107 protein-coding genes, 2 pseudogenes and 1 riboswitch (1 of these 110 only partly in view) are annotated in these 111,410 nt (G+C 71.5%); of the genes and pseudogenes, 47 read left to right on the top strand and 62 right to left on the bottom strand.

Going from position 1 to position 111,410, the window contains the following annotated elements:
* Positions 1–606, top strand: coding sequence for a nucleoside triphosphate pyrophosphatase (locus ACFY8U_RS12500; protein ID WP_389569067.1), 606 nt, complete (start codon positions 1–3; stop codon positions 604–606).
* Positions 607–690: 84 nt separating this feature from the next.
* Here ACFY8U_RS12500 and ACFY8U_RS12495 read toward each other — a convergent pair whose 3' ends face one another.
* Positions 691–1,116 carry a hypothetical protein gene (locus ACFY8U_RS12495; RefSeq protein WP_361596690.1) on the bottom strand — a complete coding sequence of 142 codons (426 nt, stop codon included), beginning with the start codon at positions 1,114–1,116 and terminating at the stop codon, positions 691–693.
* Positions 1,117–1,478: 362 nt separating this feature from the next.
* On the opposite strand from ACFY8U_RS12495, the gene ACFY8U_RS12490 reads away from it, so the two are divergent.
* Positions 1,479–3,233, top strand: coding sequence for an acetyl/propionyl/methylcrotonyl-CoA carboxylase subunit alpha (locus ACFY8U_RS12490; RefSeq protein WP_389569065.1), 1,755 nt, complete (start codon positions 1,479–1,481; stop codon positions 3,231–3,233).
* 96 nt (positions 3,234–3,329) lie between these two features.
* Entirely contained in the window at positions 3,330–3,884 is a 555-nt protein-coding gene (locus tag ACFY8U_RS12485; protein ID WP_389569062.1) for a TetR/AcrR family transcriptional regulator, read from the top strand.
* A gap of 148 nt (positions 3,885–4,032) precedes the next feature.
* Here the strand turns inward: ACFY8U_RS12485 and ACFY8U_RS12480 are convergent, their stop codons facing one another.
* Both ACFY8U_RS12480 and ACFY8U_RS12475 read right to left on the bottom strand, forming a co-directional pair.
* Entirely contained in the window at positions 4,033–4,986 is a 954-nt protein-coding gene (locus ACFY8U_RS12480; protein ID WP_361442931.1) for a DeoR/GlpR family DNA-binding transcription regulator, read from the bottom strand.
* A gap of 166 nt (positions 4,987–5,152) precedes the next feature.
* The gene (locus ACFY8U_RS12475; protein WP_389569058.1) at positions 5,153–6,592 is read right to left on the bottom strand and encodes an NAD(P)H-quinone dehydrogenase; all 1,440 of its coding nucleotides are present in this window, start codon (positions 6,590–6,592) and stop codon (positions 5,153–5,155) included.
* Positions 6,593–6,799: 207 nt separating this feature from the next.
* Between ACFY8U_RS12475 and ACFY8U_RS12470 the strand changes: the two genes are divergently transcribed.
* The 4 genes from ACFY8U_RS12470 to ACFY8U_RS12455 all read left to right on the top strand — a co-directional run bounded on the left by ACFY8U_RS12470 (position 6,800) and on the right by ACFY8U_RS12455 (position 11,499).
* A complete protein-coding gene (locus ACFY8U_RS12470; RefSeq protein WP_352190175.1) occupies positions 6,800–7,237 on the top strand; it encodes a gamma-glutamylcyclotransferase in 438 nt (145 codons plus the stop codon).
* Between the two features lie 206 nt (positions 7,238–7,443).
* Positions 7,444–8,247 carry a purine-nucleoside phosphorylase gene (locus tag ACFY8U_RS12465; protein ID WP_260231530.1) on the top strand — a complete coding sequence of 268 codons (804 nt, stop codon included), beginning with the start codon at positions 7,444–7,446 and terminating at the stop codon, positions 8,245–8,247.
* Positions 8,248–8,493: 246 nt separating this feature from the next.
* A complete protein-coding gene (locus ACFY8U_RS12460; RefSeq protein ID WP_389569055.1) occupies positions 8,494–10,146 on the top strand; it encodes a phospho-sugar mutase in 1,653 nt (550 codons plus the stop codon).
* Between the two features lie 168 nt (positions 10,147–10,314).
* The gene (locus ACFY8U_RS12455) at positions 10,315–11,499 is read left to right on the top strand and encodes a hypothetical protein (RefSeq protein WP_389569053.1); all 1,185 of its coding nucleotides are present in this window, start codon (positions 10,315–10,317) and stop codon (positions 11,497–11,499) included.
* A gap of 17 nt (positions 11,500–11,516) precedes the next feature.
* Here ACFY8U_RS12455 and ACFY8U_RS12450 read toward each other — a convergent pair whose 3' ends face one another.
* The 10 genes from ACFY8U_RS12450 to ACFY8U_RS12405 form a co-directional block, all read right to left on the bottom strand.
* Complete coding sequence (locus ACFY8U_RS12450) at positions 11,517–12,692, bottom strand: hypothetical protein (protein ID WP_389569050.1); 1,176 nt, start codon at positions 12,690–12,692, stop codon at positions 11,517–11,519.
* 32 nt (positions 12,693–12,724) lie between these two features.
* Positions 12,725–13,606 carry a hypothetical protein gene (locus ACFY8U_RS12445; protein ID WP_389569048.1) on the bottom strand — a complete coding sequence of 294 codons (882 nt, stop codon included), beginning with the start codon at positions 13,604–13,606 and terminating at the stop codon, positions 12,725–12,727.
* 42 nt (positions 13,607–13,648) lie between these two features.
* Positions 13,649–14,362 (bottom strand): DUF6345 domain-containing protein, encoded by a 714-nt coding sequence (locus ACFY8U_RS12440; protein ID WP_389569045.1) that lies wholly within the window; start codon positions 14,360–14,362, stop codon positions 13,649–13,651.
* Between the two features lie 63 nt (positions 14,363–14,425).
* Entirely contained in the window at positions 14,426–15,382 is a 957-nt protein-coding gene (locus ACFY8U_RS12435) for a hypothetical protein (RefSeq protein WP_389569042.1), read from the bottom strand.
* Positions 15,383–15,431: 49 nt separating this feature from the next.
* Positions 15,432–16,511 (bottom strand): ferritin-like protein, encoded by a 1,080-nt coding sequence (locus ACFY8U_RS12430; protein WP_389569039.1) that lies wholly within the window; start codon positions 16,509–16,511, stop codon positions 15,432–15,434.
* Between the two features lie 42 nt (positions 16,512–16,553).
* Positions 16,554–17,519: a hypothetical protein gene (locus ACFY8U_RS12425; RefSeq protein ID WP_389569037.1), complete on the bottom strand. Its 966-nt coding sequence runs from the start codon at positions 17,517–17,519 to the stop codon at positions 16,554–16,556.
* A gap of 119 nt (positions 17,520–17,638) precedes the next feature.
* Complete coding sequence (locus ACFY8U_RS12420; RefSeq protein WP_389569034.1) at positions 17,639–18,559, bottom strand: YncE family protein; 921 nt, start codon at positions 18,557–18,559, stop codon at positions 17,639–17,641.
* 917 nt (positions 18,560–19,476) lie between these two features.
* Positions 19,477–20,109 carry a PH domain-containing protein gene (locus ACFY8U_RS12415; RefSeq protein WP_389569031.1) on the bottom strand — a complete coding sequence of 211 codons (633 nt, stop codon included), beginning with the start codon at positions 20,107–20,109 and terminating at the stop codon, positions 19,477–19,479.
* Positions 20,110–20,143: 34 nt separating this feature from the next.
* Positions 20,144–20,755, bottom strand: coding sequence for a class F sortase (locus ACFY8U_RS12410; protein ID WP_389569029.1), 612 nt, complete (start codon positions 20,753–20,755; stop codon positions 20,144–20,146).
* A gap of 122 nt (positions 20,756–20,877) precedes the next feature.
* A complete protein-coding gene (locus ACFY8U_RS12405; RefSeq protein WP_389569026.1) occupies positions 20,878–21,990 on the bottom strand; it encodes a hypothetical protein in 1,113 nt (370 codons plus the stop codon).
* 231 nt (positions 21,991–22,221) lie between these two features.
* Between ACFY8U_RS12405 and deoC the strand changes: the two genes are divergently transcribed.
* Genes deoC through ACFY8U_RS12390 form a run of 3 tightly spaced genes read left to right on the top strand, consistent with a single transcriptional unit; the run spans position 22,222 to position 25,497 of the window.
* Positions 22,222–23,178: a deoxyribose-phosphate aldolase gene (gene deoC / locus ACFY8U_RS12400; protein ID WP_361643561.1), complete on the top strand. Its 957-nt coding sequence runs from the start codon at positions 22,222–22,224 to the stop codon at positions 23,176–23,178.
* 5 nt (positions 23,179–23,183) lie between these two features.
* Positions 23,184–24,620, top strand: a complete 1,437-nt coding sequence (locus ACFY8U_RS12395) for an aldehyde dehydrogenase family protein (protein ID WP_361442906.1) — start codon at positions 23,184–23,186, stop codon at positions 24,618–24,620.
* Positions 24,613–25,497 carry an aldehyde dehydrogenase family protein gene (locus tag ACFY8U_RS12390; RefSeq protein WP_361761952.1) on the top strand — a complete coding sequence of 295 codons (885 nt, stop codon included), beginning with the start codon at positions 24,613–24,615 and terminating at the stop codon, positions 25,495–25,497. The genes ACFY8U_RS12395 and ACFY8U_RS12390 overlap by 8 nt, the downstream gene beginning before the upstream one ends.
* 57 nt (positions 25,498–25,554) lie before the next feature.
* On the opposite strand, the gene ACFY8U_RS12385 is transcribed toward ACFY8U_RS12390, so the two are convergent.
* Positions 25,555–25,950 (bottom strand): hypothetical protein, encoded by a 396-nt coding sequence (locus ACFY8U_RS12385; protein ID WP_389569023.1) that lies wholly within the window; start codon positions 25,948–25,950, stop codon positions 25,555–25,557.
* Between the two features lie 54 nt (positions 25,951–26,004).
* Between ACFY8U_RS12385 and ACFY8U_RS12380 the strand changes: the two genes are divergently transcribed.
* Positions 26,005–26,703 (top strand): uridine kinase, encoded by a 699-nt coding sequence (locus tag ACFY8U_RS12380; RefSeq protein ID WP_389569020.1) that lies wholly within the window; start codon positions 26,005–26,007, stop codon positions 26,701–26,703.
* A gap of 117 nt (positions 26,704–26,820) precedes the next feature.
* On the opposite strand, the gene ACFY8U_RS12375 is transcribed toward ACFY8U_RS12380, so the two are convergent.
* Positions 26,821–27,546 carry a SigE family RNA polymerase sigma factor gene (locus ACFY8U_RS12375; protein ID WP_389569017.1) on the bottom strand — a complete coding sequence of 242 codons (726 nt, stop codon included), beginning with the start codon at positions 27,544–27,546 and terminating at the stop codon, positions 26,821–26,823.
* Positions 27,547–27,706: 160 nt separating this feature from the next.
* Between ACFY8U_RS12375 and afsQ1 the strand changes: the two genes are divergently transcribed.
* The 5 genes from afsQ1 (at position 27,707) to ACFY8U_RS12350 (ending at position 31,422) form a co-directional block, all read left to right on the top strand.
* The gene (gene afsQ1 / locus ACFY8U_RS12370) at positions 27,707–28,384 is read left to right on the top strand and encodes a two-component system response regulator AfsQ1 (RefSeq protein ID WP_181019089.1); all 678 of its coding nucleotides are present in this window, start codon (positions 27,707–27,709) and stop codon (positions 28,382–28,384) included.
* Between the two features lie 8 nt (positions 28,385–28,392).
* A complete protein-coding gene (locus ACFY8U_RS12365) occupies positions 28,393–29,865 on the top strand; it encodes an ATP-binding protein (protein WP_389569715.1) in 1,473 nt (490 codons plus the stop codon).
* On the top strand, positions 29,862–30,488 hold the full coding sequence (locus tag ACFY8U_RS12360) for a hypothetical protein (RefSeq protein WP_389569015.1): 627 nt from the start codon (positions 29,862–29,864) through the stop codon (positions 30,486–30,488). The genes ACFY8U_RS12365 and ACFY8U_RS12360 overlap by 4 nt, the downstream gene beginning before the upstream one ends.
* Before the next feature lie 91 nt (positions 30,489–30,579).
* On the top strand, positions 30,580–31,128 hold the full coding sequence (locus tag ACFY8U_RS12355) for a VanZ family protein (RefSeq protein WP_389569013.1): 549 nt from the start codon (positions 30,580–30,582) through the stop codon (positions 31,126–31,128).
* A 93-nt stretch (positions 31,129–31,221) separates the two neighbouring features.
* Positions 31,222–31,422, top strand: coding sequence for a PspC domain-containing protein (locus tag ACFY8U_RS12350; RefSeq protein WP_361442884.1), 201 nt, complete (start codon positions 31,222–31,224; stop codon positions 31,420–31,422).
* Between the two features lie 98 nt (positions 31,423–31,520).
* On the opposite strand, the gene ACFY8U_RS12345 is transcribed toward ACFY8U_RS12350, so the two are convergent.
* Complete coding sequence (locus ACFY8U_RS12345) at positions 31,521–31,874, bottom strand: hypothetical protein (protein ID WP_361596648.1); 354 nt, start codon at positions 31,872–31,874, stop codon at positions 31,521–31,523.
* A gap of 172 nt (positions 31,875–32,046) precedes the next feature.
* Positions 32,047–33,201: an adenosine deaminase gene (locus ACFY8U_RS12340; protein WP_389569009.1), complete on the bottom strand. Its 1,155-nt coding sequence runs from the start codon at positions 33,199–33,201 to the stop codon at positions 32,047–32,049.
* Between the two features lie 115 nt (positions 33,202–33,316).
* Here ACFY8U_RS12340 and ACFY8U_RS12335 point away from each other — a divergent pair, with 115 nt between their 5' ends.
* On the top strand, positions 33,317–34,093 hold the full coding sequence (locus ACFY8U_RS12335) for an alpha/beta hydrolase (RefSeq protein WP_361596643.1): 777 nt from the start codon (positions 33,317–33,319) through the stop codon (positions 34,091–34,093).
* 9 nt (positions 34,094–34,102) lie between these two features.
* On the opposite strand, the gene ACFY8U_RS12330 is transcribed toward ACFY8U_RS12335, so the two are convergent.
* Complete coding sequence (locus ACFY8U_RS12330; RefSeq protein WP_361596640.1) at positions 34,103–35,056, bottom strand: LysR family transcriptional regulator; 954 nt, start codon at positions 35,054–35,056, stop codon at positions 34,103–34,105.
* Positions 35,057–35,118: 62 nt separating this feature from the next.
* Here ACFY8U_RS12330 and ACFY8U_RS12325 point away from each other — a divergent pair, with 62 nt between their 5' ends.
* From ACFY8U_RS12325 to ACFY8U_RS12315, 3 genes are all read left to right on the top strand, one after another.
* Complete coding sequence (locus ACFY8U_RS12325; protein ID WP_389569006.1) at positions 35,119–36,381, top strand: MFS transporter; 1,263 nt, start codon at positions 35,119–35,121, stop codon at positions 36,379–36,381.
* A gap of 127 nt (positions 36,382–36,508) precedes the next feature.
* The gene (locus ACFY8U_RS12320) at positions 36,509–37,156 is read left to right on the top strand and encodes a L,D-transpeptidase family protein (RefSeq protein WP_389569712.1); all 648 of its coding nucleotides are present in this window, start codon (positions 36,509–36,511) and stop codon (positions 37,154–37,156) included.
* Positions 37,157–37,238: 82 nt separating this feature from the next.
* Positions 37,239–38,213 carry a sigma-70 family RNA polymerase sigma factor gene (locus ACFY8U_RS12315; RefSeq protein ID WP_361442866.1) on the top strand — a complete coding sequence of 325 codons (975 nt, stop codon included), beginning with the start codon at positions 37,239–37,241 and terminating at the stop codon, positions 38,211–38,213.
* Here ACFY8U_RS12315 and ACFY8U_RS12310 read toward each other — a convergent pair whose 3' ends face one another.
* Complete coding sequence (locus ACFY8U_RS12310) at positions 38,214–38,486, bottom strand: STAS domain-containing protein (protein ID WP_389569003.1); 273 nt, start codon at positions 38,484–38,486, stop codon at positions 38,214–38,216.
* 54 nt (positions 38,487–38,540) lie between these two features.
* On the opposite strand from ACFY8U_RS12310, the gene ACFY8U_RS12305 reads away from it, so the two are divergent.
* Positions 38,541–39,248 carry an HAD family hydrolase gene (locus ACFY8U_RS12305; protein ID WP_389569000.1) on the top strand — a complete coding sequence of 236 codons (708 nt, stop codon included), beginning with the start codon at positions 38,541–38,543 and terminating at the stop codon, positions 39,246–39,248.
* A gap of 25 nt (positions 39,249–39,273) precedes the next feature.
* Here ACFY8U_RS12305 and ACFY8U_RS12300 read toward each other — a convergent pair whose 3' ends face one another.
* From ACFY8U_RS12300 to ACFY8U_RS12250, 11 genes are all read right to left on the bottom strand, one after another.
* Positions 39,274–40,551 (bottom strand): thymidine phosphorylase, encoded by a 1,278-nt coding sequence (locus ACFY8U_RS12300; RefSeq protein ID WP_389568997.1) that lies wholly within the window; start codon positions 40,549–40,551, stop codon positions 39,274–39,276.
* Between the two features lie 81 nt (positions 40,552–40,632).
* Positions 40,633–41,037, bottom strand: a complete 405-nt coding sequence (locus tag ACFY8U_RS12295; RefSeq protein WP_389568992.1) for a cytidine deaminase — start codon at positions 41,035–41,037, stop codon at positions 40,633–40,635.
* Positions 41,034–42,323, bottom strand: coding sequence for an ABC transporter permease (locus tag ACFY8U_RS12290; RefSeq protein WP_389568988.1), 1,290 nt, complete (start codon positions 42,321–42,323; stop codon positions 41,034–41,036). Before ACFY8U_RS12290 ends, ACFY8U_RS12295 begins: the two co-directional genes overlap by 4 nt.
* A complete protein-coding gene (locus ACFY8U_RS12285; protein WP_389568985.1) occupies positions 42,320–43,432 on the bottom strand; it encodes an ABC transporter permease in 1,113 nt (370 codons plus the stop codon). The genes ACFY8U_RS12290 and ACFY8U_RS12285 overlap by 4 nt, the downstream gene beginning before the upstream one ends.
* Positions 43,429–45,021: an ABC transporter ATP-binding protein gene (locus ACFY8U_RS12280; RefSeq protein WP_361597284.1), complete on the bottom strand. Its 1,593-nt coding sequence runs from the start codon at positions 45,019–45,021 to the stop codon at positions 43,429–43,431. The genes ACFY8U_RS12285 and ACFY8U_RS12280 overlap by 4 nt, the downstream gene beginning before the upstream one ends.
* 196 nt (positions 45,022–45,217) lie before the next feature.
* Positions 45,218–46,255, bottom strand: a complete 1,038-nt coding sequence (locus ACFY8U_RS12275; RefSeq protein ID WP_389568983.1) for a BMP family protein — start codon at positions 46,253–46,255, stop codon at positions 45,218–45,220.
* Positions 46,256–46,531: 276 nt separating this feature from the next.
* Complete coding sequence (locus tag ACFY8U_RS12270) at positions 46,532–47,752, bottom strand: M20 family metallopeptidase (protein WP_389568980.1); 1,221 nt, start codon at positions 47,750–47,752, stop codon at positions 46,532–46,534.
* A gap of 116 nt (positions 47,753–47,868) precedes the next feature.
* Positions 47,869–49,116 (bottom strand): hypothetical protein, encoded by a 1,248-nt coding sequence (locus ACFY8U_RS12265; protein ID WP_389568979.1) that lies wholly within the window; start codon positions 49,114–49,116, stop codon positions 47,869–47,871.
* Positions 49,113–50,006 carry an N-acetylneuraminate synthase family protein gene (locus ACFY8U_RS12260; RefSeq protein WP_361442836.1) on the bottom strand — a complete coding sequence of 298 codons (894 nt, stop codon included), beginning with the start codon at positions 50,004–50,006 and terminating at the stop codon, positions 49,113–49,115. Before ACFY8U_RS12260 ends, ACFY8U_RS12265 begins: the two co-directional genes overlap by 4 nt.
* Positions 50,007–50,020: 14 nt before the next feature.
* Positions 50,021–51,202, bottom strand: coding sequence for an acylneuraminate cytidylyltransferase (locus tag ACFY8U_RS12255; protein WP_361762012.1), 1,182 nt, complete (start codon positions 51,200–51,202; stop codon positions 50,021–50,023).
* Positions 51,202–52,470, bottom strand: coding sequence for a DUF6716 putative glycosyltransferase (locus ACFY8U_RS12250; protein WP_361596604.1), 1,269 nt, complete (start codon positions 52,468–52,470; stop codon positions 51,202–51,204). The genes ACFY8U_RS12255 and ACFY8U_RS12250 overlap by 1 nt, the downstream gene beginning before the upstream one ends.
* Positions 52,471–52,657: 187 nt before the next feature.
* Between ACFY8U_RS12250 and ACFY8U_RS12245 the strand changes: the two genes are divergently transcribed.
* Positions 52,658–53,656 carry a glycosyltransferase family 2 protein gene (locus ACFY8U_RS12245; RefSeq protein ID WP_389568974.1) on the top strand — a complete coding sequence of 333 codons (999 nt, stop codon included), beginning with the start codon at positions 52,658–52,660 and terminating at the stop codon, positions 53,654–53,656.
* Positions 53,653–54,966 carry an alpha-2,8-polysialyltransferase family protein gene (locus ACFY8U_RS12240; RefSeq protein ID WP_389568971.1) on the top strand — a complete coding sequence of 438 codons (1,314 nt, stop codon included), beginning with the start codon at positions 53,653–53,655 and terminating at the stop codon, positions 54,964–54,966. The genes ACFY8U_RS12245 and ACFY8U_RS12240 overlap by 4 nt, the downstream gene beginning before the upstream one ends.
* A gap of 54 nt (positions 54,967–55,020) precedes the next feature.
* On the opposite strand, the gene ACFY8U_RS12235 is transcribed toward ACFY8U_RS12240, so the two are convergent.
* From ACFY8U_RS12235 to ACFY8U_RS12225, 3 genes are all read right to left on the bottom strand, one after another.
* The gene (locus ACFY8U_RS12235; RefSeq protein WP_389568968.1) at positions 55,021–55,845 is read right to left on the bottom strand and encodes a MerR family transcriptional regulator; all 825 of its coding nucleotides are present in this window, start codon (positions 55,843–55,845) and stop codon (positions 55,021–55,023) included.
* 37 nt (positions 55,846–55,882) lie between these two features.
* On the bottom strand, positions 55,883–56,539 hold the full coding sequence (leuE, locus tag ACFY8U_RS12230; RefSeq protein WP_389568965.1) for a leucine efflux protein LeuE: 657 nt from the start codon (positions 56,537–56,539) through the stop codon (positions 55,883–55,885).
* A gap of 109 nt (positions 56,540–56,648) precedes the next feature.
* Complete coding sequence (locus ACFY8U_RS12225; RefSeq protein ID WP_361442815.1) at positions 56,649–58,229, bottom strand: methylmalonyl-CoA mutase family protein; 1,581 nt, start codon at positions 58,227–58,229, stop codon at positions 56,649–56,651.
* Between the two features lie 229 nt (positions 58,230–58,458).
* Here ACFY8U_RS12225 and ACFY8U_RS12220 point away from each other — a divergent pair, with 229 nt between their 5' ends.
* Positions 58,459–59,301: a L,D-transpeptidase family protein gene (locus tag ACFY8U_RS12220; RefSeq protein ID WP_389568962.1), complete on the top strand. Its 843-nt coding sequence runs from the start codon at positions 58,459–58,461 to the stop codon at positions 59,299–59,301.
* Between the two features lie 154 nt (positions 59,302–59,455).
* On the opposite strand, the gene ACFY8U_RS12215 is transcribed toward ACFY8U_RS12220, so the two are convergent.
* The 6 genes from ACFY8U_RS12215 to ACFY8U_RS12190 form a co-directional block, all read right to left on the bottom strand.
* Entirely contained in the window at positions 59,456–60,646 is a 1,191-nt protein-coding gene (locus ACFY8U_RS12215; protein ID WP_389568959.1) for a hypothetical protein, read from the bottom strand.
* Positions 60,646–61,311 (bottom strand): RNA polymerase sigma factor, encoded by a 666-nt coding sequence (locus ACFY8U_RS12210; protein WP_361442806.1) that lies wholly within the window; start codon positions 61,309–61,311, stop codon positions 60,646–60,648. Before ACFY8U_RS12210 ends, ACFY8U_RS12215 begins: the two co-directional genes overlap by 1 nt.
* A 284-nt stretch (positions 61,312–61,595) precedes the next feature.
* Positions 61,596–62,261: a hypothetical protein gene (locus tag ACFY8U_RS12205; protein WP_389568956.1), complete on the bottom strand. Its 666-nt coding sequence runs from the start codon at positions 62,259–62,261 to the stop codon at positions 61,596–61,598.
* Positions 62,258–62,836, bottom strand: a complete 579-nt coding sequence (locus tag ACFY8U_RS12200) for an RNA polymerase sigma factor (protein WP_389568953.1) — start codon at positions 62,834–62,836, stop codon at positions 62,258–62,260. Before ACFY8U_RS12200 ends, ACFY8U_RS12205 begins: the two co-directional genes overlap by 4 nt.
* Positions 62,837–62,953: 117 nt before the next feature.
* A complete protein-coding gene (locus ACFY8U_RS12195) occupies positions 62,954–63,397 on the bottom strand; it encodes a hypothetical protein (protein ID WP_389568949.1) in 444 nt (147 codons plus the stop codon).
* Between the two features lie 56 nt (positions 63,398–63,453).
* Complete coding sequence (locus ACFY8U_RS12190; RefSeq protein ID WP_389568946.1) at positions 63,454–64,146, bottom strand: DinB family protein; 693 nt, start codon at positions 64,144–64,146, stop codon at positions 63,454–63,456.
* A 75-nt stretch (positions 64,147–64,221) separates the two neighbouring features.
* On the opposite strand from ACFY8U_RS12190, the gene ACFY8U_RS12185 reads away from it, so the two are divergent.
* On the top strand, positions 64,222–64,956 hold the full coding sequence (locus ACFY8U_RS12185; protein ID WP_389568944.1) for a Clp protease N-terminal domain-containing protein: 735 nt from the start codon (positions 64,222–64,224) through the stop codon (positions 64,954–64,956).
* A 116-nt stretch (positions 64,957–65,072) separates the two neighbouring features.
* On the opposite strand, the gene ACFY8U_RS12180 is transcribed toward ACFY8U_RS12185, so the two are convergent.
* From ACFY8U_RS12180 to ACFY8U_RS12170, 3 genes are all read right to left on the bottom strand, one after another.
* Positions 65,073–65,624: a hypothetical protein gene (locus tag ACFY8U_RS12180; protein WP_361442788.1), complete on the bottom strand. Its 552-nt coding sequence runs from the start codon at positions 65,622–65,624 to the stop codon at positions 65,073–65,075.
* A 61-nt stretch (positions 65,625–65,685) separates the two neighbouring features.
* Complete coding sequence (locus tag ACFY8U_RS12175) at positions 65,686–66,267, bottom strand: DUF4328 domain-containing protein (RefSeq protein ID WP_389568942.1); 582 nt, start codon at positions 66,265–66,267, stop codon at positions 65,686–65,688.
* A 168-nt stretch (positions 66,268–66,435) separates the two neighbouring features.
* Positions 66,436–68,061 (bottom strand): glycoside hydrolase family 20 protein, encoded by a 1,626-nt coding sequence (locus ACFY8U_RS12170; RefSeq protein WP_389568940.1) that lies wholly within the window; start codon positions 68,059–68,061, stop codon positions 66,436–66,438.
* Between the two features lie 362 nt (positions 68,062–68,423).
* On the opposite strand from ACFY8U_RS12170, the gene ACFY8U_RS12165 reads away from it, so the two are divergent.
* From ACFY8U_RS12165 to ACFY8U_RS12140, 6 genes are all read left to right on the top strand, one after another.
* Entirely contained in the window at positions 68,424–69,044 is a 621-nt protein-coding gene (locus ACFY8U_RS12165; RefSeq protein ID WP_389568936.1) for a 2-oxo-4-hydroxy-4-carboxy-5-ureidoimidazoline decarboxylase, read from the top strand.
* Positions 69,045–69,216: 172 nt separating this feature from the next.
* Positions 69,217–69,597: a succinate dehydrogenase, cytochrome b556 subunit gene (gene sdhC, locus ACFY8U_RS12160; protein WP_361442776.1), complete on the top strand. Its 381-nt coding sequence runs from the start codon at positions 69,217–69,219 to the stop codon at positions 69,595–69,597.
* Between the two features lie 8 nt (positions 69,598–69,605).
* Positions 69,606–70,079: a succinate dehydrogenase hydrophobic membrane anchor subunit gene (locus ACFY8U_RS12155; protein WP_137993790.1), complete on the top strand. Its 474-nt coding sequence runs from the start codon at positions 69,606–69,608 to the stop codon at positions 70,077–70,079.
* 25 nt (positions 70,080–70,104) lie between these two features.
* Positions 70,105–71,859, top strand: a complete 1,755-nt coding sequence (gene sdhA, locus ACFY8U_RS12150) for a succinate dehydrogenase flavoprotein subunit (protein ID WP_361596555.1) — start codon at positions 70,105–70,107, stop codon at positions 71,857–71,859.
* The gene (locus tag ACFY8U_RS12145; RefSeq protein ID WP_331907562.1) at positions 71,859–72,617 is read left to right on the top strand and encodes a succinate dehydrogenase iron-sulfur subunit; all 759 of its coding nucleotides are present in this window, start codon (positions 71,859–71,861) and stop codon (positions 72,615–72,617) included. Before sdhA ends, ACFY8U_RS12145 begins: the two co-directional genes overlap by 1 nt.
* 114 nt (positions 72,618–72,731) lie before the next feature.
* Positions 72,732–73,271: a hypothetical protein gene (locus tag ACFY8U_RS12140; protein WP_389568933.1), complete on the top strand. Its 540-nt coding sequence runs from the start codon at positions 72,732–72,734 to the stop codon at positions 73,269–73,271.
* Between the two features lie 138 nt (positions 73,272–73,409).
* Here ACFY8U_RS12140 and ACFY8U_RS12135 read toward each other — a convergent pair whose 3' ends face one another.
* Positions 73,410–73,973 (bottom strand): MarR family winged helix-turn-helix transcriptional regulator, encoded by a 564-nt coding sequence (locus ACFY8U_RS12135; RefSeq protein ID WP_389568931.1) that lies wholly within the window; start codon positions 73,971–73,973, stop codon positions 73,410–73,412.
* Positions 73,974–74,059: 86 nt separating this feature from the next.
* On the opposite strand from ACFY8U_RS12135, the gene ACFY8U_RS12130 reads away from it, so the two are divergent.
* Together ACFY8U_RS12130 and ACFY8U_RS12125 are read left to right on the top strand one after the other, a co-directional pair.
* Positions 74,060–75,298 carry an MFS transporter gene (locus tag ACFY8U_RS12130; RefSeq protein WP_389568928.1) on the top strand — a complete coding sequence of 413 codons (1,239 nt, stop codon included), beginning with the start codon at positions 74,060–74,062 and terminating at the stop codon, positions 75,296–75,298.
* A gap of 44 nt (positions 75,299–75,342) precedes the next feature.
* Positions 75,343–77,859: a DUF4132 domain-containing protein gene (locus tag ACFY8U_RS12125; protein ID WP_389568925.1), complete on the top strand. Its 2,517-nt coding sequence runs from the start codon at positions 75,343–75,345 to the stop codon at positions 77,857–77,859.
* Here ACFY8U_RS12125 and ACFY8U_RS12120 read toward each other — a convergent pair.
* The gene (locus tag ACFY8U_RS12120; protein WP_361597281.1) at positions 77,831–78,616 is read right to left on the bottom strand and encodes an alpha/beta hydrolase; all 786 of its coding nucleotides are present in this window, start codon (positions 78,614–78,616) and stop codon (positions 77,831–77,833) included. The genes ACFY8U_RS12125 and ACFY8U_RS12120 overlap by 29 nt on opposite strands.
* A 136-nt stretch (positions 78,617–78,752) precedes the next feature.
* On the opposite strand from ACFY8U_RS12120, the gene ACFY8U_RS12115 reads away from it, so the two are divergent.
* The 3 genes from ACFY8U_RS12115 (at position 78,753) to ACFY8U_RS12105 (ending at position 80,456) form a co-directional block, all read left to right on the top strand.
* Entirely contained in the window at positions 78,753–79,184 is a 432-nt protein-coding gene (locus tag ACFY8U_RS12115) for a hypothetical protein (protein WP_389568923.1), read from the top strand.
* A gap of 10 nt (positions 79,185–79,194) precedes the next feature.
* The gene (locus ACFY8U_RS12110) at positions 79,195–79,614 is read left to right on the top strand and encodes a thiol-disulfide oxidoreductase DCC family protein (RefSeq protein WP_389568920.1); all 420 of its coding nucleotides are present in this window, start codon (positions 79,195–79,197) and stop codon (positions 79,612–79,614) included.
* A 158-nt stretch (positions 79,615–79,772) separates the two neighbouring features.
* Positions 79,773–80,456, top strand: a complete 684-nt coding sequence (locus ACFY8U_RS12105; protein WP_361442992.1) for a TetR family transcriptional regulator — start codon at positions 79,773–79,775, stop codon at positions 80,454–80,456.
* Positions 80,457–80,522: 66 nt separating this feature from the next.
* Here ACFY8U_RS12105 and ACFY8U_RS12100 read toward each other — a convergent pair whose 3' ends face one another.
* The 3 genes from ACFY8U_RS12100 to ACFY8U_RS12090 form a co-directional block, all read right to left on the bottom strand.
* A complete protein-coding gene (locus ACFY8U_RS12100) occupies positions 80,523–82,079 on the bottom strand; it encodes an ABC transporter substrate-binding protein (protein ID WP_389568916.1) in 1,557 nt (518 codons plus the stop codon).
* Positions 82,080–82,303: 224 nt separating this feature from the next.
* Entirely contained in the window at positions 82,304–83,620 is a 1,317-nt protein-coding gene (locus ACFY8U_RS12095) for a metallophosphoesterase (protein ID WP_389568913.1), read from the bottom strand.
* A gap of 12 nt (positions 83,621–83,632) precedes the next feature.
* Positions 83,633–83,878 carry an SCO4848 family membrane protein gene (locus tag ACFY8U_RS12090; protein ID WP_361442745.1) on the bottom strand — a complete coding sequence of 82 codons (246 nt, stop codon included), beginning with the start codon at positions 83,876–83,878 and terminating at the stop codon, positions 83,633–83,635.
* Between ACFY8U_RS12090 and ACFY8U_RS12085 the strand changes: the two are divergent.
* Positions 83,817–84,857 (top strand): annotated as a pseudogene (locus ACFY8U_RS12085) (D-alanyl-D-alanine carboxypeptidase); the annotation flags it as partial. The gene ACFY8U_RS12090 and the pseudogene ACFY8U_RS12085 sit on opposite strands and share 62 nt — an antisense overlap.
* A 346-nt stretch (positions 84,858–85,203) precedes the next feature.
* On the opposite strand, the gene ACFY8U_RS12080 reads toward ACFY8U_RS12085, so the two are convergent.
* The 3 genes and pseudogenes from ACFY8U_RS12080 to ACFY8U_RS12070 all read right to left on the bottom strand — a co-directional run.
* A complete protein-coding gene (locus tag ACFY8U_RS12080; protein WP_389568910.1) occupies positions 85,204–86,265 on the bottom strand; it encodes a YhjD/YihY/BrkB family envelope integrity protein in 1,062 nt (353 codons plus the stop codon).
* Between the two features lie 52 nt (positions 86,266–86,317).
* A complete protein-coding gene (locus tag ACFY8U_RS12075) occupies positions 86,318–87,286 on the bottom strand; it encodes a decaprenyl-phosphate phosphoribosyltransferase (protein WP_389568907.1) in 969 nt (322 codons plus the stop codon).
* Positions 87,287–87,557: 271 nt separating this feature from the next.
* Positions 87,558–88,070, bottom strand: a pseudogene (locus ACFY8U_RS12070) (phosphatase PAP2 family protein); the annotation flags it as partial.
* A 172-nt stretch (positions 88,071–88,242) separates the two neighbouring features.
* On the opposite strand from ACFY8U_RS12070, the gene ACFY8U_RS12065 reads away from it, so the two are divergent.
* Both ACFY8U_RS12065 and ACFY8U_RS12060 read left to right on the top strand, forming a co-directional pair.
* Positions 88,243–89,607 (top strand): FAD-binding protein, encoded by a 1,365-nt coding sequence (locus ACFY8U_RS12065; RefSeq protein ID WP_389568905.1) that lies wholly within the window; start codon positions 88,243–88,245, stop codon positions 89,605–89,607.
* A gap of 28 nt (positions 89,608–89,635) precedes the next feature.
* Positions 89,636–90,391 carry a decaprenylphospho-beta-D-erythro-pentofuranosid-2-ulose 2-reductase gene (locus ACFY8U_RS12060; protein WP_361442733.1) on the top strand — a complete coding sequence of 252 codons (756 nt, stop codon included), beginning with the start codon at positions 89,636–89,638 and terminating at the stop codon, positions 90,389–90,391.
* A 142-nt stretch (positions 90,392–90,533) separates the two neighbouring features.
* Here ACFY8U_RS12060 and ACFY8U_RS12055 read toward each other — a convergent pair whose 3' ends face one another.
* Together ACFY8U_RS12055 and trpS are read right to left on the bottom strand one after the other, a co-directional pair.
* Positions 90,534–91,121: a 2'-5' RNA ligase family protein gene (locus ACFY8U_RS12055; RefSeq protein ID WP_389568903.1), complete on the bottom strand. Its 588-nt coding sequence runs from the start codon at positions 91,119–91,121 to the stop codon at positions 90,534–90,536.
* A 94-nt stretch (positions 91,122–91,215) separates the two neighbouring features.
* Positions 91,216–92,229 carry a tryptophan--tRNA ligase gene (gene trpS / locus ACFY8U_RS12050; protein WP_361596518.1) on the bottom strand — a complete coding sequence of 338 codons (1,014 nt, stop codon included), beginning with the start codon at positions 92,227–92,229 and terminating at the stop codon, positions 91,216–91,218.
* A gap of 200 nt (positions 92,230–92,429) precedes the next feature.
* On the opposite strand from trpS, the gene ACFY8U_RS12045 reads away from it, so the two are divergent.
* Both ACFY8U_RS12045 and ACFY8U_RS12040 read left to right on the top strand, forming a co-directional pair.
* Positions 92,430–92,981 (top strand): RNA polymerase sigma factor, encoded by a 552-nt coding sequence (locus ACFY8U_RS12045; RefSeq protein WP_389568901.1) that lies wholly within the window; start codon positions 92,430–92,432, stop codon positions 92,979–92,981.
* Entirely contained in the window at positions 92,965–93,747 is a 783-nt protein-coding gene (locus ACFY8U_RS12040; RefSeq protein WP_389568898.1) for a hypothetical protein, read from the top strand. The genes ACFY8U_RS12045 and ACFY8U_RS12040 overlap by 17 nt, the downstream gene beginning before the upstream one ends.
* Before the next feature lie 540 nt (positions 93,748–94,287).
* Here ACFY8U_RS12040 and glyA read toward each other — a convergent pair.
* Positions 94,288–95,577: a serine hydroxymethyltransferase gene (glyA, locus tag ACFY8U_RS12035; RefSeq protein ID WP_361442718.1), complete on the bottom strand. Its 1,290-nt coding sequence runs from the start codon at positions 95,575–95,577 to the stop codon at positions 94,288–94,290.
* Between the two features lie 79 nt (positions 95,578–95,656).
* Positions 95,657–95,747: riboswitch (ZMP/ZTP riboswitch) on the bottom strand.
* A 105-nt stretch (positions 95,748–95,852) separates the two neighbouring features.
* Here glyA and rocD point away from each other — a divergent pair.
* Together rocD and ACFY8U_RS12025 are read left to right on the top strand one after the other, a co-directional pair.
* Entirely contained in the window at positions 95,853–97,058 is a 1,206-nt protein-coding gene (gene rocD, locus ACFY8U_RS12030; RefSeq protein ID WP_361596506.1) for an ornithine--oxo-acid transaminase, read from the top strand.
* Positions 97,059–97,150: 92 nt separating this feature from the next.
* Positions 97,151–97,846 carry a polysaccharide deacetylase family protein gene (locus tag ACFY8U_RS12025; protein ID WP_389568895.1) on the top strand — a complete coding sequence of 232 codons (696 nt, stop codon included), beginning with the start codon at positions 97,151–97,153 and terminating at the stop codon, positions 97,844–97,846.
* A 78-nt stretch (positions 97,847–97,924) separates the two neighbouring features.
* Here the strand turns inward: ACFY8U_RS12025 and ACFY8U_RS12020 are convergent, their stop codons facing one another.
* The gene (locus ACFY8U_RS12020; protein WP_361596500.1) at positions 97,925–99,109 is read right to left on the bottom strand and encodes a glutathionylspermidine synthase family protein; all 1,185 of its coding nucleotides are present in this window, start codon (positions 99,107–99,109) and stop codon (positions 97,925–97,927) included.
* A gap of 16 nt (positions 99,110–99,125) precedes the next feature.
* On the bottom strand, positions 99,126–99,413 hold the full coding sequence (locus ACFY8U_RS12015; RefSeq protein WP_389568892.1) for a hypothetical protein: 288 nt from the start codon (positions 99,411–99,413) through the stop codon (positions 99,126–99,128).
* 90 nt (positions 99,414–99,503) lie between these two features.
* Here ACFY8U_RS12015 and ACFY8U_RS12010 point away from each other — a divergent pair, with 90 nt between their 5' ends.
* The gene (locus tag ACFY8U_RS12010) at positions 99,504–100,337 is read left to right on the top strand and encodes a hypothetical protein (protein ID WP_389569709.1); all 834 of its coding nucleotides are present in this window, start codon (positions 99,504–99,506) and stop codon (positions 100,335–100,337) included.
* Positions 100,338–100,860: 523 nt separating this feature from the next.
* Here ACFY8U_RS12010 and ACFY8U_RS12005 read toward each other — a convergent pair.
* Entirely contained in the window at positions 100,861–102,273 is a 1,413-nt protein-coding gene (locus tag ACFY8U_RS12005; RefSeq protein ID WP_389568889.1) for a PLP-dependent aminotransferase family protein, read from the bottom strand.
* A 47-nt stretch (positions 102,274–102,320) separates the two neighbouring features.
* Here ACFY8U_RS12005 and ACFY8U_RS12000 point away from each other — a divergent pair, with 47 nt between their 5' ends.
* Both ACFY8U_RS12000 and ACFY8U_RS11995 read left to right on the top strand, forming a co-directional pair.
* Complete coding sequence (locus ACFY8U_RS12000) at positions 102,321–102,833, top strand: carboxymuconolactone decarboxylase family protein (protein WP_361596491.1); 513 nt, start codon at positions 102,321–102,323, stop codon at positions 102,831–102,833.
* Positions 102,830–103,567, top strand: coding sequence for an isocitrate lyase/phosphoenolpyruvate mutase family protein (locus tag ACFY8U_RS11995; RefSeq protein WP_389568885.1), 738 nt, complete (start codon positions 102,830–102,832; stop codon positions 103,565–103,567). The genes ACFY8U_RS12000 and ACFY8U_RS11995 overlap by 4 nt, the downstream gene beginning before the upstream one ends.
* 130 nt (positions 103,568–103,697) lie before the next feature.
* Here the strand turns inward: ACFY8U_RS11995 and ACFY8U_RS11990 are convergent, their stop codons facing one another.
* The 4 genes from ACFY8U_RS11990 to ACFY8U_RS11975 all read right to left on the bottom strand — a co-directional run bounded on the left by ACFY8U_RS11990 (position 103,698) and on the right by ACFY8U_RS11975 (position 107,825).
* The gene (locus tag ACFY8U_RS11990) at positions 103,698–104,687 is read right to left on the bottom strand and encodes a malate dehydrogenase (RefSeq protein WP_361596485.1); all 990 of its coding nucleotides are present in this window, start codon (positions 104,685–104,687) and stop codon (positions 103,698–103,700) included.
* Between the two features lie 185 nt (positions 104,688–104,872).
* Complete coding sequence (locus tag ACFY8U_RS11985; RefSeq protein ID WP_389568882.1) at positions 104,873–105,883, bottom strand: DUF2690 domain-containing protein; 1,011 nt, start codon at positions 105,881–105,883, stop codon at positions 104,873–104,875.
* A 260-nt stretch (positions 105,884–106,143) separates the two neighbouring features.
* Complete coding sequence (locus ACFY8U_RS11980; RefSeq protein ID WP_389568879.1) at positions 106,144–106,752, bottom strand: DUF3017 domain-containing protein; 609 nt, start codon at positions 106,750–106,752, stop codon at positions 106,144–106,146.
* A 212-nt stretch (positions 106,753–106,964) separates the two neighbouring features.
* Complete coding sequence (locus ACFY8U_RS11975; protein ID WP_361596476.1) at positions 106,965–107,825, bottom strand: bifunctional methylenetetrahydrofolate dehydrogenase/methenyltetrahydrofolate cyclohydrolase; 861 nt, start codon at positions 107,823–107,825, stop codon at positions 106,965–106,967.
* A gap of 255 nt (positions 107,826–108,080) precedes the next feature.
* Here ACFY8U_RS11975 and ACFY8U_RS11970 point away from each other — a divergent pair, with 255 nt between their 5' ends.
* Complete coding sequence (locus tag ACFY8U_RS11970; RefSeq protein WP_361596473.1) at positions 108,081–108,668, top strand: hypothetical protein; 588 nt, start codon at positions 108,081–108,083, stop codon at positions 108,666–108,668.
* A 62-nt stretch (positions 108,669–108,730) separates the two neighbouring features.
* Here ACFY8U_RS11970 and ACFY8U_RS11965 read toward each other — a convergent pair whose 3' ends face one another.
* Together ACFY8U_RS11965 and purH are read right to left on the bottom strand one after the other, a co-directional pair.
* Positions 108,731–110,182 carry a DUF2079 domain-containing protein gene (locus ACFY8U_RS11965; protein WP_389568876.1) on the bottom strand — a complete coding sequence of 484 codons (1,452 nt, stop codon included), beginning with the start codon at positions 110,180–110,182 and terminating at the stop codon, positions 108,731–108,733.
* A gap of 373 nt (positions 110,183–110,555) precedes the next feature.
* On the bottom strand, positions 110,556–111,410 hold the 3' portion of the coding sequence (purH, locus tag ACFY8U_RS11960) for a bifunctional phosphoribosylaminoimidazolecarboxamide formyltransferase/IMP cyclohydrolase (RefSeq protein WP_361442679.1). It continues 714 nt past the right edge of the window; the window shows 855 of its 1,569 coding nt (coding positions 715–1,569); its start codon lies beyond the right edge, outside the window — the gene reads right to left on this strand; its stop codon occupies positions 110,556–110,558.

Below are 111,410 nucleotides of genomic sequence, written 5' to 3'. Positions count from 1 at the left end.
ATGACTGCTGATCGCCGCCGTGTCGTGCTCGCCTCCGCCTCGCCCGCCCGTCTCGGACTGCTGCGGCAGGCCGGACTCGCTCCCGAGGTCATCGTGAGCGGCGTCGACGAGGACAAGGTGCACGCCCCCACCCCCGCCGAACTCGCCCTCGCGCTCGCCGAGGCCAAGGCCGCCCACGTGGCCGCCCGCCCCGAGGTCTTCGGCGCACTCGTCATCGGCTGCGACTCGGTCCTCGAGCTCGACGACCAGGCCCTCGGCAAGCCCGCCGACGCCGAGGAGGCCACCGCCCGCTGGAAGGCCATGCGGGGCCGGGTGGGCATCCTCCAGACGGGTCACTGCGTGTACGACACGGCCGCCAAGCGCTACGAGTCGGCGACCGCCTCCACCGTGGTCCGCTTCGGCGAGCCCACCGACGCCGAGATCGCCGCGTACGTGGCGAGCGGCGAACCGCTGCACGTGGCGGGCGCGTTCACCCTCGACGGCCGCTCGGCGCCGTTCATCGACGGCATCGACGGCGACCCGGGCAATGTGATCGGCCTGTCGCTGCCCCTGCTGCGGACGCTGCTCGGCAAGCTCGGGATCTCCATCACCGACCTGTGGCACTGAGCCACGCGGGACCCAAGGGGGCCCAGGGGGACCCAAGGGGGCCCAGGGGGACCCAAGGGCGCCCAGGGGGGCCAGGGGGGACCCCTAGGCGGGCGCCGGCTCCCCCTCGGGGGCGTCGACGCCCTTGCCGTACGCCACCAGCGTCAGCACGATCAGCCCGAGCACCACGGTCATGAACGCGAAGGCGCCCCAGCCGATCAGACCGACCGTCACCGCGCCCAGCAGGCCGTGCACCACGGCGCAGCCGATGAGCAGGGCCCGGCCGGCGCGCCCGGGGCGCTTGTCGCGGACGCCGGCGAGCAGCGCGACGGTGGCGCAGAGGGCGAGCAGCAGGCCGGAGACGATCCCGAGCACCCATGTGCCGGTGACCATGGCGTCCGGGTCGAGTCCGTCGAGGGACATCGACTGGGCTTCGACGAACCGTGCCATGACGGCGTTGAGCGCGACGATGCCCGGCGCCTCCAGGAACAGCACCCCCGCCGTCACGAGCGCTATCGGTCTGCGGGCCACTTCGGCCACCCCCTGTATACGGCTGTTACCGACAGTACGTACGACTGCGCGAAGGCTACTGCCGGGTAAACCCGCGGACAAGGGTCGGCGACGGACGAAGCCGTGGCAAAGAATCATTGCGCCATTCGTAGGGACTCCACAAAGAATCCGTATCAGCGACTGATCGCCCTAACAGAGACCTGTGCCACACGAGCGAGCTACTGTGCCGTAGAGGAACCCTGCGTACCGTGGTGCGACAAGGGATTTCACGAGCCCGAACGCCTCGTATCACGCTCCGTGTGGGCAAGCTCACCACTGGGGACGGGTCGAAAAGACGTGTCGGCAGTCCCTAAACTCAGCTTGTTTTCAAGGAGGGAGCCATCGTGCGCAAGGTGCTCATCGCCAACCGTGGCGAAATCGCTGTCCGCGTCGCCCGGGCGTGCCGGGATGCGGGGATCGCGAGCGTAGCCGTCTACGCCGAGCCGGACCGGGACGCGCTGCACGTCCGCGCGGCCGACGAGGCGTTCGCCCTGGGCGGTGACACCCCGGCCGCCAGCTATCTGGACATGGCCAAGGTGCTCCAGGCCGCGAAGGACTCCGGCGCGGACGCCATCCACCCGGGCTACGGCTTCCTTTCCGAGAACGCCGACTTCGCCCAGGCCGTTCTCGACGCCGGCCTGACCTGGATCGGCCCGCCGCCGCAGGCCATCCGCGACCTCGGTGACAAGGTGGCGGCCCGTCACATCGCCCAGCGCGCCGGTGCGCCCCTGGTCGCCGGCACGCCCGACCCGGTCTCCGGGGCGGACGAGGTCGTCGCCTTCGCCCAGGAGCACGGTCTCCCGATCGCGATCAAGGCCGCGTTCGGTGGTGGCGGCCGCGGTCTGAAGGTCGCCCGCACCCTCGAAGAGGTCCCCGAGCTCTACGACTCGGCCGTCCGTGAGGCCGTCGCCGCGTTCGGCCGCGGGGAGTGTTTCGTCGAGCGTTACCTCGACAAGCCGCGTCACGTCGAGACCCAGTGCCTGGCCGACTCGCACGGCAACGTGGTCGTCGTCTCCACCCGCGACTGCTCGCTCCAGCGCCGCCACCAGAAGCTCGTCGAGGAGGCGCCCGCGCCGTTCCTCTCCCAGGAGCAGAACGCGCAGCTCTACGCCGCGTCGAAGGCGATCCTGAAGGAGGCCGGCTACGTCGGCGCCGGCACGGTCGAGTTCCTCGTCGGTCTCGACGGCACGATCTCCTTCCTCGAGGTCAACACCCGCCTCCAGGTCGAGCACCCCGTCACCGAAGAGGTCACCGGCATCGACCTGGTCCGGGAGATGTTCCGGATCGCCGACGGCGAGGAGCTGGGCTACGACGACCCGGCCATAAGGGGTCACTCCTTCGAGTTCCGTATCAACGGCGAGGACCCGGGCCGCAACTTCCTCCCCGCGCCCGGCACCGTCACCACGTTCGACGCGCCGACCGGCCCCGGTGTCCGCCTGGACGCCGGCGTCGAGTCCGGCAGCGTGATCGGCCCGGCCTGGGACTCGCTCCTGGCCAAGCTGATCGTCACCGGCGCCACCCGCGAGCAGGCGCTCCAGCGCGCCGCCCGCGCGCTCGCCGAGTTCAAGGTGGAGGGCATGGCCACCGCCATCCCGTTCCACCAGGCCGTCGTGGTCGACCCGGCATTCACCGCGGACCCGTTCCGCGTCCACACCCGGTGGATCGAGACCGAGTTCGACAACCAGATCAAGCCCTTCGCGCCGGGCGGTGCCGAGGCCGACGAGGACGAGTCCGGTCGCGAGACCATCGTCGTCGAGGTCGGCGGCAAGCGCCTGGAGGTCTCCCTCCCGTCGTCGCTCGGCATGTCCCTGGCCCGTACGGGTCTGGCCGCCGGCGCCAAGCCGAAGCGCCGCGCCGCGAAGAAGTCCGGCCCGACCGCCTCCGGCGACACCCTCGCCTCCCCCATGCAGGGCACCATCGTGAAGATCGCGGTGGAGGAGGGCCAGGAGGTCAAGGAGGGCGATCTGATCGTCGTCCTGGAGGCCATGAAGATGGAGCAGCCGCTCAACGCCCACCGCTCCGGCACCATCAAGGGCCTGTCGGCGGAGGTCGGCGCCTCGGTGACGTCCGGCGCGGCGATCTGCGAGATCAAGGACTGATCACCGCACCTGTCGCAGAGCTGGACACAGGTACGGTACGAAGGGCCCGCAGGCACACCACCTGCGGGCCCTTCGCCCGTATCCGGAGGGAGACCCATGCGCGCCGACGCGCGCCGCAACCACGAGCGGCTGCTGACCGAGGCCCGTGCCGTCTTCGCCGAACACGGCACGGACGCCTCGCTGGAGGACGTCGCCCGGCGTGCGGGGGTCGGTATCGGGACGCTCTACCGCCACTTCCCCACGCGCGAGGCGCTGATCAACGCCGTGTTCCAGGAGGCCCTGGCGGCGCTGCTCCAGCGGGGCCGGGAGCTGGCGGAGGCCGAGGAGCCGTGCCCGGCGCTCGTCGAGTGGCTGCGCTCCCTGATCACTCATGCGGGTGAGTACCGCGGACTGTCGCGGGCGCTGATGACGGCCATGTCGGGCTCGCGGGATGCGCGTTCGGCGCTCGCGCAGTGCGGAGTGCCGCTGCGCACGGCGGGCGAGACCTTGCTGTCCCGGGCCCAGGAGGCGGGCACGGTACGTGGCGACGTGTCGATCGGCGATCTGATGCAGCTCACCAACGCGATCGCGCTGGCCGCCGAACAGTCCCCGGAGGACGAGGAGTTGGCCGACCGCCTTCTTGCCCTGACCCTGCGGGGCCTGAGGCACTGAGCCTGAATGAAGCACGGGCTTGCAGGGCCTGAAACGCCGAACCTGAAACGCCGAACCTGAAGCAGTGAGCCTGAAGCGCTGAGCCTGAAGCACGGGGTGCTGGGCCTGAGCCGCTCGGCCCCCTGGGGGAGGGGCCACCGGATCGTGGCTAGCGCCTCCGCATGTCCGCCACCCGCGCCGCACGCTCGGGGGCGAGCACCTCACTCGTCAACGCCCCTCCCGCGCTGCGGAGTTGACCGCCGGGGTGGCGGCCCCGCTGGCCCGGAAGCGGGACGTCGCGGCGGGGGCGTCCGGGCGGGGGGACCGCTTCACCACCCACGCCGGTACCTGCGACGGCGATCTGGACGCCCTGGTCGGCCAGCGCCTGGAGCTCCGTCGCGGCCCGGTCGTCGTGCGCCGGGGGCTCGTCGGTCACCAGGCGGGTGATCACGTCCGTCGGCACCGTCTGGAACATGGTGTCGGTGCCGAGCTTGGTGTGATCGGCCAGGACAACGACCTCCGCCGCCGCCTGCACCAACGCCCGGTCCACGCTCGCGGAGAGCATGTTGGACGTGGAGAGCCCGCGCTCGGCGGTCAGCCCGCTGCCGGAGAGGAAGGCCCGGGAGACCCGCAGGCCCTGGAGGGACTGCTCGGCCCCGCTGCCCACCAGCGCGTAGTTGGAGCCACGCAGCGTGCCGCCGGTCATGACGACCTCGACCCGGTTGGCGTGGGCCAGCGCCTGGGCGACGAGCAGGGAGTTGGTGACCACGGTCAGGCCGGGCACGCGGGCGAGCCGGCGCGCCAGCTCCTGCGTGGTGGTCCCGGCGCCGACGACGATGGCCTCGCCCTCTTCGACGAGGCTCGCGGCGACATCGGCGATGGCCGTCTTCTCCGCGGTCGCGAGATGGGATTTCTGCGGGAACCCGGACTCCCGGGTGAACCCGCCCGGGAGTACCGCACCGCCGTGCCGGCGGTCGAGGAGTCCTTCTGCCTCCAGTGCCCGCACGTCTCGCCGTACGGTCACTTCTGAGGTCTGGACGACGCGGGCGAGCTCCCGGAGCGACACGGCTCCGTTGGCGCGCACCATTTCGAGGATCAACTGACGACGTTCTGCAGCGAACACGAAACTGACAGTAACCTGACCGGCCGGAACTTTTCAGCACTATGCGCCGAATTGCAGAAGATGCGCACAGACGGGGCCTCCAAGTGGTATGGGAGGCCCCGTCGTTGATCGTTCTATGCCCCGCCTTGCCGGGGGTTGTCCAGATACCCCCAGGCGGGAGGGCGGGTCAGCCCTCGCCCGTCGCCTTTCGGGTGTGCAACTGCCGTGCCACTTCCGCGATCGAGCCCGACAGGGAGGGGTACACGGTGAAAGCGTTTGCGATCTGTTCGACCGTCAGATTGTTGTCGACCGCGATCGAGATGGGGTGGATGAGCTCGCTCGCCCGGGGAGCGACGACACAGCCGCCGACCACGATCCCTGTGCCCGGACGGCAGAAGATCTTGACGAAGCCGTCCCGGATGCCCTGCATCTTCGCGCGCGGGTTGCGCAGCAGCGGCAGCTTGACGGCCCGGGCGTCGATCTTGCCCGCGTCCACGTCGGCCTGCGTGTAACCGACGGTCGCGATCTCCGGGTCGGTGAAGACGTTCGAGGAGACCGTCTTCAGGTTCAGCGGGGCCACCGCGTCGCCGAGGAAGTGGTACATCGCGATCCGGCCCTGCATGGCCGCCACCGAGGCGAGCGCGAAGACACCGGTGACGTCACCTGCCGCGTAGACGCCGGGGGCGGAGGTGCGGGAGACCTTGTCGGTCCAGATGTGCCCGGAGTCCTTCAGCCGGACCCCGGCCTCCTCCAGGCCCATTCCGGCCGAGTTCGGGATGGCGCCGACGGCCATCAGGCAGTGGGTGCCCGAGATGACCCGGCCGTCGGAGAGGGTGACCTCGACCCGGTCGCCGACCCGCTTGGCGGACTCGGCGCGGGAGCGGGCCATGACGTTCATGCCGCGGCGGCGGAAGACGTCCTCGAGGACGGCGGCGGCGTCCGGGTCCTCACCGGGCAGCACGCGGTCGCGGGAGGAGACCAGGGTGACCCGGGAGCCGAGGGCCTGGTAGGCGCCGGCGAACTCGGCTCCGGTGACACCGGAGCCGACCACGATGAGCTCCTCGGGGAGCTCCTTGAGGTCGTAGACCTGGGTCCAGTTGAGGATCCGCTCACCGTCGGGCTGGGCGTCGGGGAGCTCACGCGGGTGGCCGCCGGTCGCGATCAGCACGGCGTCGGCGGTCAGGGTCTCCTCGGAACCGTCGGCGGCGGTGACGATCACCTGGCGCGAGCCGTCCGTCGCCTGGCGGCCGGAGAGCCGGCCGCGGCCGCGCAGCACCCGGGCGCCGGCCCGGGTGACGGAGGCGGTGATGTCGTGGGACTGGGCGAGCGCCAGGCGCTTCACCCGTCGGTTGACCTTGCCGAGGTCGACGCCCACGACGCGGGCGGCCTGCTCCACGTGGGGGGTGTCGTCGGCGACGATGATGCCCAGCTCCTCGTACGAGGAGTCGAAGGTCGTCATCACCTCGGCCGTCGCGATGAGCGTCTTCGAGGGGACGCAGTCGGTCAGGACGGACGCGCCGCCGAGACCGTCGCAGTCGACGACGGTCACCTCCGCGCCGAGTTGGGCGCCCACCAGGGCAGCCTCGTATCCGCCGGGTCCGCCGCCGATGATCACGATCCGGGTCACTGGGATCTACGCCTCGCGCTCTCGTTCTGCCGGGGGGTCCCCCGCTGGGCTGCAGTGCGTACGCCATTGTCCCGCACGCTTCAAGTGCGTACCCCATTGTCCCGTACGCCGGCGGTGGTCTCTCCCCGGGGCCTCCGTACGGCCCGCGCCGCGGTCCCGGTCAGGGACTTCCACGGACACCCTCTCCCCTCCCGTACCCTCGACCCCATGTCGCTCTACGCCGCGTACGCCGGCAACCTCGACGCGCGGCTCATGACCCGCCGCGCCCCGCACTCCCCGCTGCGCGGCACCGGCTGGCTGAACGGCTGGCGGCTCACCTTCGGCGGCGAGCAGATGGGCTGGGAGGGGGCGCTGGCCACCATCGTCGAGGCCCCGCGGTCCCAGGTCTTCGTCGCGCTGTACGACATCGCTCCGATGGACGAGGAGTCGATGGACCGCTGGGAGGGCGTCGGCCTCGACATCTACCGGCGGATGCGGGTGCGCGTGCACACCCTGGACGGCGACGAGTCCGCCTGGGTGTACGTGCTGAACGCCTACGAGGGCGGCCTGCCGTCGGCCCGCTACCTGGGCGAGGTCGCCGACGCGGCGGAGTCCGCGGGCGCCCCCCACGACTACGTGATGGAGCTGCGCAAGCGCCCGTGCTGACGGGGCCGGACCGACGAGGTCCGAGGGCGTCCTCCGCGCGCAGAGCGGGGTGGCGGCGGGGGCGTTTGTCGGAAACGACAAGACAACGATCGCATGTCCGTCCGCACTGTCATCTACGCGCGTAGGAATTCTCGGGCTACGCTTCTGCGGGTACGAAATCCGTCCGGGGCTCCCCTCGGACCCCCCTCCCCGAGGCGAGAGAGTCAGTGAACGCAACTGCCACCCCGTACGAGGCCGCCGAGGCCGCTGCCGCGCGTCTTCGCGAGCTGACCGGAATCGAGACCCACGACGTGGCCCTCGTCATGGGCTCCGGCTGGGCGCCGGCCGTCGACGCGCTCGGCGCTCCGGAGGCCGAGTTCCCCGTGACCGAGCTGCCCGGCTTCCCGCCGCCGGCCGTCGAGGGACACGGCGGCAAGGTCCGCTCGTACAAGATCGGCGCCAAGCACGTCCTGGTCTTCCTGGGCCGCACCCACTTCTACGAGGGCCGGGGCGTCGCCTCCGTCGCCCACGGGGTGCGCACCGCCGTCGCCGCCGGCTGCAAGACCGTGGTCCTGACCAACGGCTGCGGCGGTCTGCGCGAGGGCATGCGCCCCGGCCAGCCGGTCCTGATCAGCGACCACATCAACCTGACGGCCGCCTCGCCGATCGTCGGCGCGAACTTCGTGGACCTCACCGACCTGTACTCGCCGCGGCTGCGCGCGCTGTGCAAGGAGGTCGACGAGACCCTCGAAGAGGGCGTCTACGTGCAGTTCCCCGGGCCGCACTACGAGACCCCGGCCGAGATCAACATGGTCCGCGTCATGGGCGGCGACCTGGTCGGCATGTCCACCGTCCTGGAGGCCATCGCGGCCCGCGAGGCGGGCGCCGAGGTCCTGGGCATCTCCCTGGTCACCAACCTGGCGGCAGGCCTCTCGGGCGAGCCGCTGAACCACGAAGAGGTCCTCCAGGCGGGCCGCGACTCGGCCGCCCGGATGGGCGAGCTCCTGACGCGGGTCCTGGACCGGATCTGAGGTGTGGCGGGGCGGGGGCCGGCCCCGCGCGGGGCTTCGTCCCCCACCCCGCCCCTTCCCGGACCCGGGGGGGCAAGCCCCACAGACCCCTGAGCGGCGCGGCCGTGAGGAGCGGGGTCCGGGGCGACGGCCCGGTTTCGGGAAGGGGCGGGGCGGGGGAAGGCTCCGCGCAGCGGGCACCCACCGACCCGCGCCCCACCCCCGCCCACCCGGCCTCACCCACCCGCACACCCCGAAAGGCACACCGTGACGCAGGACGACCTCCTCGCCCGGGCCCAGGCCTGGCTCGCCGAGGATCCCGACAGTGAGACCCGCGAGGAGCTCGCCGAGCTCATCGAGGCCGGCGCGACGGACGAACTCGCCGCCCGGTTCGCGGGCACCCTCCAGTTCGGTACCGCCGGACTCCGCGGCGAGCTGGGCGCCGGTCCGATGCGTATGAACCGCTCGGTCGTCATCAGGGCCGCCGCCGGACTCGCCGCGTACCTGAAGGCCAAGGGCCAGACCGGTGGGCTCGTCGTCGTCGGTTACGACGCCCGCTACAAGTCGGCCGACTTCGCCCGCGACACCGCCGCCGTGATGACCGGTGCCGGCCTGCGCGCGGCGGTGCTCCCCCGCCCGCTGCCGACGCCCGTCCTCGCGTACGCCATAAGGCATCTGGGCGCCGTCGCCGGTGTCGAGGTGACCGCGAGCCACAACCCGCCGCGTGACAACGGCTACAAGGTCTACCTGGGCGACGGATCGCAGATCGTGCCGCCCGCCGACGCCGAGATCGCCGCCGAGATCGACGCGGTGCGCTCCCTCGACGACGTCCCGCGCCCGGAGACCGGCTGGGAGACCCTCGGCGACGAGGTCCTGGACGCCTATCTGGCCCGTACGGACGCCGTCCTGAGCCCCGGCTCCCCGCGGTCCGTCCGCACCGTCTACACCGCCATGCACGGGGTCGGCAAGGACGTCCTCACGGCCGCCTTCGCCCGCGCCGGCTTCCCGCCGCCCGCGCTCGTCGCCGAGCAGGCCGAGCCGGACCCGGCGTTCCCGACGGTCGCCTTCCCGAACCCGGAAGAGCCGGGCGCGATGGACCTCGCCTTCGAGGCGGCCCGCGCCGTGGACCCCGACATCGTGATCGCCAACGACCCGGACGCCGACCGCTGCGCCGTGGCCGTGCCGGACCCGACGGTCCAGGGCGGCTGGCGGATGCTGCGCGGTGACGAGGTGGGCGCGCTGCTCGCCGCGCACCTGGTGCACAAGGGGGCACGGGGCGTCTTCGCCGAGTCGATCGTGTCGTCCTCGCTGCTCGGCCGGATCGCAGACGCGGCGGGCGTCGGCTACGAGGAGACGCTGACCGGCTTCAAGTGGATCGCCCGCGTGGACGGCCTGCGCTACGGCTACGAGGAGGCGCTCGGCTACTGCGTCGACCCGGAGGGCGTCCGCGACAAGGACGGCATCACGGCGGCGCTGCTCGTCGCCGAGCTGGCCTCGGTGCTCAAGGAGCAGGACCGTACGCTCACGGATCTGCTGGACGACCTGGCGGTGGCCCACGGGCTGCACGCCACGGACCAGCTGTCGGTGCGGGTCGAGGACCTGAGCATCATCGCGAACGCGATGAGCGCGCTGCGCTCGCGGCCGCCGGTCCAGCTCGCGGGCCTGACGGTGACCACGGCCGAGGACCTGACGAAGGGCACGGAGTCGCTGCCCCCGACGGACGGCCTGCGGTACTACCTGGAGGGCGACTACAAGGCACGCGTGATCGTCCGCCCGTCCGGCACCGAGCCCAAGCTCAAGTGCTACCTGGAGGTCGTGGTCCCGGTCGCCGACGCGAGCGAGCTGACGACGGCGCGCGCGAAGGGCGCGGAGATCCTCGCCGCGATCAAGCGTGACCTGTCGGAGGCGGCCGGCCTGTAGCCGCCCGTGGTCCGCGTGAGGCCCGTACGGAATCGCTTCCGTACGGGCCTCCTGCCGTTTCCCGTACGGGTGAAATCGGTACGGCGGTCGGCCCAACGCGCGTCCCGCGATCAGGTGGCTCCGGCCAGGGTGACCCGGTGTCCCGCCGAGCCTCCTGGAGCCGCCTCAGTGCCCCCGGTCCTGACCGTCCGACCGACCGTCCCCGCCTCCCGGAAGCCACCGTCCCCGCCCGGTGAGCGCCTGCCGGAGCGGGTGCGCGGCACGCTGCGGCACGCCGCTCCCGCGCTCCTCGGCTATCTGGCCGTACGGCTCCTGGGGCTGCTCGTGCTGGGCCGCTGGGTGCACATGCGGGGGCACGGGATCTGGCCGGTGCTGGCGACGTCCTGGGACTCGCGCTGGTACCTCGGGATCGCGGACCACGGCTACGACGCCGCGCCCGGGGAGCCGCCCGGTCATCGGACGATGGCCTTCTTCCCGCTCTACCCGGCCCTGATCAAGGCGGTGGCGGCGGTCACCCCCGGGTCGCGCGCCTCCGTCGGCCTGGTCCTCGCGGTGCTCTGCTCGGTGGCCGCCGCCTGGGGGATCTTCGCGGTCGGCGACCGGCTGTACGGGCGCCGGGTGGGCACGGTCCTCGCGGTGCTCTGGGGCGCGCTGCCGGTCGCCGTCGTCCAGTGGATGGGGTACACGGAGTCGCTGTTCACCGCGCTGGCCGCCTGGGCGCTGTACGCGGCCCTGGACGGGCGCTGGGCCTGGGCGGCGGGTCTGGCCGTCGGGGCGGGGCTCACCCGGCCGACCGGGGTCGCCGTCGCCGCGGCGGTGACGGCGGCCGGGCTGCTCGCGGCCCGGCGCGGCAGCCGGCCCGCGCTCGTCGCCGCGCTCGTCGCTCCTCTGGGCTGGCTGGGCTACGTCGGCTGGGTGGGGCTCCGCGTGGGGAGCTGGGACGGCTACTTCGCGGTGCAGAGGTCCTGGAGCAACACCTGGGACGGCGGATCGTTGACGCTGCGTCAACTGCGCAGGCATCTCGTCTACGCCCAGGATCCGCAGCTCTTCCTGGTCATGGTCTCGCTCGTGCTGATCGTCGCCGCCGCGCTGTTCCCGCTCTGCGTCGCCGACCGGCAGCCGCTGCCGCTCCTGGTCTTCACGGGGGTGCTGCTCCTGGTGGTCCTGGGCAGCGGGGGCGTGTACTTCCCCCGCGCCCGGTTCCTGCTGCCCGGCTTCCCGCTGCTGCTCCCGCTCGCCCTCGCGGTCGGACGGGCCCGCCGCCATGTCGCCGCCCTGGTGCTCGGCGCGGCGGCGCTCTCGTCGGCGTGGCTCGGCCCGTACATGCTGCTCGTGTGGGCGGGCGCGCCGTGAGGCCCGTGGTCAACCCGTCAACCCGTCAGCCCGCCGGGGCCGACGGCGAGGACCCGTCCGCGGATGGTGGTGTCGCCACCGTCCACCATGTCCGCCCATGACAGGAAGACGCTCCCCGGGCTGCCGTCGCCGAACACGGCGGCGGCGCTGAGGTGGAAGCGGTTGCCACCGGTGCCGGAGCTGGCGACGGCCTTGGGCCCGATCTCGAGCTCGGAGTCCGAGCACAACTGTGCCCTCACGGTCGGCACGGTCTCGACGGTGTCCGCGCTCTTCTCCACCCAGGCGAGTACGAAACGCCCGCCCGGCAGGGCCGTCAGCGCGGGCGAGGTCCGGTGGAAGTGATTCGGTGAGCCCGCGAACGCGCTGGCGATGACCTGACCGCTTCCGCCCGGGTGGAAGACGCTGGCCACGGCAGTGGTCTGCATGACGCCGAGGGGGCTCTGCACCGTGGCGTTGATGTGCGCGGCGACGAACCGCCCGTTGTCGAGCGCCGTCAGCGCGCTCCGGCCCGCGAACCCCGAGACGTTGGGGCGGACCTCGCCCGTTCGGGGGACGCCGTCGAAGCCGAAGACCCTGTAGACGAGCCCACCGCCGCCCACGGCCGAGCCGTCGGTCCAGGCGATCACGTAGTCCCCGTTGCTCAGCAGCGTCACCGCGGGATGGCGATGGAACGCCTCGGTGGTGTTCACAGCGATCTCGGGGCCCTTCTTCTGCCCCTCGGGGGTGAAGCGCTGAGCGCGGACCCGCTGCTGCGTCCCGCTCCCCGTCCAGGTGACCAGGCACCCGCCGTCGATCATGCGGGTGACCGTGGGCGGGAAGTCGAGATCGATGGAGTCGGTGTTGACCTGGACCGGAAGGCCGGCAGGCTGCCCGTCGAAGAAGCGTCGCAGGACCACACGCGGGGCTGGCGGGGGCAGGTTGAAAGGCCGCTCGATCCAGGCGGCAAAGGTGTTCGAGCCGACGGAGTCCACGAAGGGCCACCGCCGGTCGGTGTTGCCGCCTGGTGGTGTCGCCTCGCTGGCGAGGAACTCCGTACCGACCTTCGTACCGGCGGTGTCGACCCGCTGCCCCTTGATGCCGGCGTCGGCGGAGTCCGCCCAGAGCGCCGTGAACAGCGAGTGGCTGATCAGCCCATCGGCGCAGGACTGCGACTGGCCGCCGGCGGTGGACGTGTTCACGACGAAGTCACCCATGGTCTCGTTCTCCCTCGTTCAGCCGTCGTGGCTCAGCCGGCGCCGTATCTCGGCGTCTGGGGTACGTCCGGTTCGACGCTGGGCATCACGGGGCCGGCGTTGTTGAGAGCGGCGGGAACCGCGTGTTCCATGCGGCGCTCCGGCTCTCCCCGTTCCCGGAGACGCCCGCCCAGCCGCAATGCCAGGACGTAAACGGGCTGAATCACCGTCTGCTCCTGCAGACGGCCGAGCTCGAGATAGCCGGACCGGGCCTCCTCGACAGTGAAATCGCTGCCGCGGCGCAGGTGCAGGTGGTCCTCGGTCTCGGCCAGCACGTCGTCCACCGAGCGCCAGCCGGACACCGCGGTACGCACCTGGGCGACTCGCCTGGCAACGCGTTCGAAGCCGGTGAGGCTCCCGTCGGGGCCGAAGTACATGACCACGTTGCCGCCCTGTCCCTCGAAACCGAGGCCGTCCAGCCGCCGCTTGAGGACGACCCCGACGTCGATCACCCGTGGCTCCCTGGGGCTCTGCCCCCGGACAACGGACGACGCACGCAGGCGGGTCACTCGGAACGGAGTGAAGTCGTCCTGCTCCAGAAGTCCCACACGGCCTGCTTCTCGTACCGCCGCATCGAAGGCCTCGGTGTCCGACATTCGCATGTCGGACGTTCCGTCATCCGCCTGCCATCGGGTGCTGTCGACACACTGCACCGCTCTTGAGGGCCGGTAGACGGTGAGCGTATGGGCATCGTGCTCCAGCCTCATGGACACGGCGTCCTCGGACCAGGAGGGCTCCCCTGCCGGGATCGCCATACCGGCCCGCCGTGCGAGCTCGACCGTGTCATCCAGCGGCTCCAGTGACGGATCCACCTCGTAGATGCCGGCCGGCGCCTCGAGCGCGTCCCAGCGTTGTCTCAGCGTATTGAAGTCCATTGCGACCGCGTCTCCCGTTGCTCCCGTTGCATCGCGTGAAGGTCACGTACGCCACTTCCAGGCCAGACTGAAGGACGGGACAGGCCCTCCGGCGCCGTCTGCCAGACGGCCGTTGTCGAGCCGGAATCGTGCGTCCGCCTCATCGCTGCCACAGGCGATCGCGATGGGTATGTTGGCCTGCTCCCCGGACCGCGCGAACGCTGCGTCGAGCCATGCGCTGCCGACCGGTGCACCGTGGGAGACGAAGGTGGCGAACTCCCCGCCGCGGCCGGTGTCGATACCGGCGAAGGACTCGTCGACGAACGTGCACAGGACGTGCAGCGACTCGAGCGGACGCGCACTGTCTCCGTTGGTCGGTTCGGACCAGACCATGTTCACGCTCGCGCTGACGTCCGGTCCCGCCACTCCACCGCAGAGGTCGAGCACCAGCCAGCGCAGCTCCCTCACTCCCAGACGCATGTTGCTGTAGAAGGCGCGGCAGCCGAAATGGTTCGACGCCAGGGATACCGAGACTTCCGGGAGCCCGTGGCCGGCGTAGTACATGAGCCCGACGCTGTCGATGCCGTCCTCGGTGAGGGACTGGCCGGTCGCCGCGACTTCGGGGTGCTCGTAATCCGACGCCCAGGCATGCTCGTTGGCACGCACGAAGCGCTGTATGTGGCCCATGCTCTGCATGACGGAGACCACCCCGGACGCCACCGAGGCTACTGCGGGAATGGCGACGAACGTGCAGCTGGTTTCGGGGGCGGGCGCCACGCTGTTCCAGTGGACTCCGTAAGTGACAGGCATTTTCCATTCCCTTCGCCGGTCAGTCGGACGTCACAACGGCCCTGAAATGATCACCGAGTTGTGCGACTGGAAGAACCCGCACCACTCCGTGTAGCGGCCCCGGTTGCACGAGAACGGATTGGTGATCAGGTTCTGGGAGTAGTCCACGTTCCTGGCGGCGGAGTCGCCTGGCTTGTGCCCCCAGAAACCCTCGCGGTGCCGTCGCCACCAGTGATAGTCACGGGTACCGTCCGCCATGGTTCCGGTGGCGAGTGCGACAAAGTGCCTTTCGAAGCCGGCCGGCTGACAGTTGCCCCAGACCCGCAGCCCGTCCCGCAATGCTCCCGTGCGCACATCCGTACAGGTCACTGAGCGCGGGATTCTGTAACCGTGATGCCATCCGGGCTGAGCAAAGGAGTCCGTACGCTGATCCACGGCGTAGTTGTAGCAGTTGTTGCGCCCAATGACGGCGAAATGGTTCCAGAAGTTGGGCTCGAAGGGGCCGGTGTCGAACGGGCACGCGTTCATACGCAGCTCGATGCGTCGGAGCTGCTCTTCGACCTCGGCCGCGAGTTCGGCGTCCGGTGGCTCCCCGGGCTCGATCGTCTCCGTCCCTCCCAGCCCTTCTCTGACAGATCGTTGGATTGCCTGACGCAAGGCGTCGCGCAGGACCCCCGCCCCGTAGCCGCCCGTCTCTTCCTGCTCAGCAGGCTCCGGCATCGTCTCGAGCAGCTCCTCCGCCAGCTCGGCGCTGGCGAAGGGATCTGCAGCTCCGCCGCCTGCGATCTCGACGGTCGGCGGCAGGCCGAGTGTCTGCGCGGTGTCACTGGCGAAGTCGATCCTCATCCCCCGGAAGTCGACCCCCGTGAGGCCGCCGGGCGTCACCGCCAAGCCTGCGCGATGACGCAGGAACAGCCGCAGGAAGCGTTGCACCTGATCGGGGTCGGTGACCATCCACGAGGGATTGGGCCGGCCCGAGTAGATTTCTATCGTGACGCGGAATGCCATGCCGACTCTCCTTGCTTCTCCCTAGGTGCGCTGAGGCACGTTTCTCACGTCACGGATCTTCCGCGACGTAGAGGAACTCCGGTCCGTACGTCATTCCGCTCCCGCCGGGCAAGGGCGTTGCCATCAACGCCTGGGCGGGCCCCTGCATGTTGAACATCTCCACGACTGCCCGATTCAGCATCTGCGTGGCCACGGCCGGTTGCTCCGCCCGCCAGGCACGTTCGAGGAACCGAAGGAGCGAGCTGTAGTGACGGTTGAATGCGGTCAGGTCCTGTTGAACGGTGGCGGAGACGGGTACCCCGCCTGCGACCCAGCCGCCTGCAGGCACCGTTCCCATCGGGTGCGTCCGGGGCATGGGAATCTCGTCACCCAGGAAATCGAACCGTGGTGGATCGTCCGATACGCGGATCAGTTTCCGCCCGTGGAAGATCTGCCGGAAGGAGTAGAAGTGGGCCAACTCTCCGGCCTCGCCGGGGAACGGATTCTCCGGGGAGGCCGCGGTGCCCTCGCCCTGCTCCTTGATGACGCGCAGGGCAGCCTCCACATCTGCGAGCGTTCTCAGCGGGATGACGTTGTTCCCCTGTCCGTGGGCTCCGGCCATGATCTTGGTCAGCTGTCGGGTGCCCTTGATCAGCTCCGGCCGGGAACGGAAGGCTTCGAGAATCGCCGTGTAGAACGCGCCGATGGATGTGTGCGTCTCCCGCTCCTCGACCACGGGGTCGTCGGGCCTCTCGATACGGGAGTACATGTCGAGCGCCGGCTTGCTCAGCCCGGTGAGCGAAACCGTCAGATCCGGCTGAACACCACCGGGCAGCGGACCCGGGTACTTCGGCACGAGGTCGCTGTCGGCGATGCGAGGCACCTCTCCGACGGTGGTGACCATGTTGCAGACCAAGCCCATGTGTGACATCTCGTCGAAGACGATTTCATGCATCGTCTCGGACACGTCCGATCCGCTGTCCGCTTCCTGGATCGACCACAGGCCACACAAATAGGGTGGAAGGGTTGCGAGCTCCAGCATGACGGCCTGCTGCAGCGCGTCCTTCAGCCACGTCTCGTCATGTTCTGCCGCAGGCATCTCCATGAGCTCGACGATCGCCTTGCTTCGGTATTTGACGGCACCTGACACGAGAACTCCTACGGCTACGCACGCGCGACCGACAATGACCGGTCAAGCGACGAGAGCGGTTGCATTTCTCTGGTAGAACCAGCCGACGAACTCGGTGTACACGGGTACGCTGGGGTCGGGAGCCGCCTTCACGCAGTTCTGGGGATGGCGCCAGATCACCGAACCACCGCTGGTCACCACTCGGCGTATCGGGTAGCCCGCGCCGTCGAGGTACACCACCGGAGTGCCACCGGTCTTGTGATACCAGAGCCAGTTGGGTCCGGGGGACACGAGCCTGTAGAAGTGATAGTCCCAACCCGGCCAGACGTGGGCTGCGATCACGAGAGTATTCGGCTGACAGTTGTCAGCCCAGCCGTCGGCGTAGAGACCGCCCCGGATGTTGTCGACTGTCGGGGAGGCGGCCGGCTTTCCCCCTCTACGTCCCGGCAAGGCATAACGAATGTTCGCCACGTGGTTCGACGCAAAGCAGTAGCAGTTGTTCTTCTCGACTGTTCCGGCGAGGTTGAAGATATGCGCGTTATCGGCATAGAGCGTGCTGGGACACGGACGATGCCATAGCACCCCTCGTTCGGCGTCCGGGGAATCATCGAACGAGTCAGGACTGGGCGGGTACTGCTCCTCCCGCTCGGCCGGGAGGATGGAGGGCCCCATCCCGGCGACCGCCAGGAGTTCGTCGTCGATACCCATACGGACGGCCGGCGCTGCCAGAAGCCAGGGCGCGACGGAGTCGGCCTCTCCGGTGGCCGTTCGGACCCCTACCCGGAACTCAGCTCCGATACGGGCGGAGGACGCCGCGCGCCACGTGTCCCACGGCCCGTCGTCCGACTTCACCGAACGCACGATGAATCCGCGGTACCCCAGACCCAACAGCTCGTCGGGGGAGGTGACTTCGGAGAGCTGGCTCACGTCCGCTTCTACCCGCTCCGTCAGCTCCCGCTCCTCTTGGGGCGACAGGACCCATCTGGGGTTGGGCATGCCTGAGAATATGTCGAGTTCCACTTCGAGCATGGTGTGATCGCCTCGCAGGCCGTGCGATCTGGAGCATCGCTGTTTACTGGCCGCGTCGGGTAGGATCTTCAACTCCCCCTGATTCAGCGTACCTCCGGCAGGATGACCCCGCATTCCCGCTAACCGCGAGCGAGGTCGATCGCAGATACGGTGCCGTCGCCCCTGTTGGCGACATAGACACGATTGCTGTGGGGCTCGAATGCCACACCCTCCGGTTGGGATCCGACCGGGATCGTGGCGCTCACGCCGTTGAAGCCGGCATCGATCACCTTCACCGTGCCGTCGGAAATCGTGACGTATGCATCGCCTCGGGAATCGACCGCCACACCCAACGGCCTCACACCGACGTCGACATCGGCGGCGGCGCCCGTCACGCTGTCGATCACGGACACCGTCTTGAAGCCGGAGTTGGCGACATAAACACGATGACTCTGGGGGGCGACCGCAATTCCCATGGGATGCTGCCGAACCGGGATGGTCGCGACAACCCCGTGGGTCCCGGCATCGATCACCGACACGGTGTTGAAGTCAGGTTGCGTGACGTACACGCGGTGATTCAGAGGATCCACCGCGACGCCCAGGGGACCTTGGACGTCGATGAAGTCGTGGGCGACGGTGGGGATATCGCCACTGATGCCCATCGCGGCCACCCTGTGACGACTGCGGCTCGTCACGTAGGCACGGCTCAGGAAATGATCGACCGCCACCCCCGCCTCGTGGGACGAAGGGTCGAAAATCGAAGGCGGGCCTCCGACGTTGATGGTGGCGATCACGGTGTTGAGTCTGTCGATCACCGAAACGGTGCCCATACCGCCATTGGCGACGTAGACGCCGAACTGAGGATCGGTGGCCACGCTTTCCGGGCGGAGTCCGACGTTGATGGTGGCGGTCACCGTGTTGGTCACAGCATCGATCACCGAGACCGTGCGTTGACCGCTGTTGGTGACGAAGACGTGGTCATGGACGTCCGCCGCCACAGCGACCGGCCCCGTCCCCACGGGAATGGTGGAAACGACACATGGATTTTCCGAGTTGGACATTTTCACCAACATCTTTCGTTGTTCGCGGCCATCGGGAAGACCGACCTGGTGACACCGCCGAGACCTTGGGTGCGCCGTCCCCAGAAGAGCCGCCAGATACCAACAGGCGACTTGAGTTGCTGTTGCCGCGTTCTGGGGTCACCAGCATGGCTGGGGTCAGGTCGCCCGATGCCACGACGGCCGCGTAGGGCGAGGCCACGCGCCGGCCCCGCCTTATAAACGGTTTCAACAGAGACGGCGCATGTCGCACCACGGTTACCAATGGAGGACCAGGCAAAGGGGGTTCACTGCGGCCGAAGGCGGAACCTACGCGGCGCCGTTACCCTCACAATGATCCTCCAGCTCCCACCAGAAGTCTTGTCGGCGGTGGCGCTCCTCGGAGCCGGGCCCAGAGGGACACCGACCGGCCGCCCCTCGGTCGCGACCTGCGAAGTCCGGCTGGAGCCAGCCGAAGCAGCCGTGGACGTAGTCGGCCGTACGGGAGTCCTGCGGCGAGCCGAACATCGCCTCCGTCGGGCCGCGCTCGACGATCACGCCCGGGGTGCCCTGCTCCGCGAGGAATAAGGCACAGGAGTCCGAGACCCGTGCGGCCTGCTGCATGGTGTGGGTGCCACCGGGCTGTCGCAGCCGGTCCTTGTCCTCCCGCCAGAGCCCGGCCTTGGTGAGGCATCCTCGACGAGGTCGTCCCGGCCGTCGCGGGTCGCCTTGATGCCGCTGGGCTTCAGACCGGCCAGGACGTGGTCGTACAGGGACATGGCCGGGAACGGGTTGGGGAACACCATGCCGATCTCGCGGCGAGCGTGGGTGATGCGGCGACTCCGGTCGTGGATGTCCTCGCTGTCGAGGAGCACCCGGCCGGAGAGCGAGGCCGAGCCGAGAGGCTTACGAGACCCAGGAGGACCTGCGGGACTCCGGGGTCAGCCGGTCGCGAGGAGGATGACGAGCAGGACGAGGCCCGCCGTCGCCGGCGCGATGATCTCGTACGCCCAGCGCACGCGCGGCTCTCCCTGCGCCTCAGGGCGCCCCGCGCACCGCTCCGCGAGCTCCCGCAGATCGGCGATCGTCCGGTCGGCCGGAGCGAGCCGCGCCGCGTCGTCCCCGCGCGCGTTGACCGAGGTACGGCCGTGCGGATCGTCGGACGCGGCGCGCGCCTGCTCCCGGGCCGCACGCTTGCGCTGCCGCAGCGAGACGGGGACGGCCCAGAGCTGGTACTTGCCCCCGGCCTGGGTGAGCGCCTCGCTGGAGTACCCGGCGCGGACGTCCGCGACGGAGGCCCAGGGCAGCGTGATGTACCGGAAGGGGTTACGGATGCGCAGCCGGTCCTCGTTGGCGTACACCGCCGGGCGGATCGTGAACGCCACGACGAGCGGCACCACGAGCAGCAGACTCGCGAGCGCCAGCCACGGCGTGCGCCCCGCGCCCCTGACCATCGCGTCGACGCAGAACCAGACGGTCAGACCGAGCAGCAGGACACCGCCCGTGATCCCGAGGGGTGAACGGAAGACACGGTCGGCGTAGGCCGGCTCGGCGGGCGGCTGGGGGCTCGTCATGGTGCCGATTCTGCCTCAGCCCCCGCCGCCGGGCTCAGGCGGCTCGGGTGACCAGATCGGCGTAGAGAATGATGTTGTCGGGGCGGTGGCCGTCGACCAGCTCTCCCCCGCAGGTGATCAGCCGCAGCTCGGGCCGCTCGGTGTCCCCGTAGACCTTCCGGGTGGGGAACGCCTTCTTGTCCACCTGCTCCAGCTCGCGGACGCGGAAGACGGCCTCGGTGCCGTCGGCGCGCGCGACGGTGATCTCGTCCCCGACGCGGACCTTCGCGACGTTCTTGAGTACGGCGGGGCCCCGGGCGGTGTCGAAGTGACCGATCAGAACGGCGGGGCCGGTCTCTCCGGGCGTCACGCCCTTGTCGTACCAGCCGATGCGCTCCGCGTCCGCCTCGGACGGGACCTCGACGGTCCCGTCCCCGGCGAGCCCCAGCTTCAGCACGGGACCGGTGTCGACCCCGGCGGCGGGCACCCGGACCCGGACCGGCTCCGAGCGCGGCAACGGGGCGACGGACGCCTTCGGCGCGGGCGCCCGGGTCTCGGTGACCTTCGCGGCCGGGCCGGCGGCGGGCGGCGCAGTGCCGGCGCAGCCCGTGAGGGCGGCCAGGGCGGCGAGGACGAGCAGGGCGGGGGCGGTACGGCGGCGGTTCACGGGGCGGCTCCGAACGGGGTGCGGCCGGCCGTCGCACGGGGTGTGGGTGCGACGGCCGGCCAGGGTGGGGTGGTGCTCCTGCTCGGGTCAGTGGCAGGTGTGAGGAGGCGTGGGTACGGCGGTCAGCCGCGGGCGCCCGCGGTGCGGCGGCGGAGGGCGACGAAGCCGAGGCCCGCGGCGGCCAGGGACGCGGCGCCCGCGCCGGCCGCGATCAGCGCGGTGTGGTCGGTGCCGGTGTCCAGGTCGGCCCCGGCGGCGACGCCGCCCTGCGGGACGACGGTGGTCTGCGTGGTCGTGGTGGTCTTCGTCGGCTTCGTGGTCTGCGGCGTCTTGCCCTGCTGCCGGTCGGCGAGCCAGTCCGCGCGCAGCTCGCCGTTCCAGGAGAGCGTCACCTCGATCTCGTCACCGAAGACCTTCTTGTCGAAGGTCTTGACCGCCTGCTCGGTGGACAGCCGGCCGACCTCCTTGTCGCCCTTGAAGATCTTCGCCGTGATGTCACCGCCCTTGCGGTGCGCGATCCCCTTGTAGCCGTGCCCCAGGACCTGCCAGCCCGAGAAGTCGCCGAGCCACTCCGACTCCTCCTCGGTGGGGGTGGGCTCCGGCTCCGGAGCCGGGGTGTCGTTCTTCACGGGCTTCGGGGCCGCCTGGACCTTCGAGCCGGGGATGTGGGCGGCGAATCCGCCGTCGCTCTCCAGGACGACCACGGCCTTGCCGTACGTCCAGACCGACCGGTCCGCGTAGAGGTAGGTGAAACCGCGGCCCTTGCCGTTCTCGATCAGCTGGAGGCCGTAGCGCCCGTCCTTCGCCCTGCCCAGCTCGAGGCGGGTGCCGTCGGCCAGCTCGTACGTGCCGAGATCCGCGCCGGAGAGGTAGTTGCCGGTCCAGTCGAGGGTGCGGCCGTCCGCGTAGAGGACGAAGAAGGCACCGTTGTTGTTTCCGGCCACCGGGCGGTTGGCGGTCTCGAAGGCTCCGACCTTGTAGCCGTCGACGAACAGCTCGGCCCGGTGGTGGTTCGCGTTGAACCTGTAGATCTTGGCGATGGTGCCGTCGGTGAGGGTTTCGGTGCGAACGAGGGTGCCGTCGTCGTCGATGGCGGGCTTGGCGCCCACGGTGGGCTCGGCCCCGGTGGCGGGCTTCGCGTCGGCGGCGAAGGCCGTGCCGGCGGTGAGGGCCGGGGTGACGGCGACGCCCGCCAGGAGGGCGGTGACGACGGCGGTACGGAGGGCGGTGCGCATAACGACTCCTGTGAATCAGTACAGGTCGGATAAGGAAGAGCCGCATGCCGCTGACATCTCGTTCGGTTGGGGCCGGTGAGTTCTGGCTGGCTGCAGAAAGAACGTTAGTGATCTTGTATCGGGGACTTGTCCGCTCCATGTCACGGCGCTGTGACAGCGGCCACGATTTCCCCTCCGGAACCCTGGGGCTGTACAGGCCGCTACGCGCGTAGATATGCTCGACTGGTGACCATGCCCACCACTGCATCCGCAGCACCCGCTTTCGCCGACGTGACCGCGTCCGACAGTGCGCTGCGCCGCTTCCTCCACGGGCTGCCCGGCGTCGACGCCGTCGGCCTGGAGGCGCGCGCCGCGTCCCTCGGCACCCGCTCGATCAAGACCACGGCCAAGGCCTACGCCATCGACCTGGCCATTTCCATGATCGACCTGACGACGCTCGAAGGCGCGGACACCCCGGGCAAGGTCCGGGCGCTCGCCGCCAAGGCCGTCAACCCCGATCCGACCGACCGTACGACCCCGACGACCGCCGCGGTCTGCGTCTACCCCGACATGGTGGCGACCGCCAAGGCAGCCCTGAAGGGCTCCGCCGTCAAGGTCGCCTCCGTCGCCACCGCCTTCCCGGCCGGCCGGGCCGCGCTCGCCGTGAAGCTCGCGGACACCCGCGACGCCGTCGCCGCGGGCGCCGACGAGATCGACATGGTGATCGACCGCGGCGCCTTCCTCGCGGGGAACTACATGAAGGTCCTCGAGGAGATCCGGGCCGTGAAGGAGGCCTCCGGCGAGGCCCGCCTGAAGGTCATCTTCGAGACCGGCGAGCTCTCCACGTACGACAACATCCGCCGCGCCTCCTGGCTCGGCATGATGGCGGGCGCCGACTTCATCAAGACCTCGACCGGAAAGGTCGCGGTCAACGCCACCCCGGCCAACACGCTCCTGATGCTGGAGGCCGTGCGCGACTTCCGCGCGCAGACCGGCGTCCAGGTCGGCGTGAAGCCCGCCGGCGGCATCCGCAACACCAAGGAAGCCATCAAGTTCCTGGTCCTGGTCAACGAGACCGTCGGCGAGGACTGGCTGGACAACCACTGGTTCCGCTTCGGTGCCTCCAGCCTGCTCAACGACCTGCTCATGCAGCGTCAGAAGCTGGCTACCGGCCGCTACTCCGGCCCCGATTACGTGACGGTGGACTGATCATCATGGCATCTGCATTCGAGTACGCACCGGCGCCCGAGTCCCGGTCCGTCGTCGACATCGCCCCCTCCTACGGCCTCTTCATCGACGGCGAGTTCGTCGACGCGGCCGAGGGCAAGGTCTTCAAGACCGTCTCCCCCTCCACCGAGGAGGTCCTCGCCGAGGTCGCCCAGGCCGGCGCCGAGGACGTCGACCGCGCGGTGAAGGCGGCGCGGAGGGCGTTCGAGAAGTGGTCGGCACTGCCCGGCTCCGAGCGCGCCAAGTACCTCTTCCGGATCGCCCGGATCATCCAGGAGCGCAGCCGTGAGCTGGCCGTCCTCGAGACCCTGGACAACGGCAAGCCGATCAAGGAGACGCGCGACGCGGACCTCCCGCTGGTCGCCGCGCACTTCTTCTACTACGCGGGCTGGGCCGACAAGCTCGACCACGCGGGCTACGGCGCGAACCCGCGCCCGCTCGGCGTGGCCGGCCAGGTCATCCCGTGGAACTTCCCGCTGCTCATGCTGGCCTGGAAGATCGCCCCGGCGCTCGCGACCGGCAACACGGTCGTCCTGAAGCCCGCCGAGACGACCCCGCTCTCCGCCCTGTTCTTCGCGGACATCTGCCGCCAGGCCGGGCTGCCGAAGGGCGTCGTCAACATCCTTCCCGGTTACGGGGACACGGGCGCCGCGCTCGTCGAGCACCCGGACGTGAACAAGGTCGCCTTCACCGGCTCGACCGCGGTCGGCAAGTCGATCGCCCGCTCCGTCGCCGGCACGCACAAGAAGGTCACCCTGGAGCTGGGCGGCAAGGGCGCGAACATCGTCTTCGACGACGCCCCCATCGACCAGGCCGTCGAGGGCATCGTCAACGGCATCTTCTTCAACCAGGGCCAGGTCTGCTGCGCGGGCTCGCGCCTGCTGGTCCAGGAGTCGATCCAGGACGAGCTGCTCGACAGCCTGAAGCGGCGGCTCTCCACGCTCCGCCTGGGCGACCCGCTCGACAAGAACACCGACATCGGCGCCATCAACTCGTCGGAGCAGCTGGCCCGCATCACCTCGCTTGTGGACCGCGGCGAGGCCGAGGGCGCCGAGCGCTGGACCGCCGCGTGCGAGATCCCGGCCGCCGGTTACTGGTTCGCCCCGACGCTCTTCACGGGTGTCACGCAGGCGCACACGATCGCCCGCGACGAGATCTTCGGCCCGGTCCTGTCGGTGCTGAGCTTCCGTACGCCGGACGAGGCCGTCGCCAAGGCCAACAACAGCCAGTACGGCCTGTCGGCCGGCATCTGGACGGAGAAGGGCTCGCGGATCCTGGCCGTGGCCAACAAGCTCCGCGCGGGTGTCGTCTGGGCCAACACGTTCAACAAGTTCGACCCGACCTCGCCCTTCGGCGGCTACAAGGAGTCGGGCTTCGGCCGCGAGGGCGGTCGCCACGGCCTGGAGGCGTACCTCGATGTCTGACCGTCTTTCCGTCTTCAAGACCTACAAGCTGTACGTGGGCGGGAAGTTCCCGCGTTCCGAGAGCGGCCGGGTGTACGAAGTGCAGGACAGCAAGGGCAAGTGGCTGGCCAACGCTCCCCTCTCCTCCCGCAAGGACGCCCGTGACGCGGTCGTCGCCGCGCGCAAGGCGTTCGGCGGCTGGTCGGGCGCGACGGCGTACAACCGCGGCCAGATCCTCTACCGCATCGCCGAGATGCTGGAGGGCCGCCGGGACCAGTTCGTGGCCGAGGTGGCGGACGCGGAGGGCCTGTCGAAGTCCAAGGCGGCCGCGGTCGTCGACGCGGCCGTCGACCGCTGGGTCTGGTACGCGGGCTGGACCGACAAGATCGCCCAGATCGTGGGCGGGGCGAACCCGGTGGCGGGCCCGTACTTCAACCTGTCGACGCCGGAGCCGACGGGCGTAGTGACGGTCGTGGCCCCCCAGGACTCGTCCTTCCTCGGCCTGATCTCGGTCATCGCCCCGGTGATCGCGACCGGCAACACCGTGGTCGTGATCGCGAGCGAGAAGGCGCCGCTGCCGGCGCTCTCCCTGGGCGAGGTGCTCGCCACCTCCGACCTGCCGGGCGGCGTCGTGAACATCCTCTCCGGCAAGGCCGCGGAGATGGGCCCGCACCTGGCGGCCCACCAGGACGTCAACGCGATCGACCTGACGGGCGCGGACGCGGAGCTGGCGCGCGAGCTGGAGGTCGCGGCGGCGGACAACCTCAAGCGCGTCCTGCGGCCGCGCGCGGTGGACTTCGCGGAGTCCCCGGGCACGGAGCGGATGACGGCCTTCCTGGAGACGAAGACCGTCTGGCACCCCACGGGCTCCCTGGGCGCGAGCGGCTCGTCGTACTGACCGCTCGGCGCACCGAAGCGTAGGCCCCCGGGTACGCCCGGGGGCCTACGCGTGCCGCTACGTCGTCGGCAGCAGCCCCGTCACCTCGCCGACCACCGGCAGGTCGTCCAGGCCGCCGCCCTTCGTGACGTGGTCGGTCACCAGGTTCGTGCCCACGGGCTTGAAGTCGGCGACCTGCGTGCCGATCCCGTTGTCCAGCGGGTCGACCCCGGTGTTCGCCAGCGGGTCGAGCTGGAGGCTCGTCAGCGGGCCCACCGCGTGGCCGGTGGCCCCGAGGGCCGCGACGGCGTCGCTGCCGGCGAGCGAGCCGACCGGCAGCGGCAGCGGGGCGGCCGGGGCCGCCTGCGCCGTCGCGCCCATGCCGAGGACCGCCGCTCCCGCCGCCGTCGCGGTCAGCCCGGCCTTCAGCAGGGCGCCGCGGCCGGGGGTCCTGGATTGCTTGTGACGCGCCATGAGAATCCTTCGACGTTGGGTAACGACAGAGACACCGAGCGTAGTTGAGGTGTGATGCTCGATACCAACTGCCTCCCTCGGGGGTCCCCTGCCCGGGGGAATGCCTCACACTGGTGTCCCGTGAGTTCCCAACCGATCCCGACCCGCGTCGTCCTGCTCGCGGGCCCCTCAGGCTCCGGCAAGTCGTCGCTCGCCGCCCTCGCCGGTCTCCCGGTCCTGCGTCTCGACGACTTCTACAAGGAGGCCGACGACCCGACGCTCCCGCTGGTCGCCGGCAGCGCCGACATCGACTGGGACTCCCCGTACTCCTGGGACGCCGACACCGCCGTCACCGCGATCGTGGAGCTGTGCCGCACCGGCCGCACGGACATCCCCGTGTACGACATCGCGACCAGCTCGCGCGTGGGCCGCGACGCCCTGGACATCGGCCGGACCCCGCTCTTCGTGGCGGAGGGGATCTTCGCGGCGGAGATCGTGGAGCGCTGCCAGGACCTCGGTGTCCTCGCCGACGCGCTGTGTCTGCGCGGCCGCCCCTCGACGACGTTCCGCCGCCGCCTGCTGCGCGATCTCAAGGAGGGCCGCAAGTCGGTCCCGTTCCTGCTGCGCCGCGGCTGGCGCCTGATGCGCTCGGAGCGCTCCATCGTGGCCCGGCAGACGGCGCTGGGCGCCCACCCCTGCGCCAAGCAGGAGGCCCTGGGACGCCTGGCCGCCGCGGCGGCGGGCCGGCACCGGACACCGGCGGCGCGGGCGTAACGAGGATCAGGACGACGAGAAACGCGGGTCGTACAAGCCCCCCCGGCTTGTCCGACCCGCGCTGTTTCCCCCGTACCCCCGTACGTCCCCCGTGTTTCCCCCGTTGCCCCCCGACCTTCAGGCCACCAGCTCGCCGAAGGACTCCTCCTCGTCACGGCCGAAGCTCAGGACCTCGTCCTCGCGCATCCGGCGCAGGGAGCGCCAGATGCTCGACTTCACCGTGCCGACACTGATGTCCAGGATCTCCGCGATCTCCGGATCCGTACGGCCCTCGTAGTAGCGCAGCACCAGCATCGTGCGCTGGAGCTCGGGCAGTCGGGCCAGCGCCTGCCACAGCACCGCGCGCAGCTCGGTCCCCCGCATCGCGTCCGTGTCGCCCGCCGTCTCCGGCAGCTCCTCGGTGGGGTACTCGTTCAGCTTCCGCCGGCGCCACGCGCTGATGTGCAGGTTGGTCATGGTGCGGCGCAGATAGCCGCCGACCGCCGCCTTGTCGCTGATCCGGTCCCAGGCCCGGTACGTCGAGAACAGCGCGCTCTGCAGCAGGTCCTCGGCCTCGAACCGGTCACCGGTCAGGTGGTAGGCGGTGGCGTACAGGGAGGCGCGGCGTTCCTGGACGTAGGCGGTGAACTCCGCCTCCGACACCGACTGCCGCTCCCCCGTGACCTCCCCGTACGCCGCTCCCCCGTCAGCCACGGCGACCATGTACGGCGCCTTGTGCTGACGCCCGGCGCTGCGAACGCACCCCCGCCCGTTCACCGCGCCGGACTTCTCCGCGCTCCGCACGACGACATCGTGGAGACGCGTGACAACTGCGCCTGAGGTGGTGCTGTGCAGTGCGTTCATCGTGCGCCCCCCGTCGGTTGGAGTGTGTTTCTGTCCGTGTGCCAAGAAGCTTGCCCGGGCCAGTTCATCGCGGTGTCCGCCGACTGTCACAGCCCTGTCACAGGCATCGGTCCGGCCACACAGTCGAACTCAGGTGGCCGCATGCGACAGAATGGCGTCCGTGCCTTTCCTGTTGCTGATCGAGGACGACGACGCCATCCGCACGGCCCTCGAACTCTCCCTGTCACGCCAGGGCCACCGAGTGGCCACCGCGGCGACGGGCGAGGACGGCCTGAAGCTGCTCAAGGAGCAGAGGCCGGACCTGGTCGTGCTGGACGTCATGCTGCCCGGGATCGACGGCTTCGAGGTGTGCCGGCGCATCCGGCGCACCGACCAGCTGCCGATCATCCTGCTCACCGCGCGGAGTGACGACATCGACGTGGTCGTCGGTCTGGAGTCCGGCGCGGACGACTACGTCGTCAAGCCGGTCCAGGGGCGGGTGCTCGACGCCCGTATCCGGGCCGTACTGCGGCGCGGCGAGCGGGAGTCCACCGACTCGGCGACCTTCGGTTCGCTGGTCATCGACCGTTCCGCAATGACGGTGACGAAGAACGGGGAGGACCTGCAGCTCACGCCGACCGAGCTGCGGCTGCTCCTCGAACTGAGCCGGCGGCCCGGACAGGCCCTGTCGCGCCAGCAGTTGCTGCGTCTGGTGTGGGAGCACGACTACCTGGGCGACTCGCGCCTGGTCGACGCCTGTGTGCAGCGGCTGCGCGCCAAGGTGGAGGACGTGCCGTCCTCGCCGACCCTGATCCGTACCGTGCGCGGCGTGGGCTACCGGCTGGACGTCCCTGCGTGAGAAGAGGGATGTTCGCCGGGCTGCGTTTCACCAGTCTGCGTCTGCGGCTCGTCGTCGTCTTCGCCCTCGTGGCGCTCACCGCCGCGGTGTCCGCGTCCGGGATCGCGTACTGGCTGAACCGCGAGGCGGTGCTCACCAGGACGCAGGACGGGTCGCTGAACGACTTCCGGCAGGAGATGCAGAACCGGGCCGCGACGCTTCCCCTGCGTCCCACCGAGGACGATCTGCGGCGTACCGCCGAGCAGATGGCGAGCGGCAGCGCCGGGTACAGCGTGCTGCTGCTCGGTGAGCGGGACGCGGGCAAGCCGATCATCGGGGCCTCGAACCCGGACACCTTCACGCTGGCCGACGTGCCGCAGTCGCTGCGTGTCGCGGTGGACACCGAGCGGCCGGTCAAGGAGGGCGACACCAGCCCGTACCACCTGTTCTGGCAGCGGACGCAGCGCGGTCAGACGCCGTATCTGGTCGGCGGGACGCGGATCGCCGGAGGCGGACCCACCGGCTACATGTTCAAGTCGCTGGAGGCCGAGCGGGCCGATCTGAACTCGCTGGCCTGGTCGTTGGGGATCGCGACGGCGCTCGCGCTCGTCGGTTCGGCCCTGCTCGCGCAGGCCGCGGCGACGACGGTGCTGCGGCCCGTGCACCGCCTGGGCGAGGCGGCGCGGCAGCTCGGCGAGGGCAAGCTCGACACCCGCCTGCGGGTCTCGGGCACGGACGAACTGGCCGATCTGTCACGGACGTTCAACAGCGCGGCGGAGTCCCTGCAGAAGAAGGTCGCCGACATGAGCGCGCGGGAGGAGTCCAGCCGGCGTTTCGTCGCGGACATGTCCCACGAGCTGCGTACGCCGCTGACGGCGCTGACGGCCGTGACCGAGGTCCTGGAGGACGAGCAGGACTCCCTCGACCCGATGATCGCGCCGGCCGTGGCGCTCGTGGTGAGCGAGACGCGGCGGCTGAACGACCTGGTGGAGAACCTGATGGAGGTGACCCGCTTCGACGCGGGCACCGCCCGGCTCGTCCTGGACGACGTGGACGTCGCCGACCAGGTCACCGCGTGCATCGACGCCCGGGCCTGGCTGGACGCCGTGGAGCTGGACGCCGAGCGCGGGATCATGGCGCGGCTCGACCCGCGCCGGCTCGACGTGATCCTGGCGAACCTGATCGGCAACGCGCTCAAGCACGGCGGTTCGCCGGTGCGGGTGGCGATCCGCACGGAGGACGGCGAGCTGGTGATCGAGGTACGGGACCACGGCCCGGGCATCCCGGAGGAGGTCCTGCCGCATGTGTTCGACCGCTTCTACAAGGCGAGCGCGTCCCGGCCCCGGTCGGAGGGCAGCGGTCTGGGTCTGTCGATCGCCATGGAGAACGCGCTGATCCACGGCGGTTCGATCACGGCCGCGAACTCGCCGGACGGCGACGGCGCGGTGTTCGTCCTGCGGCTTCCGCAGGACGACGAGCAGGGCGAGGTGGAGGAGAGTTGAGCCGGCTTCGCCGTGCGGGAGTACGTACGGGAGGGGTGGCGGCGGCCTTCGTGCTGGCCGCGCTCGCCTCCGGGTGCGGGATCAGGACGACGTCGGTGCCCGTGGACGCCGGACCGGCCCCTTCGCGGGTGCCGTGCAGCGTCATGGGCGACGAGGACGCCACGCGGACGACGGACGTCCCGGTCCGGGTCTTCCTGCTGTGCGGGTCGCAGCTGGAGCCGGTGGACCGGCGCGCGCCGCTGCCGGAGGAGAAGGCGAACGGGGACCGGGTGCCCACCGCGTCGGCGCTGCTCGCGCAGTTGCTGGCCGAGCCGTCGGAGAGCGAGCGGCAGGCCGGGTTCTCCACGGCCGTCAAGGGGCCGCTGCTCGTCACCGGCGGGTACAGGAGTGATCCGGCGGCCACGCTGCGCCTGAGCCGGCAGCCGGAGGACCTGACGCCGACCGCGCTGTCGCAGATCGTCTGCACCCTTGCGCACAGCTCGGCCGGCGCGGGCGAGGCGAGCGTGGTCCTCGGCGGGCCCGGTCCCTATCCGCCGCGCCGGTACGCCTGCACGACCGGGCTGAAGGAGCGCCCGGAGTCGGCGGCCCCGACGGTGGGTCTGCCCAGGCCTTCGGCGTCCTGAAGCGGGTGTTCCGCCGCGCGGCGGAACCGATTCCGGGACGGGACGCGTCTTGGGGGGCGTGCAGCGTCAAGGTTCGGGCGGCAGTGCCGCCGTGGTCGTACGCGTGGCGGGGTTCGTCCTCCTCCTCGCGCATCTGCTGCTCGTCGCCTGGGTCGCGCTCCGACCACGTGACGTGGCCTGGGTGACCGCGCCGAACCTGACCCCGCTGGCGGGGATCGAGGCGGATCTCGCGCTCGGCACGGTCGAGGCTGCCCGGCGGATCGGCGAGGGCCTGCTGCTCCTGGCGCCGCTCGGGGTCCTGCTCCCGATGGCGGACGGACGGCTCCATGTGTCGCCGTGGGCCTCCCTGGCCCGTACCGTCGCGGCCGGGGCGCTCGTGTCGCTCGCCGTCGAGCTGCTGCAGACCGCCGTGCCGGGCCAGGTCGTGGACGTGGACTCGCTGCTCCTGAACACCGCCGGGGTGGCGCTCGCCCATGTGCTGCTCGTGCCCGCCGGGCGGGCGCGGCTGCGCCGCAGGAGAACCGGGGCCGCCGGCCGGTCCTCCTCGGGGAGCAGGCAGGGCCGGGGTTCGGCCCTGCTGAGGGACGAGGGTTCTCAGGGGCCTACCCCGACGATTCCCAGGGTCGGGATCGCCCCGTAGACCGACGCTTTGTCCCCTCGGCCCGGGCGAGTATGGAGTCATCGGAAGCCCGACGGAGCGGCTTCCGGAAGACGCTTTCCGAAGGAGCCCACCATGGCCGCACTTGCCCGCCCCCGTGACGGACGCATGATCGGCGGAGTGTGCGCAGCGCTGGCACGGCGCTTCGGCACCTCGGCCACCACCATGCGGGTCATCTTCCTCGTCTCGTGCCTGCTGCCCGGTCCGCAGTTCCTGCTGTACCTGGCGCTCTGGATGCTGCTCCCGCAGGAGAAGTCGGCGAGCACCGCCTGGTAGCGGCACGGCCGGGGAATGGCACAGGACGTACGTACGCCGATGGGGCGCTCACCCGGGCCGGGTGGGCGCCCCATCGGCGTGCGTACGGCGGGAGGGGATCAGCCGAGCGGCAGGGCACCCAGCGGCAGACCGCCGAGCAGGCCGCCGACCGGGGTGTTGGCCAGCGGGCCGTTGGCGGCGTCGAGCGGGAGGTGCTGGGTGGCGGCACCGGCCGCGGCCGGAAGGGTCTTGACGCCCTGGTCGACCGACGCCTCGCCGGAGAGGAGGGACTCGGCGGCGCCGTCGGGGAGCTCGGTGAGACCGTCACCCAGCGGCACGGTCTGGGTGACCAGGCCGAGCGCGTCCGGGGTGGCGGGCAGCGACGGTGCGGCGGTGGCCGTGCCGGCGGCGGCAGCGGCGAAAGCGGCACCGAGAGCGGCGACACCGAGCGTCTTGGCGGCAGACTGCTTCATCAGAAAATCATCCTTGGGGATCTTGGGGATCTTTGAGCTTCGAGGAAAGCAGGGAATTCGGGGAATGCAGAGCGGCTTTGCAACTTAGCCACCGGATGACGCTCCCGCAAACACCGAAAGGCGGCCGAGCACATGTTCCCCGGCCGCCCCGGCGATTCCCCGAAGCCCTCCCTCAGTCCGCCTGCGGGGAAGACTCGCTGGTCGTAGCGGTCTGCCGGAACAGCCATTCGGACTTGAGCTCGGCATATCCGGGCTTGATGACGTCATTGATCATGGCCAGACGTTCATCGAAAGGAATGAACGCTGATTTCATCGCATTGACCGTGAACCACGCCATGTCGTCGAGCGTGTAATCGAAGGCCTCGACCAGCTGCTCGAATTCCCGGCTCATGCTCGTACCGCTCATCAACCGGTTGTCGGTGTTGACGGTGGCACGGAAGTGCAGCTTGCGGAGCAGGCCGATGGGGTGCTCGGCGATGGAGTCCGCCGCGCCGGTCTGGAGGTTGGAGGTCGGGCACATCTCCAGCGGGATGCGCTTGTCCCGTACGTACGCGGCGAGCCGGCCGAGCTTCACCGAGCCGTCGTCGGCGACCTCGATGTCGTCGATGATGCGCACCCCGTGGCCGAGCCGGTCGGCGCCGCACCACTGGAGGGCCTGCCAGATCGACGGCAGCCCGAAGGCCTCGCCGGCGTGGATCGTGAAGTGGTTGTTCTCCCGCTTGAGGTACTCGAAGGCGTCGAGGTGGCGGGTGGGCGGGTAGCCGGCCTCGGCGCCCGCGATGTCGAAGCCGACGACGCCGGAGTCGCGGTAACGGTTGGCGAGTTCGGCGATCTCCAGGGCGCGCGCGGCGTGCCGCATGGCGGTCAGCAGCGCGCCGACGCGGATGCGGTGGCCGTTCGCCCGCGCCTGGCGCTCGCCTTCGCGGAAGCCCTCGTTGACCGCCTCGACGACCTCCTCCAGCGTGAGCCCCGCCTCCAGGTGCTGCTCGGGGGCGTAGCGCACCTCCGCGTAGACGACACCGTCCTCGGCGAGGTCCACCGCGCACTCGGCGGCGACCCGGGCGAGGGCCTCGCGGGTCTGCATGACGGCGCAGGTGTGCGCGAAGGTCTCCAGATAGCGCTCCAGGGAGCCGGAGTCGGCGGCCTCGCGGAACCAGATGCCGAGTTTGTCGGGCTCGGTCTCGGGGAGGTTGTCGTAGCCCTGCGCGAGGGCGAGTTCGATGATCGTGCCGGGGCGCAGTCCGCCGTCGAGGTGGTCGTGGAGGAGCACCTTCGGGGCGCGGCGGATCTGGTCCGCGGTGGGGACGTTGGGGGTCTGGCTCGTCATTTCCGCACTCTAGCCCCTACGCGCGTAGAGCGCCCCTCCTCAACTCGCTTGTCGATACGTAACAGTGACCGCGCGTACGGATGGCGTACACCTCGGCTTCTGAGACTGTTCTGCCATGGCGCACTCCGCACTCGTAGGGACTGCCGGCAGTCGGACACCCCGGCTCGGACGGCCCGTCGGCGCATCGCACCCCGGTACAGCGGTGGGCGGTGTGGTCCTGCTCCTTCCCGACGGCGAGGTGGCGTCCGCGCGGGGCGCCTCGCTCCGGGCGCACGCGGCGCTGCTGCCGCTGGGCCGCCGGCTGGTCAGGGCAGGACGCGGGGAGGGTCTGGTGGCGCACGTGGTGCGCTACCGGGGGCGCGGGTGGAACGGCACGGACGCCCAGTTGGCCTCGGACGCCTCCTGGGCGGTGGCGGAGGCGGTACGGCGCTACGGCGACGTCCCCGTCTGCCTGGCCGGCCACGGGATGGGTGCGCGGGCCGCGCTGCGGGCGGCCGGACACGCCGCGGTCGACGCGGTCCTGGCGCTCGCGCCGTGGCTGCCGGAGGACGACGTGGCGGCCGAGCCCGAGCCGGTACGGCAGCTGGTCGGGCGCCGGATCCTGATCGTGCACGGCACGAACGACGCCCGGACGGATCCGGAGCTGTCGTACCGGCTGGCAGAGCGGGCGAAGAAGGCGAACCGCGACACGTGCCGCTTCGAGGTGCACTCCGACGGCCACGCGCTGCGCCAGTACCACGACGAAATCCAGGCCCTGGCCGCCGACTTCGTCCTCGGCTCGCTCTTCGCCCGGTCCTACGCCCGCCCGGTCGCGGACGCGCTCGCGGCTCCGCCGCCGCTGGGGCTGCGGATGCCGCTGGCGGCGGGCTTCGGCCGCGCGCTGCGCCGGTAGGGGCCGGCGTCACTCCGGCAGGAGAGAGCCGCGCTTGCTCAGCAGGAAGCGCTTGAAGGCTGCCACCGGGGCCGTGTCCGGGTGGCCGTCGAGCCAGGCGACACCGATCTCGCGGACCGCGCGGGGGGCCGTGACCGTGAGCTCGACGACGCCGGGGCGCGGGACCGCGGGCGGCGGCAGCAGCGCGACGCCCAGACCCGCCGCGACCAGGCCGCGCAGGGTCTCGGCCTCCTCGCCCTCGAAGGCGACGCGCGGGGTGAATCCGGCCTCGGCGCACAGGTCGTCGGTGATGCGCCGCAGCCCGTAGCCGGGCTCCAGGGTCACGAAGGTCTCCTCGGCCGCCTCCGCGAGACGGACCCGCTTGCGGGAGGCGAGCCGGTGGTCGTCGGGGACGACGAGCCGCAGGCGCTGCTCGTCCAGGCGGCGGGCCACGAGGTCGGGCGCGTCCGGGACGGGAGAGGTCAGGCACAGGTCCAGGTCCCCGGCCCGCAGCCGCTCGATCATCGCCTCGCCGTAGTTCTGGACGAGGGTGAAGCGGACCCTGGGGTGGTCGACCCGGAAGGCGCGGATGAGTCCGGGGACGGTCTCGGAGCCCATGGTGTGCAGGAACCCGAACGCCACCCGCCCCGCCGCCGGGTCCGCGTCCGCCCGTACGGAGTCCGCCGCCCGCTCCACCTCCGCGAGGGCCCGCTCGGCCGAGGCCAGGAACGTCCGGCCGGCCGGGGTCAGCGAGACCGTCCGGCCCCTGCGGGCGAAGAGAGCCACCCCCAGGTCCTGTTCGAGCCGGACCATCGCCCGCGAGAGCGTCGACTGGGGCACCCCCATCTCGGCCGCCGCCCTGGTCACATGCTCGTGCCGGGCCACGGCCGCGAAGTACGCGAGCCGTGGCGCGAGCAGCAGCCCCATGTCTTCTTCGTAACTACTCGGTGACAGCCGACCCTGTGACCTGTACTCATGCACCATGGGAACGATTACAGCAGTTCCATGCATTGGACGCATGAAACGAATCGTCCTACGTTCGAGACATGCCTTCCGCCAGTACCAAGGCGGCCGCCACCAGCACGGTCGCCGACACCCGTCTCGCCCCCGGAGCCCCCGGTCACCGCCGGATGAGTTTCGCGCTCTTCGCCGCCGGCCTCGCCGCCTTCGCACTCCTCTACTCCACCCAGGCCCTCCTGCCCGCGATCTCCGCCGAGTTCGGCGCCACCGCCTCCGCGGCCTCCTGGACCGTCTCCGCCGCGACCGGCGCGCTCGCCCTCCTCGTCCTCCCCATGAGCGCCCTCTCCGAGCGCTTCGGGCGGCGCACGATGATGACCGCCTCGCTGGCGGTCGCGGTCGCCGTCGGGCTGCTCGTCCCCTTCGCCCCGAGCCTGGAGTGGCTGGTCGCCCTGCGCGCCGTCCAGGGTGCGGCGCTGGCGGGCCTGCCGGCCTCCGCGATGGCGTTCCTCGCCGAGGAGGTACGGCCCAAGGCGCTGATCGCCGCGATCGGGCTCTTCGTCGCGGGCAACTCGATCGGCGGCATGAGCGGCCGGATCGTCACCGGCTGGGTGGCACAGATGTGGGGCTGGCGCGCCGGACTCCTCGCGGTCGGTCTGATGGCGGTGGCCTGCGCGGTCGCCTTCCGGGTCCTCATCCCCAAGGCCCGCCACTTCACGCCGGGTTCGCTCAACCCGAAGGCGCTCGCGGCGACGGTCCGCACCCACCTCGCCGACCCGCTGCTGATGCGTCTGTACGCCATCGGCGCCCTGTTCATGACGGTCTTCGGCGCGGTCTACACCGTGATCGGCTACCGCCTGGTCGAGGCCCCGTTCTCGCTCCCCCAGGGCGTCATCGGCTCGGTCTTCCTGGTCTACCTGGTCGGTACGGTCTCCTCGGCCGCGGCCGGGAAGCTGGTCGGCCGGCTCGGCCGGCGCGGGGCGCTCTACCTGGCCGTCGGCACGACCGCGGCCGGTCTGCTGCTCTCGCTCTCCGACGCCCTCGCCGCCGTCCTGCTCGGCCTGGTCCTGATCACGGCCGGCTTCTTCGCCGGGCACGCGGTCGCCTCCTCGTCGGTGAGCCGGACCGCGACGACGGGCCGCGCGCAGGCCTCGGCGCTCTACCAGTCCGCGTACTACATCGGCAGCAGCGTGGGCGGCACGCTCGGCGCGATCGCCTTCCACTCCGGCGGCTGGGCGGGCACGGTCCTCCTGGGCCTCGTCGCCGTCCTCGGCGTCGTGTCGATCACGCTCTACGGCAGCCACAGCGCGCGGGTTCAGGCCCGGAGGATCCCGCTGCGTACCGCGCACTGAATCGAGACCGGATCCGTACAACCAGAACGCGTCCCCGCTCGTCCTCTGAGTCATAGGACTCAAGGGGGAGTTGGTGATCATGCACGGGATAAGGAAGCGGGCCGGGATCGTCCTCGGCATCACCTCGATGGTGGTGCCGCTGACGGTCGCCCTCGGCGCGGGGACGGCCCAGGCGGCGTCGTGCAACGTGACGACGGGGCCGCACCAGAAGCAGGTGGAGAGGTTCCTCGGGCGGACGGTGGACGGGAAGCAGTCGCTCGCCGACTGCAAGGCCATCCAGTCCTTCCAGCGCAAGCACGGCATCACCCCGACCATGGGCTACGCGGGGCCGCTGACCTGGCGGACGATGAACACGATGCTGGAGCAGAAGGCCGCCGGGAAGAACCCGAACAAGGCCGGCAAGTGCCCGACCAACAAGGGCCGGATCGCCTGTGTCGACCTGACGCGGCAGCTGAGCTGGATCCAGGACGGGAAGAAGCTGAAGTACGGCCCGGTGCCGGTCCGTACGGGCAAGAACGGGACCGAGACCCGTACGGGCTCCAAGAAGATCTACTGGCGCAGCATCAACCACTGGTCGACGATCTACCACGTCTCGATGCCGTACTCCCAGTTCTTCGACGGCGGGCAGGCGTTCCACTCCACGACCAAGTCCATGTGGAACCCGCCGGGTTCGGGCGGCTGCGTCAACATGCGTCCGGCGGACGCCAAGGCCTACTGGAACCTGCTCAGGAACGGTGACGACGTGTACGTCTACGGACGGAAGCCGGGAACCTGACCCCCGGTGTCAGTGGGCTGCGGTAGCTTCCCCTCATCGGCACAGCACCGGTGCCGATGAGGGGCGACTGGGGTGGACCTGCATGAGTGACCTGGCTACCGAGGACCGGAACTCCGAGCTGGAGAAGTACCGCACGGAGCTGACCGGCTACTGCTATCGGATGCTCGGCTCGTCGTTCGAGGCCGAGGACGCCGTGCAGGACACGATGGTGCGCGCCTGGCGCTCCTTCGACTCCTTCGAGGGGCGCTCGTCGCTGCGCTCCTGGCTCTACCGAATCGCCACGAACGTGTGCCTGGACTCGCTCAACGCGGGGAACAGGCGCGCGCGGCCGATGGATCTGACGGCCGCGACGCCGGTCGCCCAGGCGCAGCTGAACGCCCGGCCGGAGATCACCTGGCTGGAGCCGGTCCCCGACGGCCGCGTGCTGCCGTCGGTGGCCGACCCGGCGGAGACCGCGGTCTCCCGCGAGACCGTGCGGCTGGCGTTCGTCGCCGCCCTGCAGCACCTGCCGCCGAAGCAGCGGGCCGTGCTGATCCTGCGCGAGGTGCTGGCCTGGAAGGCGAGCGAGGTCGCCGAGCTGCTCGACACCACGGTCGCCTCGGTCAACAGCGCCCTCCAGCGGGCGCGCGCCACGATCGCGGAGAACGAGCCGACGGTCTCGGACCCGGCGGACCCGCTGGACGAGGAGCAGAAGCAGCTCCTGGAGCGCTATGTCGCGGCCTTCGAGGGGTACGACATGAAGGCGCTGACCGCGCTCCTCCACGAGGACGCGACGATGTCCATGCCGCCGTACGACCTGTGGCTGCGCGGCCACGACGACATCGTGGGCTGGATGCTCGGGGTCGGCGACGTCTGCCGCGGATCGAAGCTGGTGCCGACCGTGGCGAACGGTTCGCCGGCGTTCGCGCACTACCACCCGGACCCGGAGGGCGGGTACAGCCCGTGGGCCCTGATCGTCCTGGAGGTGCGGGACGGCAAGGTCGGCGGGATGGACTTCTTCCTGGACACCAAGCGGTGGTTCCCGCTGTTCGACCTTCCGGAGCGGCTGGACGCCTAGTCAGACGAGGAGGTCGGCAAGCCCGACCAGGCCGAGGAGGAGCCGCAGCTCACCACCGGCGCCCTCGAACCGCAACCGATGCCCGGCCCGCCCGGCGGTGAGCTTCAGCCGGGCGAGGGCGTCCACGGCGGCGAGATCGGCATGGGCCAGCCCGCCGACGTCGCAGACCACGTCGGTGGGCGCCACCTCTTCGAGCACGGCGCACAGCCGGGCGACCTCGTCGGGGGTGGCCCGGGCGGCGAGGGTCAGTACGAGCGGTTGACTGATGTCCACACCAGGAAGACCCTCACCACGGCCGGAACTCATCGGCCCCCTAGGCTGCGGCCCATGACGGAACTGGTGATCTTCGACTGCGACGGCGTCCTGGTGGACAGTGAGCGGATCTACTGCCGGGTCGATCGCGAGGTGTTCGCCACCCTCGGAGCGAAGTTCACGGAGGCCGAGATCGTCGATCGGTTCGTGGGCTCGTCGAACGAGATGCTCACGTCGATCCTGGAGGAGCGCCTCGGGCGGCTCCTGGAGCCGGACTGGCACCAGGCGTACAAGCACCTGTACGAGACGGCGCTGGACGCGGAGCTGACGGCGGTGGAGGGTGTCACGGACGTGCTCGACCGGCTGAAGGTGCCCTTCTGTCTGGCATCGAACGGCAGCCACCGCTCGATCCGCAGGAACCTGACGCGGGTGGGCCTCCTCGACCGTTTCGAGGGCCGGATGTTCAGCGCCCGCGACGTGGCGCGCGGCAAGCCTGCCCCGGACCTCTTCCTGCACGCGGCGGCCTCCATGGGCGTCACCCCGGAGCGGTGCGCCGTGGTCGAGGACAGCCCATACGGCGTCCAGGCGGCCCGCGCGGCCGGGATGCGGGCCTTCGGCTACTGCGGGGGCCTGACGCGGGCGGACCGGCTGAGGGGCGCGGGAACGGTGGTCTTCGACGACATGCGGGAACTGCCGGGGCTGCTGTCGGCGGCGCCGACGGCGGAGGTCCCGGCACGCCGAACGGGACCGGTGGAGGTCCACCGGTCCCGTTCACCCGAATGAGGCCACTGGCATACGCCTGGCCTGGTCAGGCGATGCGGTCCAGGACGATCGGGTTCGGGGTGAACGCCGTGCCCTCCGCCGCGATGTCCCAGGCGGCGTCCAGGGACTTCAGGGCGTAGTCGAACTTCTCCGGCGTGTCCGTGTGGAGCGTCAGCAGGGGCTGGCCCGCCGTGACCGTGTCGCCCGGCTTGGCGTGGAGCTCGACGCCCGCGCCCGCCTGGACCGGGTCCTCCTTGCGGGCGCGGCCGGCGCCGAGGCGCCAGGCGGCGATGCCGATGTCGTACGCGTCGAGGCGGGTCAGGACGCCCGACGAGGCCGCCGTCACGACGTGCTGCTCGCGGGCGACCGGGAGGGTCGCGTCCGGGTCGCCGCCCTGCGCCGCGATCATCCGGCGCCACACGTCCATCGCCGAACCGTCCGCCAGCGCCTTCGCCGGGTCCGCGTCCTTGATCCCGGCCGCGTCGAGCATCTCGCGCGCCAGGGCGATCGTCAGCTCGACGACGTCCGCCGGGCCGCCGCCCGCCAGGACCTCGACCGACTCGCGGACCTCCAGGGCGTTGCCGGCGGTCAGGCCGAGCGGGGTCGACATGTCGGTGAGCAGCGCGACCGTCTTCACACCGCTGTCCGTGCCCAGGCCGACCATCGTCGAGGCCAGTTCACGGGCGTCCTCGAGGTTCTTCATGAACGCGCCGGAGCCGACCTTCACGTCCAGGACGAGCGAGCCCGTGCCCTCGGCGATCTTCTTCGACATGATCGAGGAGGCGATCAGCGGAATCGCCTCCACCGTGCCGGTGACGTCACGCAGCGCGTAGAGCTTCTTGTCCGCCGGCGCCAGGCCGTCGCCCGCCGCACAGATCACCGCGCCGGTCGTGTCCAGGACGTGCAGCATCTCCTCGTTGGAGAGCAGCGCGCGCCAGCCCGGGATCGACTCCAGCTTGTCCAGCGTGCCGCCGGTGTGGCCGAGGCCCCGGCCCGACAGCTGCGGCACGGCCGCGCCGCAGGCGGCGACGAGCGGGGCGAGCGGAAGGGTGATCTTGTCGCCGACGCCACCCGTGGAGTGCTTGTCGGAGGTGGGACGGGAGAGCGAGGAGAAGTCCATGCGCTCGCCGCTCGCGATCATCGCGGCGGTCCAGCGGGCGATCTCCGTACGGTTCATGCCGTTGAGCAGGATGGCCATGGCCAGGGCGGACATCTGCTCGTCGGCGACCTCGCCGCGGGTGTAGGCGTCGATGACCCAGTCGATCTGCTCCGGGCTCAGCTCGCCCTTGTCCCGCTTGGTGCGGATGACGGAGATGACGTCCATGGTGGTGCCTCTTTCTACGCGCATAGAGGGGTAAAGGAGGAGCGGCCCTTCCCATCGTGCCGGAAGGGCCGCTCCGCGGTCTTACTTGGCGAGGTGGCCGGGGCCGAAGGCCTGCGGGAGCATCTCGGCCAGCGTGACGAACCCGGCCGGGGTCTCCAGGACGAGCTCGGGGCCACCGAACTCGTACAGCAGCTGCCGGCACCGTCCGCACGGCACCAGGGACTCGCCCTGGCCGTCCACGCAGACGAAGTGGGTCAGCCGGCCGCCGCCGGTGGCCTGGAGCTGCGAGACGAGCCCGCACTCCGCGCACAGCCCGAGGCCGTACGAGGCGTTCTCGACGTTGCAGCCGGAGACCACGCGCCCGTCGTCGACCCGGGCGGCCGCGCCGACCGGGTAGCCGGAGTACGGGGCGTAGGCACGGGACATGGCGTCCCGGGCCGCCACCCGCAGCAGCTCCCAGTCGGGCTCGCGGTCGCCGGGTGTCACTTGCCTTCGCCCTTGCGGTAGCGCATGCCGTCCGCCTTGGGCATCCGCAGACGCTGCGCCGAGAGCGACAGCACCAGCAGGGTCACGACGTACGGGGTGGCGCTGACGAACTCGACCGGAACCGTGTCCGTACCGAGGTACCAGATGAACACGCCGACACCGATGACGATGGCGATCGAGGAGGTGATCCAGCGCTTCTTGTACGCCTTCCAGGCCGCGATCGCGACGAGCACCGCGAACAGCAGCAGGAGCAGCGCGTGCACGGACTCGCCGCCGCTGCGCAGCTGAAGCGCGTCGGCGAAGCCGAACAGGCCCGCGCCCATCGCCAGGCCGCCCGGCCGCCAGTTGCCGAAGATCATCGCAGCGAGGCCGATGTAGCCACGGCCACCGGTCTGGCCCTCGTTGTAGATGTGCGAGGTGACCAGCGACAGGAAGGCGCCGCCGAGACCGGCCATACCGCCGGAGACGATCACGGCGATGTACTTGTACTTGTAGACGTTGACGCCGAGCGACTCGGCGGCGATCGGGTTCTCACCGCAGGAGCGCAGGCGCAGACCGAACGAGGTCTTCCACAGCACGAAGAACGTACCGATCACCAGCAGTACGGCGATGATCGTGACCACCGAGACGTTGGTGACCAGGCCGCCGAGGATGCCGGCGATGTCCGAGACCAGGAACCAGTGGTGCTTCTCGATGTCGGCCAGCCAGTCGGACAGGCCCGGGACCGTGACCGAGGTGATCTCCTCGGCCGGCGGGGACTGCTTGGGGCTGCCGCCCTTCGTCGCCGCCTCGCCGGAGTTGAACCACAGCTTGGCGAAGTAGGTGGTGAAGCCGACCGCCAGGATGTTGATCGCGATACCGGAGATGATGTGGTCGACGCCGAAGGTGACCGTGGCGACCGCATGCAGCAGACCGCCGAGCATGCCGCCCACGATGCCGGCGAGGATGCCGAGCCACGGGCTGGTCTGCCAGCCGGCCCAGGCACCGAAGAAGGTGCCGAGGATCATCATGCCTTCGAGGCCGATGTTGACCACACCCGCGCGCTCGGCCCACAGACCGCCGAGACCGGCGAGGCCGATCGGCACGGCAAGCGAGAGCGCGGCACCGATCTGGCCGGCCGAGGTGAGGTCCTGCGCGCCGGTGATGGCGCGGACGGCCGAGAGGGCGATGAGCCCGCCCGCCACGATCAGCAGGATCCAGGGCAGGGAGAGGCGGGTGCGGCCGCCCTTGCCACCGGCCGCCTTGGGCGCGGCGGGCGGCGGGGTGGAAGTCGCCGTGGCGGTCACGCCGACACCTCCGTCGAGTTGTTGGAACGGGCCTGGGCCGCGAGCTTCTCGCCGACCTGGCGCTGCTGGCGCTTGAGGCCGTAGCGGCGGACGAGTTCGTAGGCGATGACGACGCAGAGGACGATGACGCCCTGCATGACGCCGACGATCTCCCGGTCGTAGTCCTCGAACTCCAGCTGCTGGCCGCCGCGCTCCAGGAAGCCCCAGAGGATCGCGGCGAGCGCGATGCCGATCGGGTGGTTGCGGCCCAGCAGGGCGATGGCGATACCGGTGAAGCCGATGCCGACGGGGAAGTCGCCGCCGAACTCGTACGAGTCGTTGAGCAGCGTCGGCATACCGATCAGGCCGGCCATGGCGCCGGAGATCAGCATGGAGGTGACGACCATCCGCTTGACGTTGACGCCGGAGGCCGCGGCCGCCGTGTCGGACTGGCCGACGGTGCGCAGGTCGAAGCCGAAGCGGGTGCGGGAGAGCGTGAACCAGTACCCGATGCCCGCGATGACCGCGACGACGACGAAGCCGTAGACCGGGGTCGGCGTGGTCGGGAACTCGAAGAAGTGCGAGGACTCCGGCAGCGGGGTCGTCGCGACCTTCGTACCGGCCGCGTCCAGGTGGCCGAGACGGCCGGGCTGGAGCAGGTAGCCGATGATCGCGGTCGCGATGAAGTTCAGCATGATCGTGGAGACGACCTCGCTGACACCCCGGGTGGTCTTGAGGACACCGGCGATGCCCGCCCACATGGCGCCGACGATCATCGCGGTGATGATGATCAGCGGAATCTGGACGATGCCGGGAAGGGTCAGCGCGCCACCGACGGCGGCGGCGAAGAACGCCGCGAGACGGTACTGGCCGTCGACACCGATGTTGAACAGGTTCATGCGGAAGCCGATGGCCACCGCGATGCCCGCCAGGTAGTACGTCGTCGCCTTGTTGATGATGTAGACCTGGCTGTCCGACTTGATGCCGTAGTCGAACATGATGCCGAAGGCGCTGAACGGCTCCTTGCCGGTGGCCGCGAGCACCAGGGCGGTGATCAGGAAGGCGGCGACGATCGCGAGCAGCGGTGCCGCGATGCCGAGGAGCAGCCGCTCCTTGTCGAACTTCTTCATCGGGCCTCGTCCTCCGGGCCGTCGGTGCCCTCAGGGCTCTCAGGGTGCTCAAGGTGGCCGGCGGCGGCGCCGGTCATGGCCGAGCCCAGCTCCTCCGGGGTGATGGTCGCCGGGTCGGCGTCGGCCACCAGACGCCCGCGGTACATCACGCGCAGGGTGTCGGAGAGGCCGATCAGCTCGTCCAGGTCGGCGGAGATCAGCAGGACCGCCAGGCCCTCGCGGCGCGCCGCGCGGATCTGGTCCCAGATCTGCGCCTGCGCGCCGACGTCCACACCACGGGTGGGGTGGGCGGCGATCAGCAGCTTGGGGTCGTGGCTCATCTCGCGGCCGACGATCAGCTTCTGCTGGTTGCCGCCGGAGAGGGAAGCCGCGGTGACCTCGATGCCGGGGGTACGGACGTCGTACTCGCGGACGATCCGCTCGGTGTCCTTGCGGGCGGCCTTGAGATCGAGGATGGCGCCCTTGGAGTTGGGCTTCTCGGTGACGTGGCCGAGGATGCGGTTCTCCCAGAGGGGGGCCTCCAGGAGCAGACCGTGCCGGTGGCGGTCCTCGGGGATGCAGCCGATGCCGTCCTCACGCCGCTTGCGCGTCGGGGCGGACGAGATGTCGGCGCCGTCGAGGGTCACGACACCCCGGTCGGCGTTGCGCATGCCCATGATCGTGTCGACGAGCTCGGACTGGCCGTTGCCCTCGACACCGGCGATGCCGAGCACCTCACCCTTGTGGATGGTGAAGGTGATGCCGCCGAGGACCGCGCGGACCACGCCGTCGGGGTCGACGGCGCTGAGCGACAGGTCCTGGACCGTCAGCATCGGCACGTCGGTGACCGTCGACTCGCGGGTCTCCGGCGAGGGCAGTTCAGCGCCGACCATCAGCTCGGCGAGCTGCTTGGTCGTGGTGTGCTTCGGGTCGGCGGTGCCGACCGTGGTGCCGCGCCGGATGACGGTGATCTCGTCGGCGACCGACAGGACCTCGCCCAGCTTGTGCGAGATGAAGATGACCGTCAGACCCTCCGCCTTGAGCTCGCGCAGGTTGTCGAAGAGCGCGTCGACCTCCTGCGGCACGAGCACGGCGGTCGGCTCGTCGAGGATCAGGGTGCGGGCGCCGCGGTAGAGGACCTTGAGGATCTCCACGCGCTGACGGTCGGCCACACCGAGGTCCTCGACGAGCACGTCGGGACGGACGCCGAGGCCGTACGCGCCGGAGATCTCCTTGATCTTGGCGCGGGCCTTGTCGCCGATGCCGTACAGCTTCTCGGAGCCGAGGACGACGTTCTCGAGGACCGTGAGGTTGTCCGCGAGCATGAAGTGCTGGTGCACCATGCCGACACCGCGGGTGATGGCATCGCCGGGGCTGTTGAACGTCACCAGCTCGCCGTCGACCGTGATGGTGCCCTCGTCCGGCTTCTGCATGCCGTACAGGATCTTCATCAGGGTCGACTTGCCCGCGCCGTTCTCGCCCACGAGGGCGTGCACGGTGCCGCGGCGCACGGTGATGTCGATGTCGTGGTTGGCCACGACTCCGGGGAAACGCTTGGTGATGCCGCGGAGTTCTACGGCGTTGGGACTGCTGGGGCTGGAGGCTTTGATGACGCACTCTCCTAGGCAGGGAGCGTGAGGAGGGGATGAGGCGGTGCGCAGGCGCTGTCGGTGGCGAAAAATACCCTGTACGGCGCACGCTACGCGCGTAGCTTTTGGAAAATCGTTCAACTGCCCGCGGGCAGACGTGTGAAGGGGGCCCGGAGTGTCGGCCGAAGCCGCTCTCCGGGCCCCTGTCCGACGGAGGTCAGAGGGTCGTGTTGACCTTGATCTGGCCGTCGATGATCTTCTTCTTGGCCTCGTCCAGCTTGGCCTGGATGTCGTCGAGGTGGCCACCGGTGGTGGTCAGCGAGACACCGTTCTCGGCCAGCGAGTAGACGTGCGTGCCGGTCGCCGGCTTGCCGTCCTGGACGGACTTGACGAGCTCGAAGACACCCGTGTCGACGTTCTTGACCATCGAGGTCATGATCGAGCCGGCGTACTTGGACAGGGCCGGGTCCTTGGCCTGGTCCGAGTCGACGCCGATCGCCCAGGTGCCCGGCTTGGCGGCGACGGCCTCGATGGCACCGGCACCCGAGCCGCCCGCGGCGGCGTAGATGACGTCGATGCCCTTGTCGAGCATGCCCTTGGCGGCGGCCTTGCCCTTGTCCGGGGCGCCGAAGCCGGAGAAGTCCGTACCGGTGGACAGGTACTGGATGGTGACCGAGGCGTCCGGCTTGGTGTCCTTGACGCCCTGCTGGAAGCCGGCGGCGAACTTCTTGATCAGCGGGGTGTCGACACCGCCGATGAAGCCGATCTTGCCGTCCTTGGACTTCAGCGCGGCCGCGACACCGGCGAGGTACGAGCCCTGCTCCTCGGTGAAGACGATCGAGTCGACGTTCTTCGCCTCGGAGACCGAGTCGACCAGGCCGAAGGTGGTCTTCGGGAACTTGGCCGCGACCTTGTCGATCGCGTCCTTGTAGGCGAAGCCGACACCGATGACCGGGTTGAAGCCGCCCTCGGCGAGGGAGGTGAGGCGCTGCTCGCGGTCGGCCGGGGTCTCACCGGTCTTGGCGGTGAGCTCCTTGGTCTCGACACCGAGGTCGGCCTTGGCCTTGTCGAGGCCGCGGGCGGCGGAGTCGTTGAACGAGTTGTCGCCACGACCGCCGACGTCGTAGGCCATACCGACCTTGATGGTGTCCGAGTCGGAACCGGAGTCGGTGGACGACTCACCACAAGCGGTGGCCGTGAGAGCGAGGGCCGCGGTCACTGCGGACGCGGAAACGATCTTGGATACCCGGCGCAAGAGGAGGGTCCCTTCGAGACTGACCGAAAGCGCCTCTTCCGGCGCTGGTTTCGCGTGGATCGTAACGCGCGTAGATGTCAGTTAAAGACCCGTTCATGAGTCGTTATCGGATCGTCGCGAACCGGCCAGAAGGGCGACCGACGGCGTCCGCCCCGGCACGGCCGGTTATACACGCTGGTGCGGGCGTTCGAGCCGGGCCCGCGCGGCGACGCGCGGGCCGCTGGGCCGAACGCGTGTCGCCCGCTGCGCCGGACGGATGAACTGCGATTCGGGGTGTCAGAGCCTCGGAGCGGCGTCGAGCATGGCCGCCGCGGTGAAGAGCTCGACGCCCACCGCGATGGCTCGCTCGTCCACGTCGAAGTCGCCCGCGTGCAGGTCCCGGCGTGTCGTGTCGCCGGGCGTACGGACGCCCAGGCGGGCCATCGCGCCGGGCACGTGTTCCAGATACCAGGAGAAGTCCTCGCCGCCGAGGCTCTGCTCGGTGTCCTCGACCTGCTCCGCTCCCCTGCGGACGGTCATGGCGTCCCGGAGCAGTTCGGTGATGACCGGGTCGTTGACGACCGGGGGGACCCCGCGGACGTAGGTGATGGTCGACTTGGCGCGGTGCAGGGTGGCGATCTCGTCGATCGCCGCGTGGATCAGGTCCGGGGCTTCGCGCCAGGCGGGCAGGTCGAGGCAGCGGACGGTGCCCGAGAGTTCGGCGTGCTGCGGGATCACGTTGCAGGCGTGGCCGGCCTCGATACGGCCCCAGGTGACCGCGAGGCCCGAGCGGGCGTCCACGCGGCGGGCGAGCAGGGCCGGGACGTCGACGGCGATCCGGGAGGCGGCGGTGACCAGGTCCGTGGTGAGGTGCGGGCGGGCCGTGTGGCCGCCGGGGCCGTCGAGAGTGACCTCGAGACGGTCGCAGGCGGAGGTGATGGGCCCGGGGCGCAGGCCGATCCGGCCGGCGTCCACCTTCGGGTCGCAGTGCACGGCGATGATCCGGCCGACCCCGTCCAGGACTCCGGCCTCGATGGCATCGGCGGCGCCGCCGGGCAGCACCTCCTCGGCGGGCTGGAAGATCAGCCGTACGGCGTTGGGGAGCAGCCCCTGCCGGTCGAGCTCGGCGAGGACCAGCCCGGCGCCCAGGACGGTGGTGGTGTGGACATCATGTCCACATGCGTGGGCCCGGTTGGGCACGGTGGAGCGGTACGGAACGGTCTTGACGTCCGGGATGGGCAGCGCGTCGAGGTCCGCGCGGATCGCCAGCATGGGGCGGCCCCTGTCCCAGGTGCCGATGTCGCACACCAGCCCCGTGCCCGTCGGGAGGACCTTCGGCGCGAGTCCCGCGGCCTCCAGGCGGGCCTTCACGGCCGCGGTCGTACGGAACTCCTGGTTGCCGAGCTCGGGGTGCATGTGCAAGTCGCGGCGGAACGCGATCAGTTCGGCGCGCAGCGGCGCGGACAGCGTTCCGGGCAGAGCGACGGAGCCGGGCTCACGGGACTTCAACTGGTTCACCTTTTGAAGGGTAGGCCCCTTCAGAGATCAACTGCCCGTTGATCACGAAAAGTTCAGCCCGATAGGGGAAAGAATCTCGGTTTACCAGGCTTGACGACCATCCCTTGTGGGTAAGCTCACCCGAATTCGAGCCGTTGTGGGGACGGGGCGGCCTGAGCCGCCTGGGCCGTCAGCCGGTCGACCTCATGGGCCGCCGTTCCCGCGACTCCGGCCAGGAAGCCCTGGGCCCGGGGTGAGGCGTTCTCCTTGAGCCACTCCGGCGCGATCTCGCAGACGGCGACCTTGACCCCCGTGCCGGCCAGGGCCAACGGCAGGGTGTGCACGACGGTGGAGGGAAAACTGACCACCGTACGACCGATCGGGCCGCGCCGGGCGATCAGCTCCAGCGGCAGATCCGGCCGGACGATCTCCAGACCGGTCTCCACCGCGATCCGGTGCAGCTTCTCGGTGGCCTCGCGGCGGTGCGCGAAGTAGCGCGTGGCGCCGTGGGCGCGGGCCAGCTCGGCGACGACGGCCGCGTACTGGTCGGGGTCGACCACGCCGGTCTCGACCAGCGAGGTGCCGACCAGGTCCGCGCCCTTGGTGATACGGGGCGGGCCGAAGCGGGACCGGGTCCAGGCGAAGGTGTTCTCGGTGACGGTCGTACCGGGCGGGGGCTCGACCGGGAGCGAGGTGAAGATCTCGACCGTACGGCGGGACGTGGGGGCGAGCTTGCGGCGGGCGGCGGCGGTGACCGGAGCGAGCACCAGCTCGCGCGGACCCCGGCTGCCGCGCCGGTGCCAGCGCACCAGACGCTCACCACGCGCCAGTTGGGCGGCGTACTCCATGGTGGCGGTGCCGTCGTCGACGACGGTCAGGCGCTTGGGCGCGAAGAGGGTGAGCAGGAGCTGGACGTAGCGGGAGAACGGGTCCCCGACGATCACGCGCTCGGCCGCCCGCAGCAGCGGGGCGAGCTCGCGCAGTGTCCGCGCGAGGGAGCCGCGGGCGCCGCGGGCCTCCTGCCAGTGCACGGAGAACCCGTCGTCGCGGGCCAGCTGCGCCATCCGGCGCAGCTGACCGCTCGACATCGGGTCGGTCGGCGAGAGCACGATGACCGTGAGATCACCCCGGCCGGGCACGGAGGTGACGCGCGGCGCGTCACCGACCGCACCGCCGTCGGGTCCAGGGGTGCCGGCGGGAGTCGCGGGGCGCGGGGCCGCGGCGGGCGGGGGCGCTTGGTCCCCGGGGTGCACGGGCGCGTGTATCGCGGCCCCCCGGCCGTCGGGGGCGGTCGTGCCCCCGACGGCGAGGGACTGGGCATGTGCCCACTCCAGGACGTTCAGGAGCTGGACCGGGCTCTCGACGAACGCCAGCTGGCCGGTCATGCGGCGACAGACCCCTGGACCCGGCGCAGCTTCTTCATCGGGCCGAGCTCCGACTCGTAGACCTTCTTGACGCCGTCACCGAGCGCGGTCTCGATCGTGCGGATGTCGCGGACCAGGCGCTGCAGGCCCTGCGGCTCGACCGAGGCGGCCTGGTCGGAGCCCCACATGGCGCGGTCGAGGGTGATGTGACGCTCGACGAACGTGGCGCCGAGAGCGACGGCGGCCAGCGTGGTCTGGAGGCCCGTCTCGTGGCCGGAGTAGCCGATCGGGACGTTCGGGTACTCCTCCTTCAGCGTGTTGATCACGTTGAGGTTGAGCTCCTCGGCCTTGGCCGGGTACGTGGACGTGGCGTGGCAGAGCAGGATGTTGTCCGAGCCGAGGACCTCGACCGCGTGACGGATCTGCTTCGGCGTCGACATGCCGGTCGAGAGGATGACCGTACGGCCGGTGGCGCGCAGCGAGCGCAGGAGCTCGTCGTCCGTCAGGGAGGCGGAGGCGACCTTGTGGGCCGGGACGTCGAACTTCTCCAGGAAGGTGACGGCCTCGGTGTCCCACGGGGAGGCGAACCAGTCGATGCCGCGCTTCTTGCAGTGCTCGTCGATGGCGCGGTACTCGTCCTCGCCGAACTCCACCCGGTGGCGGTAGTCGATGTAGGTCATGCGGCCCCAGGGGGTGTCCCGCTCGATGTCCCACTGGTCGCGCGGGGTGCAGATCTCGGGGGTGCGCTTCTGGAACTTCACGGCGTCGCAGCCGGCCTCGGCGGCCACGTCGATGAGCGCGAGGGCGTTCTCGAGCTCGCCGTTGTGGTTGATGCCGATCTCACCGGTGACGTAGACGGGGTGGCCGGGGCCCGCGGTCTTGCTGCCGAAGGTGCGGAGGCGAGAGGTCATGGTTCTGGTGTTCCTTAGCGGTTGGGGGTGTGGAGCTCGGGCCCGAGAAGCCAGGCCGCGATCTCGCGGACGGCTCCGGAACCACCGGGGGTGAGGGTCACCGCACGGGCGGCGGCCCGTACGGAGTCGTGCGCGCTCGCCACCGCGACGGGCCAGCCGACGAGGTGGAAGCACGGAAGGTCGTTGACGTCGTTGCCGGCGTAGAGGACGCGCTGCGGGTCGATGCCCTGTTCCTCGCACCACTGCTTGAGGGCGAGGTCCTTGCGGTCGATGCCGTGCAGGACGGGGATCTTGAGCTTGCGGGCACGGGCGGCGACGACGGCGTTCTGCTCCGTCGAGAGGATCAGGACCGGCATCCCGGCGCGGCGCAGGGCCGCGATCCCGAGGCCGTCGCCGCGGTGCGCGGAGACGAACTCGTGTCCCTCGGCGTCGAGATGGACCCGGTCGTCGGTCTGCGTGCCGTCGAAGTCGAGGACCACGGCGTCGATGTCGTCGAAGCCGGGGGTGATCGGGGTGTCGAGGAGCGGCGCGAGCGCGCGGGCGCGGGCCAGGTCGTGCGGGTCGTCGATCTCCAGGACCCGGGCGGGGTCGGTGACGACGAGCGCGGTGTGGCCGAAGAAGCGGTGCCGGTGGGTACGGAAACCCTCGGCGGACATCGCGTAGACGGCGCCGGTCTCCAGGTACTCGGCCTCGCGGTCCTGCCGGCGGGGGCGGTGCGCCTTGTCGTGGTTGACGCCCGTGCCGCCCTCGGCGGTCTCCCGCCACAGGAAGCCGTGGCTCGGGGCCACCGTCAGGGCGGTGTCCGCCGCGCCCGAAGTGACCCGCTCGGCCGCCTCGTTCACCTCGGCCGCCGTGATGAAGGGGCTCGTGCACTGGACGAGGAGGATCACGTCCACGCGGCGCCCGCTCGTCGCCTCGAAGGCGTCCAGCGCGTGCAGGACCGCGGACTCGCTGGTCGCCGTGTCCCCCGCGATCGACGCCGGGCGGTGGACCGCCTCCGCGCCGGCCGCGCGGGCCGCCGAGGCGATGGCCGCGTCGTCCGTGGAGACGACGACATCGGTCACCAGGGGGGCGCCGAGGCAGGCGCGGACCGCGCGGGAGACCAGCGGGACGCCCGCGACCGGGGCGAGGTTCTTGGCGGGGACGCCCTTGGAACCGCCCCGCGCCGGGATGACGGCAAGCACGGTCGTGGTCATCAGAGTTCTCCAAGACGGCGGATGACGGGGGCCACGCGCTGGACGCCGTGGCGGTACGCGCCCCGCGCCGCTTCCCGGACGATCCGGCGCAGTCCGCTGTCGCGGGTCTCCGGCGCCGTCACGTCGAGGCGGTGGCGGGCGAGGATCCCGGGCAGGTATCCGGGGGCCGTCTCCGTTGTGTAGTAGGGGGTGATCGGGGGCAGCGCCGGCCCGTCGAGCAGCTCGGCTACCCGGGCGCGCGCGGCGTCGAAGGCCTTCTCGTACCCGCCGTCGGACGCGACGCCCTGCCGGGCGAGCCACTCCTCGTCCGGCTTCGGGCGGTCGTCCGCGTCGAGCCGGTCGAAGGAGGTCAGCAGTCCCGAGCCGATGAAGTGGTGGTTGCCGAGGACCTCGCGCACACCCATGTCGGTGAGGATCGCCGTGGGGATCCGCCGGTGCAGCGCCTCCAGCGCGGCCGTCGAGGAGACCGTGACCAGCAGGTCGGTGCGGTCCAGGACCTCGCCCATGTGCCCGTACACAAGACGGAAGTTGGGCGGGGTGTCCAGGTCGCGCACCAGCTTCTGGTACGGCAGCTCCTCCAGGTGTGTCGTGTGCTCGCCCGGCTTGGAGCGGAGCTTGAGCAGCACCTCCCGCCGCGGGTGCAACCGGGCGTGCTCGACCAGCCTGCGGAGCAGGTACGCGCGGTCGGCGCGGGTGACCGGCACGGACGGCTGGGCGGCGAAGACGAGGGTGTTCCGGCCGGCCTCGGGGGCGTAGGGCGCGCCACCGAGGAACGGCAGCGCGGCCTCGACCACCGAGGAGGCGTCGGCGCCCACTCCTTCGTACACGGCGCGGAAACGCTCCGCGTCGTGACGGGAGTTGGCGAGGACGACGTCCGCGCCGTGGCGCAGCAGGAGACCGTCCGCGAGCTTCTCGTAGACGACTCCGACATAGCCGGTGACGATCACCGGGCGGCGCTCCAGGGCCAGGTCGGCGATCCCCTGGAGGACCGCGCGGACCGTGCCGCCGACGAGGGAGAGGACGACGAGGTCGTACTCCCCGTCCCGTACCTCACGAAGGAACTCCGCGCCCGTCACCTCGCGCGGGGGTGTGGTGGACACACCGGTCTCGGCGAGCTGACGCGCGGTGGGGGTGGCCCGACCGCGCAGGACGAAACCGGTGGGTTCGGCAGCCGCGATACGGCGCGCGGTGAGCGCGCCCCATTTCCACCGGGTGTCGGAGTCGGCGAGTACGGCGACGCGTACTCGTTCATGGGTACTTGCTGGCACGTCGAGGACGCTAGAGAGGCATTTCGTGTGCTGGCCCAACTGAGACACAACAAACGGTGAACAGAGCCTCTCCGCACGCTGAAAACGGCCGGGATCGGGGGCGGTTAAGCCGCCCGCCTCTTTGTGTTCACCGAACATCCCTCTGCCGGTCAGAACGAATGCCGGGGCGGCGCCTAGCGTCGGCCGGGTGGTCAAGCTCTCCGTCGTCGTGCCGTTCTACAACGTGCAGACATACGCCCCCGACACCCTGACAAGCCTGCGTGCGAACGCCCGCGAGGACTTCGAATTCCTTCTCGTCGACGACTGTTCGACGGACGGAACGCCGGAGATCCTCGAGCGGGCCGCGCGTGAGATCCCGGGGGCCGTCCTGCTCCGGCACGAGAAGAACGAGGGTCTTGCCACCGCGCGCAACACCGGACTCGACGCCGCCCAGGGGCGGTATCTCGCGTTCCTCGACGGGGACGACTGGCTCGCCCCCGGCCACCTCTCCCGGCTGGTCACGGCCATGGACGAGCTGGGCTGCGACTTCCTGCGCACCGACCACGTGGTGAACACCAACCGGAGCCGGTCGGTGAAGCGCGCCCCGATCGCGCGCCGCGGCGAGCTGCTCCGCCCCCGCGACGCGATCCTGCCGGCGCACCGGACGACCTCGGTCGACTATCCGTACGCCTGGGCGGGGATGTACCACCGGCGGCTGCTCGACCGCGGGCTGCTCCACTTCACCCCAGGGCTGCGGACGGCGGAGGACCGGCCCTGGATCTGGAAGCTGCACCGGGAGGCGGACTCCTTCGCCGCGGTGAGCACACTCGGGATCTTCTACCGGCGCGGTGTCTCCACCTCACTCACGCAGATCGGCGATATCCGCCAACTCGATTTCATCCGCGCCTTCGATCAGGTGATCGAGGAAACGGCCGTCGACGTGGACGCGGACCGGCTTCTTCCGAAAGCCGTCCGTACCTATTGCGCGCTCATTTCGCACCACGTCTCCTCCATTGAACGATTCGAACCGGCGGTGGCGAAGAAATTGCGCTCGATGAGTTCGGGAGCGCTGCGGCGCATGCCGCAGGACGTGCTCGACGAGGCGCTGTCCTCGATGGACGAGGAGCGCGCGGGCGGGCTGCGCAAGCTGCGCCGCCGCCGCGCGGGCTCTCTCGGCCAGGACGCGGGCGCGGGGGTCGCCGCGTGAGGACCACCCAGATCTTCTACGCCTCCACCCTCTACGGCGCGACGACGCTGGCCGCCGCCCTGGACAGCGGCTGCTTCGGCCCGGCCGACCGGCGGCTGCTGCTCGTCGGCAACAACGCGGCGGTTCCCGAGACCACGCCCGCCCTCGACGAGATGCCCGGCTTCGAGCGGCTGCGCGGCCGGTTCGACGCCGTGCTGTCCTGGAACGAGGCGATCTCGCCGCTCCACCCGGCCGGCTGGTCGCCCCGCGGGGACGACGTGCCGATGCTCGAACGCCATCTGCGGCGGCTGTGGGACCTCGGCGACGACCGGATCGAGATCGCCCTGGAGTCGGTGCAGGTCGCTCCGGCGCTGACGATCGCGCGGCTCTTCCCTGAGGCGGCGCTCGACGTGTACGCCGACGGCCTGATGAGCTACGGACCGACCCGTAACAAGATCGACCCGCTGGTCGGCGACCGGGTGCGGCGGCTGCTCCATCTGGACCTGGTGCCCGGCCTCGCGCCGCTGCTGCTGGGCGAGTTCGGGCCCACGGCCGAGGTGGTGCCGACGGAGGCCTTCACCAAGGTGGTCGCGGAGCTGGCGGACACGGCCGGTCCCGCCGCCGAGGAGGAGGGCCCGGCGCTGCTGCTCGGCCAGTACCTCGCGGCGCTCTCGCTGCTCACCCCCGACGAGGAGGAGGAGCTGCACGTACGGATGGTCCGCGGCGCGATCGCGCGCGGGCACCGTCGGCTCGTCTTCAAGCCGCACCCCACGGCGCCGGACGCCTGGACGCGCCGGCTCGCACGGGAGGCGGAGGCGCTCGGCGCCGAACTGACCGTCCTCGACCGCCCGGTGCTCGCCGAGGTCGTGTACCGGGAGCAGCGTCCCGCGCTGGTGGTGGGCTGCTTCTCCACGGCGCTGATGACGGCGCACGCCTTCTACGGGATCCCGGTGGCCCGGGTCGGCACGCAGACGATCCTGGAGAAGCTGACCCCGTACCAGAACAGCAACCGCATCCCGGCGACCCTCGTCGACGCGCTCGTCCCCGACCTGGAGGACGGCACCGCACCGGCCACGGCCTGGGACGCGGAGTCCCTCGCGGGCCTGGTCGCGGCGGTCGGCTTCGCGATGCAGCCCAAGATCCGCCCGGATCTGCGGGGCGCGGCGGTCCGGCACCTGTCGGGCCCGCTCGCGGAGAGGACGCGGCACTACTTCAAGCGCCGCCGCCTCACGGTCCTGGGCCTCCCGGGAGGCATCCCGGTTCCCCGCCACCCGAAGGTCCGCCGCCTGGCCCGGCGGGCGCTGAAGCTGAGGCGGGCGCTGGCGAAGTGAGAGAGAGCGGCCCTCCCGGACGTGTGGAGTCCGGGAGGGCCGCTCCGCGGTGCCTTACGCCCGGGTGACCGGCTCCTGGAGTTCCGTCACCCACTTCGTGCGGTCGTCCGGGCACTCCAGATACAGCTCGCGGGAGTAGCCCGTCGAGCGGTAGCCGTTGGCGTCGATCCAGGTGGCCAGGGTCTGGACCGTCGGCAGGAGGTCCTCCATCGGGCCCCGGTGGACGACGGTCGCCGCCTCGTCCAGGCCCGGCAGCACGACGACGTCGACGCCGGCCACCTCCTCCGTGCCCGCGGGGACCGTCATCCCCGCGTGGACGACGACCGAGCCGTCGCCCCGCCCCGCGTCCTCGTAGTACGCGATCCCGGGGCCGAACCCCGTGACGCCCGCCGCCTCCAGGCGGGCGCACAGCTGCTCGTACAGCGGCTGGATGACCGGGCCGATCTCGCCGGGGCCGAAGCCCGCCGCCACGCCGCTCAGCTCGGCGAGCCGTACCGGCGGAATCCTCTTGATCACGACGTCCTGCGTGGGCATGTGCCCCTCGCTCTCGATGGCTCGGAGCCGCGCGCCGACCTGGGCCAGCCGTCCCGCTGCCTCCGCCAGGGCCGTCTCCAGCTCGGCCTGGCGCAGCCGCAGCATGCCGCGCAGCTCCTCCGCGCCGATCTGCTCGTCGAGGATCGACCCCACCTGTTCGAGGGTGAAGCCGAGCTCCTTGAGCGCGATGACGCGGTTGAGGCGGGCGAGCTGGTCCGCCTCGTAGAAGCGGTAGCCGCTGTGCGGGTCGACATGGGCCGGGCGCAGCAGTCCGATGGCGTCGTAGTGACGCAGCATGCGGACCGACACCCGCCCGTGCCGTGCGAAGTCTCCGATGGTGAACATGACGACTCCTACGGAACGGCCTCACACGGTGTGAGGGTCAAGCGGCGCTGCTGAGGGAGAGCTTCGCGGCGAAGCCGAGGAACAGCGCGCCCGCGGCGGAGGTCGCCCCGGCCGAGAGCCGCCTGCGGCGCCGGAACGCCGAGGCGAGCCGCGTCCCGCCGAATATCAGCATCGTCAGATAGAGGAAGCTGCCGATCTCCAGCAGGGTGCCGAGCACCAGGAAGGAGAGCGCCGGGTAGGCGTACGTCGGGTCCACGAACTGCACGAAGAACGAGATGAGGAAGAGGATCGCCTTCGGGTTGAAGAGGCTGATGACCAGGGCCCTGCGGTACGGGTTCTCCCCCGGCGCGGCCTGCGTCCGCTCGGTCTCCTCGTCCGCCGTCTCCCCGCGGGAGCGCCACATCGCCCAGGCCGACCGCATCATCCCGTACGCCATCCAGGCCAGATAGCCCGCGCCCGCGTACTTCACGATCATGAAGAGCAGCGGCGTGGTCTGGAGCAGCGAGGCCGCGCCGAGCGCGGCCAGCGTCATCAGGACCGCGTCGCCGGTGAAGACGCCGGCGGCGGCCTTGTACCCGGTCCGGGTGCCCTTGCGGGCGGCGACGGACAGCACGTACAGCGAGTTCGGCCCCGGCAGAAGGATGATGAGGACGAGGCCCACGAGGTAGGTCGGAAGATCGGTGACACCCAGCATGAAGCGGAGTGTCGCACGTGGGTACGACACTCCGCCCGGCTGTTTCGCATCGCGGAAGATCGGACGGGCGGAGGGCCGGAACGCGCGGAGGGCCGGAACGCGCGGAGAATCAGAACGCGTCTGTCGGGACGTACGTGCCCCACACCTCGCGCAGCGCGTCGCAGACCTCGCCGACCGTCGCCCGCGCCCTGAGCGCGTCCTTCATCGGGTAGAGCACGTTGTCCGTCCCCTCCGCCGCCTTCTTCAGCTCGGCGAGCGCCGCGTCCACGGCCGCCTGGTCGCGCTCGGCGCGCAGCCTGGCCAGCCGCTCGGCCTGCTGGGCCTCGATCGCCGGGTCGACGCGCAGCGGCTCGTACGGCTCCTCGACGTCGACCGTGTAGCGGTTGACGCCGACGACGACCCGCTCGCCGCTGTCGGTCTCCTGCGCGATCCGGTAGGCGGAGCGCTCGATCTCGTTCTTCTGGAAGCCGCGCTCGATCGCGTTGACCGCGCCGCCCAGGTCCTCGACCTTCCGCATCAGCTCCAGCGCGGCGGCCTCGACGTCGTCCGTCATTTTCTCGACGACGTACGAGCCGGCGAACGGGTCGACGGTGGCGGTGACGTCCGTCTCGTACGCGAGGACCTGCTGCGTCCGCAGCGCCAGGCGCGCGGACTTGTCCGTCGGCAGGGCGATGGCCTCGTCGAAGGAGTTGGTGTGCAGCGACTGCGTACCGCCGAGGACGGCCGCCAGGCCCTGGACGGCGACGCGCACCAGGTTGACCTCGGGCTGCTGGGCGGTGAGCTGCACACCGGCGGTCTGGGTGTGGAAGCGGAGCATCAGCGACTTGGGGTTCTCCGCGCCGAACTCCTCCTTCATCACCCTCGCCCAGATCCGGCGGGCCGCGCGGAACTTGGCGACCTCCTCCAGGATCGTCGTACGGGCCACGAAGAAGAAGGAGAGGCGGGGGGCGAAGTCGTCGACGTCCATGCCGGCGGCGACGGCGGTACGGACGTACTCGATGCCGTCGGCGAGGGTGAACGCGATCTCCTGCGCGGGCGAGGCACCGGCCTCGGCCATGTGGTAGCCGGAGATCGAGATGGTGTTCCACTTCGGGATCTCGGCCTTGCAGTACTTGAAGATGTCCGCGATCAGCCGGAGCGAGGGCTTGGGCGGGAAGATGTACGTGCCGCGCGCGATGTACTCCTTGAGCACATCGTTCTGGATGGTGCCGGTCAGCCGGTCGGCGGGGACGCCCTGCTCCTCGCCCACGAGTTGGTAGAGCAGCAGCAGGAGGGCGGCGGGGGCGTTGATGGTCATCGAGGTGGAGACCTGGTCCAGCGGGATCCCGCCGAACAGGACGCGCATGTCGTCGATCGAGTCGATGGCGACACCGACCTTGCCGACCTCGCCGTGCGCGATCGGGGCGTCGGAGTCGTGGCCCATCTGCGTCGGCAGGTCGAAGGCGACGGAGAGCCCCATCGTGCCGTTGGCGATCAGCTGCTTGTAGCGGGCGTTGGACTCCACCGCGGTGCCGAAGCCCGCGTACTGCCGCATGGTCCAGGGCCGGCCGGTGTACATCGACGGGTACACACCGCGCGTGAAGGGGTACGAGCCCGGCTCGCCCAGCTTCTCGGCGGGCTCCCATCCGTCCAGGGCGTCCGGTCCGTAGACCGGCTCGATGGGCAGCCCCGACTCCGACTCGCGCGCCATCTGGTGTGCCTCCCGATTGAAACCTACTGGCTGGTACGGACTCTCGCGACGGACTGTAGTGGCGGCCGTGCGACGGGTGGAGAGCCACCCGCTGGGACCTTCCTCACAAGGATGCTCCGTTGTTGCGCCGGGTGCGCAACCAAGGGCGCACGGGAAGCATCCAATAGGTACACACGCAGATTCCCGGGGGGCACAGATGCGCCGATCGTCCGTCATACGCAGAGCACTCATGGCCGCGGCCGCGGTGGCACTCGCCACCGGCTGTACGGCCCAGGCGGCGGGCGGGGGCCAGTCGCCCGCGACGAGCGGACCGTCGAGCTCCGCCCCGGCCGCGCCCGCGACGCCGGCGCCGAGCTCCGGCTCCCCGAGCGCCTCGCCGACGTCGGACGACAAGCCGTCCTCCACGCCCAGCTCCTCCCCCACCTCCGCGCAGCCGGCCGGCAAGGTCCTGATGAAGGACGGCGACGAGAGCAAGCAGGTGCGCGAGCTGCAGGCGCGGCTGCGGCAGATCGGCTACTTCGACCGCGCGCCCACCGGCTTCTACGGCTCGATCACGGGCAAGGGCGTCTCGGCCTTCCAGAAGAAGCGGGGGCTGCCGCAGACCGGCTCGGTGGACGAGGTGACCTGGCAGCGGCTGGTCGGGATGACGCGTGAGCCGACGGCCGCCGAGCTGAAGCCGTCCACCTCCAACGCGCTGGACACGCCGGACCCGCGCTGCATGACGGGGCGCGTGCTCTGCATCAGCAAGGAGACGCGCACGCTGGCCTGGATGATCGACGGCAAGGTCGTCTCGTCGATGGACGTCCGCTTCGGTTCGGAGAACACCCCGACCCGCGAGGGCGTCTTCAACGTCGACCGCAAGGTCCGCGACGACTGGTCGAAGCTCTACCACACGCCGATGCCGTACTCGATGTACTTCAGCCGCGGCCAGGCCGTGCACTACTCGGCGGACTTCGCGGCCCGCGGCTACAACGGGGGCTCGCACGGCTGCGTGAACGTCAGGGACCGGGCGAAGCTCGCGGCCCTCTTCGACGAGGTGAAGGTCGGCGACAAGGTCGTCGTGCACTGGTAGTCACCAGGGACGAGTGAGAGTGGCGCGGGTGGGACCGGGGGAACGTGTCCCACCCGCGCCGTGCGCGGAGCCGGAGGTACGGGGGGAACCTCGGCTCACGCGCGGCCGATGACCAGTCGGCTCACTCAGTACTGCGCCGACGGGCCGAAAAGTGTCACACCTCGTTCGTCACGGGGATGCGGGCCAGGTCCTGGAGGAGATTTCCGGCCAGAGTCCGGACGTCCTCGACGGGCCCCAGGGCGTGGGCCTCGACGAGTTCCGTGGCGGGTGCGCGGAGGCCGGCAGGGACCGGGGCGCGGTCTGCGGAGCCGTCTTCGGAGGGGTCCTCGCCGGGGGCGGGACCGTCGGCGTGACCGGTGTCCGGATCGGACGTACGGGTGTTCCCGCCACCGCTCCAGTCGTCGGTGCGGCCGACGGAGCCCGCTCGTTCGCCCTCTCCGGACGAGTCGTCGCCCTTGCCGTCACCCGCACCGTCGCCCCTGCCGCCGGCCGAGCCACCGCCCAGGACACGGTCGCAGAAGCGCCGTACGGTCTCGCCGCCGCGCAGGGACTTCTCCAGCCGGCTCTTGGCGGTGTCGTCGAGGCGGCCGGCCCGGTAGTCCTCGCAGGCGTTGACGATCTTGGCGCCGAAATCCGCGCCGTCCTTCCCGGGGCCGCCCGTGCTCTTCCCCGGCTCGGGGGTGGCGTCACCCGTGCCGCCCTCGTCGCCCGTACCGCCGTTTCCGGCGGTGGCCGGAGGGGCGGGCGTCGAGGTGGCCGCGTCCGGCGTGGCGCCGTCGCCGGTGGGGGGCGTCGAGGCCGTACCCGTACCGAGGCCGGGTTGTTCCGGGGAGGCCGAGGCCTCCGGGACGTCCGGGCGCTCCGAGGAGTCGTGCGAGGCGATCGGCTCGGGCGTGTCCACGGCCGACACGGAACCGGCGGGGCCAGGGCGTTCCGCGGTGAAGGGCAGCAGGCCCGTGCCGGAGGCGACGGCGACCCCGCCGACCGCCACGGCGGCGACCGCGGCGGCCAGTCCGTACCGCAGCGAGCGGCCCCAGCGCCGCGCGGCGGGCACCGCTCCGATCCGTACCGCGCCGAGTTCGGCGGCGGTGGGCCCGAAGACCGCGGAGGACGGTGCGAGGGCGCGCTCGGCCGTCGCCTCGCGGAAGGCCGCCAGGGCGGCCGCCTCACCGGGGAGTTCGGTCTGCGCCGCGTGGGCCAGGGGGGCGGGGCGGGCCGCCGCGAGGGCCTGGGCCAGCCGGAGCGCCTCTGCACGCGCGTGATCGTCGACGGCGTCGACCGGCTCGCCGCGCAGCAACCGCTCCGCGGCGTCCTGGTCGAGCCACTGGTACCGCTCGTCGGCCATCACATGTCCTTCTGCGTCCGCGCGCGCGATTGCGTCACACCACCGGGGGCCGGAGCCCCCGGCCTGCGACCGCGCTGCGGTGGTACGCCCCCCAGGGAGGCCTGGGCGGCGTCGCCGTCGGCGCCGAGGAGTTCGGCGAGCCGCTTGAGGCCGCGGTGCGCGGCGGTGCGGACCGCGCCGGGGCGCTTGCCCAGGGTGTCGGCGGCGCTCTTGGCGTCCAGGCCGACCACGACCCGCAGCACGACGGCCTCGGCCTGGTCCTGGGGAAGTTGGGCGATCAGATGCATGGTGTCGCCGGTGGTCAATGCTTCCAGTGCCTCGTCCGCCGTGTCGGAGTCGGCGGGCTTGTCGGTGAGTTCGGTCTCGTCGCCACTGGCCGCGGGGCGCCTGCCCCGCATCCGGATGTGGTCGAGCGCCCGGTTGCGGGCGATGCGGGCCGCCCAGCCGCGGAACCGGTCGGCGTCGCCGCTGAAGCGGTCGAGATCGCGGGCTATCTGGAGCCAGGACTCGGAGGCGACATCCTCCGCGTCGGCGTCACCGACGAGCGAGCGCAGATAGCCGAAAAGCCGTGGGTGCACGGCGCGGTACACAGTACGGAAGGCGTCCTCGTCTCCGTTCTGCGCAGCGAGCAGCGCGGCCGTCAGCTCCGCGTCCTCCCCCAGCACTCCCCACCCTGTTCGTCAATCACGGCTGGTCACCACCGCCGCACCATCCGGCACGCAGCAGCACGCTACGTCCTTCTGCGGCGCCCCGTCCACGTTCGTCCTCTGATTGTGCAACTTGCAACCAACTTGGGACATGGGCGGTGGTGTGACAGAAAACGCTTGTACGGCGCTGAAGGGAGTACGGGGCCGTGCTGCGGCTCCGGCGGACGACGACCGGGGCCTCTCCTGTGGGGGGTGGCGGCCCCGGTCGTCTTCCTTTTCGCCCGCTTTTCAGGGCTTCTGACTCAGGGGTTCCGCCCGTTTGTGGCCGGGCTGTTCACGCCCAGACCCCTGACCCTGTTCTCGGCGGCACGCTCGCCCTTGTTCCTGTCCTTGTCCTCGTCCTTGGGCGTGGACGTGGACAAGGACGGGGACGGCGACGGGGACTTGGACTTGGTCCTGCCCTGGTCCTTGCCGTGAGGCGCGCCCTTGTCCCGGCCGTTGCCCTTGCCCTGAGACGCGCCTCGGGTCCTGCCCGCACCCTCGCTCCACGTCCGGTCCGCCGCCTCGCCCCCCGATGCCGGCACTGCCGGCGCACCGCGGTCGGTGTCGGGAGCTTCGGGGGCCTCGGAGGTTCCGGAGGTTTCGGGGATATCCCGCGCCGGTGCCGGTCTCGGCGGAGCGGGCGGGGCGGGGTCGAGGGTGCCGGACGCGGCCACCGCGACACCGCCGAGCAGGACCGTCGCGGCCACTCCGAACGCGGTGGTCCGCAGGGAGGCGTGCCACCGTCCCCGTACCGGCGCCGGACGCCAGTCGTCCCGCCGCCTGGTCCGGCGCGCCGTGGTCTCTTCGGCGGCCCGCGCCGCCCGGAAGGCCTCGCGCGCCCGGGCCTCGCCCGCGTCGGCACCGCCCTGTTCGCGCCGCAGCGCCGCGCTCAGCGCGGCGGCGAGCGCGTCCGGTTCGCGTGTCATGTCCCATCCTTCCGCCGTCGCGGCGGCTCCGCGGCGGCGAGCAGTGCCGCCAGTCTTCTCAGCCCCCGGTGGCCCGCCGTGCGGACCGCCCCCGGGCGCTTGCCCAGGACGCGGGCCGTCGCCGGTCCGTCCAGGCCGACGACCACCCTCAGCAGCACGGCCTCGGCCTGGTCTCGCGGCAGGCCGCGCACCAGGGCGAGCGCCTGCTCCGTCGACAGCCTCTCCAGGGCGGCCTCCGCCGTGTCGTGACCGCCGGGCAGTTCCAGTACGTCCTGCTCCAGTAAGGAGGTGCGGGGCCGTCGCCGCTGCCGGCGCAGATGGTCGAGCGCCCGGTGGCGGACGATCGCCGCGGTCCAGCCGCGGAAACCGGCCCCGTCACCACGGAACCGGCCGAGGTCACGGGCGATCTCCAGCCAGGCCTCGGAGGCGATGTCCTCGGCGTCCTCCCCGACCAGGCCCCGCACGTAACCGAGCAGTCCGGGGTGGACAAGACGGTAGGCCTCCGCGAAGGCGTCCTCGTCCCCGCGCTGCGCGCGCTCGACCAGGATGCCCAGTTCCGCGTCGTACGCGCCCACACTTCCCTCTTCGTGCCGACTCGGCACCGCACACCGTGCCCATGCCCCTCGTGAGGCAGGGCGCGAGGCGCCGTCCCCCCTTCCTTCAGCGCGCGGACCCGTCGAAACGTCACTGGTTCACAGACACCGCACAGGGGTCCTGGCCCGCCCGTGCAGCAGCAGATAGAAACGCTGTACGGATTCCTCCGGACCTGTCTCGAATCGGTTGACGACCTTTCCGAGCGGGTTCCAGGCACGCCCGTCGGGCATCCGTATCCCCACGGGCTGACGGAAGAACTCCCGCTGCCCCTCGTCGAAGTCCACCCACCGCGCGCCCGCCCGGCGCACGATCACCTCGCCGGTGTAGGCGCCGAGGCCCTGGAGGATGCCATCGACCCGGTCGCGGTCGGGATGGTCGCGGCGCAATCCGTCGACGATGAGGTCGACCAGACGGAGGCTGGCCACGGAGTAGTCGAGCGGCAGCCGGTTTCGGGCTGTGAGCCGCTCGACGACTTGGGACACGTAGGCGCGCATTCCGTCGGCGGACGGCATGGCCGGCGCGTTGTCGGATTCCCGGTACATGCCCAACCAAGCGACCGGTGGGGCGCAAGTGTCACAGGTGGCGGAGGTGGCGCTGGTCACACCGTCAGATCGGTGACCGCCTCCCCCTCCGCCCGCGGTGCGGCGAACCAGCGCCAGGACGTGAGCCGCTCGCGGCCCGGGAGCTCGCCGCGGCCGGTGGCCCACAGCAGGGTCGGCCAGCGGTCCGTGTCCGTGGGGGCGCCGGGGAAGAGCCGGGTGAGCACCTGACCGCACAGGCCGGCCGGCGGGTGGAACGGAACGCCGAGGCCTGTGGCGATGTCATGGCTGTGGACGAGCGTCTCGACGATGCCCATGGCCGCGAAGCCTTCGGCGTCGGAGAGACCGAAGCAGTGGTAGGCGCGCCGGTCCGCCGGAACCGTGCGGACGACGGCGGTCAGCAGCGCGCCGCACGACTCCAGGACCTGGAGCAGCCCCGCGGTCCCGGCCTTGGGATCGGCGTACGTGACGTTGGCGGGGCCGCCCTCACGGCGCCGCTCCCAGAGGAAGGGCACCTCGGTGCCGAGCGCCGGCGCGTCGAGGCCGAGCTGGGCGGCGTAGGCGAAGAGGTCGTCGGCGAGGTGTTCGACGGTCTCCCAGCAGCTCCAGGTCAGCCCGCCGGCGGGGCGCTGCCAGTCGGCGGCGGTGGTCGCGGCGGCGGCGCCGCGGAGGGCGGCGAGGGAGAGGCGGACGGCGTGCTGAAGATCGTCGGCGGTGATGCCGGGTGCGGTGGGGTCGCTCGTCGTCGTCATGGCGATCATCATGACGTCCGTCGAACTGTCAACCGAAGGTTGACACCCTCGCACTGTCAACCTAGGGTTGCCTCTATGACGAACCCAGTCGGCAAGACCATCCCCGTCCGGCTCGACGACCTCATCGAAGCGATCAAGAAGACCAACACCGACGCGCTCGACCAGCTGTCGAACGCGGTGATCGCGGCGGACCACCTCGGCGACGTGGCCGACCATCTGATCGGCCACTTCGTCGACCAGGCCCGGCGCTCCGGCGCCTCCTGGACCGACATCGGCAGAAGCATGGGCGTCACCCGCCAGGCGGCCCAGAAGCGCTTCGTCCCCAAGGACCCGGATACGGAGAAGATGGACGCGAGCGCCGGGTTCAGCCGCTTCACCCCCCGCGCCAGGAACGTGGTCGTGGCCTCCCAGAACGAGGCCGCGGCCGCGGGCAACGCCGAGATCGGCACGGGGCACGTGGCCCTCGGCCTGCTCGCGGAGCCCCAGGGCATCGCGGTGCACTGGCTGACCACACAGGGCGTGACGCCCGAGGCGCTGCGCGAGGCGGTCACCCCGACGCTGCCGCCGGCGGCCGACGAGGTGCCCGCGCTCATCCCGTACGACGCGGCGGCGAAGAAGGTCCTGGAACTGACCTTCCGCGAGGCGCTCCGGCTGGGCCACAACTACGTCGGCACCGAGCACATCCTGCTGGCGCTGCTGGAGTTCGAGGACGGCGAGGGCCCGCTCACGGGCCTCGGCCTCGACAAGGCGCGGGCGGAGGCGGACATCGCGGCGGTGCTCGAGCAGATCGCGATCAAGCCGGCGGAGTGACGGCGAGGCGATGACGGCTGTGGCCGGGTGCCCCCAGGGGCACCCGGCCACTCGTCCGTCATGGGACGGGCCGTACGGGACCGCACGAGACCGTGCGAGACCGTGCGCGGCGGCCCTCAGGCCGTACGGGCCCGGCGGGAGACCACCGCACGGAGCACCCGGCCGCCCTCCGTGGAGAGTTCGCGGGCCCGGCGCAGACCGGTCGGCCCGTGGGCGACCGATTCGAGGACGGTCTCCTGCCGGCGCAGCTCGCCCGCGAGGAGCGGGCCCGCACCGGCCCCGTCCCCCGCCCGGCAGCGCGCGATCGAGTCGTCGGTGACCTCGGCCGCGTCGTACCGGCCGTGCAGGGCGAGCGCGGTGACGGAGCATCCGGAGGCCCACGCCCGCAGCGGCCCGTCGGCCCACTCGGCGGGCGCGGCGCCCAGCATCTCGCGTACGAGCCCGGCCGCCTCACCCTCCTCGGTGCCGGCACCGTCGAGCTCGATCCGGGCCTTGGCGACCGCCTCGCCCCATGCCCCGCCGTCACCGCGGGCCACCGCCGCCCAGACGGGTCGCAGCACCTCGCCGCCCTCGGGTGCGAGCAGCGGCAGACACCGGTCCAGGCAGGCGAGCCCGGCGGCCGCCAGACTCCGTTCGTCGGCGCGGTCGATCAGTTCCAGCAGGCTCATCGGGGCCTCCCGTTGCGGACGCAGTACTTCCCTTACTGCGTCACTTGGCGCGATTACGTCACTACGCGGCCGGAATCATGCCAGTGGCCTTGGCGTGCTGCATAGAGGTCAGCCGCCGGACGAAGAGGATCGCGAGGACCGCGGCGAAGATGTCGAGGACGTAGCCCGTCAGGGACCACGAGGACGCGGTGACGTAGGCGTCGGGGGTCTCGGCCCGCTTGTACAGCAGCGAGGCGATCCGGCTCACCACGATGTCGGCGACCCACACCGTCCACCAGGCGTTGAGGAGAGCCAGCTCCCGGGCTCCGTCGGCGGCGTACGGCCGCCAGCGGCTGGCCCGCCAGATGTCGGCGGCGACCCCCTGCGGAATCCACAGATTGCCGATCGGGACGAGCCATCCGCCGACGGCCCAGCCGGGCTTCCGGCTCTGCAGGTCACCGGCCCAGACCTCGGCGTTCCGCCGCAGCCGGTGGAACCAGACGATGAAGACGATCCCGGTCGCCACGAACAGCGTGAACCCCATGCTGTAGGCCACGTTCAGGTCGAGGGCCCCGATCACGGCCGGGTAGAGGAACTCCCCGGTGGTGGTGAGATAGCGGACCTCGATCGCGCCGAAGAGGACGTCGAAGAGGATGTTCCCCACGAGCAGGACTACGACGGCATACGAAAGACCGTTCGGATTACGGAGCATGGTTGAGCGACCCCCACGGGTGAACGGCTCCCCTCCCCGAGGAGCCGGCGCGGCTGAGCGGCCGGCGCGAACGGGACCGTACGTCCCACGGGACCTTCCCGTCCACGGGGAAACCGCTGGTCAGCCGCGCACCTTCACCGCCAGCTCCTGGAACTGGGCCCAACTCATCGTCGGTGTCCGGGCGTCCCACAGCTTCTGCGCCGTCGCCGTCAGCGGCATCCGGATCCCGTCAGCCACCTGCGCCTGCGTCTGCGACTGGGACAGATCGCACCAGACCGCGAACCGGCCGCCCAGGATCTGGGGTCCGTACCGCGCGGGCACGGGGGTCGTGCCCCTCAGCACCAGCGGGGTCCACTGCTCGTAGATGCGGCGGCCGGTGGGGTACGTGAACTCGTTCGGCTCGCCGAGGACGTAGTACAGGAACTCGTCGTTGAGGTTCACGACCTTGCGGCCCTCGGCCAGGTACTCGGTCGGCGGCCGTGCGCCGATCTCCTTGCCGGTCCAGTACTCGACCTCGATGTCCTTGTCGGCGTGGACGACCCCGCCCCGGAAGAAGCCGTCGTTCCAGGCCTTCGCCACCTTGCCCTCGTCCCGCACGACCGCCGCCCGGTCGTTCAGCCAGCCCTCCGCAAGGTCCTGCACGCGCGCCTGGGGGCCGTACTTCTCACGCGCCGCCGTCGCCAGCTGCGGATAGGAGGTCTCCGGGGAGCTGACGGTCAGCGCCTGGTACTCGTCGGCTCCGACATGGAACCAGCCGCCGGGGAAGAGGCCCGCGTACTCGCGCAGCAGCTCGTCCAGGAGTCTCGCCGAGGCGGGCTTGGAGATGTCGATGGCGCCCTGGCGCGGGACCCCCTGGACGTTGCGCAGCTGGAGGTCCGGGTAGGCACGCAGGACGGCGCCGAGGTGTCCGGGTGAGTCGATCTCGGGCACGACGGTGATGTGCAGGGTCTGCGCGAGGGCGAGGATCCGGCGCACCTCGGCCTTGGTGAGGTGCTGGGCCGAGACGATCTCGGGGTGGGTGTCCGAGGCGATCCGGAAGCCCTGGTCGTCGGAGAAGTGCAGACCGAACTGGTTGAGCTTGAGGTCGGCCATCTCGCGGAGCCGCGCCTCGATCCACTCCGCGGTGAAGAACTTCCGGGCGATGTCGAGGTTCAGCCCGCGCTGGGGCTTGGCGGGCGCGTCGGTGACGGTGCCCTCGGGCATGGCGCCCGAGCCGTTCACCGACTGCTTGAGGGTGCGGGTCCCGTAGAAGACCCCCGCCTGGTCGGGCCCGGTGATCCTGACCCGGTCGTCACGGGTGGTGAGGGTGTACGACTCGGGGGCGCCCTTGCCGCCGAGGGCCAGCTCGATGTCGCCCGCGCGGGCGGCGACGGCCCCCCGGTAGGCGATCTTGAGCTCCCCCGCGAGCAGCCGGCCCTCGTCGGCGAGGCCCTCGCTGCCCGCGGCGACGACGACTCCGGCCTCGGGCGTGGGGCGCCAGCCGGGTCCGCGCGCCGCCTCGTGGGATCTGACGGCGGGGACCGTGAGCGGCGCGGAGGAGAGGGGGTACGTCCGGGTGGGCGTGGGGCTGGGCGGCGGCGTGCTCGTCGGCGCGCTGGTGACGGCGGACGGCGTACCGGCGCCGGAGGTGGGGCCGCCGGGGCCGGAGGAAGCACCGCCGGAGCAGGAGGTCACGGTGGCCAGTGCCACCGCGGCCGCGACGAGGGTGGGGCCCGCGTGGGGCCTTCGTATGGCGTACCGCATCATTCGGAATCCTCCCTCAGACCGTCGCGTGCGGCCATTCGGGGCAGGTTCTCGACCCCGGAACGTCACGGACGCGTCCCGAAACTCTCCCTTCCGGGTGAAATTCGTGCATCCGTCGGACAGTTCCTTCACCCCGTCGATAACGTTGCGTCACACCCACCCCATCTTTCCCGGAGTCCACGCTGACCAGCGACACCCGCACCCCGTCCCGGAACCGGGACCTGGGCTCCGCCGCGACCCCCGGGACACCCGCCGCGCCGCCCGCGACCTCTCCGACGCCCGCGAGCCCGGCGCGCCCCGCGATACCTGCCCAGCAGGGCGACCCCCGGCACGTCGCCGCGCGCGCCACGCCGGCGACGCGCACGGTGACCGGCGCCCCAGGTGTCCCTGCCGCGTGCGACACGCCCGACGGTCCCGCCACGCCCGGCGGTCCCGCCACGCCCGAGGGTCCCGCCACGCCCGAGGGTCTCGCGCGTTTCAACGCCGCCCCCGCCGCCGTCGCCGAGGAGCTGCTCCTCTCCTGCTGCCACAGCCCCCGCTGGGCCGAACGGGTGACCGCGCACCGCCCGTACCCGACACTCGACGCGCTGCTCGCCGCCGCCGACGAGGCCGGTTACGACCTGTCCGCCACCGATCGCCAGGAGGCTCTGGCCGCCGAGTCCTCCGCCGCGCCCCACCCCGACGCCCCGGCCGCCGCGCACACCGCGCTGCGGGCCGCCCACGCCGCGTACGAGAGCCGGTTCGGGCACGCCTTCGTGATCAGCCTCGACGGCGTACGCCCCGGCGAGCGCCTCGACCAGGTGCTCGCGGGCATCCGGTCGCGCCTCGCCAACGAGCCGGACGAGGAGCGGGTGGTCGCCGCCGACGAGCTGCGCCGGCTGGCCCGCGCCCGCCTCGCCCACCACATCGGCGCGGCGCTCGCCCCCGATCCGGCACGCGCCTCCGGCGCGGCGCCCCTTTCCGTACAGGCGTCCGGAATGCGGTGATTCGGGCCGTCGCGATAGCCCGTCCGTGCCACTTTGATCACACCTATGGACCCCGCGCGAGCGAACCGACAAGTCGTCGCTACGATGACCGGGGCCGGTGGACCGTACCCGGCCGGGTCAGACCGACACTGAAGCCGGCCGACCCTGATCCCCGCTCCCGGAGGGTTTTTCCGTGCCGGCTGGAACGCTGTACCGCGGCCGGGAAGGAATGTGGTCCTGGGTGGCTCATCGAGTCACCGGCGTCCTCATCTTCTTCTTCCTGTTCGTACACGTGCTGGACACCGCTCTCGTCCGCGTCTCCCCCGAGGCGTACGACGACGTGGTCGCCACGTACAAGACGCCGATCGTCGCACTCCTCGAGTACGGCCTGGTCGCCGCCATTCTCTTCCACGCGCTGAACGGCCTGCGGGTCGTCGCGGTGGACTTCTGGTCCAAGGGCCCGCGCTACCAGAAGCAGATGCTCTGGACCGTCGTGGGCATCTGGGTCGTGCTGATGGCGGGCTCCATCTACCCCGTCCTCGGCCACGCCGCACGTGAACTGTTCGGGAGCTGACGCCAGACATGTCTGCTGACACCACTTCCGCGATCGGTCCCGTCGAGGGCGCTTCCTACGACGTGGACAACCCGGCCCCGTACATCGAGGCCCCCCGCAAGCGCACCGGCAAGACGCCGAAGGCGACGCGAGGCAACTTCGAGATGGCCGCATGGCTCTTCATGCGCCTCTCGGGCATCGTCCTCGTCGTCCTGGTCCTCGGCCACCTGCTGATCCAGCTCTTCCTCGACGGCGGCGTCTCCAAGATCGGCTTCGCCTTCGTGGCCGGCCGCTGGGCGTCCCCGTTCTGGCAGGTCTGGGACCTGCTGATGCTCTGGCTCGCCATGCTGCACGGCGCCAACGGCCTCCGTACGGTCATCAACGACTACGCGGAGCGGGCCAACACGCGCCTGTGGCTCAAGGGCCTGCTGTACACCGCCACGGTGTTCACCATCCTTCTGGGCACGCTGGTGATCTTCACCTTCGACCCGAACATCCGCTAGGCACGGGGCTGAGGTAATCCACGTCATGAAGATCCACAAGTACGACACCGTCATCGTCGGCGCCGGTGGCGCCGGCATGCGCGCCGCCATCGAGGCGACGAAGCGCAGCCGCACCGCCGTCCTGACGAAGCTCTACCCCACCCGCTCCCACACGGGCGCGGCGCAGGGCGGCATGGCCGCTGCGCTCGCCAACGTGGAGGAGGACAACTGGGAGTGGCACACCTTCGACACGGTCAAGGGTGGTGACTACCTGGTCGACCAGGACGCCGCCGAGATCCTGGCGAAGGAGGCCATCGACGCCGTCCTCGACCTGGAGAAGATGGGCCTGCCGTTCAACCGGACCCCGAACGGCACCATCGACCAGCGCCGCTTCGGCGGTCACTCCCGCAACCACGGCGAGGCGCCGGTCCGCCGGTCCTGCTACGCCGCGGACCGCACCGGTCACATGATCCTCCAGACGCTGTACCAGAACTGCGTCAAGGAGGGCGTGGAGTTCTTCAACGAGTTCTACGTCCTGGACCAGCTGATCACCGAGGTCGACGGTGTCAAGAAGTCCGCCGGTGTGGTCGCGTACGAGCTGGCCACCGGTGAGATCCACATCTTCCAGGCCAAGGCCGTGATCTACGCCTCCGGCGGCACGGGCAAGTTCTTCAAGGTGACCTCCAACGCGCACACCCTCACGGGTGACGGCCAGGCGGCCTGCTACCGCCGCGGTCTGCCGCTGGAGGACATGGAGTTCTTCCAGTTCCACCCGACGGGCATCTGGCGCATGGGCATCCTGCTGACGGAGGGCGCCCGCGGTGAGGGCGGCATCCTCCGCAACAAGGACGGCGAGCGCTTCATGGAGAAGTACGCGCCGGTCATGAAGGACCTCGCGTCCCGTGACGTCGTCTCGCGCTCCATCTACACGGAGATCCGCGAGGGCCGTGGCTGCGGTCCCGAGGGCGACCACGTCTACCTCGACCTGACGCACCTCCCGCCGGAGCAGCTCGACGCCAAGCTCCCGGACATCACCGAGTTCGCCCGTACGTACCTCGGCATCGAGCCTTACACGGACCCGATCCCGATCCAGCCCACCGCGCACTACGCCATGGGCGGCATCCCGACCAACGTCGAGGGTGAGGTCCTGGCGGACAACACCACCGTCGTCCCGGGTCTGTACGCGGCCGGCGAAGTCGCCTGTGTCTCCGTGCACGGCGCCAACCGTCTGGGCACGAACTCGCTGCTCGACATCAACGTGTTCGGCAAGCGCTCGGGCATCGCCGCGGCCGAGTACTCCGCCAAGAACGACTTCGTCGAGCTTCCGGAGAACCCGGAGTCCCTCGTCGTCTCGCAGATCGAGAAGCTGCGCAACTCCACGGGCAGCGAGCGGGTGGCCGACATCCGCCGTGAGCTCCAGGAGACGATGGACGCCAACGTGATGGTGTTCCGCACCGAGCAGACGATCAAGACGGCTGTCGAGAAGATCGCGGAGCTGCGCGAGCGCTACGAGAACGTGTCCATCCAGGACAAGGGCAAGCGCTTCAACACGGACCTCCTGGAGGCGATCGAGCTGGGCAACCTGCTCGAGCTGGCCGAGGTCATGGCCGTCTCGGCCCTGGCGCGCAAGGAGTCCCGCGGCGGTCACTACCGCGAGGACTACCCGAACCGCGACGACGTCAACTTCATGCGCCACACCATGGCGTACCGCGAGGTCGGCGACGACGGCTCCGAGACCGTCCGTCTCGACTACAAGCCGGTCGTCCAGACCCGCTACCAGCCGATGGAGCGTAAGTACTGATGGCTACCCCCGTACTGGACAAGGTCGAGGCGGAGTCCGCCGCCTCCCCGTACATCACGGTCACGATGCGGATCCGCCGCTTCAACCCCGAGGTGTCGGACGCGTCGGTCTGGGAGGACTTCCAGATCGAGATCGACCCGAAGGAGCGTGTGCTCGACGCCCTTCACAAGATCAAGTGGGACGTCGACGGCACGCTGACCTTCCGCCGCTCGTGCGCGCACGGCATCTGCGGCTCGGACGCGATGCGGATCAACGGCAAGAACAGGCTCGCCTGCAAGACGCTGATCAAGGACATCAACCCCGAGAAGCCGATCACCGTCGAGGCCATCAAGGGCCTCACGGTGATGAAGGACCTCGTGGTCGACATGGAGCCCTTCTTCCAGGCGTACCGGGACGTCATGCCGTTCCTGGTCACCAAGGGCAACGAGCCGACGCGTGAGCGTCTGCAGTCGGCCGAGGACCGCGAGCGCTTCGACGACACCACCAAGTGCATCCTGTGCGCCGCGTGCACGTCGTCCTGCCCGGTCTTCTGGAACGATGGGCAGTACTTCGGCCCGGCCGCGATCGTCAACGCGCACCGCTTCATCTTCGACTCGCGTGACGAGGCGGGCGAGCAGCGCCTGGAGATCCTGAACGACAAGGACGGCGTGTGGCGTTGCCGCACGACGTTCAACTGCACGGACGCCTGCCCGCGTGGCATCGAGGTCACGAAGGCGATCCAGGAAGTGAAGCGCGCGCTGATCACGCGTCGCTTCTGAGCGTTTCCACGGCCGGAGGCCCGTTTCTGTACGCTGCGGCGTGCGGGAACGGGCCTTCGGGCTTTCCATTGTCCGGATCATGTGTCCGAAACACTTCGGGGAGAGCGGGGATTGATGAGCGAGCCGAACCCTTACGCGGACGGTGAGTACAAGTGGGGGCCCGACCAGCCGGGGGCGCCCGGCTACGGATATCCGCAGGGGACGCCGGGTTACGGGTATCCCCAGGCGGCCCCCGGTCCTTCGTACGAGCCGACCCTCCCGGGCCTGCCGGTGCCGCCGCAGTATCCGCCGGTGGCTCAGGGCGGCGGCGGGGCACCGATGTTGAGCCTCGGTGACATCACCGTCGTCGGGGACCAGATCATCACGCCGGCCGGTGCGATGCCGCTCAAGGGCGCCGTGTGGAACGCGATGGACATGTCGCGGACGGAGGAGAAGATGCCCACGGTCGCGATCGTGCTGGCCGTCGTCTTCTTCATCTTCTGTCTGCTGGGCCTGCTGTTCCTGCTGATGAAGGAGAAGCAGACGACCGGCTTCATCCAGGTCTCGGTGACCAGCGGCGGCCGGCACCACTCCACGATGATCCCCGCGACGGGCCCGGACACCTTCCACTGGGTGATGAACCAGGTCAACTTCGCGCGCTCGCTGAGCGTGTGAGCGCCGGGGCGAGGGTCGAAGTGAACCTCTAGGGGATCGCGTCAGGGGCCTGCCCGGGGCGGCCGGGTCCGACCAGGGGCTTCCCGGGGCAGGCTGCTGCGCCCCGCCGCGCGGGCGGCGCCGATCAGGAGGCCGTCCCTAGCGGGCGCGCCGTTCCGCCCAAGGGGCACCGGGAGCGCCGGTGACGTCCGGCTCCTCGGCGACGACCATGATCCGGCGGAGCATGTCGTTGAGCAGGGCCCGTTCCTTGACGTCGAGGACGCCGAGCAGCCGCTCCTCCTCGTGACCGAGGACGTCCATCGCGCCGAGCCAGGTCTCCCGGCCGGAGGCCGTGAGCTGGACGACGACGCGGCGGCGGTCGGCCGTGGACTGCGTACGGCGGACGAAGCCCCGCTTCTCCAGGGCGTCGAGGCGGCCGGTGACCGAGGCGGGGGCGAGGTCGAGGTCCTGGGCCAGTTCGGAGGGGGCCGCGCTGCCGCCGCGGCCGGCCAGCTTGTGGAGGGTGTCGAACTCGTGGCGTTCCAGCTCGAAGTCGACGAGGGACTGCTCGCGGACCCGCCGCAGATGGACGGAGAGCTTCTTCATGCGGGTGACGGCGCCCTCCACCACCGGGTCGAGGCCGGGCAGGACGGGCTGCCAGCGGGCCACGTGCTCGTCGGTCCAGTCCCGCGCCGTGGGCCCGGTGGGTTCGGTCGGCTCCATGGGTCGATCGTACGTCGCCCTCCATGATTATTCGGTATCAAATATTTCGTTGACGAATCATTCGGTACCGAAATAGCGTGCCTGTCATGCCCACCGCCTCTTCCGGCACGACCACAGCGCCCACGCCCCCACCCGTCCCCGTCCCCCATCCCCTGCGCACCCGCTCCTTCCGGCTCCTCTTCACCGGCCGCGCCCTCTCGCTCCTCGGCGACGCCGCCATCCCCGCCGCGCTCGCCATCGCCGTCTGGGAGGCCACCGGATCGAGCTCCGCGCTCGCGATCGTCCTGGCCTGCGCGATGGTCCCCAAGCTGCTCCTGCTGCCCATCGGCGGAGTCGTCGGCGACCGCTTCGACGCCCGTACGGTCGCCCTGACCACCGACCTCGTCCGCTGCGCGACCCAACTCCTCGTCGGCGCCCAGCTGCTGAGCGGCGACCCGTCCCTCTGGGTCATCGCGGCCGCCGAAGTCGCCGGCGGCGCGGCGAGCGCGTTCTCGATGCCCACCAGCTCCCCGCTGATCACGGGGACGGTGGCCCCCGAGGCCCTGCACCGCGCCAACGCCGCCATGGGCGTGGCCAAGAGCGTCACCCGCCTCGCCGGACCCGCCCTCGCCGGCACGCTGATCGTCACCGTGGGCGCCGGCTGGGCGTTCGTCCTGGACGCGGCCACCTTCGCCCTCAGCGCCCTGCTGCTGCTCGGCGTACGGGCCGAGCGCGTGACCGTCCCCCGCAGTTCGATGCTCGCCGACCTCAAGGAGGGCTGGCAGGAGGTCAGGTCCCGCGACTGGTACTGGACCAGCCTCATCGGCCACAGCGCCTGGAACGGCGCCGCCGCCGTCCTGATGACCCTCGGGCCGGCGATCGCCCTCACCCACCTCGGCGGCACGACCGTCTGGGTGGTGTTCCTCCAGGTCGGCGCGGTCGGCTTCCTCCTCGGTGCGCTGCTCGCCGACCGACTGCGCCCCCGGCGCCCCATCCTGACGGCCAACCTCGGTCTCGCCGTGTACGCCCTGCCGCTCGTCCTGCTGGCCGTCCCCGCGCCCGCGCCGGTGACCATCACCGCCTACGGGCTCGCCCAGGTCGGCCTCGGCTTCCTCACCCCGGTCTGGGAGACCGCCGTCCAACGGGCCGTCCCGGCCCACGCCTTGGCCCGCGTCGGTTCCTACGACTGGCTGCTCTCCCTCGCCGCCATGCCGCTCGGCTACGCCCTCGCCCCCCTCGCCGCGTCCGCCTGGGGCCCGGAGGTCCCCCTGATCGCCGCCGCGGTCGTGGTGGGCGGCTGCTGCCTGGGGACGGCACTGGTTCCGGGGGTGCGGAAGTTCGGCTGAGGGCCGGGGTGGCGCTGTCAGTGGCGTCCCCTACCGTCGTACGCATGGTGGGGACGACACGTCTGGAAGTCAGGCTGTACGAGGCGGGGGTGCGGCAGCGGACCCAGGGGGGCGCGGCCGTCCAGGAGCTGTTGCAGGAGCTGGCGCCCGACGAGCTGCGCCGGGCCGCCCTGTGGATACACCGGAACCAGTGCCGGGGTGGCGCGGACGCGGTCACCGACTGGAGCGTCTCCTGGCTGGCCGGGCGGCGGCTGGGGTGGTCGGTGTCCCAGGCGGAGGAGCTGCTCGAACGGCTGGTGGGCGTGATGGCCATGGTCGACCCGATGCAGCTGCTCCAGGAGTACGGACCGCTGATGCAGCTCCCGTTGGCCGCCGCCCGCGAGGCGGGCGGATGCGACCGAGCGCTGCTGCGGGCCGCGCGCAAGGCCTCCCTGTCGGCCTGGGGCGACCAGGCGGAGGGCTCGGAGAACGCCGCGGTACGGGACGTCCTGGACCGGCTGATCGGCCCCGACGTGCCCGACGCCACCGGGCTGCCGTGGGCACTCCTGGACGACGAGGACGCGTACGGGCCCCGGATGCGGTCCGAGCACCCGGAGCTGCTCGCGGCGACCGGCGTGGCGGCGTTCCTGGAGCACTGCGCGGCGCTCGGCGCGGCCCGGCCGACCAAGAAGTGGCAGAAGACCGCCGGGGAGCTGCTCGCGGCGGTGGACCGCGGCGACGCGCTCGTACGGGCGCTGCTCGACGGTGCCGCCGGACAGACGGAGCACCTGGTCGTGGCGCCCCACCCCATGGGCGTGTACCGCGAACGGGGCCTGGCCGGCGAGCGCAACACGGCGGTCGTGCGCGGGGTCCTGTGGGCGGCGGCCGGGCTGCCCGGCGCGTGGGTGGTGCCCACGGTCGGGGCCGTGGCGCTGAACGCCGGTACGGGCACGGGCGGTTCGGGCGGGATCTGCCGTAACGCCAGGCTCGCCGCGGCCGGGGTCGCGTTCCTCGGCGCCTGCGAGGGCGAGCGGGCCACCGGCGCCGTCCAGTACCTCGGGCGGCTCAAGGGGAAGGTCCGCAACCGGACGGTGCTCAAGGCGATCGCCAAGGCCCTGGAGGCCGTCGCCGGGCGGGCCGGGCTCACGCCGTCGATGCTGCGCGAGCGCGGCACCCCGACGCACGGGCTCGACGGGCGTGGGATGCGGGAGGAGCCGCTCGGGGAGTACACGGCGGTGCTCTCCGTGCAGGAGCCCGGCGTGGCCTCGCTGTCGTTCCGGGGACCCCAGGGCCGGGTGCTGAGGTCGGCGCCGAAGGCGGCCCGGGAGGGGTACGGCGAGCGGCTGGCCTCGATCCGTGCCGCGTCGAAGGAGCTCCGGACCCTGCTGGCTCTGGAACGGGCCCGGCTGGAGGACCATCTGGCGGCGGGGACGACCTGGCCTGCGGAGGACTGGGAGCGGTACTACATCGACCACCCCGTGACCGGGTCCGCAGCCCGCGCGCTGCTGTGGGAGGTCGCCCCGGAAACCGACGAGCGCTGGACGGCCGGGGTGCCGGAGCGGACCGGCGGCGGCTGGGCGCTGGCCGGCGCGGACGGCACGGCGATCCCCGTCTCCCCCGGCTCCCGGCTGCGTCTGTGGCACCCGATCCGGGCGGATGCCGACGAAGTGGCCGAATGGCGGGCCGAGCTGACGGAGCGGGAGCTTCGCCAGCCGTTCAAGCAGGTGTTCCGCGAGGTGTACCCGCTCACTCCGGCCGAGGTGGCGACCGGTTCGTACTCGAACCGGTTCGCCGGGCACATCCTGCGCTACGGCCAGGCGCGCGCCCTGATGGCGGAGCGCGGCTGGACCGGCGACCACCTGGGGTACTTCGGGTCAGGCGGCTCCTCCGAGATGGTGCGGGAGCTGCCGCGCCCCGGTGATCTGCCGGTCGGCGAGGGGGTGTTCTGGCGGGCCCGGTTCTTCGTGGGGCTGGTCGAGGCGGGCAGCTCCGCGGACGGGGTCGCCGTGCTCTGCTCGACCGACCAGGTCCGCTTCGAGCGCCGCGTGGCCTCGGCCGGGGCGCGAGGCGTCTGGGAGCGGGTCGCACCGGCCGACGTACCGGCGCTCGTGCTGTCGGAGGCGCTGCGGGACGTCGATCTGTTCGTCGGAGTGGCGTCCATCGGCGCGGACCCGGACTGGCGGGACAGGGGCGAGGAGCGGGCGTACGACGGGTACTGGGAGAGCTGGTCGTACGGCGAGCTGACCGCTTCCGCCCGGATCCGCCGGGAGACGCTGGCCCGGCTGCTCCCGCGCACCGCGATCGCGGACCGTACGGAGCTGACGGAACGGTTCCTGCGGGTGCGGGGCGACCTGCGCGCGTACCGGATCCATCTGGGCTCTGGCCACGTCCTGATGGAGCCGGAGGACGCCCCGCTGCCCATCGAGCCGGACCGCTTCCCACAGGCCCCGGAGAAGGTGTTCCTGCCGTTCGAGGAGGACGGCGGGATGATGTCGGTGATCCTCTCGAAGGCGTTCCTGCTCGCCGCCGACGTCGGGATCACCGACCGCACGATCAGCTCACGGATACGCCGGGGGCTGTGACCTCCGCCAGGAAGCCGGCGAGCAGCGCGCTCGTCTCCTCGGGGCGCTCCAGGGCGGGAAGGTGGGCCGCCCACTCCAGTTCGAGGTGACGGGCGCCGGGCAGCAGCGTGGCGAGCCGAGCCGACATCGCCCGGAAGTCGGGCAGGTCGTGCGCCCCGGAGACGACCAGGCAGGGCAGGTCGATCCCGGTCAGCTCCGCCGACGTCACACCGGCGTCGACCGGGTGGACCTCCTCGGGGGCGGCGAGCTGTACGTCGAAGGCGCGCCGCTGCATCACCCGTACCCGCTCGCGCGCCTCGTCGTCGGCCTCCGGGCCGAGCCAGGTGTCGACGTTGAGCGCGACCGCCCCGTCCACGTCGCCCGCTTCGAGCAGCTCGTCCTCGCGCCGGCCCCAGGCGCGCAGGTCGTCGCTCGGGTTGAAGTCGGGGATGCCGGAGCAGAGCAGCGCGAGTGCGGAGACGCGCCCGGAGTGGCGGACGGCGGTCTCCAGGGCGACTTCACCTCCGAAGGAGGAGCCGACGAGCGCGGCCCGTTCGACGCCGAGGGCGTCGAGGAGTTCCGCGACGTCGTCGCAGTGGGTGTGCGGGCGGTCGATCGGGGTCTCGCCGAAGCCGCGGAGGTCGCAGCGGATCACGCGGTGCCCGGCGGCGGCCAGAGCCGCGAACTGCGCGTCCCACATCCTCCGATCGCAGACGCCGGAGTGGAGCAGGACAACTGTGGAAGGGCCTTCACCGGCCACGTCATGAGAGAGCATCAGGCGTCACCTTAGGCGCCCGGCGCCCGATCACCTAGGGATTTCCGCATCCCTCCCCCGACCTTCGCTTGAACATGTTCAAACGAGGGCCTACAGTCATGACTGCCAGCTTTTGAACGCGTTCAAGGGAGGGTGGGGCATGGACCTCACTGTCGTCGCGTACATCGCCTATCTGCTGATCAGCGTGGCTCTGACCATCTGGGTCGCCCGCACACTCAGCCGCAACGGAAGGATCTTCCTGGCAGACGTCCTGCACGGGAACGAGAAACTCGCCGAGGCCGTCAACCACCTCCTGGTGGTCGGCTTCTACCTCGTCAACTTCGGCTTCGTCGCCCTCTACCTCAGCCAGGACGAGACCGTCGCCGACGCCCGGGGACTCTTCGAGGCCCTGTCCGTCAAGCAGGGCGTGGTGCTCCTCGTCCTCGGCGTGATGCACCTGGGCAACGTCTACGTCCTCAACAAGATCCGCCGCCGCGGCGTGATGGAGCGCGAGCAGGTTCCGCCGGTGCCGCCGCAGGGCTGGACCGACCCCGCCAAGGGACCCTGGGCCCCGCCCGTCACCGGAGCGTGAGGAGAGACGGATGAGCCGGCCCGTGACCCCCGTACACCGCCTCACCGTGCTGTACGACGCCGACTGCTCGCTCTGCGTCCATCTGCGTCACTGGCTGCTGCGGCAGCGCCAGCTCGTCCCGCTCGACCTCGTCCCGGCCGCCTCGCAGGAGGCCAGGCGCCGCTTCCCCGGCCTCGACCACGAGTCCACCCTCAAGGAGATCACCGTGATCGGGGACCGGGGACAGGTCTACCGCGCCACCTCCGCGTGGATCGTCTGCCTCTGGGCCCTGGCCGAACACCGGCCCAAGGCCCACTGGCTGGCCACCCCGGCCGGGCAGCCCTTCGCCCGGGCGACCGTCCTGGCCGCCGCCAAGTGGCGCGAGGCGATCAAGGGCCAAGGGCCGGCCTGCGAGGACGGGCGCTGCGAAGCGCCCGGCACGCCCGGCTAGGCTCGGGCACTGTGAAGGACGTGAAGGAAGTGCAGCCCGCCGAGCCCACCGAGCCCGAGCCCACCGGGGCCGGGCCCACGGGCGCCGAGCCCACCACGGCCGCCGCCGGGGCCAAGGCCCCGGCCAAGGCCGCCAAGAGCGAACAGACCCGCACGCTCATCCTCGAAACCGCGCTCCGGCTCTTCAAGGAGCGCGGCTACGACAAGACGACCATGCGGGCCATCGCCCAGGAGGCCGGGGTCTCCGTCGGCAACGCGTACTACTACTTCGCCTCCAAGGAGCACCTGGTCCAGGGCTTCTACGACCGGATCGCCGAGGAGCACCAGGCCGCCGTCGCGGACATCCTCGACGGCGGCGAGAAGGACCTCACGGCGCGCATCCGCGGGGTCCTCCTCGGCTGGCTCGACATCGCCGAGCCGTACCACGAGTTCGCGGCCCAGTTCTTCAAGAACGCGGCCGACCCGGACAGCCCGCTCAGCCCCTTCTCCCCGGAGTCGGAGGGTCCGCGCGAGGCCGCGATCGAGGTCCACCGCAGGGTCATCTCGGGGGCCGACGTCAAGGTCGACCCCGAACTGGCGGAGCCGCTCCCCCAGTTGCTCTGGCTCCAGCAGATGGGCCTGGTGCTGTTCTGGGTGTACGACCGCTCCGAGGGCTGCGCCAACAGCCGCCGCCTGGTCGAGCGCCTCTCACCGGTCACCGCCCGGGCGATCTCGCTCTCGCGCTTCCGGCTGCTGCGGCCCCTCGTGCGTGAGACGCACGACCTCCTCGCCGACTTCATGCCGACGGCGGCCGGCATGGCGGCCTCGGGCAAGCCCAAGCGCGCGAAGACCCCGAAGGGCTGACGGCCACGGCCACGGGGTGGCCCCGGGCCCGGCCCCAGGCGCGAGCCCGGGGCCACGAGCGCGGCGTCAGATCCAGCTGAGTTCCCAGAGGCGCCAGATGCCGGTGCCGTCCGTCAGGTACTGGGAACCGGCGACCTCGGTCGTCGCCAGCACGTAGTCCTTCTTCTGCCAGAGCGGGATCAGCGGGACGTCCTTGGCGACCTCGGTCTGGATGTCCTCGAAGTCGTTGGCCGCCGCCGCCCGGTCGCTGTACTGCTGCGTCGCGGAGATCAGCGAGTCGATCTTCTTGCTGGCGAAGCCGTTGTGCATCGCGTTGTCCGTGCCCACCAGCGGGGCGGTGAAGCTGTCGGAGTCCGGGAAGTCGGGCAGCCAGCCGACGGGGTATGCGTCGTAGTCGCCGTTCACGTACCCCTTCTGGAACTCCTTCCACTCCGCCTCGACGAGCTTCACCTTGAACAGGCCGCTCGCCTCCAGCTGCTTCTTCAGCTCGGCCGCCTCGGCACCGTACGTGGCGTCCTTGCGGTAGCCGAGCGTGAAGCTCACCGGCGTCTCGACGTCCGCGTCCTTCAGCAGGCCCTTCGCCGTCTTCTTGGACGGCTCGGGGTAGGCGTCGTAGAACGAGGTGCTGTGGCCGTTGAAACCCTGCGGGATGAGGGAGTACAGCGGCTCGACCGTGCCGTGGTACGCGCCGGTGACGATCGCCGGGCGGTCGATCACGGCGGCGACGGCCTGCCGGACCGCCTTCTTCGCCATCGGGGAGCCGGACTTCACGTTGAAGTAGAGGTTGCGGATCTCGGCCGTCTGCGCCTCGGTGATCCGGGCGGTGTCCTTGCTGTTCTGCACCGTGGAGAGGAACTCCGGCGGCATCTGCCGGTGGGCGATGTCGACCTGCTTGCTCTTCCAGGCGTCGGCGAGCTCCTCGGACTCCGTGAAGTACTTCACGACGACCGTGCCGCCGCGCTTGCCCACCGAGCCCCGGTAGTTCGGATTGGGCTCCAGGCGAGCGCTCTCGCCGGGCTTGTACTCCTTGAGGACGTACGGCCCCGAGCCCTCGACCGTGTCGCCCTCGCGCAGCTTCTTGGCCGGGTACTGGTCGCGGTCGACGATCGAACCGGCGCCGGTGGCGAGCTTCAGCGGGAAGGTCGCGTCCCGGCTCGCCAGGTTGAAGGTGACCGTCTGGCCCTCGGCCACGACGCTCTTCAGGGTCGCGAAGAGCGGCGCGGGGCCGACGTCGGCCTTGATGTCGAGCATGCGCTCGAACGAGTACTTGACGTCCTCGCCGGTCACCTTGCGCCCGTTGGCGAAGGTCAGATCGTCCCGGAGCACGCACTGGTACGTGGTGAGCCGGGTGCCGATGAACTTGCAGTTGTCGGCGGCGTCCGGGACCGGCGTGGTGAAGCCGGGCTTGAAGGAGAGCAGCGACTGGTAGACGTTGCTGTACATGGCCCACGAGCCGGCGTCGTACGCTCCGGCCGGGTCGAGCGAGGTGACCTCGTCCGTGGTGCCGACCGTGATCGGGTCGGTCCGGACGTCGTCGGAAGGCAGCAGCTGCCAGCCTCCCACCCCGGCGGCCACCAGAACTCCACAAGTGATGAGGATCCGCAGACGGACCTTCGACCGCATCGCCGTGCTTCCTTTTTTCGAGCCCACCCCTGGCGCGGCGGCACCCAGCCATGCCGCGATGGCGTCACCCAATCACACGAGTTTCACAAGTGGAAGAGGAAACCTTCACAGTGCAGGTATATGTCCGTGATGAGCGACTTCGGGGGACTGAACGGCATGTATCGGCCCCGGCGCGATGAGTGACCCGTTCCGCTACCCAGTCCCCCTATGACGGACATGCCCCGTTACGCCTGCCGGGAGGCCAGCTCCACGATGGTGATGTCGGAGGGCGCGCCGACCCGGACGGGAGGGCCCCAGGCGCCCGCGCCGCGGGAGACGTAGAGCTGGGTGTCGCCGTACCGCTCGAGGCCGGCGACGGTCGGATTGGCGAGCTCGGCGAGGTAGTTGCCGGGCCAGAGCTGACCGCCGTGGGTGTGGCCGGAGAGCTGGAGGTCGACGCCGTGGCGTACGGCGTCGTGGATGACGACCGGCTGGTGCGCGAGGAGGACGGCGGCCCGGGCGCGGTCGCGGTCCCCGAGCGCGGCGGCGAAGTCCGGGCCCTGGCCCTCGCTCTCGCCGGCGATGTCGTCGACCCCGGCGAGGTCGAATCCGGCCGCGATCTCCGTACGGGCGTTGCGCAGCGGGCGCAGGCCGAGCTCGCGGACGTGGTCGACCCAGGCGTCGGCGCCGGAGAAGTACTCGTGGTTGCCGGTCACGAAGAAGGAGCCGTGCCGGGCCCTGAGCTGCGCGAGGGGCTCGGCGGCGGCGCCGAGGTTCTCGACGCTGCCGTCGACGAGGTCGCCGACGACGGCGATCAGATCGGGCTGGGTGCTGTTGATCGTGTCCACGATGCGCTGGGTGTGGGCGCGGCCCAGGATGGGCCCGATGTGGATGTCGGAGACGACGGCGATGCGGTACCCGTGGACGGCCCGGGGCACCTTGGCCAGCGGCACGGTCACCCGCTTGACGCGGGGCCCGCGCAGCACGCCGTACGTTCCGTACCCGACGGTCCCCACGGCGGCGGCCGCGGCGGCCCCGCCGACGACGCGCGAGACGAACAGGCGCCGCGAGACGGCGGTGGCTCCGGCGACGTTCGCGTCCTCGCCGCTGTCGGCGGGCGCGGCGGGGGCGGGGGCGGCCGGCGGCGGAGCGGGAACGGAAGGCGGGACGGTGGCCGGGACGGGGTCCGGCGTCTGGGACAGGGGCTCGGCGGGAGCCTGGGCGGGGGTGGCCTGGGCGGCCGCCCTGCCCTCCAGCGCCCGCCTCAGCAGCGGGCGGACGGCTTCCCCGACGACGAGGGCGAGGGTCACGTACAACAGCAGGGCCAGCCAGAGGTAGCCGGGCCAGGCCACGACCTGCTGGAGCCAGAAGGGGGCGCCGGCCCGTGCGGAGACCAGGGCCGCGATCGACAGCGCGGGCAGCACGAACGCCGCGACGGTCCCCAGCCGCCGCGCCACGCTCCCCCGCGCGGTGACATCGCGCACCAGGCGCCGCCACACGTACCAGTGGACCGTGGCCAGGAGGCCGAGAATCACGACGAACACGAGCAGAAAGACGAGCACGCGTCCCAACCCCTATCCGTGCTCGCGTCTCAACGCGCGCACTCCACGCAACCCGATCACGCCGACCACCGTCCCCAGAACAAAGGACGTGATGGCGAGCAGCAGATGAACCCAGAAGTAGGCCGTCGGGTCGCCCGCGTCGTCAAAGGCGAGACCGCTCCCGTCGTTCCACAGGTTCTTGACGAAAGTGACCCAGATGAACCAGCTCCACACCCCGAAAGCGAGCAGGAACCAGGAGACGGGACGGCTGAGCTTCATACCCTCAGTATCACCACCTGCCCCGGCCGCCTCGTCTCCGGGGCGGCCCGGGCACCCGAGTGGTGGTCACCGCGGGAACCGCCCGGCGGGGTTCGGATCGCTGGGCCGTGCCTGTACGTTTTCGATCGTGTCTGCTTCGAAGAAGACCGCTTGGGCGGTCATTGCTGCTGCGCTGCTCCCGCTCCTCACCGCCGCCCCCTCCCACGCGGACACGGCGGACAACAAGGAGGAGAAGCAGCCCAAGCCGCCCGCCAAGATGTCGTCCGTCGGCGGGTCGCTGCTCGGCGTGCCCGGTACGCAGGTACGGCTCGGCCCGGGGGCCCCGGTGCTGCCCAGGGAGCTGAGCGCGCGGTCGTGGATCGTCGCGGACGCGGAGACGGGCCAGGTGCTCGCCTCGCACAACGCCCACTGGCCCCTCGCCCCGGCCTCCACGCTCAAGATGCTCTTCGCGGACACGGTTCTGCCCAAGTTCCCGCGGACGACGACCCACACGGTCACGTCCCAGGATCTGGCCGGCCTCGGCGCGGGCTCCAGCCTCGTCGGGATCAAGGAGAAGTCGACCTACACCGTCCACGATCTCTGGCTCGGGGTCTTCCTTCGCTCGGGCAACGATGCCGTGCGCGTGCTCTCCGCGATGAACAACGGCATCGCGAAGACCGTGCAGGACATGAACGACCGCGCCGACGAGCTCCAGGCGCTCGACACCCACGTGGAGTCGCCGGACGGCTACGACGCGCCGGGCCAGGTCTCGTCCGCGTACGACCTGACGCTGATCGCCCGCAGCGGTATGCAGAACGCGGACTTCCGGGAGTACGCCGCGACCGCCCGCGCCAAGTTCCCCGGCGAGGAGAAGCCGGGGAAGAAGCGCGAGACCTTCGAGATCCAGAACACGAACCGGCTGCTGACCGGCGACCTGGGCGTCGCGCCCTACCAGGGCATCGCCGGCGTCAAGAACGGCAACACCACGCACGCCGGCTCGACATTCACCGGCGTTGCGGAACGCAACGGCAAAGTCCTGCTCGTGACGGTGCTCAACCCGTCGTCCAAGGAGCAGCACGCGGTCTACAAGGAGACCGCCCGGCTCCTCGACTGGGGCTTCGCCGCGGCCGGGAAGGTGCAGCCGGTGGGTGAGCTCGTCCCGCCGAAGTCCGCTCGTACGGACCAGGGGACCGAGACCGACGGCTCGTCGCCGGCGCCCGGCGAGAACGCGCCGGACTCGGGCGCCGTGCAGAAGGCCGCCGCCGGGGAGAAGTCCGGTGGCGTCGGGACCGCCCTCGGCATCGTCGGCGGGGTGTTGGTGCTGCTCGCGGGCGCCGTGCTCCTCGTCAACCGTCGCTGGCCGCTGCCGGAGCTGGTCCGTCGCCGCCCCCGGACCGACGGCGCCGAGGGTCCTGGCCGGTCTCAGGGCTCTGAGGGTCCTGGCGGGTCTCAGGGCTCCGAGGGTCCTGGCGGGTCTCAGGGCTCTGAGGGTCCTGGCGGGTCTCAGCGTCCTGGTGAGGGTCCTGCGCGTCAGGACGCTCCGGACGGGCCGGATCGGTCCGTGACCCCGTAGCCGTCCAGGCGGCGCAGAACAGCAGCAGCTTCGCGGTGAAGTTGATCCAGAGCAGCAGCGCGACCGGCACGCCGAACGCGCCGTACATCGACTTCCCCGCGACGTCCCGCATGTAGCCGCCGATCAGCAGCTTGAGCAGTTCGAAGCCGATCGCCCCGATCACCGCCGCCACCACCAGGCGGCGGCGGGGCGGGTGGACGCCGGGGAGCAGCGTCAGCAGGTACAGCAGGACGAGGAAGCCCGCGACGGCGGCGACGGCCACGGAGGCCGCCTGGAGCAGGATCCCGGTGGCCCCTTCGCCGGAGATCCCCACCCGGTCGGCGCTCCAGCCGACGGCGGTGGACCCGAGCCAGGACGCGGCGAGCGAGCAGAGCCCGACCGCGCCGAGCCCGAGCAGCACGAGCGCGTCCTTGCCCTTGCGTACGACGGGGTTGCCCTCGTCCTGGTCGTCGATCCCCCACACCGCGCGCAGGCACTCCCGCATCGAGCCGATCCACCCGATGCCGGTGAAGAGCAGCAGCGCGCCGGCGACGAGGCCGATCGTGCCCGCGTTCTCCACGAGCCCGGCGATGTCGAGCTGATCGGAGATGCCGGGGACCTGGTCGGAGACCTTGTCCTCGATCTTGTCCAGCTGCTCCTGGCTGAGCAGCGCGGCGCCGACCGCCGCGGCGACGGCGATCAGCGGGAACAGCGCCAGGAAGCTGATGAAGGTGATGGCGGCGGCGAGCCGGGTCCAGTGGGCGGCGTCGAGGGTCTCGTACGAACGCCAGGCGTGCGTCTTCATGAGCCTGGTGACCCAGGGGCCGATGACGGGGAGCTTGGTCAGCCAGTCCATGTCGTACGCGTACCCCTCGATCTCGTACCGATACCGCGTGCTTCCGGCGGCCTCACAGGTCCGCGACCGCCATGCCGTACATCGCCGCCCAGACCAGGCCGACGATCGCGAGCGGACGGTCGCGCAGGACGACGTCCTCGGGGGCGCCGGCGGAGCCGCGGTCGGCGAAGACGGCGTAGCGCAGGACCGCGAGGATGAACGCGATCATGGAGAGCTGGCGCCAGGGCAGCAGGCTGCCGGTGGCGACGCCGCCGCTCTCCAGGGCCCACAGGCAGTAGCCGAGGACGGCGACTCCGGCAGCCAACTGCCAGACGAACCGTAGGTATCCGGTCGTGTACTGGGTGAGCAGCGCGCGGGTCGCACCGCGCGCGTCCTCCATCTGGACGGCCTCGGAGTAGCGCTTGGCGGCGACCATGAAGAGCGCGCCGAAGCCCGTGGTGATCAGGAACCAGCGGGAGAGCGGGATCGCGAGCGCGACCCCGCCGATCATGGCCCGCATGAGGAATCCGGTGGTGACGACGGCGAGATCGACGACGAGGACGTGTTTGAGGCGCAGGCAGTACGCGATCTGCATGACGAGGTACGCGATGAGGAGCGCGGCGGTCATGGGGTTGCACAGGACCGCGCAGGCGACGGCGGCCCCGAGGCCGAGCAGGGTGCCGCTGGCGTACGCGAGGGGTACGGGGACGAGGCCGGAGGCCACGGGGCGGCGGCGCTTCACTGGGTGGGCGCGGTCGGCGGCCGCGTCGCGGGCGTCGTTGACCAGGTAGACCGCGGAGGCGGCGGCCGTGAAGAGGGCGAAGACCAGGGCGAGTCGGGCGGCCGTGTGCCAGGAGACGAGCTGCCCGGCGGCGACGGGCGCGGCGACGACGAGCACGTTCTTGACCCACTGCCGGGGCCGCGCGGTCCTGACGAGCCCGGCGGCGACCGCGTACGCCTGCCGGCTGCCGTGGCCGCGCCGGTGCTCTTGGACGGCGACGGGCTTGTCGAGCACGGCGGCGCCGGTGGTGCGCTCAGCCACGGCGACCGCCGAGGAACACGGCCCGGACGGCGGTCGCCCCAGGCGCGCGTGGGGCCCCGCGGGTGTCACGCGCGCGTGGGGCCCCGCGGGTGTCACGCGCGCGTGGGGCCCCTCGGGTGGCGGGCCCGGACGCTGCGGGCCACGACAGCGCGGGCCCAGGCAGTGCCGGCCCAGGCACTGCGGACCCCGGCAGTGCGGACCCCGGCACTGCGGGCGCCCGCAGCAGGGGCGCCACGCGCGCGTGAGGCGGCACGACGGCGGTGACCGGCGTCCGGAGCCAGGCTCGGCCGAGGGCGGCCGTCGCCGCGCCCAGGAGGGCGCCCGCCACCACGTCCGTCGGGTAGTGGACGCCGACGATCAGGCGGGAGACGCACATCGCGGCCGCCGCGGGGGCGGCGAGGCGACGGGCCGTCGGACGGAGGGCGCCGAAGGCGACGGCCGCCGCGGCGGCGGACGCCGCGTGCGAGCTGGGGAAGGAGTGCCGGCCGGCCGTGCGGACCAAGGGTTCGTACTCCGCCGTCCCCGGTCGCGGCCGCCGCACCACCCGCTTGATCCCCATGCTCGCCAGATGCGCGCCCGCGACCAGGGCCGTGCCGCGCAGCCAGCCCGTTCGCCGTTCACGGTCCACCGCCGCGCCGGTGAGCCCGGCGGCCAGCCAGAGCGCGCCGTGCTCGCCGCCGAAGGACAGCGCGCGGGCCGCGGTGGCCACGGGCGCCCGGCGTCCGCAGCCGCGCAGGACGGCCAGGAGTCTCCTCTCGGCACCCGCCCAGTCCGCGTTTCGCATCGACTCCGCCTCCCCGGTTCTCGACGGACTCCTCCGTCGACCCGGGGGTGACTCTGACCCGGCGGCCCGGCGACCGCACGGCAATCTTTCCTGACACTCCTTTAATCACCCATTTCGGCGAACCGAGAGCAAACCAGTCATAACGCATAGATCGGGCGATACGGTCGCCTTCATGGCTGCCCACACCGACGACGAGCCCCTCACCGGCTGGGGCCGCACCGCCCCCACCCTCGCGCGCGTGCACCGCCCCCGTACGTACGAGGAGGCCTCCGAAGCCGTCCGTGCCTGCGGCGCCCGCGGCTCCATCGCGCGCGGCCTCGGCCGTGCCTACGGCGACGCCGCGCAGAACGCCGGCGGCTCCGTCCTCGACATGACCGGTCTCGACCGCATCCGCTCGGTCGACGCCGTCGCCGGCGTCGTCGTCTGCGACGCCGGTGTCAGCCTGCACCGGCTGATGGAGGTACTGCTTCCGCTCGGCTGGTTCGTCCCCGTCACCCCCGGGACCCGGTACGCCACGGTCGGCGGCGCGATCGGCGCCGACATCCACGGCAAGAACCACCATGTCTCCGGCTCCTTCAGCCGCCATGTGGCCGCCCTCGAACTCCTCACCGCCGACGGGGAGATCCACACCGTCGTCCCCGGCACGGACCTCTTCGACGCCACCACCGGCGGCATGGGCCTGACGGGCGTGATCCTCTCCGCCACCCTCCGGCTGCTCCCCGTCGAGACCTCCCTCATGTCCGTCGACACCGAACGCGCCGCGGACCTCGACGAGCTGATGGCCCGGCTCACCGCCACGGACCACCGCTACCGCTACTCGGTCGCCTGGATCGACCTGCTCGCGCGCGGCGCCGCGACCGGCCGGTCCGTCCTCACCCGCGGCGACCACGCCCCGTACGACGCGATCCCCGTCGGGGACCGCCGCACCCGCCGCGCGCCCCTCGCCTTCCGGCCGGGACAACTGCCCGCCGCGCCCGCGCTGGTCCCGGAGGGGCTGCTCGGCCGCACGGCCGTCGGCCTCTTCAACGAGCTCTGGTACCGCAGGGCGCCCCGCCGCCGCACCGGCGAACTCCAGCGGATGTCCACCTTCTTCCATCCCTTGGACGGCGTCCCGCACTGGAACCGGATCTACGGCCGCGGCGGCTTCGTCCAGTACCAGTTCGTCGTCGGTCACGGGCACGAGGAGACCCTGCGCCGGGTGGTGAAGCGGATCGCGCGCCGCGGCTGTCCGTCGTTCCTCGCCGTGCTGAAGCGCTTCGGCGCGAGCGACCCGGGCTGGCTCTCGTTCCCCGTGCCCGGCTGGACGCTCGCGCTCGACATCCCGGCCCGGCTCTCCGGTCTCGGCGCGTTCCTCGACGAACTCGACGAGGAGGTGGCGGACGCGGGCGGCCGGGTCTACCTCGCGAAGGATTCCCGGCTGCGGCCCGAACTGCTGGACGCGATGTACCCGAGGCTCGCCGACTTCCGCGCGCTGCGGGCCACGCTCGACCCCCGGTCCGTCTTCACGTCCGACCTCTCCCGTCGCCTCGCCCTCTGAATCGCACTCTCCGAGGAGTTTGATCGTCATGAAGGACGCCTTCGGCACCCCGCAGTCCCTGCTCCTGCTCGGCGGCACCTCCGAGATCGGGCTCGCCACGGCCCGCCGGCTGATCGCCCGCCGCACCCGTACGGTGTGGCTCGCCGGACGCCCCTCGCCCGCCCTGACGGCCGCCGCGGACTCGCTGCGGGCGCTCGGCGCGGACGTGCGGACGGTGCCGTTCGACGCGCTCGACACCGAGTCGCACGAGGAGCGGCTCGGCAAGATCTTCACCGAGGGCGACATCGACATGGTGCTGCTCGCCTTCGGGATCCTGGGCGACCAGGCGCACGACGAGGCCGATCCGCTCGCCGCCGTCAAGGTCGCCCAGACCAACTACACGGGCGCGGTCTCGGCGGGGCTGATCTGTGCAGGTGCGCTGCAGGCGCAGGGCCACGGCTCTCTGGTGGTGCTGTCGTCGGTCGCGGGCGAGCGCGCCCGCCGCGCGAACTTCATCTACGGCTCGTCCAAGGCCGGTCTCGACGCGTTCGCCCAGGGGCTCGGGGACGCGCTGCACGGGACCGGGGTGCATGTGATGGTGGTACGCCCCGGCTTCGTACGGTCAAGGATGACGGCCGGTCTCGAGGAGGCCCCGCTGGCGACCACGCCCGAGGCCGTGGCGACGGCGATCGAGCTGGGGCTGCGGCGGCGCTCGGAGACGGTGTGGGTGCCGGGGGCGCTGCGGATGGTGATGGCGGCGCTGCGGCACGTGCCGAGGCCGGTGTTCCGACGGCTGCCGGTCTGACGGGAGGCTGCCGGTCCGACGGGACGCCACCGGCCCGTCGGGACGCCACCGGCCCGTCGGGACGCCATCGGCCCGTCGGACGGGACGGCTGCCAGGTCCGCCGGGGACGGCTGCCGGGTCCGACGGGACGGTGTCGCCGGGGTCAGCAGGTCGGGGTGGGGGTGTCCACCGAGGTGCCCTGCGCCGGGACGCCGGGGACGTGGCGGCCGTCGCCGAACTCGAAGACGCGCAGCTTGCGCCACACCCCGTCCGCGCCCTGCTCGTACAGGGCGAAGGACGCACAGGTCCAGGCGGCCTCGAAGTCGGCCAGCTCCGCGTAGGCGCGGTCCATCGCCTCCTCGGCGATGCCGTGCGCGACGGTCACGTGCGGGTGGTACGGGAACTGCAGCTCGCGCACGAGCGGCCCGGACTCGTCCCGTACCCGCTCCTGGAGCCAGGCGCAGGCGGAGACGCCCTCGGCGAGCGTCACGTAGACGACCGGGGACAGCGGGCGAAACGTTCCCGTGCCGCTCAGGCGCACGGGGAAGGGGCGGACGCCCGCGGCGACCTCGGCGAGGTGGGCCTGGATCGCGGGCAGCCGCTCCTCGTCCACCTCGGTCGGCGGCACGAGGGTGACGTGCGTGGGGATGCCATGCGCGGCGGGATCCCCGAAGCCCGCGCGCCGCTCCTGGAGCAGGCTGCCGTAGGGCTCCGGGACCGCGATCGAAACGCCGAGCGTTACGGTCCCCACGTCGTTCTCCTCCATAGTCGTGTCATATCGGGACGGTGGTGGTGCAGCCGCCAGTGTGCGGCCTGCACCACCCCTGAGGCCAGAGTCCTTGGACTCAGTGCTTCGCGGGCAGGAAGCCCATCCGCTCGTACGTCTGCGCCAGCGTCTCCGCGGCGACCGCGCGGGCCTTCTCCGCGCCCTTGGCCAGGATCGCGTCCAGCGTCTCCGGGTCGTCCAGGTATTCCTGCGTACGGGACCGGAACGGAGTGACGAAGTCCACCATGACCTCGGCCAGGTCGGTCTTCAGAGCGCCGTACATCTTGCCCTCGTAGCTCTTCTCCAGGTCGGGGATGCTCGTCCCGGTGAGCGTGGACATGATCGTGAGCAGATTGGAGACGCCGGCCTTGGTCTCCGGGTCGAAGCGGATGACCGTGTCGGTGTCGGTGACGGCGCTCTTGACCTTCTTCGCCGTCGTCTTCGGCTCGTCGAGGAGGTTGATCAGACCCTTCGGCGTCGACGCCGACTTGCTCATCTTGATCGCCGGGTCCTGCAGGTCGTAGATCTTCGCCGTCTCCTTCAGGATGTACGGCGCCGGGATCGTGAACGTCTCGCCGAAGCGGCCGTTGAAGCGCTCCGCGAGGTCGCGGGTCAGCTCGATGTGCTGGCGCTGGTCCTCGCCCACCGGGACCTGGTTGGCCTGGTAGAGCAGGATGTCGGCGACCTGGAGGATCGGGTACGTGAAGAGGCCGACGGTGGCCCGGTCGGCGCCCTGCTTGGCGGACTTGTCCTTGAACTGCGTCATGCGGGAGGCCTCGCCGAAGCCGGTGAGGCAGTTCATGACCCAGCCGAGCTGCGCGTGCTCGGGGACGTGACTCTGCACGAAGAGGGTGCACCGCTCGGGGTCGAGTCCTGCGGCGAGCAGCTGCGCGGCGGCGAGCCGGGTGTTGGCGCGGAGCTCCGCGGGGTCCTGCGGGACCGTGATCGCGTGCAGGTCCACCACCATGTAGAAGGCGTCGTGAGTCTCCTGCAGGGCGACCCACTGGCGCACGGCGCCGAGGTAGTTGCCGAGGTGGAACGAGCCTGCGGTGGGCTGGATTCCGGAGAGCACACGGGGACTGTCAGAGGCCATGTCCCACATTCTCTCAGGTGTCGGAACCGATCCCGGACTGGGAACCGATCCGCTTCTGCCGGTGTATCAAAGGTGTGAGGACGCTGGAGGGGGGCCGGGTCTTGGAATTCAGCGGGGCGGCGCGCCGGGGGTCCCCTGGGCCGGATTCCGGGGGAGCCTCGTTCAAGGGTGGCGGTGGGCGACCGGCGGGCGAGGCGGCGGTGATCGCACGCGTACGCGCCGGGGAGGCGGAGGCATACGCGGCGCTGGTCCGCGCGCACACGGCGGTCGCGCTGAGGGCGGCGGTGGCGTGTGGGGCGGGCGCGGAGGCCGAGGACGTCGTGCAGCAGGCGTTCTTCAAGGCATATCGGTCGCTGGGGCGCTTCAAGGAAGGGGCGGCGTTCCGGCCGTGGCTGCTGCGGATCGTGATCAATGAGACGAGGAACACAGTGCGCGCGGCGGGCCGGCAGCGGGCGGTCGCGGGCCGGGAGGCGGAGCTGCTGGCCGCAGAGCCGCGGATACCGGAAGGAGCGGACCCGGTGGTCGCGGCCGAGGAGCAGGAGAGACGCCGTCAGCTGCTCGCGGCGCTCGACGGACTGAGCGAGGACCACCGGCAGGTGGTGGTCCACCGGTATCTGCTGGAGCTGGACGAGACGGAGACGGCGGCCGCGCTGGGCTGGCCGCGGGGGACGGTGAAGTCCCGGCTGAGCCGGGCCCTGAAGAAGCTCGGGCTGGTGCTGGAGGGAGGTGACGAGCATGAAGGACACGAGTGACGGCGACGGGCTCCCGGAGGAGCTGCGGGAGCTGGGGCGTCATCTGAAGGTGCCGGATGTGGGCGGGGAGACCATGGCCGAGCGGGTGCTCGCTCAGCTCCTGGCGGAACAGGTGCCGGCGCCGGTGCGGCGGCGCCGCTTCGAAGGTCTGCGCCGGCGCTGGAAAGCTCTGCTCGCGGCGCTCTCCGGGCTGCTGGTGGTCATGGTGCTCACACCGCCGGTGCGGGCGACGGTGGCGGACTGGTTCGGCTTCGGCGGGGTCGAGGTCCGGTACGACCCCGGTGCGCGTCCGGCGCCGGGCGCGGCGGTTCCGGGGTGCTCCCCGGCCGTGCCGCTGCAGGAGGCCGGACGGAAGGCGGGGTTCGAGCCGCTGATACCGAGCGCGCTCGGTGTCCCGGACGCGGTCTCGGTGACCGGCTCGGCGGAGCGGGGCCGGGCGGTGATCAGCCTGTGCTGGCACGGGACGGACGGCGGGACGGTCCGGCTGGACGAGTTCCCGGCGCGGCTGGAGGCGGGCTTCGCCAAGCAGGTGCAGACGCACCCGGACTGGGTCGACCTGCCGGACGGCGCGGAGGGCTACTGGTTCGCCGAACCGCATCTGCTGCGCTTCCCGATGACGGACGCGGGCGGGCGGACCTGGACGCACTCCATACGCACGGCGGGCCCCACGCTCCTCTGGACGAGGAACGCGGGAGCCCTGACCTTGCGCCTGGAGGGCGAACCGTCCCTGCCCCGGGCACGAGCGGTGGCGGAGTCGACGGACTGAGCGGGAGGCGGGGGCGCGCCACCGGTGAGTCGGGGGGGCGGGTCCCGGCGGGGCGGGGGCTGGGCCCCGGCGAGGCGGGGCCGGGTCCCGGCGGGGCGGCGCACCGGCCGGGGCGGCGGGCTCAGCCCGCGAAGGGGCTCGGCCCCGGCCGGGAGCGGCCGGGTCGGAACCCCCGCGGGGCCGTACTCGGCCGGGGCGCCGGCTCAGGACCCCGCAGGGCCGCACTCGGCCAGGAGCGGCCGGGTCAGGACCCGCGGGGCCGCACCCTGCCGGGGGCACTAGCTGCGCCCGCAGGCCGCGCTCGACAGGGGCACCGGCTCAGCCCGCAGGGCGCACTCGCCCGGGAGCGGCCGGGAGCGGCCGGGTCGAGAGCGGACCCCCGCAGGGCCGGCCGCACTCGGCCGGGAGCGGCCGGGTCGGAACCCCGCAGGGCCGTACTCGGCCGGGCGGCCGGGGCAGGGCCCTGCGGGGTCGGGCGGGTGTTCGGTGGGGGTCAGGTCGGCCAGGGCCCCGCGGGGACGGGCCGGCGCCCGGTGGGGGTCAGGTCGGGAGGCCGGGGGCCGGGTGGGCGGCCATCAGTTCAGCGACCTCCGCGCGGATCGTGCGCAGCGCGTCCTCGTCGCCCGCGCCGGCGGCGGCGACACCGCGGTCGATCCAGTCGGCGACCAGGTCCATGTGCGCGGCGCCGAGGCCGCGGGAGGTGAGGGAGGGGGTGCCGATGCGGATGCCGGAGGGGTCGAAGGGCTTCCGGGTGTCGTAGGGGACGGTGTTGTAGTTGACGACGATCCCGGCGCGGTCGAGGGCCTTCGCGGCGACCTTGCCGGGGACCTCCTTGGGGGTGAGGTCCATCAGGATCAGGTGGTTGTCGGTGCCGCCGGAGACCAGGTCGAAGCCGCGGGCGAGAAGCGCCTCGGCGAGGGCCTTGGCGTTGGCGACGACCGCGTGCGCGTAGTCACGGAAGGAGGGCTGGGACGCCTCGCGCAGCGCGACGGCGATGGCGGCGGTGGTCTGGTTGTGCGGGCCGCCCTGGAGGCCGGGGAAGACCGCCTTGTCGAGGGCCTTGGCGTGCTCCTCGCGGGACATCAGCATGGCGCCGCGCGGGCCGCGCAGGGTCTTGTGGGTGGTGGTCGAGATGACGTCGGCGTGCGGGACCGGGGAGGGGTGGGCGCCGCCCGCGATCAGGCCCGCGATGTGGGCGATGTCGGCGACGAGCACGGAGCCGGCCTCGCGGGCGATCTCCGCGTAGGCGGCGAAGTCGATCGTGCGGGGCAGCGCGGTGCCGCCGCAGAAGATGACCTTCGGGCGCTCCTTGAGGGCGAGCTCACGGACCTGGTCGAAGTCGACGAGCCCGTTGTCCTGGCGTACGCCGTACTGCACGCCGCGGAACCACTTCCCGGTGGCGGAGACACCCCAGCCGTGGGTGAGGTGGCCGCCCATCGGCAGGGCCATGCCCATCACGGTGTCGCCGGGCTCGGCGAAGGCGAGGTAGACGGCGAGGTTGGCGGGCGAGCCGGAGTAGGGCTGCACATTGGCGTGGTCGACGCCGAAGACGGCCTTGGCCCGCTCGACGGCGAGGGTCTCGACCTGGTCGATGTTCTGCTGGCCCTCGTAGTACCGGCGGCCCGGGTAGCCCTCGCTGTACTTGTTCTGCAGCACGGTCCCGGACGCTTCGAGGACGGCCCGGGAGACGTAGTTCTCGCTGGGGATCAGCCGCAGGGTCTCGGCCTGCAGCACCTCCTCGGCTCCGACGAGCGCGGCGAGTTCGGGGTCGGCTGCGGCGAGGGCGGGGTGGCGGGCGGCGAGATCGGCGGCCTGCGGGGTGGCGGTCATGGCGGTTCCTCCGGGCGTTCGGTGGATCCCGGGGTACGGCTCAGACCTGCTGGGCGGCACCACTCGGGATGTTCGGTCCCGAAGATGCCCAGGCGGGCGGCATCTCGTGTGGTCTGCCGCGCACGGCTCCCCCAGGGTCGATTCCCCGTACGCCAGTCGCCGTGCGTGTTTCCAGAGTAGCGGGCGCGCCGTCACACAGGTTTCCTCGTCCGGCATCCGAGCGACGATAAGAAGGGGGCACACCCGCCCCTGCCCGCAGGACGAACGGAGATCCCGTGTCGAGTACGCAAGACGCGATCGCTTCCGCGGAGGCGCACAGCGCGCACAACTACCACCCCCTGCCCGTCGTCGTCGCCACGGCGGACGGGGCCTGGATGACCGATGTCGAGGGGCGCCGCTATCTCGACATGCTCGCCGGGTACTCGGCGCTCAACTTCGGGCACGGCAACCGGCGGCTGATCGACGCCGCGCGGGCGCAGCTGGAGCGGGTGACGCTCACGTCGCGGGCGTTCCATCACGACCGGTTCGCGGAGTTCTGCACACGGCTCGCCGAGCTGTGCGGCAAGGAGATGGTCCTGCCGATGAACACGGGCGCGGAGGCCATCGAGACGGCGGTGAAGACCGCCCGGAAGTGGGGGTACGAGGTCAAGGGCGTCCCGGACGGGCACGCGAAGATTGTGGTCGCGGCGAACAACTTCCACGGCCGGACGACGACGATCGTCAGCTTCTCCACGGACCACGAGGCCCGCGACCACTACGGCCCGTACACGCCGGGGTTCGAGATCGTCCCGTACGGCGATCTGACGGCGATGGAGCGCGCGGTCACCGCGCACACGGTGGCGGTGCTGATCGAGCCGATCCAGGGCGAGGCGGGGGTCCTCGTCCCGCCGGCCGGGTATCTGCGCGGGGTACGGGAGTTGACCCGTGAGCGGAACGTGCTGTTCATCGCGGACGAGATCCAGTCGGGCCTCGGGCGGACCGGGCGGACGTTCGCGTGCGAGCACGAGGGTGTGGTGCCGGACGTGTACGTCCTGGGCAAGGCGCTGGGCGGCGGTGTCGTCCCGGTCTCCGCGGTGGTCGCGGACCGGGATGTGCTCGGGGTGTTCCGGCCGGGTGAGCACGGGTCGACGTTCGGCGGGAATCCGCTGGCGTGCGCGGTGGCGCTCGAAGTGATCGCGATGCTGCGGACGGGCGAGTACCAGCAGCGGGCGGCGGAGCTGGGCGAGCATCTGCACGCGGAGCTGCGCCTGCTCGTGGGCGGGGGCGCGGTGGAGGCGGTGCGAGGGCGCGGTCTGTGGGCCGGGGTGGACATCGCGCCGGTGAAGGGCACGGGCCGGGAGATCTCCGAGAAGCTGATGGAGCGGGGGGTGTTGGTGAAGGACACGCACGGTTCGACGATCCGGATCGCGCCTCCGCTGGTGATCGGCAAGGAGGATCTGGACTGGGGTCTGGAGCAGCTGCGGGCGGTTCTCTCGGAGTGACCCGGTCCGCTTGAGAGCGGTGGCGGTGGCGGTGGCGGTGGCGGCAACTCGGGGCATTGACAGCACAGTTGGTCTAGGCCAATGATGCGGCCATGCCGAGACCCCGCCCCCGCCGCGCGCTGCGTGGCGCCGTCGCCGCCCTCGTCCCGCTCGCGCTGCTCGGCGCGTTCGGGGGCCCGGCGCACGCCGCCCCCGCGGCGGCCTGGCCCGAGCCCGTCCCCGTCGTCTCCCGTGTCGCGACCACCGACCCGGTCGTCTTCATCACCATCGACGACGGCTGGTTCCACGACCCGGCCGCCGCGAAGGTCCTCATCGACCGCCGCGTGCCCGCCTCGCTCTTCCTGCTCCCGGGCGCCTACTCGTACGACTCCGGCTACTTCCACACCCTGCTCGACCAGGGCCGCTCCCGCGTCGAGAACCACACCGTCAACCACCCGGACCTGACAACGCTCGACGCGGCCGGCCAGAAGGCGGAGCTCTGCGGGGCGCGCGAGCGGCATCTCGCCGAGTTCGGCGACGGCCCGCGTCTGCTGCGCCCGCCCTACGGGACGTACGACGAGACGACCCGTACCACCGCCCGCGCCTGCGGGGCGAAGGCTGTGGTGACCTGGACGTACGACCTCACCACCTGGGGGCAGTGGAGCCCGCCGACGCCGACGCTCCAGGCCGGCGACATCATCCTGCTGCACTTCAACGAGACCCTGGAGCAGGACCTGACGCGCGCCCTGGCCGCCGCCGAGGCCGCCGGCCTGAAGCCTGCGCCGCTCAGGGAGTACGTACCGGAGTAGCGGCCCAGGGAGCGGCGGTGGCGGTGGCGGTGGCGGTGGCGGTGGCGGTGGCGGTGGCGGTGGCGGTGGCGGTGGCGGTCAGAGGATGACGTGCGGCAGGAAGCGGGCGTACTCGTCCGTGATCAGGCCCGCGGACTCCCGGATGCCGAGCCCCGCCGCCTCGTCCTCGACGACCCAGGCGCCGAGCACGACACGGTTGCCCTCGAAGTCGGGGAGCGGGGCCAACGCCTGGTAGCAACAGGGTTCGTCACGTACGACGGCCGCCGCGCCCGGTTCGTGGACCGTGACGCCCGCGCCCTCGCGGCCCAGGAGCGGCTTGGCGACGTAGCCGCCGGTCGCGGCGAGTTCGCGCGGGCCGTCGAGATACGCCGGCAGCAGGTTCGGGTGGCCCGGGTAGAGCTCCCAGAGGATCGCGAGGAGGGCCTTGTTGGAGAGCAGCATCTTCCAGGCGGGCTCGATCCAGCAGGTCGTGCCCGTGCCGCCGCCGTTGTCGAGGGTGTCCAGGACGTACGGGCCGAAGCGGTCGGTGGTCAGCCACTCCCACGGGTAGAGCTTGAAGCAGCTGCGGATGAACCGCAGCCGGTCGTCCACGAACCGCCCCGACAACCGGTCCCAGCCGATCTGTTCGACCGACAGCGCCTCCGTGTCGAGCCCGGCCTGCTGGGCGGTCTCGCGCAGATACGCGACCGTCATCAGGTCCTCGCCGAGCTCGTCGCCGTCGGAGTGGACGAAGTGCACCGGGCTGCCCGGCGGCAGCAGCTTCGCCTGGCGCCTCCAGGCGTCGACGAGCCGCTCGTGGAGCGAGTTCCACTGGTCGGCGCCGGGGAAGCGCTCCTCCATCCAGAACCACTGCGGGCTCGCGGCCTCGACCAGCGAGGTCGGCGTGTCGGCGTTGTACTCCAGCATCTTGGCCGGACCCGTACCGTCGTAGCGGAGATCGAACCGGCCGTAGAGCGACGGCAGTTCGGCCCGGCGACGCCAGGACTCGGCGACGAGCGCGACGAGCCGCGGATCGGTGAGACCGAGATCGGCGAAACGATCCTTCTCGACGATGTGCGCGGCCGCCGCGAGACACATCGCGTGCAGCTCCTCGACGACCTCCTCCAGGGCCTCGACCTCGGGCAGCGTGAAGGAGTAGTACGCGCTCTCGTCCCAGTACGGGCGCAGGGCGCCGTCGGGGTAGCGGGTCAGGGGGTAGACGAGCCCCTGCTCCTCCACCGTCTGCTGCCACCCGGGCCGGGGGTCGATCGTGTGCCGCCGCATGTCGCAGTCTCTCCGCTCAACCGCCGCTGGAACCGGAGCAGCCGAAGCCTCCGGTGTCGACGGCCTTCTTGTCGAAGCTGCCGCCGCTGACGCGGTTGTCGCTGACGCTGCCGCCGTAGTAGTACGAGCCGCGGGCCGTGGTGCCGCCGCTGCCGCTTCCGCTCTCGCACTCGTAGCTCGGCAGCTTCTCGCGGGTCAGCGGGTCGACACACCGCTTGTCGGGCTCGGAGCCGCAGGACGTGATCGTCGCCGCGAGCACCCCCATACCTCCGAGCACGACCGTGCTCGACCTCAGCCTGCGCATGAAACAGCCTCCCCATCCCGTGGTCGCGACCGCACAGTTTAGGCCGGTGGCCGAGCGCCCCCGCACTAGAGTCCATTCGTGCTCTTTGGGATGATCTGCGCTCTGGGTTCCTCGGTCTGCTTCGGCATGGCATCGGTGTTGCAGGCGCTCGGCGCGCGGGCGGCGACGCCCGGGACGGGCGCCGGAGTCGATGTGGCCCTGCAAATGCGGGTGATGCGGCAATGGCGATATCTGGCCGGGCTCTCCCTTGACGGGATCGGCTTCGGGCTCCAGGTCGTCGCCCTGCTGACCCTGCCGATCTACGTGGTGGGGGCGGCGCTCGCCGCGAGTCTGGCGGTCACGGCGGTGGCCGCCTCCTGGCTGCTCAAGGTCCGGCTGCACCGGATGGAGTGGGCGGCGGTGTCCGTGGTGTGCGTGGGGCTCGCGATGCTCGCCCTCGCCTCGGGCGCCGAGGGCGAGCAGAGCTCGTCGGAAGCGCTGCGGTGGGCGATGCTGGCGGCGGCCTTCTCGGTGCTTGCGCTCGGCGCGGCCGCCGGGCGGCTGCCCGGCCGACCGCGGGCGCTGGCGCTCGGACTCTGCGCCGGCTTCGGCTTCGGGGTGGTGGAGGTGGCGGTCCGGCTGATCGACAGCTGGGACCTCGCGAACCCGGCCGTGTACGCACTGCTCCTGGGCGGCGGGTCGGCGTACGTCCTGCTGACGTCCGCGCTCCAGCGGGGGTCGGTGACGACGGCGACGGCCGGCGCGGTCCTCGGCGAAACGATCGGCCCGGCGCTGGTGGGCGTGATCTGGCTGGGTGACCGGACGCGGGAGGGGTACGCGTGGCTGGCGATCCTGGGCTTCACGGTCGCGGTGGCGGCGGCGCTGGTCCTGGCGCGCTTCGGAGAACCGCCGACCCCGGAGCCCAACGAGAACCCTGCGCTATGAACACCCCCTGCGCCGCGCGCCCCGACCTCCGTGTCGCACGACGCCCTTTGCAGGACCTCTGCCCCCGGGCCCCGAGCCCCGGGGCCCCTGCCCGACGCCGCCCACCCCGTTGTGGGCAACTGTTCCGCTGGGGCGTGGGGGTCCCCCCGGACGGAGTCTGGGGGAGGGTGGGCACAACGGACGGCGCCCTAGCAGGCGCCTCTGCCTCTTGGGCCCGGCAGGCCCAGGGTCCTGAGGCGTGGACGTGCCTCGTGGTGCGGGGGTGCTCGGAGCGGACGCGCCCGCAGGGGCGCTGTCTCGTGTGCCCACCCTCCCCCAGACTCCGTCCGGGGGGGGACCCCCACGCCCCAGCGGGGCGATTGCCCACACGCAGGTGGGGTGGGGTGCGGGCGCCTGCCCGCGCGGGGGCGCACGGTCGCGGCGCGGTGCCCCCCACGGGACTGGGTCGCGGCGTGGCTGCCCGCACCGGGGCGCCCGGCCGCGCGAGGGTGACCTCGGCCGGGCGCGGGCATCCGGGCCGCGGTCATGGCAGGACGCGGCACAACGCCGACAGCGTGCCCGACCACGCGCTGTCCGGCGGTGTCGCGTAACCGACCACCAGGCCGTCCTGCGTCCGCGGAACGTCCGGGTGGCGGAAGTGGTTGAGGCCGCGGAGCGCGAGGCCCTGCCACGCCGCCGAGCGCAGAACCTCCTGCTCCTGGCCCGGCGGGAGTCGCAGGACCGCGTGGAGCCCCGCCGCGATCCCGCTCACCCGCGTCCCCGGGGAGTGCTCGGCCACCGCCGCCACCAGCTCGTCCCGGCGCCGCCGGTACCGCAGCCGCATCGCCCGTACATGACGGTCGTACGCCCCCGAGCCCAGGAACTCCGCGAACGTCAGCTGGTCCAACGAGCTGGACACCCAGTCCACATGGCCCTTCGCCGCGACCACCTCGTCCACCAGGTCCTCCGGCAGCACCATCCACGCCAGCCGCAGACCGGGCGCGAGGGACTTGCTGGAGGTGCCCAGATAGACCACGCGCTCGGGGTCGAGGCCCTGGAGCGCGCCCACGGGCTGGCGGTCGTAACGGAACTCCCCGTCGTAGTCGTCCTCCAGGACCAGCCCGCCCGAAGCCCGCGCCCAGTCGACCGCCGCCGCCCGACGGTCGGGGTGCAGCGCCCCGCCGATCGGGAACTGGTGGGCGGCCGTCATCAGCACCGCCCCCACGCCCTTCATCCCGGGCAGCCCCTCGGTCCGGGTGCCGAGTTCGTCGAAGGGCAGGGCGGGCAGCCGCAGCCCTTCGCGGGTCAGCAGCTCCCAGTGCACGTCGAGTCCGTACGACTCGACCGCCACCTCCCACACCTTCCGCGCCCGCAGCACCTGAGCCATCAGCATCAGCCCGTGCACGAACCCCGAGCAGATCACGATCCGTTCGGGCCGCGCGTGCACACCCCGCGCCCGCGCGAGGTACTCGGCGAGCACCGTGCGCAGTTCGATCCGGCCGCGCGGATCGCCGTACCCGAAGGCCTCGTTCGGCGCGGCCGTCAGGGCGCGCCGGGAGGCCTTGAGCCATTCGGCGCGCGGGAAGGACGCGAGGTCGGGGCTGCCCGGCTTCAGGTCGTACGCCGGCCGTACGGCGCCCGGCCGGGCCGCCGCCGGGCGGCGGACTCCGGACGTGACCGGTCGGCGCGGCACGGCCCGCCGGGCGACCCGGGTCCCGGATCCCTGCCGTGCGGTCAGCCAGCCCTCGGCGACCAGCTCGGCGTAGGCGTCGGCGACGGTGTTGCGCGCGATCCCCAGATCCGCGGCGAGCGAGCGGGAGGAGGGCAGCCGCACGCCCGCCTTCAGACGCCCGCTGCGCACCGCCTCCCGCAGCGCGTCCATCAGCCCCGTACGCAGGCCGGGTCCGCGCAGGTCCAGATGGAGGTCGACCCCGAGAGTGGCCCAGTCTTCTGCCATGTAAATGGACCATACTCCTGCGCCATCACGCTCGTACGGTGAGAGGCATGACCACGACGACGCAGGACCTCGCGAAGATCGCCCACGCCGAAGAGCACGCCCCCCGCCTCAACCTCGCCGAGCGGGTTCCGGAGTTCTACCGGGCGATGCTGCGGCTCGAACAGGCCGCGGCGAAGGACGTCGACCCCACCCTCTACGAGCTGATCAAGATCCGGGCCTCGCAGATCAACCACTGCGCGTTCTGCCTCGACATGCACACCAAGGACGCGCTCGCGGCCGGCGAGTCGGTCGAGCGGATCGTCCAGCTGTCCGCCTGGGAGGAGTCGCGGCACTTCTACACCGAGCGCGAACTCGCCGCCCTCGCCCTGACCGAGGCCGTCACCGTCCTCACCGACGGCTTCGTCCCCGACGAGGTGTACGCGCGTGCCGCCGCCCACTTCGACGAGACGGAGCTCGCCCAGGTCATCGGCGCCATCACCGTGATCAACGCCTGGAACCGGATCGCCGTCACCACCCGCATGACCCCCGGCCACTACACCCCCGGGCAGTACGCGAAGTGACCCCCGAGGCGGCCGTGGGCACACTGCGCGCCCTGCACGCCGGGCGGGCAGGCGGAGCGCCGTTGATCGTCCCTGGGCCGTGGGACGCGGCCTCCGCCCGGGTCTTCGAGGAGGCCGGATTCCCGACGCTCGCCACGCCGAGCGCCGGGATCGCGGCCGCCCTCGGGTACGAGGACGGCGCGACCCCGGCCGAGGAGATGTTCGCGGCCGTGGCGAGGATCGTCCGGGCCGTCTCCGTACCGGTCACGGCCGATCTGGAGGACGGATACGGTCTGCCGCCCAAGGAGCTCGTGGAGCGGGCGCTGGAGACGGGCGCGGCCGGGGTGAATCTGGAGGACAGCGACCGGTCGAGCGGGCTGAAGGACCCCCGGGAGCAGGCCGACCGGCTGGCGGAGGTACGGGCGGAGGCCGGGCCGCTGCTCTTCGTCAACGCGCGCGTGGACACGTACGTGCGCGGTGTGGACGACGTGGCCGACACGATCGAGCGGGCGCGGCTCTATGCGGCGGCCGGCGCGGACTGCGTCTATCCGATCATGGCGCCCGCGGCGCATCTTCCGCTGCTGCGCGCCGGGATCGACAGTCCGGTCAATGCCCTCGCCCTGCCCGACGGACCGTCGTCCGCCGAACTGGGGCGACTGGGCGCGACCCGGATCACGTTCGGGCACGGGCTGTTGCTGCGGACGCTGAAGGGCGTCGCGGGGCTGGCCGGAGAACTGGCGGCGGAACTCCCGTAGTTCCGCTCCGAACGAGACGACCGCCCCCGGCCGAGCAGGCCGGGGGCGGTCGTCGATGCGTCAGTGCGCCGATGTGCCGGTGCGTCAGCGCGTCAGTGCGTCAGTGCGCCGGGCGCGACCCGCGGTGGTCTCAGATGAGGCCGAGCTCGCGGACGGCGTCGCGCTCCTCCGCCAGCTCCTGCACCGAGGCGTCGATGCGGGCGCGGGAGAACTCGTTGATGTCCAGGCCCTGGACGATCTCGTACTTGCCGTCCTTGCAGGTGACGGGGAACGAGGAGATCAGGCCCTCCGGGACGCCGTAGGAGCCGTCCGACGGGATGCCCATGGAGGTCCAGTCGCCCGCGGCGGTGCCGTTGACCCAGGTGTGGACGTGGTCGATGGCGGCGTTGGCGGCCGAGGCGGCCGAGGACGCGCCACGGGCCTCGATGATCGCGGCGCCGCGCTTGGCGACGGTCGGGATGAAGGTGTCGGCCAGCCACTGCTCGTCGTCGACGACCTCGGCGGCGTTCTTGCCGGCGATCTCCGCGTGGAAGATGTCCGGGTACTGGGTCGCCGAGTGGTTGCCCCAGATGGTGAGGCGCTTGATGTCCTCGACGGACGCGCCGGTCTTGGCGGCCAGCTGCGAGAGCGCGCGGTTGTGGTCCAGGCGGGTCATCGCGGTGAAGCGCTCGGCCGGGACGTCCGGGGCCGCCGCCTGGGCGATCAGGGCGTTGGTGTTGGCCGGGTTGCCGACGACGAGGACCTTGATGTCGTCCGCGGCGTGGTCGTTGATGGCCTTGCCCTGCGGCTTGAAGATGCCGCCGTTGGCGGCGAGCAGGTCGCCGCGCTCCATGCCCTTGGTACGCGGGCGGGCGCCTACGAGCAGGGCCACGTTCGCGCCCTCGAAGCCCTGGCTCGGGTCGTCGAAGATGTCGATGCCCTTGAGCAGCGGGAAGGCGCAGTCGTCGAGCTCCATGGCGGTGCCCTCGGCGGCCTTGACGCCCTGCGGGATCTCGAGGAGGCGCAGCTTGACCGGCACGTCCGCGCCGAGCAGGTGGCCGGAGGCGATGCGGAAGAGCAGCGCGTAGCCGATCTGGCCGGCCGCGCCGGTGACGGTGACATTCACGGGAGTGCGGGTCATGGCGATCTCCGTAAGACAGCTGGCGGTGGGGGTCCCTGCCCCTGGTGTCGGATTCTCTTGATCGACGATCGATCGGTCGACCCGATGTCTCGACGTGAAGAGATATCCAGCGGTCAGGCTATCCGACCCGGGACCCGCTCAACCCCCACCCCCTTGTGGTCCGGCTCACTGCCACCCGACCGGGGTCAGCGGCCGCCGGTGCACACCCGCGCGCCGCTCGTCCGCGTCACGCACGCGGTCGCGTCCGCCGTGTTCGTGACGGCGACCATCGGGCTGTACGCGTCGGGGTCGGCGCCCACGGTGGTGCCCTGGCTCGCGCCGGCGCCCGTACCGGCGGTGATGCTCAGGGTGTCGCCGGGGGCGGCCCCGGTGACACGGACCCAGGCGGCACCGCAGGTCCCGCTGTGCCGCACCTCGAGCAGTCCTGCGGCGCCGACCGGGGTCCGGGAGACGGTGGTGGCGAACGTGCCGCCGCACCCCATGGCCTCCGGGTCCTGGCCGGTGCAGCCGGCGCCGGTGCACTTCACTCCCGCGGGGAGCGTCGCACGCGGCGTGGTGGCGCCGGCGGAGGGGTTCGCGGTCGTGCCGCCGCGGCCGTCGGTGCCGCCGTTGCCGGTTCTGCCGAGGTCGGTGAGGAGGACGGCGGCGGCGATGACGAGCAGCGCGCCGAGGATCCCGGTGAGGAGCAGGACTGCGCGGCGGCGGGGCGGTGGGGAGGCGGGCGGCGGCTCGTCCCCCGGTCTCGCGGGGGCGGTGGTACGGCGCGGTGATACGGAGCCCGTACCGGCGGCCGTACTGGCGCCCGTACCCGCACCGTGTCCACCGCCCCCGCTGCTGCCGCTGGTCTCCGTCGAGACGTTCGTGCCGTGGGCGGAACGGGCTTGCGAGAGGCGCTGGGCCTCCGCGGCTGGGTCGCGACGGTCCTCGGTACGGCTCCAGGCGCGCTCGGCCTGCTCCCGCATCGCGGTGAGTCGGCCGCTGTCGGCGCCGGTCACCTCGGCGAGCGCGACGACGGCGCCGCGGGGCGCGAGGAGACGTCCGTCGAGATACCGCTCCCAGGCGGCCCTGCTGTGGCCGGTGCGGTCGGCGACGGCGGCGACGCTGAGCCCGCTGCGGTCGACGAGGCGTCGCAACTGGCTGACGAACTCACCTACGCGCGGGTCGAGTTCACCGGGCGGCGCCTTGCCGCGAGCCATGTGCGGTTCCCCCTCGTCACCCCTGACGACCCCCGGAAGATGCTCCGGCCAGGATGACAGCTCCGGGGCAGGGGCGCAGGGGTGCGTACGTGACGAGCGCGCGCCCCCGGAGCGTGACGGAGTAGCGGAATGGTCACTTCCGTGCCACAGGGCACGGGCGGCGCTTGAACCGCATTGGCGCGTACATGATCCTCGAAGAGGAACGGCGCCCGTCCTCCCTCGGGGGAGAGGACGGGCGCCGTTTCCGCAAGCCGTGCGGCCTAGGTGATCGTCAGATGGAGGATGTCCTCCAGGAACGGGATCTTCAGCCAGGGGTCCGGCTGCACCATGAGCGCGAGCAGCACGATGAGCCCGCCCATGACGCCGTACGTCACCATGTCGGTGAACCGCGACCGTACGGCGAGCATGCCCACCGACGGCAGCGCGCGCCGCAGCGCCGCGCCGGCGAGCAGCGCGACGCCGACGAGGACCGTCCCGACGCGGAACGACTGCGGGAAGAGATCCGTACCGACGACCAGCAGCCCCAGCGCGGCGAGCCCGAGCACGGTCAGCAGCGGCCACTGGCGCGCGGGCGCCGAGGCCCCGCCGGCCGCGGCCCGCCCGCCGCCTTCGGGCCGTGCGGTGTCGGTGGTCAGCGCCGGAGGCCGCCGCGACCGCCCGGCGGCGTCACCGGACGCCTCCGTACCGGCTTCGGCCCCGGACCCCACCGTGGCCACCGACTCGGCCCCGGACTCGCCGGAGATGGCGGAGTCGCCGGAGGTGGTGGAGCCGCCCTGCACCGCAGCGTCCGTGGCCTCCGCGGCGTGCGGCACCCCGCCCAGGCCCTCGGCGCCCAGGCCCTCGGCGCCCGAAGCACCCGAGGTGTCCAAGGCTCCCGACGCGCCCAAGGCGCCCGCGGCAGCCGAGCCGCCCGAAACGCCCGGCCTGCCCGGGGCGGTCGCAGCGCCCGAGCCGGTCGAAGCTCGCGACCTGCCCGAGGCAGCCGCAGCGCCCGAAGCGCCCTGAGCACCCGACGCGCCCCGGGCGTCCGAGGCGTCCGAGGCGTCCGAGGTGTCGTCCCCCGTCACGCGCGATGTCATCGTCAGAGCGCCTCGGCCGCGCGCTCCGCGGCCTCGACGACGTTGACGAGCAGCTGTGCGCGAGTCATCGGGCCCACACCGCCCGGGTTCGGGGAGATCCAGGCCGCGACCTCGTTCACCCCCGGGTCCACGTCGCCGACGATCTTGCCCTCGCCGTTGCGCGAGACGCCGACGTCCAGCACGGCCGCGCCCGGCTTCACGTCCTCCGGCTTGATCAGGTGCGGCACGCCGGCCGCCGCGATGATGATGTCCGCGCGCCGCAGGTGCGCCGCCAGGTCGCGCGTCCCGGTGTGGCACTGCGTGACCGTCGCGTTCTCCGAGCGCCGCGTGAGCAGCAGCGGCATCGGGCGGCCGATGGTGACACCACGGCCGACGACCACGACCTCCGCGCCCTTGATCTCCACGCCGTGACCGCGCAGCAGCGTGATGATGCCGTTGGGGGTGCATGGCAGCGGCGCCGGCTCGTTCAGTACGAGACGGCCCAGGTTCATCGGGTGCAGACCGTCGGCGTCCTTGGCCGGGTCCATCAGCTCCAGGACGCGGTTCTCGTCGATGCCCTTGGGCAGCGGGAGCTGCACGATGTAGCCGGTGCACTCGGGGTCCTCGTTGAGCTCCCGTACGACGGCCTCGATCTCCTCCTGCGTGGCCGTCGCGGGCAGTTCACGCTGGATCGAGGCGATGCCGACCTGCGCGCAGTCGCGGTGCTTGCCCGCGACGTACTTCTGGCTGCCTGCGTCGTCGCCGACCAGGATCGTGCCGAGGCCGGGCGTGACGCCCTTCTCCTTCAGGACCGCCACGCGGGCGGTCAGATCGGACTTGATCGCGGCTGCGGTGGCCTTGCCATCGAGAATCTGGGCGCTCATGGGCCCATCCTCCCGGATGACCCCTCGCTTGTTCCAATTCGCGTCCGCGCGGACCACACGGACCGCGCGGAACCGGAAGGAAAAGTTGCACTCGCACAACGCCCGTGCGAACCGACTGGACAAAAAGTCGACGCTACGACGACGATGTCCGCGAACTGCCGCGGGCAGTGCCGGGGGGCAAATCGCTCATAAGTGTGAAAGCTCCTCCGTCGCGGGCCGCGTCGTCCCCGCACAGACCAACGGAGGAATCCCGCGATGAGCTTCGGCGAACCGAACAACCCCTACGGCCAGCCGCAGGGTCAGCAGCCGGGGTACGGCTACCCCCAGCAGCAGGGCCAGCAGCCCGGCTACGGCTACCCCCAGGCTCCCCCGGTCCAGCAGCCGTACGGCGGCGGCGGTTACCAGGGCATGGTCACGGAGATGCCGGGCGGTGTGAAGGCGGCCCGTGTGATGCTCTTCGTCATCGGCGGTCTCCAGATCCTCGGCGCCATCTTCGCCGCGCTCGCCGCGGTCGGCGTCAGCGCCGCCAAGGACGACCCGGCGCTCAAGGACGACGTCCAGTTCCAGCAGGTGGCCGACTGGTCGGTGGGCGCCGTCTGGGGCGTGACCGTGCTGATCCTCGCCTGGGGTGTCCTCGCGATCGTGCTCGGTGCCAAGTTCGGCAGCGGCGGCAATGGTGTGCGCGTCACGGCCCTGGTCTTCGGCATCATCACCGCGATCCTCGGCATCTACCCCTTCGTGATCATCGGTCTGGCCCACACCGTGATGGCCATTCTCGTCGCGGTCTTCGTCGGCAAGGGTGACGGCTCGGCCTGGTTCAACCGTCAGCGCGCTCAGTACTGATCACGCGCCAGCTACACCGAAGGGGCCCGGTTCCGCACGGAACCGGGCCCCTTCGGCGCGTCTCAGCTCCGCTTGAGCACCACGAACTGTCCCGACCGCGCCGACACCTCGTACCGCGCCTCCGGGTGCAGCTGGGACGCCAGCTGCACCGGGTCCGTCACCGGCTGGGACCAGCCCGAGGCGAGGTCGAGGGCCAGGTAGTCCGGGCTGACGCCCTTCGCCCCGCCCACCCAGTAGACCTTGCGGTCCGCGGTGAGGTGGGCCATGAGCGTCACGTTCGTCTCCACACTCGCCCCCTCCGGCACCGCGTCGACCGCCTGCCGGGCCTCCAGCGTCCGGGCGTCCGTGCGGTACGTCTCCGAGCGCAGCAGCTCGCGGAGCGGCAGGTCCAGGGCGATCACGATCGCGATCGCCGTGACGACCGGGACGGCGACCTTGCCGTACGCCACGAGCCACGCGCGCGGGGAGGTCCGGACGGCGCGGACGGCGTCGACGAGGGCGAGGAAGACGATCGGCATCAGGATGGCGCTGTAGTGCCAGGGCATCCCCCAGTGGTTCGGGTCCTGGGAGAGGAAACGCCAGCCGAGCGTCGGCAGCACGAGGAGCATCAGCGGGGAGCGCAGGGCCAGGAAGCCGGTGACGCCTGCGAGGAAGAAGATCATCTCCCACTTCACGCCGGAGCCGAGCGAGCCCAGCAGCACCTGGACGAAGGAGACGTCGGCGCCCTCGCTCGACTTCTCGATCTTCGCCCAGTAGTCGTACTGGCCGACCCGGCTCGCCGCCGGGATGAGGACCAGCACCGTCAGGGCGAAGAAGGCGGCGCCGAAGGCGGCCAGTGAGGCGCCGAGACGCTTCTGCCCCTTGAGGAAGAGGACGGCGCCGACCATCGCGACGGTGAGCCCCATGTCCTCCTTGACCAGGACCAGGGGCGCGGCCCAGGCGGCGGCCGCCGTCCAGCGCCCGAGGAGCAGGGCGCGGCAGGTCAGGGCGAGCAGCGGGACGGCGAAGGCGATCTCGTGGAAGTCGGACTTGACCGCTTCCTGGAGGCCCCAGGACAGGCCGTAGGCGACGGTGAGCCCGAGTCCGGCGGCGCGGCTGCCGAGCACCTGGTGGGCGGTGCGGCCGACGACGACGGCGGAGGCGGCGAAGAGCGCGGCCTGGGCGAAGAGGAGGGCCAGCGGGGAGGACCAGATCCAGTACAGGGGCGCGAGCAGCGCCGTCACGGGACTGAAGTGGTCCCCGAGTATGAGGAAGCCGGGGCCCTTGATGTCGACGATCGGCGCCCGGAACTCGGCGTAGGCCCGTACGGACTGGTTGAAGATCCCGAGGTCCCAGGAGGGCGTACGGAAGTGCGTGTACTGGACCCAGGAGTAGAGGAAGTAGAGCGCGCACAGCACGACCGCCACCAGGGCGTACGGGCGTATGGGCGCCTCGCCGAGCCCGCGCTCCGGCGGCTCGGCGCGGCCGGTCTCCGGGGCGGAGGTCTCCACCGCCCCGCTCTGTACATCCAACACCGCGCCCCCACCTACCAGCCGCCGACAAAAGAGCAACCCATTAGACCAGAGCGCTCCGGCCCGCCCCACGGCCCGACGGCGTTCCGCGCTCGTCCACCGGCCCTCTGCCGGACCACCGGCTGCGACGGACGGGGTCGGCGCACACGGACGGACGGCCCGGGTCGGCGCACACGGACGAACGGCCCGGGCCGGGCCGGCGCACACGGACGGACGGCCCGGGTCGGCGCACACGGACGAACGGCCGGGGTCGGGCCCGTACGGACGGACGGCCCGGGTCGGCGCACACGGACGAACGGCCGGGGTCGGGCCCGTACGGACGGACGGCCCTCCGGTACAGGGCGTACCGGCGGGCCGTCCGTCGTATCCGTTCGGATCAGTGGAAGAAGTGGCGCGTGCCCGTGAAGTACATCGTCACGCCCGCCTTCTTCGCCGCCTCGACGACCTGCTCGTCCCGCACCGAGCCGCCCGGCTGCACGACCGCCTTCACGCCCGCCGCCGTGAGGATCTCCAGCCCGTCCGGGAAGGGGAAGAACGCGTCCGAGGCCGCGTACGAGCCCCGCGCCCGCTCCTCGCCCGCCCGCTCGACCGCGAGCTTCGCGGAGTCGACGCGGTTGACCTGGCCCATGCCGACGCCGACCGAGGCGCCGTCCTTCGCCAGCAGGATCGCGTTGGACTTGACCGCGCGGCACGCCTTCCAGGCGAACGCGAGCTCGGTCAGCTCCTCCGCGGACAGCGCGTCACCCGCCGCCAGCGTCCAGTTCGCCGGGTCGTCGCCCTCGGCCTGGAAGAGGTCGAGGTGCTGGACGACCGCGCCACCCGAGATGGGCTTGATGTCGTCGATCATCGCGGCCGGGAAGCCGTCGACCTTCAGGACCCGGATGTTCTTCTTGCGGGCCAGGATCTCGACCGCGCCGTCCTCGAAGTCCGGGGCGGCGATGACCTCGGTGAAGATCTCCGCGACCTGCTCGGCCATGGCCACCGACACCGGACGGTTCACGGCGATGACGCCGCCGAAGGCCGACAGCGGGTCGCACGCGTGCGCCTTGCGGTGCGCCTCCGCGACGTCCTCGCCGAGCGCGATGCCGCACGGGTTGGCGTGCTTGATGATCGCGACACAGGGCTCGTCGTGGTCGAAGGCGGCACGCCGGGCCGCCTCGGTGTCCACGTAGTTGTTGAAGGACATCTCCTTGCCGTGCAGCTGCTCGGCGTTGGCCAGCCCGCCGCGCAG

This window comes from Streptomyces sp. NPDC012508, assembly GCF_042902595.1.
Classification (GTDB): domain Bacteria; phylum Actinomycetota; class Actinomycetes; order Streptomycetales; family Streptomycetaceae; genus Streptomyces.
This window is presented reverse-complemented; position numbering and strand designations above follow the sequence as displayed.

Coding starts and splice junctions, on each gene's coding strand:
- ACFY8U_RS12010 (WP_389569709.1), top strand. CDS start 99,504: ATGATCTGCGCTCTGGGTTCCTCGGTCTGCTTCGGCATGGCATCGGTG.
- ACFY8U_RS12350 (WP_361442884.1), top strand. CDS start 31,222: ATGGCCGCACTTGCCCGCCCCCGTGACGGACGCATGATCGGCGGAGTG.
- ACFY8U_RS12500 (WP_389569067.1), top strand. CDS start 1: ATGACTGCTGATCGCCGCCGTGTCGTGCTCGCCTCCGCCTCGCCCGCC.
- trpS (WP_361596518.1), bottom strand. CDS start 92,229: ATGGCCTCTGACAGTCCCCGTGTGCTCTCCGGAATCCAGCCCACCGCA.
- ACFY8U_RS12470 (WP_352190175.1), top strand. CDS start 6,800: ATGTCGCTCTACGCCGCGTACGCCGGCAACCTCGACGCGCGGCTCATG.
- ACFY8U_RS12340 (WP_389569009.1), bottom strand. CDS start 33,201: ATGACGAGCCAGACCCCCAACGTCCCCACCGCGGACCAGATCCGCCGC.
- ACFY8U_RS12335 (WP_361596643.1), top strand. CDS start 33,317: ATGGCGCACTCCGCACTCGTAGGGACTGCCGGCAGTCGGACACCCCGG.
- ACFY8U_RS12220 (WP_389568962.1), top strand. CDS start 58,459: ATGGCCGCGGCCGCGGTGGCACTCGCCACCGGCTGTACGGCCCAGGCG.
- ACFY8U_RS12225 (WP_361442815.1), bottom strand. CDS start 58,229: ATGGCGCGCGAGTCGGAGTCGGGGCTGCCCATCGAGCCGGTCTACGGA.
- ACFY8U_RS12110 (WP_389568920.1), top strand. CDS start 79,195: ATGAGCCGGCCCGTGACCCCCGTACACCGCCTCACCGTGCTGTACGAC.
- ACFY8U_RS12060 (WP_361442733.1), top strand. CDS start 89,636: ATGAAGGACGCCTTCGGCACCCCGCAGTCCCTGCTCCTGCTCGGCGGC.
- ACFY8U_RS12325 (WP_389569006.1), top strand. CDS start 35,119: ATGCCTTCCGCCAGTACCAAGGCGGCCGCCACCAGCACGGTCGCCGAC.
- ACFY8U_RS12330 (WP_361596640.1), bottom strand. CDS start 35,056: ATGGTGCATGAGTACAGGTCACAGGGTCGGCTGTCACCGAGTAGTTAC.
- ACFY8U_RS12135 (WP_389568931.1), bottom strand. CDS start 73,973: ATGGAGCCGACCGAACCCACCGGGCCCACGGCGCGGGACTGGACCGAC.
- ACFY8U_RS12235 (WP_389568968.1), bottom strand. CDS start 55,845: ATGTTCACCATCGGAGACTTCGCACGGCACGGGCGGGTGTCGGTCCGC.
- ACFY8U_RS12125 (WP_389568925.1), top strand. CDS start 75,343: ATGGTGGGGACGACACGTCTGGAAGTCAGGCTGTACGAGGCGGGGGTG.
- ACFY8U_RS12285 (WP_389568985.1), bottom strand. CDS start 43,432: ATGAAGAAGTTCGACAAGGAGCGGCTGCTCCTCGGCATCGCGGCACCG.
- ACFY8U_RS12100 (WP_389568916.1), bottom strand. CDS start 82,079: ATGCGGTCGAAGGTCCGTCTGCGGATCCTCATCACTTGTGGAGTTCTG.
- ACFY8U_RS12425 (WP_389569037.1), bottom strand. CDS start 17,519: ATGCTCGAAGTGGAACTCGACATATTCTCAGGCATGCCCAACCCCAGA.
- ACFY8U_RS12265 (WP_389568979.1), bottom strand. CDS start 49,116: ATGACCGGCCAGCTGGCGTTCGTCGAGAGCCCGGTCCAGCTCCTGAAC.
- ACFY8U_RS12255 (WP_361762012.1), bottom strand. CDS start 51,202: ATGACCACGACCGTGCTTGCCGTCATCCCGGCGCGGGGCGGTTCCAAG.
- ACFY8U_RS12065 (WP_389568905.1), top strand. CDS start 88,243: ATGGCTGCCCACACCGACGACGAGCCCCTCACCGGCTGGGGCCGCACC.
- glyA (WP_361442718.1), bottom strand. CDS start 95,577: ATGACCGCCACCCCGCAGGCCGCCGATCTCGCCGCCCGCCACCCCGCC.
- ACFY8U_RS12195 (WP_389568949.1), bottom strand. CDS start 63,397: ATGTACCGGGAATCCGACAACGCGCCGGCCATGCCGTCCGCCGACGGA.
- ACFY8U_RS12215 (WP_389568959.1), bottom strand. CDS start 60,646: ATGGCCGACGAGCGGTACCAGTGGCTCGACCAGGACGCCGCGGAGCGG.
- ACFY8U_RS12080 (WP_389568910.1), bottom strand. CDS start 86,265: ATGGACTGGCTGACCAAGCTCCCCGTCATCGGCCCCTGGGTCACCAGG.
- leuE (WP_389568965.1), bottom strand. CDS start 56,539: ATGCTGGGTGTCACCGATCTTCCGACCTACCTCGTGGGCCTCGTCCTC.
- ACFY8U_RS12180 (WP_361442788.1), bottom strand. CDS start 65,624: ATGAGCCTGCTGGAACTGATCGACCGCGCCGACGAACGGAGTCTGGCG.
- ACFY8U_RS12205 (WP_389568956.1), bottom strand. CDS start 62,261: ATGACACGCGAACCGGACGCGCTCGCCGCCGCGCTGAGCGCGGCGCTG.
- ACFY8U_RS12155 (WP_137993790.1), top strand. CDS start 69,606: ATGTCTGCTGACACCACTTCCGCGATCGGTCCCGTCGAGGGCGCTTCC.
- ACFY8U_RS12000 (WP_361596491.1), top strand. CDS start 102,321: ATGACCACGACGACGCAGGACCTCGCGAAGATCGCCCACGCCGAAGAG.
- ACFY8U_RS12315 (WP_361442866.1), top strand. CDS start 37,239: ATGAGTGACCTGGCTACCGAGGACCGGAACTCCGAGCTGGAGAAGTAC.
- ACFY8U_RS12450 (WP_389569050.1), bottom strand. CDS start 12,692: ATGGGTGACTTCGTCGTGAACACGTCCACCGCCGGCGGCCAGTCGCAG.
- ACFY8U_RS12385 (WP_389569023.1), bottom strand. CDS start 25,950: ATGGCGCGTCACAAGCAATCCAGGACCCCCGGCCGCGGCGCCCTGCTG.
- ACFY8U_RS12170 (WP_389568940.1), bottom strand. CDS start 68,061: ATGATGCGGTACGCCATACGAAGGCCCCACGCGGGCCCCACCCTCGTC.
- ACFY8U_RS12485 (WP_389569062.1), top strand. CDS start 3,330: ATGCGCGCCGACGCGCGCCGCAACCACGAGCGGCTGCTGACCGAGGCC.
- ACFY8U_RS11985 (WP_389568882.1), bottom strand. CDS start 105,883: ATGGCTCGCGGCAAGGCGCCGCCCGGTGAACTCGACCCGCGCGTAGGT.
- ACFY8U_RS12190 (WP_389568946.1), bottom strand. CDS start 64,146: ATGACGACGACGAGCGACCCCACCGCACCCGGCATCACCGCCGACGAT.
- ACFY8U_RS12015 (WP_389568892.1), bottom strand. CDS start 99,413: ATGCGCAGGCTGAGGTCGAGCACGGTCGTGCTCGGAGGTATGGGGGTG.
- ACFY8U_RS12445 (WP_389569048.1), bottom strand. CDS start 13,606: ATGGACTTCAATACGCTGAGACAACGCTGGGACGCGCTCGAGGCGCCG.
- ACFY8U_RS12405 (WP_389569026.1), bottom strand. CDS start 21,990: ATGCGCACCGCCCTCCGTACCGCCGTCGTCACCGCCCTCCTGGCGGGC.
- deoC (WP_361643561.1), top strand. CDS start 22,222: ATGCCCACCACTGCATCCGCAGCACCCGCTTTCGCCGACGTGACCGCG.
- ACFY8U_RS12390 (WP_361761952.1), top strand. CDS start 24,613: ATGTCTGACCGTCTTTCCGTCTTCAAGACCTACAAGCTGTACGTGGGC.
- ACFY8U_RS12115 (WP_389568923.1), top strand. CDS start 78,753: ATGGACCTCACTGTCGTCGCGTACATCGCCTATCTGCTGATCAGCGTG.
- ACFY8U_RS11975 (WP_361596476.1), bottom strand. CDS start 107,825: ATGAGCGCCCAGATTCTCGATGGCAAGGCCACCGCAGCCGCGATCAAG.
- ACFY8U_RS12435 (WP_389569042.1), bottom strand. CDS start 15,382: ATGGCATTCCGCGTCACGATAGAAATCTACTCGGGCCGGCCCAATCCC.
- ACFY8U_RS12040 (WP_389568898.1), top strand. CDS start 92,965: ATGAAGGACACGAGTGACGGCGACGGGCTCCCGGAGGAGCTGCGGGAG.
- ACFY8U_RS12300 (WP_389568997.1), bottom strand. CDS start 40,551: ATGGACGTCATCTCCGTCATCCGCACCAAGCGGGACAAGGGCGAGCTG.
- ACFY8U_RS12365 (WP_389569715.1), top strand. CDS start 28,393: ATGTTCGCCGGGCTGCGTTTCACCAGTCTGCGTCTGCGGCTCGTCGTC.
- ACFY8U_RS11970 (WP_361596473.1), top strand. CDS start 108,081: ATGAGCTTCGGCGAACCGAACAACCCCTACGGCCAGCCGCAGGGTCAG.
- ACFY8U_RS12025 (WP_389568895.1), top strand. CDS start 97,151: ATGCCGAGACCCCGCCCCCGCCGCGCGCTGCGTGGCGCCGTCGCCGCC.
- ACFY8U_RS11990 (WP_361596485.1), bottom strand. CDS start 104,687: ATGACCCGCACTCCCGTGAATGTCACCGTCACCGGCGCGGCCGGCCAG.
- ACFY8U_RS12005 (WP_389568889.1), bottom strand. CDS start 102,273: ATGGCAGAAGACTGGGCCACTCTCGGGGTCGACCTCCATCTGGACCTG.
- ACFY8U_RS12090 (WP_361442745.1), bottom strand. CDS start 83,878: ATGAAGCTCAGCCGTCCCGTCTCCTGGTTCCTGCTCGCTTTCGGGGTG.
- ACFY8U_RS12305 (WP_389569000.1), top strand. CDS start 38,541: ATGACGGAACTGGTGATCTTCGACTGCGACGGCGTCCTGGTGGACAGT.
- ACFY8U_RS12130 (WP_389568928.1), top strand. CDS start 74,060: ATGCCCACCGCCTCTTCCGGCACGACCACAGCGCCCACGCCCCCACCC.
- ACFY8U_RS12345 (WP_361596648.1), bottom strand. CDS start 31,874: ATGAAGCAGTCTGCCGCCAAGACGCTCGGTGTCGCCGCTCTCGGTGCC.
- ACFY8U_RS12185 (WP_389568944.1), top strand. CDS start 64,222: ATGACGAACCCAGTCGGCAAGACCATCCCCGTCCGGCTCGACGACCTC.
- ACFY8U_RS12145 (WP_331907562.1), top strand. CDS start 71,859: ATGGCTACCCCCGTACTGGACAAGGTCGAGGCGGAGTCCGCCGCCTCC.
- sdhA (WP_361596555.1), top strand. CDS start 70,105: ATGAAGATCCACAAGTACGACACCGTCATCGTCGGCGCCGGTGGCGCC.
- ACFY8U_RS12140 (WP_389568933.1), top strand. CDS start 72,732: ATGAGCGAGCCGAACCCTTACGCGGACGGTGAGTACAAGTGGGGGCCC.
- ACFY8U_RS12415 (WP_389569031.1), bottom strand. CDS start 20,109: ATGACGAGCCCCCAGCCGCCCGCCGAGCCGGCCTACGCCGACCGTGTC.
- ACFY8U_RS12260 (WP_361442836.1), bottom strand. CDS start 50,006: ATGACCTCTCGCCTCCGCACCTTCGGCAGCAAGACCGCGGGCCCCGGC.
- ACFY8U_RS12395 (WP_361442906.1), top strand. CDS start 23,184: ATGGCATCTGCATTCGAGTACGCACCGGCGCCCGAGTCCCGGTCCGTC.
- ACFY8U_RS12375 (WP_389569017.1), bottom strand. CDS start 27,546: ATGAACGCACTGCACAGCACCACCTCAGGCGCAGTTGTCACGCGTCTC.
- ACFY8U_RS12420 (WP_389569034.1), bottom strand. CDS start 18,559: ATGTCCAACTCGGAAAATCCATGTGTCGTTTCCACCATTCCCGTGGGG.
- ACFY8U_RS12320 (WP_389569712.1), top strand. CDS start 36,509: ATGGTGGTGCCGCTGACGGTCGCCCTCGGCGCGGGGACGGCCCAGGCG.
- ACFY8U_RS12380 (WP_389569020.1), top strand. CDS start 26,005: ATGCTCGATACCAACTGCCTCCCTCGGGGGTCCCCTGCCCGGGGGAAT.
- ACFY8U_RS12020 (WP_361596500.1), bottom strand. CDS start 99,109: ATGCGGCGGCACACGATCGACCCCCGGCCCGGGTGGCAGCAGACGGTG.